The 112,789-nt window shown below is 71.0% G+C and carries 98 protein-coding genes, 3 tRNA genes, 1 other RNA gene and 6 pseudogenes (2 of these 108 only partly in view); 51 read left to right on the top strand and 57 right to left on the bottom strand.

Translation table 11 applies throughout. The features are described 5' to 3' along the window. The 3 genes from ACIQU6_RS06295 to ACIQU6_RS06285 form a co-directional block, all read left to right on the top strand. A protein-coding gene (locus ACIQU6_RS06295) for an ATP-binding protein (protein WP_403480456.1) crosses the window boundary here: on the top strand, window positions 1-502 show its end. 974 nt of this gene lie to the left of the window's left edge; the window shows 502 of its 1,476 coding nt (coding positions 975-1,476); its start codon lies off the left edge, out of view; it ends in the stop codon at window positions 500-502. Window positions 503-934: 432 nt separating this feature from the next. Beyond that, window positions 935-1,150 carry an excisionase family DNA-binding protein gene (locus tag ACIQU6_RS06290; protein ID WP_403480455.1) on the top strand — a complete coding sequence of 72 codons (216 nt, stop codon included), beginning with the start codon at window positions 935-937 and terminating at the stop codon, window positions 1,148-1,150. An 82-nt stretch (window positions 1,151-1,232) separates the two neighbouring features. Next, complete coding sequence (locus ACIQU6_RS06285; protein WP_403480454.1) at window positions 1,233-2,510, top strand: tyrosine-type recombinase/integrase; 1,278 nt, start codon at window positions 1,233-1,235, stop codon at window positions 2,508-2,510. A 67-nt stretch (window positions 2,511-2,577) separates the two neighbouring features. On the opposite strand, the gene ACIQU6_RS06280 is transcribed toward ACIQU6_RS06285, so the two are convergent. The 3 genes from ACIQU6_RS06280 to ACIQU6_RS06270 form a co-directional block, all read right to left on the bottom strand. Next, window positions 2,578-2,665 (bottom strand) — tRNA-Ser (locus ACIQU6_RS06280). 89 nt (window positions 2,666-2,754) lie between these two features. Continuing rightward, entirely contained in the window at window positions 2,755-3,255 is a 501-nt protein-coding gene (tadA, locus tag ACIQU6_RS06275; RefSeq protein WP_403480453.1) for a tRNA adenosine(34) deaminase TadA, read from the bottom strand. 94 nt (window positions 3,256-3,349) lie between these two features. After that, window positions 3,350-3,877, bottom strand: a complete 528-nt coding sequence (locus ACIQU6_RS06270) for a hypothetical protein (protein ID WP_403480452.1) — start codon at window positions 3,875-3,877, stop codon at window positions 3,350-3,352. Between the two features lie 218 nt (window positions 3,878-4,095). Here ACIQU6_RS06270 and upp point away from each other — a divergent pair, with 218 nt between their 5' ends. Next, the gene (gene upp / locus ACIQU6_RS06265; protein ID WP_403480451.1) at window positions 4,096-4,731 is read left to right on the top strand and encodes a uracil phosphoribosyltransferase; all 636 of its coding nucleotides are present in this window, start codon (window positions 4,096-4,098) and stop codon (window positions 4,729-4,731) included. Window positions 4,732-4,817: 86 nt separating this feature from the next. Here the strand turns inward: upp and ACIQU6_RS06260 are convergent, their stop codons facing one another. The 9 genes from ACIQU6_RS06260 to ACIQU6_RS06220 form a co-directional block, all read right to left on the bottom strand. Further along, window positions 4,818-5,462 carry a LytR C-terminal domain-containing protein gene (locus ACIQU6_RS06260; protein ID WP_403480450.1) on the bottom strand — a complete coding sequence of 215 codons (645 nt, stop codon included), beginning with the start codon at window positions 5,460-5,462 and terminating at the stop codon, window positions 4,818-4,820. A 109-nt stretch (window positions 5,463-5,571) separates the two neighbouring features. Next, window positions 5,572-5,868, bottom strand: a complete 297-nt coding sequence (locus ACIQU6_RS06255; RefSeq protein WP_030084955.1) for a type II toxin-antitoxin system VapB family antitoxin — start codon at window positions 5,866-5,868, stop codon at window positions 5,572-5,574. A gap of 156 nt (window positions 5,869-6,024) precedes the next feature. Beyond that, a complete protein-coding gene (locus ACIQU6_RS06250; protein WP_403480449.1) occupies window positions 6,025-6,648 on the bottom strand; it encodes a DUF4232 domain-containing protein in 624 nt (207 codons plus the stop codon). A 46-nt stretch (window positions 6,649-6,694) separates the two neighbouring features. Then, entirely contained in the window at window positions 6,695-7,231 is a 537-nt protein-coding gene (locus ACIQU6_RS06245; protein ID WP_403480448.1) for a hypothetical protein, read from the bottom strand. After that, window positions 7,228-7,899, bottom strand: a complete 672-nt coding sequence (locus ACIQU6_RS06240; RefSeq protein WP_403480447.1) for an RNA polymerase sigma factor — start codon at window positions 7,897-7,899, stop codon at window positions 7,228-7,230. The genes ACIQU6_RS06245 and ACIQU6_RS06240 overlap by 4 nt, the downstream gene beginning before the upstream one ends. 25 nt (window positions 7,900-7,924) lie before the next feature. After that, window positions 7,925-8,398: an LPXTG cell wall anchor domain-containing protein gene (locus ACIQU6_RS06235; protein WP_403480446.1), complete on the bottom strand. Its 474-nt coding sequence runs from the start codon at window positions 8,396-8,398 to the stop codon at window positions 7,925-7,927. 193 nt (window positions 8,399-8,591) lie between these two features. Continuing rightward, window positions 8,592-9,839: a GTP-binding protein gene (locus tag ACIQU6_RS06230; RefSeq protein ID WP_403480445.1), complete on the bottom strand. Its 1,248-nt coding sequence runs from the start codon at window positions 9,837-9,839 to the stop codon at window positions 8,592-8,594. A 6-nt stretch (window positions 9,840-9,845) separates the two neighbouring features. Beyond that, complete coding sequence (gene rpmF, locus ACIQU6_RS06225; protein ID WP_403480444.1) at window positions 9,846-10,016, bottom strand: 50S ribosomal protein L32; 171 nt, start codon at window positions 10,014-10,016, stop codon at window positions 9,846-9,848. Between the two features lie 200 nt (window positions 10,017-10,216). Further along, window positions 10,217-11,272, bottom strand: coding sequence for an NAD(P)-dependent alcohol dehydrogenase (locus ACIQU6_RS06220; RefSeq protein WP_403480443.1), 1,056 nt, complete (start codon window positions 11,270-11,272; stop codon window positions 10,217-10,219). 52 nt (window positions 11,273-11,324) lie between these two features. Here ACIQU6_RS06220 and ACIQU6_RS06215 point away from each other — a divergent pair, with 52 nt between their 5' ends. Further along, window positions 11,325-12,206: a helix-turn-helix transcriptional regulator gene (locus ACIQU6_RS06215; protein WP_403480442.1), complete on the top strand. Its 882-nt coding sequence runs from the start codon at window positions 11,325-11,327 to the stop codon at window positions 12,204-12,206. A 71-nt stretch (window positions 12,207-12,277) separates the two neighbouring features. Here ACIQU6_RS06215 and ACIQU6_RS06210 read toward each other — a convergent pair whose 3' ends face one another. Continuing rightward, window positions 12,278-12,472, bottom strand: coding sequence for a ferredoxin (locus ACIQU6_RS06210; protein ID WP_039634416.1), 195 nt, complete (start codon window positions 12,470-12,472; stop codon window positions 12,278-12,280). 56 nt (window positions 12,473-12,528) lie between these two features. Then, window positions 12,529-13,740 (bottom strand): cytochrome P450, encoded by a 1,212-nt coding sequence (locus ACIQU6_RS06205; protein WP_403480441.1) that lies wholly within the window; start codon window positions 13,738-13,740, stop codon window positions 12,529-12,531. A gap of 197 nt (window positions 13,741-13,937) precedes the next feature. On the opposite strand from ACIQU6_RS06205, the gene ACIQU6_RS06200 reads away from it, so the two are divergent. Continuing rightward, window positions 13,938-14,429, top strand: coding sequence for a MarR family winged helix-turn-helix transcriptional regulator (locus ACIQU6_RS06200; RefSeq protein WP_403480440.1), 492 nt, complete (start codon window positions 13,938-13,940; stop codon window positions 14,427-14,429). 66 nt (window positions 14,430-14,495) lie between these two features. Here ACIQU6_RS06200 and ACIQU6_RS06195 read toward each other — a convergent pair whose 3' ends face one another. The 3 genes from ACIQU6_RS06195 to ACIQU6_RS06185 form a co-directional block, all read right to left on the bottom strand. Further along, window positions 14,496-15,656 carry a flotillin family protein gene (locus tag ACIQU6_RS06195; RefSeq protein WP_403480439.1) on the bottom strand — a complete coding sequence of 387 codons (1,161 nt, stop codon included), beginning with the start codon at window positions 15,654-15,656 and terminating at the stop codon, window positions 14,496-14,498. An 11-nt stretch (window positions 15,657-15,667) separates the two neighbouring features. Continuing rightward, window positions 15,668-15,919 carry a hypothetical protein gene (locus tag ACIQU6_RS06190; RefSeq protein ID WP_403480438.1) on the bottom strand — a complete coding sequence of 84 codons (252 nt, stop codon included), beginning with the start codon at window positions 15,917-15,919 and terminating at the stop codon, window positions 15,668-15,670. A gap of 121 nt (window positions 15,920-16,040) precedes the next feature. Then, entirely contained in the window at window positions 16,041-17,510 is a 1,470-nt protein-coding gene (locus tag ACIQU6_RS06185; protein ID WP_403480437.1) for an MFS transporter, read from the bottom strand. 200 nt (window positions 17,511-17,710) lie between these two features. Here ACIQU6_RS06185 and ACIQU6_RS06180 point away from each other — a divergent pair, with 200 nt between their 5' ends. After that, window positions 17,711-18,559 (top strand): helix-turn-helix transcriptional regulator, encoded by an 849-nt coding sequence (locus ACIQU6_RS06180; protein ID WP_403480436.1) that lies wholly within the window; start codon window positions 17,711-17,713, stop codon window positions 18,557-18,559. A 12-nt stretch (window positions 18,560-18,571) separates the two neighbouring features. Here the strand turns inward: ACIQU6_RS06180 and ACIQU6_RS06175 are convergent, their stop codons facing one another. Further along, window positions 18,572-18,772, bottom strand: a complete 201-nt coding sequence (locus ACIQU6_RS06175) for a hypothetical protein (RefSeq protein ID WP_403480435.1) — start codon at window positions 18,770-18,772, stop codon at window positions 18,572-18,574. 109 nt (window positions 18,773-18,881) lie between these two features. Continuing rightward, window positions 18,882-19,379 carry a nuclear transport factor 2 family protein gene (locus tag ACIQU6_RS06170; RefSeq protein ID WP_403480434.1) on the bottom strand — a complete coding sequence of 166 codons (498 nt, stop codon included), beginning with the start codon at window positions 19,377-19,379 and terminating at the stop codon, window positions 18,882-18,884. A 129-nt stretch (window positions 19,380-19,508) separates the two neighbouring features. Here ACIQU6_RS06170 and ACIQU6_RS06165 point away from each other — a divergent pair, with 129 nt between their 5' ends. Then, the gene (locus ACIQU6_RS06165; protein WP_403480433.1) at window positions 19,509-20,081 is read left to right on the top strand and encodes a TetR/AcrR family transcriptional regulator; all 573 of its coding nucleotides are present in this window, start codon (window positions 19,509-19,511) and stop codon (window positions 20,079-20,081) included. 282 nt (window positions 20,082-20,363) lie between these two features. Here ACIQU6_RS06165 and rocD read toward each other — a convergent pair whose 3' ends face one another. From rocD to ACIQU6_RS06150, 3 genes are all read right to left on the bottom strand, one after another. Further along, entirely contained in the window at window positions 20,364-21,590 is a 1,227-nt protein-coding gene (rocD, locus tag ACIQU6_RS06160) for an ornithine--oxo-acid transaminase (RefSeq protein WP_403480432.1), read from the bottom strand. Continuing rightward, window positions 21,587-22,468, bottom strand: a complete 882-nt coding sequence (gene ddaH, locus ACIQU6_RS06155; protein ID WP_403480431.1) for a dimethylargininase — start codon at window positions 22,466-22,468, stop codon at window positions 21,587-21,589. The genes rocD and ddaH overlap by 4 nt, the downstream gene beginning before the upstream one ends. 139 nt (window positions 22,469-22,607) lie before the next feature. Then, window positions 22,608-23,159 (bottom strand): Lrp/AsnC family transcriptional regulator, encoded by a 552-nt coding sequence (locus ACIQU6_RS06150; RefSeq protein WP_403480430.1) that lies wholly within the window; start codon window positions 23,157-23,159, stop codon window positions 22,608-22,610. 215 nt (window positions 23,160-23,374) lie between these two features. Between ACIQU6_RS06150 and ACIQU6_RS06145 the strand changes: the two genes are divergently transcribed. Together ACIQU6_RS06145 and ACIQU6_RS06140 are read left to right on the top strand one after the other, a co-directional pair. Then, window positions 23,375-24,133: a GntR family transcriptional regulator gene (locus ACIQU6_RS06145; protein WP_403480429.1), complete on the top strand. Its 759-nt coding sequence runs from the start codon at window positions 23,375-23,377 to the stop codon at window positions 24,131-24,133. A 5-nt stretch (window positions 24,134-24,138) separates the two neighbouring features. Beyond that, window positions 24,139-25,638 carry an MFS transporter gene (locus ACIQU6_RS06140; protein ID WP_403480428.1) on the top strand — a complete coding sequence of 500 codons (1,500 nt, stop codon included), beginning with the start codon at window positions 24,139-24,141 and terminating at the stop codon, window positions 25,636-25,638. A 294-nt stretch (window positions 25,639-25,932) separates the two neighbouring features. Here the strand turns inward: ACIQU6_RS06140 and ACIQU6_RS06135 are convergent, their stop codons facing one another. Then, window positions 25,933-27,468: an amidohydrolase family protein gene (locus tag ACIQU6_RS06135; RefSeq protein ID WP_403480427.1), complete on the bottom strand. Its 1,536-nt coding sequence runs from the start codon at window positions 27,466-27,468 to the stop codon at window positions 25,933-25,935. A gap of 1,337 nt (window positions 27,469-28,805) precedes the next feature. On the opposite strand from ACIQU6_RS06135, the gene ACIQU6_RS06130 reads away from it, so the two are divergent. The 5 genes and pseudogenes from ACIQU6_RS06130 (at window position 28,806) to ACIQU6_RS06110 (ending at window position 34,195) form a co-directional block, all read left to right on the top strand. Then, on the top strand, window positions 28,806-30,491 hold the full coding sequence (locus tag ACIQU6_RS06130) for an ABC transporter ATP-binding protein (RefSeq protein WP_403480506.1): 1,686 nt from the start codon (window positions 28,806-28,808) through the stop codon (window positions 30,489-30,491). A gap of 286 nt (window positions 30,492-30,777) precedes the next feature. Next, on the top strand, window positions 30,778-33,144 hold the full coding sequence (locus tag ACIQU6_RS06125; protein ID WP_403480426.1) for an N-6 DNA methylase: 2,367 nt from the start codon (window positions 30,778-30,780) through the stop codon (window positions 33,142-33,144). Next, the gene (locus ACIQU6_RS06120) at window positions 33,141-33,341 is read left to right on the top strand and encodes a hypothetical protein (protein ID WP_403480425.1); all 201 of its coding nucleotides are present in this window, start codon (window positions 33,141-33,143) and stop codon (window positions 33,339-33,341) included. Before ACIQU6_RS06125 ends, ACIQU6_RS06120 begins: the two co-directional genes overlap by 4 nt. A gap of 238 nt (window positions 33,342-33,579) precedes the next feature. Then, window positions 33,580-33,933: pseudogene (locus ACIQU6_RS06115) on the top strand (transposase); the annotation flags it as partial. A 31-nt stretch (window positions 33,934-33,964) separates the two neighbouring features. After that, window positions 33,965-34,195 carry a transposase gene (locus tag ACIQU6_RS06110; protein WP_403480424.1) on the top strand — a complete coding sequence of 77 codons (231 nt, stop codon included), beginning with the start codon at window positions 33,965-33,967 and terminating at the stop codon, window positions 34,193-34,195. Here the strand turns inward: ACIQU6_RS06110 and ACIQU6_RS06105 are convergent. After that, window positions 34,192-34,332: a hypothetical protein gene (locus ACIQU6_RS06105; RefSeq protein ID WP_403480509.1), complete on the bottom strand. Its 141-nt coding sequence runs from the start codon at window positions 34,330-34,332 to the stop codon at window positions 34,192-34,194. The two genes, ACIQU6_RS06110 and ACIQU6_RS06105, sit on opposite strands and share 4 nt — an antisense overlap. Here ACIQU6_RS06105 and ACIQU6_RS06100 point away from each other — a divergent pair. The 3 genes and pseudogenes from ACIQU6_RS06100 to ACIQU6_RS06090 all read left to right on the top strand — a co-directional run. Next, a pseudogene (locus ACIQU6_RS06100) lies at window positions 34,270-34,557 on the top strand (IS3 family transposase); the annotation flags it as partial. The gene ACIQU6_RS06105 and the pseudogene ACIQU6_RS06100 overlap by 63 nt on opposite strands. A 98-nt stretch (window positions 34,558-34,655) precedes the next feature. Continuing rightward, window positions 34,656-35,189, top strand: a complete 534-nt coding sequence (locus tag ACIQU6_RS06095; protein WP_403480423.1) for a transposase — start codon at window positions 34,656-34,658, stop codon at window positions 35,187-35,189. A 27-nt stretch (window positions 35,190-35,216) separates the two neighbouring features. Next, a pseudogene (locus ACIQU6_RS06090) lies at window positions 35,217-36,526 on the top strand (transposase); the annotation flags it as partial. Between the two features lie 203 nt (window positions 36,527-36,729). Here ACIQU6_RS06090 and ACIQU6_RS06085 read toward each other — a convergent pair. Together ACIQU6_RS06085 and ACIQU6_RS06080 are read right to left on the bottom strand one after the other, a co-directional pair. Further along, entirely contained in the window at window positions 36,730-37,689 is a 960-nt protein-coding gene (locus ACIQU6_RS06085) for a hypothetical protein (RefSeq protein ID WP_403480422.1), read from the bottom strand. Window positions 37,690-38,636: 947 nt separating this feature from the next. Then, window positions 38,637-38,724, bottom strand: a tRNA-Ser gene (locus tag ACIQU6_RS06080). A 120-nt stretch (window positions 38,725-38,844) separates the two neighbouring features. Between ACIQU6_RS06080 and ffs the strand changes: the two genes are divergently transcribed. From ffs to ACIQU6_RS06030, 10 genes are all read left to right on the top strand, one after another. Further along, window positions 38,845-38,943: signal recognition particle sRNA small type (gene ffs, locus ACIQU6_RS06075), an RNA gene on the top strand. Between the two features lie 83 nt (window positions 38,944-39,026). Continuing rightward, complete coding sequence (locus ACIQU6_RS06070; protein WP_403480421.1) at window positions 39,027-41,468, top strand: DNA polymerase III subunit gamma and tau; 2,442 nt, start codon at window positions 39,027-39,029, stop codon at window positions 41,466-41,468. 205 nt (window positions 41,469-41,673) lie between these two features. Then, a complete protein-coding gene (locus ACIQU6_RS06065; protein WP_403480420.1) occupies window positions 41,674-42,027 on the top strand; it encodes a YbaB/EbfC family nucleoid-associated protein in 354 nt (117 codons plus the stop codon). 77 nt (window positions 42,028-42,104) lie between these two features. Next, the gene (gene recR / locus ACIQU6_RS06060) at window positions 42,105-42,704 is read left to right on the top strand and encodes a recombination mediator RecR (protein WP_403480419.1); all 600 of its coding nucleotides are present in this window, start codon (window positions 42,105-42,107) and stop codon (window positions 42,702-42,704) included. Next, window positions 42,697-43,359 carry a DUF5063 domain-containing protein gene (locus ACIQU6_RS06055; RefSeq protein ID WP_403480418.1) on the top strand — a complete coding sequence of 221 codons (663 nt, stop codon included), beginning with the start codon at window positions 42,697-42,699 and terminating at the stop codon, window positions 43,357-43,359. Before recR ends, ACIQU6_RS06055 begins: the two co-directional genes overlap by 8 nt. A 338-nt stretch (window positions 43,360-43,697) precedes the next feature. Next, a complete protein-coding gene (locus ACIQU6_RS06050) occupies window positions 43,698-44,969 on the top strand; it encodes an aspartate kinase (protein WP_403480417.1) in 1,272 nt (423 codons plus the stop codon). Then, on the top strand, window positions 44,966-46,081 hold the full coding sequence (locus ACIQU6_RS06045) for an aspartate-semialdehyde dehydrogenase (protein WP_403480416.1): 1,116 nt from the start codon (window positions 44,966-44,968) through the stop codon (window positions 46,079-46,081). The genes ACIQU6_RS06050 and ACIQU6_RS06045 overlap by 4 nt, the downstream gene beginning before the upstream one ends. Before the next feature lie 696 nt (window positions 46,082-46,777). After that, complete coding sequence (locus ACIQU6_RS06040) at window positions 46,778-47,353, top strand: SigE family RNA polymerase sigma factor (protein WP_274914394.1); 576 nt, start codon at window positions 46,778-46,780, stop codon at window positions 47,351-47,353. Continuing rightward, a complete protein-coding gene (locus ACIQU6_RS06035; RefSeq protein WP_403480415.1) occupies window positions 47,350-48,609 on the top strand; it encodes a hypothetical protein in 1,260 nt (419 codons plus the stop codon). The genes ACIQU6_RS06040 and ACIQU6_RS06035 overlap by 4 nt, the downstream gene beginning before the upstream one ends. A 180-nt stretch (window positions 48,610-48,789) precedes the next feature. Further along, complete coding sequence (locus ACIQU6_RS06030) at window positions 48,790-49,686, top strand: SURF1 family protein (RefSeq protein ID WP_403480414.1); 897 nt, start codon at window positions 48,790-48,792, stop codon at window positions 49,684-49,686. A gap of 138 nt (window positions 49,687-49,824) precedes the next feature. Here ACIQU6_RS06030 and ACIQU6_RS06025 read toward each other — a convergent pair whose 3' ends face one another. After that, window positions 49,825-51,672: a prolyl oligopeptidase family serine peptidase gene (locus ACIQU6_RS06025; protein WP_403480413.1), complete on the bottom strand. Its 1,848-nt coding sequence runs from the start codon at window positions 51,670-51,672 to the stop codon at window positions 49,825-49,827. 114 nt (window positions 51,673-51,786) lie between these two features. On the opposite strand from ACIQU6_RS06025, the gene ACIQU6_RS06020 reads away from it, so the two are divergent. Beyond that, window positions 51,787-53,529: a recombinase family protein gene (locus ACIQU6_RS06020; protein ID WP_403480412.1), complete on the top strand. Its 1,743-nt coding sequence runs from the start codon at window positions 51,787-51,789 to the stop codon at window positions 53,527-53,529. 1,727 nt (window positions 53,530-55,256) lie between these two features. Continuing rightward, window positions 55,257-56,087, top strand: coding sequence for a recombinase family protein (locus ACIQU6_RS06015; protein ID WP_403480411.1), 831 nt, complete (start codon window positions 55,257-55,259; stop codon window positions 56,085-56,087). A 21-nt stretch (window positions 56,088-56,108) separates the two neighbouring features. On the opposite strand, the gene ACIQU6_RS06010 is transcribed toward ACIQU6_RS06015, so the two are convergent. The 8 genes and pseudogenes from ACIQU6_RS06010 to ACIQU6_RS05975 all read right to left on the bottom strand — a co-directional run. Then, complete coding sequence (locus ACIQU6_RS06010) at window positions 56,109-56,705, bottom strand: hypothetical protein (RefSeq protein WP_403480410.1); 597 nt, start codon at window positions 56,703-56,705, stop codon at window positions 56,109-56,111. 238 nt (window positions 56,706-56,943) lie between these two features. Then, the gene (locus ACIQU6_RS06005) at window positions 56,944-57,816 is read right to left on the bottom strand and encodes an aldo/keto reductase (RefSeq protein ID WP_403480505.1); all 873 of its coding nucleotides are present in this window, start codon (window positions 57,814-57,816) and stop codon (window positions 56,944-56,946) included. A gap of 29 nt (window positions 57,817-57,845) precedes the next feature. After that, entirely contained in the window at window positions 57,846-59,033 is a 1,188-nt protein-coding gene (locus ACIQU6_RS06000; protein WP_403480409.1) for a cupin domain-containing protein, read from the bottom strand. Between the two features lie 14 nt (window positions 59,034-59,047). Beyond that, window positions 59,048-59,185 (bottom strand): hypothetical protein, encoded by a 138-nt coding sequence (locus ACIQU6_RS05995; protein ID WP_403480408.1) that lies wholly within the window; start codon window positions 59,183-59,185, stop codon window positions 59,048-59,050. Window positions 59,186-59,591: 406 nt separating this feature from the next. After that, the gene (locus ACIQU6_RS05990; RefSeq protein ID WP_403480407.1) at window positions 59,592-60,425 is read right to left on the bottom strand and encodes a helix-turn-helix domain-containing protein; all 834 of its coding nucleotides are present in this window, start codon (window positions 60,423-60,425) and stop codon (window positions 59,592-59,594) included. After that, window positions 60,422-60,937: a DUF6879 family protein gene (locus tag ACIQU6_RS05985; RefSeq protein ID WP_403480406.1), complete on the bottom strand. Its 516-nt coding sequence runs from the start codon at window positions 60,935-60,937 to the stop codon at window positions 60,422-60,424. The genes ACIQU6_RS05990 and ACIQU6_RS05985 overlap by 4 nt, the downstream gene beginning before the upstream one ends. Then, window positions 60,921-61,130, bottom strand: coding sequence for a hypothetical protein (locus tag ACIQU6_RS05980; RefSeq protein ID WP_301487753.1), 210 nt, complete (start codon window positions 61,128-61,130; stop codon window positions 60,921-60,923). The genes ACIQU6_RS05985 and ACIQU6_RS05980 overlap by 17 nt, the downstream gene beginning before the upstream one ends. A 231-nt stretch (window positions 61,131-61,361) precedes the next feature. Next, window positions 61,362-61,631, bottom strand: a pseudogene (locus ACIQU6_RS05975) (TolB family protein); the annotation flags it as partial. Window positions 61,632-61,781: 150 nt separating this feature from the next. Between ACIQU6_RS05975 and ACIQU6_RS05970 the strand changes: the two are divergent. Both ACIQU6_RS05970 and ACIQU6_RS05965 read left to right on the top strand, forming a co-directional pair. Further along, entirely contained in the window at window positions 61,782-62,615 is an 834-nt protein-coding gene (locus ACIQU6_RS05970) for a class I SAM-dependent methyltransferase (RefSeq protein ID WP_403480405.1), read from the top strand. A 333-nt stretch (window positions 62,616-62,948) separates the two neighbouring features. Continuing rightward, entirely contained in the window at window positions 62,949-63,995 is a 1,047-nt protein-coding gene (locus ACIQU6_RS05965) for a hypothetical protein (RefSeq protein WP_403480404.1), read from the top strand. Between the two features lie 45 nt (window positions 63,996-64,040). On the opposite strand, the gene ACIQU6_RS05960 is transcribed toward ACIQU6_RS05965, so the two are convergent. The 4 genes from ACIQU6_RS05960 to ACIQU6_RS05945 all read right to left on the bottom strand — a co-directional run bounded on the left by ACIQU6_RS05960 (window position 64,041) and on the right by ACIQU6_RS05945 (window position 72,361). After that, complete coding sequence (locus ACIQU6_RS05960; protein WP_403480403.1) at window positions 64,041-66,185, bottom strand: M3 family metallopeptidase; 2,145 nt, start codon at window positions 66,183-66,185, stop codon at window positions 64,041-64,043. 319 nt (window positions 66,186-66,504) lie between these two features. Further along, the gene (locus tag ACIQU6_RS05955) at window positions 66,505-70,524 is read right to left on the bottom strand and encodes an AAA family ATPase (protein WP_403480402.1); all 4,020 of its coding nucleotides are present in this window, start codon (window positions 70,522-70,524) and stop codon (window positions 66,505-66,507) included. Between the two features lie 557 nt (window positions 70,525-71,081). Continuing rightward, window positions 71,082-71,155, bottom strand: a tRNA-Pro gene (locus ACIQU6_RS05950). Between the two features lie 279 nt (window positions 71,156-71,434). Then, window positions 71,435-72,361 (bottom strand): metallophosphoesterase, encoded by a 927-nt coding sequence (locus ACIQU6_RS05945; RefSeq protein ID WP_403480401.1) that lies wholly within the window; start codon window positions 72,359-72,361, stop codon window positions 71,435-71,437. Window positions 72,362-72,487: 126 nt separating this feature from the next. Between ACIQU6_RS05945 and ACIQU6_RS05940 the strand changes: the two genes are divergently transcribed. After that, complete coding sequence (locus ACIQU6_RS05940) at window positions 72,488-72,952, top strand: GatB/YqeY domain-containing protein (protein WP_403480400.1); 465 nt, start codon at window positions 72,488-72,490, stop codon at window positions 72,950-72,952. A 153-nt stretch (window positions 72,953-73,105) separates the two neighbouring features. On the opposite strand, the gene ACIQU6_RS05935 is transcribed toward ACIQU6_RS05940, so the two are convergent. Beyond that, window positions 73,106-75,295, bottom strand: coding sequence for a transglycosylase domain-containing protein (locus tag ACIQU6_RS05935; RefSeq protein WP_403480399.1), 2,190 nt, complete (start codon window positions 75,293-75,295; stop codon window positions 73,106-73,108). 381 nt (window positions 75,296-75,676) lie between these two features. Here ACIQU6_RS05935 and ACIQU6_RS05930 point away from each other — a divergent pair, with 381 nt between their 5' ends. Then, window positions 75,677-76,021 carry a WhiB family transcriptional regulator gene (locus tag ACIQU6_RS05930; RefSeq protein WP_274914384.1) on the top strand — a complete coding sequence of 115 codons (345 nt, stop codon included), beginning with the start codon at window positions 75,677-75,679 and terminating at the stop codon, window positions 76,019-76,021. 47 nt (window positions 76,022-76,068) lie between these two features. Here ACIQU6_RS05930 and ACIQU6_RS05925 read toward each other — a convergent pair whose 3' ends face one another. Then, on the bottom strand, window positions 76,069-77,523 hold the full coding sequence (locus tag ACIQU6_RS05925) for an ArsA family ATPase (RefSeq protein WP_403480398.1): 1,455 nt from the start codon (window positions 77,521-77,523) through the stop codon (window positions 76,069-76,071). Next, window positions 77,520-78,497: an ArsA family ATPase gene (locus ACIQU6_RS05920; protein ID WP_403480397.1), complete on the bottom strand. Its 978-nt coding sequence runs from the start codon at window positions 78,495-78,497 to the stop codon at window positions 77,520-77,522. The genes ACIQU6_RS05925 and ACIQU6_RS05920 overlap by 4 nt, the downstream gene beginning before the upstream one ends. A gap of 153 nt (window positions 78,498-78,650) precedes the next feature. Here ACIQU6_RS05920 and ACIQU6_RS05915 point away from each other — a divergent pair, with 153 nt between their 5' ends. The 4 genes from ACIQU6_RS05915 to ACIQU6_RS05900 all read left to right on the top strand — a co-directional run bounded on the left by ACIQU6_RS05915 (window position 78,651) and on the right by ACIQU6_RS05900 (window position 81,083). Continuing rightward, window positions 78,651-78,809, top strand: coding sequence for a DUF4177 domain-containing protein (locus ACIQU6_RS05915; RefSeq protein ID WP_019992579.1), 159 nt, complete (start codon window positions 78,651-78,653; stop codon window positions 78,807-78,809). Next, window positions 78,806-79,270: a RidA family protein gene (locus ACIQU6_RS05910; RefSeq protein ID WP_403480396.1), complete on the top strand. Its 465-nt coding sequence runs from the start codon at window positions 78,806-78,808 to the stop codon at window positions 79,268-79,270. The genes ACIQU6_RS05915 and ACIQU6_RS05910 overlap by 4 nt, the downstream gene beginning before the upstream one ends. A 92-nt stretch (window positions 79,271-79,362) precedes the next feature. Continuing rightward, window positions 79,363-80,256: an NUDIX hydrolase gene (locus ACIQU6_RS05905; protein ID WP_403480395.1), complete on the top strand. Its 894-nt coding sequence runs from the start codon at window positions 79,363-79,365 to the stop codon at window positions 80,254-80,256. Next, window positions 80,253-81,083, top strand: coding sequence for an MBL fold metallo-hydrolase (locus ACIQU6_RS05900; RefSeq protein WP_403480394.1), 831 nt, complete (start codon window positions 80,253-80,255; stop codon window positions 81,081-81,083). Before ACIQU6_RS05905 ends, ACIQU6_RS05900 begins: the two co-directional genes overlap by 4 nt. 71 nt (window positions 81,084-81,154) lie before the next feature. On the opposite strand, the gene ACIQU6_RS05895 is transcribed toward ACIQU6_RS05900, so the two are convergent. Next, complete coding sequence (locus ACIQU6_RS05895) at window positions 81,155-81,997, bottom strand: nucleotidyltransferase domain-containing protein (protein WP_403480393.1); 843 nt, start codon at window positions 81,995-81,997, stop codon at window positions 81,155-81,157. Window positions 81,998-82,126: 129 nt separating this feature from the next. After that, complete coding sequence (locus tag ACIQU6_RS05890; RefSeq protein ID WP_003981529.1) at window positions 82,127-82,801, bottom strand: Crp/Fnr family transcriptional regulator; 675 nt, start codon at window positions 82,799-82,801, stop codon at window positions 82,127-82,129. 379 nt (window positions 82,802-83,180) lie between these two features. Here ACIQU6_RS05890 and nth point away from each other — a divergent pair, with 379 nt between their 5' ends. The 3 genes from nth to ACIQU6_RS05875 are packed head-to-tail and all read left to right on the top strand — an operon-like array spanning window position 83,181 to window position 86,108. Beyond that, a complete protein-coding gene (nth, locus tag ACIQU6_RS05885) occupies window positions 83,181-84,110 on the top strand; it encodes an endonuclease III (RefSeq protein WP_403480392.1) in 930 nt (309 codons plus the stop codon). A gap of 59 nt (window positions 84,111-84,169) precedes the next feature. Next, window positions 84,170-84,895 (top strand): NUDIX hydrolase, encoded by a 726-nt coding sequence (locus tag ACIQU6_RS05880; RefSeq protein ID WP_403480391.1) that lies wholly within the window; start codon window positions 84,170-84,172, stop codon window positions 84,893-84,895. Window positions 84,896-84,908: 13 nt separating this feature from the next. Further along, complete coding sequence (locus tag ACIQU6_RS05875) at window positions 84,909-86,108, top strand: MarP family serine protease (protein WP_274914375.1); 1,200 nt, start codon at window positions 84,909-84,911, stop codon at window positions 86,106-86,108. Between the two features lie 72 nt (window positions 86,109-86,180). On the opposite strand, the gene ACIQU6_RS05870 is transcribed toward ACIQU6_RS05875, so the two are convergent. The 6 genes from ACIQU6_RS05870 to ACIQU6_RS05845 form a co-directional block, all read right to left on the bottom strand. Next, entirely contained in the window at window positions 86,181-86,378 is a 198-nt protein-coding gene (locus ACIQU6_RS05870) for a hypothetical protein (RefSeq protein ID WP_274914374.1), read from the bottom strand. A gap of 175 nt (window positions 86,379-86,553) precedes the next feature. Beyond that, a complete protein-coding gene (locus ACIQU6_RS05865) occupies window positions 86,554-87,483 on the bottom strand; it encodes an alpha/beta fold hydrolase (protein WP_403480390.1) in 930 nt (309 codons plus the stop codon). Then, window positions 87,480-87,935, bottom strand: a complete 456-nt coding sequence (locus ACIQU6_RS05860; RefSeq protein WP_403480389.1) for a phage holin family protein — start codon at window positions 87,933-87,935, stop codon at window positions 87,480-87,482. The genes ACIQU6_RS05865 and ACIQU6_RS05860 overlap by 4 nt, the downstream gene beginning before the upstream one ends. A 44-nt stretch (window positions 87,936-87,979) precedes the next feature. Beyond that, complete coding sequence (gene nhaA, locus ACIQU6_RS05855; protein WP_403480504.1) at window positions 87,980-89,332, bottom strand: Na+/H+ antiporter NhaA; 1,353 nt, start codon at window positions 89,330-89,332, stop codon at window positions 87,980-87,982. A gap of 363 nt (window positions 89,333-89,695) precedes the next feature. After that, window positions 89,696-91,660, bottom strand: coding sequence for an acetate--CoA ligase (acs, locus tag ACIQU6_RS05850; RefSeq protein WP_403480388.1), 1,965 nt, complete (start codon window positions 91,658-91,660; stop codon window positions 89,696-89,698). Between the two features lie 149 nt (window positions 91,661-91,809). After that, window positions 91,810-94,128: a SulP family inorganic anion transporter gene (locus ACIQU6_RS05845; protein ID WP_403480503.1), complete on the bottom strand. Its 2,319-nt coding sequence runs from the start codon at window positions 94,126-94,128 to the stop codon at window positions 91,810-91,812. 322 nt (window positions 94,129-94,450) lie between these two features. Here ACIQU6_RS05845 and ACIQU6_RS05840 point away from each other — a divergent pair, with 322 nt between their 5' ends. Further along, complete coding sequence (locus tag ACIQU6_RS05840; protein WP_403480387.1) at window positions 94,451-95,725, top strand: hypothetical protein; 1,275 nt, start codon at window positions 94,451-94,453, stop codon at window positions 95,723-95,725. On the opposite strand, the gene ACIQU6_RS05835 is transcribed toward ACIQU6_RS05840, so the two are convergent. Beyond that, entirely contained in the window at window positions 95,706-96,692 is a 987-nt protein-coding gene (locus tag ACIQU6_RS05835; protein WP_403480386.1) for an ATP-binding protein, read from the bottom strand. The two genes, ACIQU6_RS05840 and ACIQU6_RS05835, sit on opposite strands and share 20 nt — an antisense overlap. Window positions 96,693-96,793: 101 nt before the next feature. On the opposite strand from ACIQU6_RS05835, the gene ACIQU6_RS05830 reads away from it, so the two are divergent. After that, window positions 96,794-97,651 carry an oxidoreductase gene (locus ACIQU6_RS05830; protein ID WP_403480385.1) on the top strand — a complete coding sequence of 286 codons (858 nt, stop codon included), beginning with the start codon at window positions 96,794-96,796 and terminating at the stop codon, window positions 97,649-97,651. Window positions 97,652-97,917: 266 nt separating this feature from the next. On the opposite strand, the gene ACIQU6_RS05825 is transcribed toward ACIQU6_RS05830, so the two are convergent. Continuing rightward, complete coding sequence (locus ACIQU6_RS05825) at window positions 97,918-98,838, bottom strand: HAD family hydrolase (protein WP_403480384.1); 921 nt, start codon at window positions 98,836-98,838, stop codon at window positions 97,918-97,920. A 470-nt stretch (window positions 98,839-99,308) separates the two neighbouring features. Between ACIQU6_RS05825 and ssd the strand changes: the two genes are divergently transcribed. After that, window positions 99,309-100,466 (top strand): septum site-determining protein Ssd, encoded by a 1,158-nt coding sequence (gene ssd / locus ACIQU6_RS05820; protein ID WP_403480383.1) that lies wholly within the window; start codon window positions 99,309-99,311, stop codon window positions 100,464-100,466. A 190-nt stretch (window positions 100,467-100,656) separates the two neighbouring features. Continuing rightward, window positions 100,657-101,511, top strand: a pseudogene (locus tag ACIQU6_RS05815) (TadA family conjugal transfer-associated ATPase); the annotation flags it as partial. A gap of 518 nt (window positions 101,512-102,029) precedes the next feature. Here ACIQU6_RS05815 and ACIQU6_RS05810 read toward each other — a convergent pair. Next, window positions 102,030-102,938 (bottom strand): radical SAM protein, encoded by a 909-nt coding sequence (locus tag ACIQU6_RS05810; RefSeq protein WP_403480382.1) that lies wholly within the window; start codon window positions 102,936-102,938, stop codon window positions 102,030-102,032. A gap of 1,093 nt (window positions 102,939-104,031) precedes the next feature. On the opposite strand from ACIQU6_RS05810, the gene ACIQU6_RS05805 reads away from it, so the two are divergent. Continuing rightward, window positions 104,032-105,243: a helix-turn-helix transcriptional regulator gene (locus ACIQU6_RS05805; RefSeq protein WP_403480381.1), complete on the top strand. Its 1,212-nt coding sequence runs from the start codon at window positions 104,032-104,034 to the stop codon at window positions 105,241-105,243. Window positions 105,244-105,353: 110 nt separating this feature from the next. Here ACIQU6_RS05805 and ACIQU6_RS05800 read toward each other — a convergent pair whose 3' ends face one another. From ACIQU6_RS05800 to ACIQU6_RS05785, 4 genes are all read right to left on the bottom strand, one after another. Then, on the bottom strand, window positions 105,354-105,626 hold the full coding sequence (locus tag ACIQU6_RS05800) for a hypothetical protein (protein ID WP_403480380.1): 273 nt from the start codon (window positions 105,624-105,626) through the stop codon (window positions 105,354-105,356). Window positions 105,627-106,619: 993 nt separating this feature from the next. Continuing rightward, entirely contained in the window at window positions 106,620-106,796 is a 177-nt protein-coding gene (locus ACIQU6_RS05795) for a hypothetical protein (RefSeq protein ID WP_403480379.1), read from the bottom strand. 15 nt (window positions 106,797-106,811) lie between these two features. Further along, complete coding sequence (locus ACIQU6_RS05790) at window positions 106,812-107,984, bottom strand: phage major capsid protein (protein WP_403480378.1); 1,173 nt, start codon at window positions 107,982-107,984, stop codon at window positions 106,812-106,814. Between the two features lie 699 nt (window positions 107,985-108,683). Further along, a complete protein-coding gene (locus tag ACIQU6_RS05785; protein ID WP_403480377.1) occupies window positions 108,684-110,240 on the bottom strand; it encodes a recombinase family protein in 1,557 nt (518 codons plus the stop codon). Window positions 110,241-110,288: 48 nt separating this feature from the next. Between ACIQU6_RS05785 and ACIQU6_RS05780 the strand changes: the two are divergent. The 5 genes and pseudogenes from ACIQU6_RS05780 to ACIQU6_RS05760 form a co-directional block, all read left to right on the top strand. Next, a pseudogene (locus tag ACIQU6_RS05780) lies at window positions 110,289-110,609 on the top strand (ATPase, T2SS/T4P/T4SS family); the annotation flags it as partial. Then, a complete protein-coding gene (locus ACIQU6_RS05775; RefSeq protein WP_403480502.1) occupies window positions 110,606-111,538 on the top strand; it encodes a type II secretion system F family protein in 933 nt (310 codons plus the stop codon). The pseudogene ACIQU6_RS05780 and the gene ACIQU6_RS05775, both read left to right, overlap by 4 nt. Window positions 111,539-111,552: 14 nt before the next feature. Further along, window positions 111,553-112,413, top strand: a complete 861-nt coding sequence (locus ACIQU6_RS05770; RefSeq protein ID WP_403480376.1) for a type II secretion system F family protein — start codon at window positions 111,553-111,555, stop codon at window positions 112,411-112,413. Between the two features lie 144 nt (window positions 112,414-112,557). Continuing rightward, on the top strand, window positions 112,558-112,746 hold the full coding sequence (locus ACIQU6_RS05765; protein ID WP_403480375.1) for a DUF4244 domain-containing protein: 189 nt from the start codon (window positions 112,558-112,560) through the stop codon (window positions 112,744-112,746). After that, window positions 112,733-112,789: the 5' end (the start) of a TadE family type IV pilus minor pilin gene (locus ACIQU6_RS05760; protein ID WP_403480374.1), read on the top strand. The gene runs 354 nt beyond the window's last position; 57 of the gene's 411 nt are visible here — the first part of the coding sequence; the start codon lies at window positions 112,733-112,735; the stop codon falls past the right edge of the window. The genes ACIQU6_RS05765 and ACIQU6_RS05760 overlap by 14 nt, the downstream gene beginning before the upstream one ends.

Genomic DNA, 112,789 nt, shown 5'->3' with positions numbered 1-112,789 from the left:
CGAGGCTCTGCCCGTCGTGCTCGGCTCTCTCCTGGACCTGACCGTCAAGGTACGCGCGGTTGAGGCAGAGACCCCTACCGATCTGAGGATGGCGGACTTCGCCCACCTGTGCGCGCAGCTCGACGCTGCAACCGGCCTTGGGGCACTCAACGCCTACCGGGCCAGCCTGGACGACCTGAACGACGACGTCATCGAGGGCGACCTTCTCGCGCAGACCGTCCTCAAGCACGCCGACACCATCGAACCGGGTGGCGCGCAGCGCATGACGTCCACAGAGTGGCTGCACTGCCTCAGCCGTCTCTACGGCGACGAGGACTGCCGTCCTCTGCCCAAGGGCTGGCCTACCACGGGCAAGGTCCTCTCCGACCGGCTCAAGCGCCTTCAACCCACCTTGGCCGCCCGCGGTCTCCTCATCGACACCGGCCGCACCAGCGCGGGCCGTTATCTCGAAATGACTCGCCTGCCCACCTCACCCCCACGCGAGCAGAAGCCGATCTTCTGACCCGCGTCCGCCGCGGTCGCCCGGACAAGCAAGAGGAGCACCACCCGCCGCGGCGTGCTCCTCTTGCTGTTCGGCGGAACGCCGCCCAAGGGTCGTGCCGCGTAGCGGCTCCTTCTTCGCTCTTTGAGGGGGCGCTGCACTACAACAGACGCCCCTTCTTTTGTCCTAAGAAGGAAACGCTGCGTCATCTGCGTCATGCGAGCGGGAAAACGGCCGCTGACCTGCAACGGCAGCCATGACGCAGGCGACAGCCTCTGCGTCATCCTGCGTCATCTGCGTCATGGGGTGACGCAGCCCATGACGCTGCGATGACGCACCCCTGCACCGCTGCGTCAGAAAAAGTCGCAGGTCAAAAGCTCAGATGTCGCTGATGACGCAATGACGCAGAAATCCACGCCTCGGACAGCTCACCCTGATCGAAGAGGATCTCGCATGGACACAGCCGACATCGCCGCTGTTGATTCCACCCTCGTTCTGCTCACTGTCAAAGAGGCCGCCCGTCGACTCCAGATTGGGCGGACCGTCTGCTACCGGCTCATCAATTCCGGAGAGCTGGAGTCCTTGATGGTCTACGGACTCCGGCGCGTCCCCGCCGACGCGCCGGCCGCCTACCTCGCCCGCCGCCGCGCTGAGCAGCGCGCGGCCTAACCCACCCCTCACCGGAGCGCCACCCCTTCAACTGGGGTGGCGCTCCGGTCGTTTCACTCCCATATCTCAAGGAGCCCCGCCCATGGCGGACGACAAGAAGCGCACCCGGCAGCCCAACGGCCGGTCATCCATCTACTTGGGCAAGGACGGGAAATGGCACGGCCGCGTCACCGTCGGCGTACGGGACGACGGCACGCCCGACCGTCGCCACGTCGAACGCAAGACCCGCGCTGAAGTGACAGCCGCTGTACGTGAGTTGGAGAAGCAGCGAGACGCCAAGACCATCCGCAAGGCGGGTCGGCCGTGGACGGTCAAGACGTGGCTCACGCACTGGATCGAGAGCATCGCGCCGCTCGCCGTCAACGAGAACACGATGGTTGGTTACGGCGTCGCCGTGCGAAAGCACCTGATCCCCGCGCTTGGTGCTCACCGGCTCGACAAGCTCAAGCCGGAGCACATCGAGCACTTCTACGGACGGATGCAGGCCGACGGCCGCAAGGCCGGGACGATCCACCAGATCCACCGGACGTTCCGTACTGCGCTCAACGAGGCAGTACGGCGCGGTCACTTGGGGCGGAATCCCGTCCAGCTCGCCAAGGCACCCCGCCTGAGCGAAGAGGAGGTGGAGCCCTACACCGTCGAGGAAGTGCAGCGGCTGTTGCGCGCGGCGGATCGTCGCCGGAACTCCGCGCGGTGGGCGGTGGCGCTCGCACTGGGGCTCCGGCAGGGCGAAGTCCTCGGACTCAAGTGGGCGGACGTGGACCTCGAACGGGGAGTCCTGATGGTTCGTCGGAGCCGCCGCCGACCGCGTTACGCCCACGGATGCCGCGACACCTGCGACAGGAAGGCGGGTTACTGCCCACAGCGTCAGCGGACCAACCCGGAGACTGCCGACACGAAATCCCGTGCAGGACGCCGAGCGGTCGGACTGCCCGCACAGCTTGTGGACCTGCTCCGGACGCACCAGACCAAGCAGCAGGCCGAACGCGTGGCGGCCGGGGACGACTGGTCGGAAGAGGGCTGGCTCTTCGCGACGCTGACCGGCCGGGGCACGTCGCCGCGTACGGACTACGACGATTGGAAGGAGTTGCTCAGTGCCGCGAAGGTGCGAGACGGCCGACTGCACGACGCCCGGCACACCGCCGCGACGGTGTTGCTGATCCTCGGAGTCTCTGAACGGGCCGTCATGGGGCTCATGGGATGGTCCACCACGGCCATGGCCGCGCGATACCAGCACATGGTCGATTCCGTTCGCAGTGAGGTTGCCCGTCAGGTCGACGGACTCATCTGGAAGCCGGCCGGAGACGGACCGGATGACGACGATGACGGGCTTGCTGGGGCGCTCGTGCCGGCCAACTGAGACGGGAACTGAGACGGAAAGCGGTTGAGGCGCCCGATCCAAAAGGACCAGGCGCCTCAACTACCTGCGGTAGCGGAGGGATTTGAACCCTCGGTGACGGGTTACGCCACACTCGCTTTCGAGGCGAGCTCCTTCGGCCGCTCGGACACGCTACCGAGAGAGAGCTTAGCCCAAAGGGGCCCGTCTGCCGAAATCGACTCGTGGGTCGGTGGCCCGACGCGGGGCCGACGGGGCCCGACGGCGGTCAGCGGTCGCGGAAGAAGGCGGTGAGGAGGGCGGCGCAGTCGTCCTCCAGGACGCCGGTGACGACCTCGGGGCGGTGGTTGAGGCGGCGGTCGCGGACCACGTCCCACAGGGAGCCGACGGCGCCGGCCTTGGCGTCGCGGGCGCCGTAGACGACCCGGTCGACGCGGGAGAGGACGATGGCGCCGGCGCACATCGTGCACGGTTCGAGGGTGACCAGGAGCGTGCAGCCGGTCAGCCGCCACTCCCCGACGACCTCGGCCGCGGCGCGCAGGGCGAGGACCTCGGCGTGCGCGGTGGGGTCGCCGGTGGCCTCGCGCTCGTTGTGGCCGGTGCCCAGGACCGTGCCGTCGGCGGACAGCACGACGGCACCCACCGGGACGTCGCCGGTCCCGGGGGCGCGGGCGGCCTCCGCCAGCGCCCGGCGCATCGGCCCGGTCCAGGGATCGCGCAGCGGGTCGGGCGTGGCGGCGGGTGGGGTGGCGGAGGGCGGCACGGTCATGTCCCCAGTGTCGGGGACGGTGGGGTGGGGTGGTGCCGGGCCCGGGGGAGCGTGGGCCCGGCGGGGGCGGTACCTCCCGGCGGTGGCCGGGGGATCAGCGGACGGCCTCCAGGAGTTCGGAGCAGCCCAGGGCGTCGGCGATCTCGCTGAGCGCGTCGCCTTCGAGGGTGCGCAGTTCCCGTTCGCCGACGCCGATGTCCTCCAGGAGCCTGGCGTCGCCGAGCGGTCCCGCGGCGACCGCGGGGGTCTCCTCGGCCGCCGCCTCGGAGTCCTCCGCCGGATCCGGTTCACCGTCCTCGGTGCCGTCCAGGTCGAGCAGGTCGAGGTCGTCCGCGTCGTCGGCGTCGCGGCCGAGGAGTTCGTCGGTCAGCATCGAGCCGTACGAGCTCCTGGCGGCCGCCGCGGCGTTGGACACATAGACCCTCGGATCGTCCTCACCGTCGATCCGGATGACGCCGAACCAGGCGTCCTCCTGCTCGATGAGGACCACCACCGTGTCGTCTTCGACCGCTGCGTCTCGGGCCAGGTCGGCCAGATCGGTCAGCGTTTCCACATCGTCGAGCTCTGTATCGCTCGCTTCCCACCCGTCTTCGGTGCGCGCGAGCAGTGCGGCGAAGTACACCGTGACTCTCCCACTGGTCAGAGGCGTGCCGGGTCGGGCGGGGCGGCGCTGCACGCCGCTGCTCCCCGCCCCTTCGGAATCGTGGCAGAAACAACGCCTCCGCGCGCCGTCTTCGACACTGCGTCGTGCGGACGTTGTGAGAGATGTCGCTCACGTGACGGAGCGTGGGCGGTGCACGGCGGGCGCCGGGCCCCCGTGGCTCGGTTACTGTCGATGTCATGCGGATCCACGTCGTCGACCACCCGCTGGTGGCGCACAAACTCACCACGCTGCGCGACAAGCGCACCGACTCCCCGACTTTCCGGCGGCTCGCCGACGAGCTGGTCACCCTGCTCGCCTACGAGGCCACCCGTGATGTGCGCACCGAGCAGGTCGACATCGAGACGCCGGTCACGACGACCACCGGCGTGCGGCTCTCCCATCCGCGCCCCCTGGTCGTGCCGATCCTGCGGGCCGGGCTGGGCATGCTGGACGGCATGGTCCGGCTGCTGCCCACCGCCGAGGTCGGCTTCATGGGCATGGTCCGCAACGAGGAGACCTACGAGGCCCACACCTACGCGACGCGCATGCCCGACGACCTGTCGGGGCGCCAGGTGTACGTCGTCGACCCGATGCTGGCCACCGGCGGCACCCTGGTCGCGGCGATCAAGGAACTGATCAAGCGCGGGGCGGACGACGTCACCGCGATCTGCCTGCTGGCCGCGCCCGAGGGCGTCGAGGTCATGGAGCGTGAGCTGGCCGGGACGCCGGTGACGGTGGTCACCGCCGCCGTCGACGACCACCTGAACGCGGACCGGTACATCGTGCCGGGCCTGGGCGACGCCGGCGACCGGATGTACGGCACGGCCGGCTGACCGGAGCCGACGCGGACGCGCCGCGGCCCCGCACCGAGGAAGGGGTGCGGGGCCGCGGCGCGTCGTGCGGGGCCGCCGGGGGAGCGTCAGCACCTGGCGGTGACCGGTTGCCGGGGCGGGCCGGCCAGTTGGGCCTGGGCCTTGGCGGCCTGCTGCGGGGTGGCCAGGTCCCTGAAGGCGTCGCCGATGACCAGGTCGAGGTCGGCGCCCGTACGGCCGTCGGTCTTGAGCTGCGCGCCGGCGAGTTGGGTGGCCAGCACCTTCAGCGGTCCGGTGGCGGCGGCCTTGGGGCCGAGCAGTATGCCGGCGCCGGGCACCTTCTTGTCGTAGTCGGCCGGGGCGTTGCCCACCTTGCCGATCTGGAAGCCGCGCTTGTGGAGTTCGTCGGCGGTGCGCTTGGCGAGGCCGGAGCGCGAGGTGGCGTTGTAGACGTTGACGGTCAGGGACGCCGGGGCGGGCGGCTTCGCGGCGGTCGGTGCGGTGGTGCTGCGGGCCGTCGCGCCGCCGTGCGGGCACGGTCTCTTGTCCTGCGCGGCCTGGGCGGTGCTGCCCGGTCCGCCGAAGACGTCGATGAGCTGCAGGGTTCCCCAGCCGATCAGCCCGAGGGCGCAGGCACCGGCCATGATGCCGAGAACGATGCGGCGACGGTGGCGGGGGCGGCGCATCCGCGGATACCTGCCGCCCGTGATGCGGTACTTACCGCCCATGCCTGGAGGCGTCAGCATGCTCATGGCCGCAGCGTAGTGCCGGGCGCGTGCCGTGCCTACTAGATGATCTGTGCGTTGTCTGCGCGGAACCCGAGTGGGCCAATTCCGGCCAGAGCGGCGGCGACGGTGCCGGTCAGCCGAGTTCGAGGACGCGGGCGTGCAGCACCTGGCGCTGCTGCAGGGCGGCGCGGACCGCCCGGTGCAGACCGTCCTCCAGGTAGAGGTCGCCCTCCCACTTCACGACGTGGGCGAAGAGGTCGCCGTAGAAGGTGGAGTCCTCGGCGAGCAGCGTTTCGAGGTCGAGTTGCTGCTTGGTGGTCACCAACTGGTCGAGGCGTACCGGGCGCGGGGCGACGTCCGCCCACTGGCGGGTGCTCTCCCGGCCGTGGTCGGGATACGGTCGCCCATTTCCGATGCGCTTGAAGATCACACGGAAAGCCTACCGGGCTGGGGCCACTGGGCGCAGCCAGGAAGCAGGGGAGCAAAGGCGATCAATCGCGGCAAACTTGGATCATTGGCGGGTGATGGGCTGGCCGATACGGCGCGAACGGGCTATCGGGTCGCCGGGACCCACGGCGGGGCCGGATCACCACTTGTCGGCATCTGCCCGGCCCGGCTGCCAGTAGGTGACCGCTGCGGTGGCCGGATCCACGTGCAGGGGGGCGGGCCCGTCCACGCCGACCTGGGCGGGGGTGGCGCGAGAGGCCAGCGCGATCCCGAATTGGGACACCTTTTCGGCCGTGCTCCCCGGGGCGCTCCGGCCGCCGCCCGGGCCGCCGGGCGGGCCCGCGGTGATCACCGCGGCGTAGGCGGTGCCGTCGGGCGGCAGCGCGACCGGGGCGGGCGGCCTGGTGTACGGGAGCGGGGGGAGCGGGCCCGGGCGGCGGTCGCCGAAGTGCAGCAGGGGGTAGGGCTGGGCGGCGAAGGTGCAGGTGCGGGCGGAGATGTTGGTGACCGTCAGCAGCATGTGGCGGGCCCGGTGCGGCGCGGCGCCGGCGTGGAAGCGCAGCATGTCGGGCGTGCAGGCGTCCCGGGCGGCTGCGGGGGCGGGCGCGGCGGTGCGGGTGGTGGCCTCGGCGCGGTAGCCGGTGCCGTCCTGACAGCCGGCGAGCGGGAGGGCGGCGGCCAGCGCCAGCGCGACGACGAGGGCGCGGCCGCGGCGGGCGGCGGGGGCCGGGGACGGGCGCGGCGGGACGGGCCGGGTGAGCATGGGCATGATTCTCGGGGAAGGGGGCCCGGGGTGGGCAAGGGGGGACTCAGCGAACGTTGGGTGTCGCCTTCGGGGTGGGCGGGGGCGGGCTGGACGTGGGCGGGCCGGCGGACGGGGTGGCGGTTGGGGCGGTGGTCGGGGTGGTGTGGCGGGGGGCCCGGCTGCCGGGTTCGGTGCCGCGGGAGGGGCGGCCGGTGGGCGGGCTCGGGGTGGTGCGGACGGGGTCCGGGGACGGGTCGGGGGTGCTCGGGGACGGGCTCGGCGTGGTGGTGGCCGGCGGGGGCGTGGGTGGGGACGCCGGCATCGGGCGGGTCGGGGGGCCGGGGGTGGTGGCCAGATGTGCGGCGACGGCGAGCACGGCGGCGGTGGCCGCGGCGGCCAGCGGCAGGGCGAGGCGGCGCGGGCGGAGCCAGGGGGGGAGCGCGGGGAGGCGGCTGCGTCGGAGGTGCGGGCCCGGGGGTGCCGCCGGGCGGAGGTCGTGGACGCCGACGGCGTCGGCGCGGGCGGTGAGGGCGCGGCGCAGCCGGTCCTCGACGGGCCGTTCCGCGGCCGCGTCCCCGGGGGCGGTGTCGCGGGTGGTCAAGACCGTTCCTCCAGGATCTTCTCCAGGGCGTCCAGGGCGCGGCTGGCCAGGGACTTCACCGTGCCGCGGCTGACGCCCAGGGTCGCGGCGATCTCCGCCTCGGTGAGGTCGCCCCAGTAGCGCAGGACCAGCACCTCGCGGCGGCGCCGGGTGAGCCCGCCGAGCGCGGCGAGCACCTCGCGGTGTTCCTCGTCGAGGACCACCCGCTCCTCGGCGGAGGGCTCGGCGGTCTCGTGCGGCGGGGTGTAGTCGCGGGCGGTGCGGCGGCGGCGCAGCACCGAGCGGGCCGCGTTGACGACCGCGGTCCGCAGGTAGGCCAGGGCGTTGTCGACCTCGCCGAGCCGTTCGCCGTGCCGCTTGTAGAGGGCGGCGAACGCGTCCTGGACGACGTCCTCGGCGGTGGCGCGGTCGTCGACGAGGAGGACGGCCAGCCGGACCATGTTCAGCCGGTGGGCGTGGTAGAGCTCCGTGATGGTGGGGCGGGGCGGTTCCGCGGGCGGCGCCTCGGACCACATCTGGTGCGCGGCGCGCGGCAGTTGGTGGACGGTCGGCGCCTGCCGGGGCGGGGACTCGCGGCGGGTGGCGCGCAGCAGGCGGCGCCAGGCGGCGGGCCGGAGCCCCGGCAGGGCGAACCGTGCCGGGGCCGGGTGCGGTGCGAAGTGGGCCATCGTTCCCTCGGGCGTGCCCGGGCGGTCAGGCGCGGTTGCGGCGGACCGCGTAGAGGGCGCCGCCGCCGACGGCGATCAGGGCGGCCGCGCCGCCGCCGAGGGCGAGGGCGGGGGTGGAGGCACCGGTCTTGGCGAGCTGCTTGCGGTCGTCGCCCTTGGCGGGCGCGGGCGCGGCGCCGGGGTGGCTGGGGGTGGCGGTGGGCTGGTGGCCCGGGCCGACGGGGGAGGGGGTGGCGCTCTGCTGCGGCGGCTGGGTGGGCTGGGGGGTGGCGCTCTGCTTCGGGGGCAGCGTCGGGGCGGGGCTCGGGGTGGCGCTCTGCCGCGGCGGCTGGGTGGGCTCGGGGGCGGGGCTGCTGCTGTGGGCCGGCGCCGGCGCGGAGGACTCGGCGGCGTGGGCGGTGCCGGTCATCGAGACGGCGGCCAGCGCCACGGCGGCGAGCAGGCCGGCGCCGGCCGAACGGTGCAGGCGGGCGGGGCGAGCGGTACGGGTGGGGTTCACGGTCGGCTGCTCCAGTTCGTCTACGGGCGGCGCCCGGGGGGCGCCCTCACCCGAGACGACGCGCGACCGGGGCGGGGGTTGCCGTGCCCGCGGAAAAACTTTCGAGCCGCGGCCGGAGCCGGATCCTACGCGCACCCGGCCCGGGCAACGGCGGTCGAAGCCGGCCCGGGGCGGGGCGCCACGGCCCGGGCGACTACCGGGCCGCGGCGTCGAGTTGGGCCGCTCGGCCGGCCTCCACCGGTGGGTGCTCGTGCGCGCAGGCGTCGTCCGTGCCGTGCACCGCCCAGGCCGGGAACGGGTCGTCGGCCGCGGCGGGCGCCGCCTCGTCGGGGGCGAGGAGGCAGGCGGCCAGGGCGGCGTGCAGCGGCTCCGGGCGCAGGTCGGTGCCGATGAAGACGAGCTCCTGGCCGGTCGGACCGGGCGGCTCGGTCCGGTCGCCGGGCACGTCCCCGGCTCCGCCCCCCTCCCCGTCCACACCGGACGGTTCGAAGCGGGCGACGGTGCCGGCCTGCGACCACAGGCCGGTGACGCCGGGCCGGGTGGCGAGGCGGAAGAAGCCCTTGGAGCGCAGCACCGTGCCGTAGTCGCCGCTGTCCATCCGCGCGGTGACGAACTGCCAGAGGCGGCCCGGGTGGAAGGGGCGGTCGGCCCGGAAGACCGTGCTGGAGATGCCGTACTCCTCGGTCTCGGGGACGTGGTCGCCGTTGAGCTCCCGGACCCAGCCGGGCGCCTGTTGGGCGCGCTCCAGGTCGAAGCGGCCGGTGCCCAGGACCTCGGTGAGCGGCACCCGGCCGCGTTGCGCGGGGACGATCCGGGCGGCCGGGTTGAGGCGGGCGAGGGCGGCCGCCAGGCGCTCGGCGGCGTCCGCGTCGACCAGGTCGGTCTTGTTCAGGACGAGGACGTCGGCGAACTCGATCTGGTCCATCAACAGGTCGCTGACGGTGCGTTCGTCGTCCTCGTACTGGTCCAGGCCGCGCTCCACCAGGGCGTCGCCGCCGGCCAGTTCGGGCAGGAAGTTGGCCGCGTCGACGACCGTGACCATGGTGTCCAGGCGCGCCAGGTCGCCGAGGGTGGCGCCGTCGTCGCGGGGGAAGGCGAAGGTCGCGGCGACCGGCATCGGTTCGGAGATGCCGCTGGACTCGATCAGCAGGTAGTCGAAGCGGCCGGCGCGGGCCAGGCGGTCGACCTCCTCCAGAAGGTCGTCGCGGAGGGTGCAGCAGATGCACCCGTTGGTCATCTCGACCAGCCGCTCCTCGGTGCGGGAGAGCGCCGCGTCGCCGCCGCGGACCAGCGCGGCGTCGATGTTGACCTCGCTCATGTCGTTGACGATGACCGCGACCCGCAGGCCCTCCCGGTTGCCCAGGACGTGGTTGAGCAGGGTGGTCTTGCCCGCGCCGAGGAAGCCGGAGAGCACGGTGACGGGCAGCCGGGGGTGCGTCATGCCCGGTCAGCCCTTCGGGTCGAGCAGGCCGCGCTGGTACGCCTTCGCCAGGCGCTGCGGCACCTGGTACACGACGCCGTCGACGGTGATCGGCACCAACTGCGACGCGGTGGCCTTCCATTGGGCGCGGCGGTGGCGGGTGTTGCTGCGGGAGAGCTTGCGCTTGGGTACGGCCATGGTGGCGGGCCTCCGGGGATCGGGACGGGTGGACGATCGAGGGGGAGGCTATATGGAAATGGGTACCGTTTCCAAGTAGAGTGGGTGCAGTGCCTGGGGTCACGGCACGCACAACGCCCGGGGCGGCCAGTGGGGGCGGCCCCGGGCGCTTGCCGTGCGCGGGCTCGGCACGTGGTGCGCCGGCCCGGACGGTGCGTGGGTCAGATGGTGGCGGTGTCGATGACGAAGCGGTAGCGCACGTCGCTGGCGAGCACCCGCTCGTACGCCTCGTTGATCCGGTCCGCCGCGATCACCTCGATGTCCGCGGTCAGGCCGTGCTCGGCGCAGAAGTCGAGCATCTCCTGGGTCTCCGCGATGCCGCCGATCAGCGAGCCGGCGAACGACCGGCGGCCGCCGATCAGCGCGAACGGGACGATGGGCAGCGGCTTTTCGGGGACGCCGAGCTGGACCAGGGTGCCGTCGGTGCGCAGCAGGCCGAGGTAGGCGTTGAGGTCCAGGTTGGCCGAGACGGTGTTGACGATCAGGTCGAAGGTGCCGGCCAGCGCCTCGAACGTGGCCGGGTCGCTGGTCGCGTGGTAGTGGTCCGCGCCGAACCGCATGCCATCGTCCTTCTTGCGGAGCGACTGGCTCAGGACGGTGACCTCGGCGCCCATCGCGTGCGCGATCTTGACGCCCATGTGCCCCAGGCCGCCCAGGCCGACGACGGCGACCTTCTTGCCGGGGCCGGCACCCCAGTGGGCGAGCGGGGAGTAGAGGGTGATGCCGGCGCAGAGCAGCGGGGCGGCGGCGTCCAGCGGGAGCGCGTCGGGGATGCGCAGCACGTAGTTCTCGTCGACGACGACGTGGGTGGCGTAACCACCGTAGGTGGGCTCGCCGTTGCGGTCGGTGTCGTTGTAGGTGTTGACGGTGCCGAGCTCGCCGGTGCAGTACTGCTCCAGGCCGGCGCGGCAGTTGTCGCAGGTGCGGCAGGAGTCGACGAAGCAGCCGACGCCGACCCGGTCGCCCACGGCGTAGCGGGTGACCTCGGAGCCGGTCGCGGAGACCACGCCGGCTATCTCGTGGCCGGGCACGATCGGGAAGTTGCCGTCGTCGCCCCACTCGGCGCGGACGGTGTGGATGTCGGAGTGGCAGATGCCGGCGAACTTGATGTCGATCAGGACGTCGTGGGCACCCAGCTCGCGGCGCGGGATGGTGATCCGCTCCAGCGGGGCCTTCGGTGCGGGGGCGGCGTACGCGGCGACAGAGGTGTGGGTCATGCCACCGAGCATGCGGCGTCACCTGGGCCGTAACCAGTGCACCCTTGAACATATGAACCCCGTGCCTACTACTGACGGAACCACCCAGCCGGGCCCCGCGGTGGTCGACCGGCGCACCGAGCTGAGCGCGTTCCTGCGCTCGCGGCGGGCCCGGCTGCGGCCCGCGGACGTCGGGCTGCCGGAGCACGGGCGGCGCCGGGTGCCCGGGCTGCGCCGCGAGGAGCTGGCGCAGCTCGCCGGGGTCAGCGTGGCGTACTACATCCGGCTGGAACAGGGCCGGGGCGCGGGCGTCTCGGACGCGGTGCTGGACGCGATCGGCACCGCGCTGCGGCTCACCCCGACCGAGCGCGACCACCTGCGCCACCTCGCCCGTCCGGCCTCCCGGAGGCTGCGGACCGCCGCCCGCCCGCAGCGGGTCGGGCCGGCCTGCCGGCAGGTGCTGGACGCGCTGGAGCTGGTCCCCGCGTTCGTGGTGGGCCGGGGCCTGGACATCATCGGCTGGAACCGGCTCGGCTGCGCCCTGTTCGGGGACTTCCCCGCGATGCCCCGCGAGCGGCGCAACCTCGCCCGGCAGGTCTTCCTGGACCCGGCGACCCGCGCGCTGTACGTGAACTGGGAGGGCAAGGCGGAGGTGGTGGTCGGGCTGCTCCGGCGCGAGCTGGGGCGGGCGCCGGACGATCCCGCGCTGGCCGGGCTGGTCGCCGAACTGTCCGAGGTGAGCGGGGAGTTCCGCCGGCTGTGGGCCCGGCACGACGTGCAGGACAAGGGCTTCGGCGTGAAGCAGCTCAACCACCCGGTGGTGGGCCCGCTGACCCTGACCTACGAGACGCTGAGCGTGGCGGCCGACCCGGAGCAACTGCTGGTCACCCACCACGCGGCCGCCGGCTCCCGGTCCGAGGACGCGCTGCGCGCGCTGGCCGCGGGCCTGGCGTAGGGCGGACGGGCGCGCCCCGGTCCCGCCGGGAAGTGCGGGGCCGGGGCGCGCGCCCTTCGGTCGGCGGCCGGTCAGTCGGTCACCGTGATCGCGGCGGCCGGGCAGATGGCCGCCGCCTCGCGGACCGCGTCGTGCAGCGCGGCCGGCGGCGCCGGGTCGAGGACGACCACGATGCCGTCCTCCTCGCGCTGGTCGAAGACGTCCGGGGCGGCGAGGACGCAGGAGCCGGCGCCGCAGCACTTCTCCTGGTCGGCGTGGATGCGCATGGTCGGTGCTCCCAAGTGGTGGGTGGTGGACGGTGGTTGGGGCGCGGGCGCCGCGGCTACCAGGCGACCGGCAGCGAGTGGACCCCGTAGATCTGCATGTCGCCGCGGAACGGGACCTCCTCGTACGGGATGGCCAGGCGCAGGTCCGGCAGCCGGCGCAGCAGCGTCGTCAGGGCGATCTGGAGCTCCACCCGGGCCAGCGGCTGGCCCAGGCACTGGTGGACGCCGAAGCCGAAGGCGACGTGCCGGCGGGCGTCCCGGGTCACGTCGAGGGCGTCGGCCTCGGGGAAGACCGTCGCGTCCCGGTTGGCGGAGTTGATCATGCACAGCACGCCCTCGCCGGCGCGGATGGTGCTCTCGCCCAGGACGACGTCCTCGGTGGCGACCCGGGGGACGCCGTTGTGCACGATCGTCAGATAGCGCAGCAGCTCCTCGACGGCCCCGTTGATGAGCCCGGGTTCGGCGCGCAGCCGGGCGAGTTGGTCGGGGTTGCGGAGCAGGGCCAGGGTGCCCAGCGAGGTCATGTTGGCGGTGGTCTCGTGCCCGGCGACCAGCAGCAGCCGCCCCATGGACGCGATCTCGCCGTCGGAGAGCTCGCCGCGGGCGACCAGCCGGCTGACGATGCCGTCGTCCGGCCGCTCCCGCTTGGCCTGCGCCAGCCGGGTCAGGTACTCCACCAACTCGTCGAGGGCGGCCTTGACTTCGGCGGCCGTGGAGCGCAGGGCGAGCAGGATGCCGCTGCGCTCCTGGAAGAACTCGTGGTCCTCGTAGGGGACGCCGAGCAGCAGGCAGATCACCAGGGAGGGCAGCGGCAGCGCGAACTCCCGCACCAGATCGGCAGAGTTGCGCCCGGCGGCCATCCTGTCCAGCAGGTCGTCGGCGAGGTGCTGCACCTCAGGGCGCATCGCCTCGACCTTCTTGACCATGAACTCGGCGGTGAGCATCCGGCGCAGCTTGGCGTGGCCCGGGTCGTCCATGCGGATGAACGTCGGTGCCCGGCCGATGACTTCGCGGGCGCCGGCGGTGAGGAAGGGGAAGCCGGGACGCAGGCCGTCGGCGCTGAAACGCGGGTCGCCGAGCACCGTGCGGACTTCCTGATGGCCCGTCACCAGCCAGCAGGGGGAGTTGTCCCAGAGGGTCGCCCGGGTGAGCGGCTCGGCGCGGGCCGCGTCGGCGACGGCGGGGGCGGGGTCGAACGGGCAGCCCGGGGCGCGGCTGGCGGGGACGGTGAGGGTGTCGGGGGGAGCGGTGCGTTCTGCGGTCGTCATGCGGCCGGTCCTTCCGCGTGGGTTTAATTACCTAACTTAGGTAACTAAGTTGGGACCACGCTAACCCGGGCACGGCGGGAGAGGGAAGGACGGATCGCGGCATGACCGAAGTTGGCTCGAACCGTACGGGCGGGGGTGGGCGGATCCTGGTACGGACCGCGGCGGATCCGGGGAGCGGGGGCGGCTACAGTTCCCCCATGTCGGACCCCGCACCCGCCCAGGACTCCACCGTCGCCCTGCAGAAGGTGCTGGCCACGCTGTCCTATCTGCTCACCCGCTCGCGGGCGCACGAGCGGTTCGCGAGCGAGGCGGGCATCTCGGCCGGTCGGTCCGGGCTCTATCTGCTGATGGCGCTGGCGGACAGCGGGGGCGTCAGCCGGGTCGGCGACCTGGCGGCGCAGTTGCTGGTCGAGCCCCCGCACGTCACGCGGCAGATCGGCGAGTTGGAGGCGCAGGACCTGGTCGAGCGCACCACGGACGAGCAGGACCGGCGGGCCCGCCGGGTGGCGATCACGCCGCACGGCAAGGCCGTCCTGGAGAGCTTCCAGGCGGCCAGGTTGGCCGGATTGCGTCAGGCGCTCAGCGACTTCGACGACGCCGATCTCGGCACCACGAAGGCGGTGTTGGAGCGGCTGGTGACCTACGTCCGCGACAGGCACGCGGAGGAGCCGCGGCCGCGCGGGACGTGAGGCTCCCGGGGGCGGGCGCCGCGGCGGCCCGCCCCCGGGAGCGGTGGCACGGTGGTGCCGGTGGCGCTATTCGATCTCGACGCGGCCGCTGCGCGCGGGGCCGTTGCCGTTCCCGCCGCCGTTCGCCGCGGCGTTGTCGGACGCGTTCGAGGTGCCGAGGTTGCGGCGGACCGAGTCGAGGATGGTCAGGCCCTGGCCGACCAGGCCGGCGGCGATCTCGCCCAGGCCGTCGGTGCCGTTGAGGACGTTGACGTTGGCGTTGGCCAGGCCCGCGGACGCCTCCTTGACGATCTGCGGGAGCTGGTCGATCAGCATCCGGTCCAGCGCCACCCGGTCGTGCGAGGCGGCCGCCTCGGCCTGGATCTTCATCCGCTCCGCCTCGGCCGTGGCCAGCAGCTTGATCCGCGCGGCCTCCGCCTCGGCCGGCTTGACCACCTCGGCGACCAGCTCCTGCTGGCGCAACTGGGCGCGGCGCTCGGCCAGTTCGGTCTGTGCGGCCAGCACCTCCTGCTGGGCGTGGGCCTGGGCGAGCGGGCCGGCCTGGGAGGCGCGGGCCTGCGCGCGGTCCACCTCGGCGGAGTACTCGGCCTGGACCACCGCGGTCTGCCGGGAGTACTCGGCCTGATTGCGCGCCGCCTCCTGCTGCGCCTCGACGGACGCCTGGGTGGCCTGCGCCTGGGCGATCTGCGCCTGGCGCTGGATGGCCGCCTTGTGCGGCGCGGACATCGCCTCGATGTAGCCGGTGTCGCCGTCGTCGATCGACTGGATCTGCAACGAGTCCACGATCAGGCCGATCTTGGCCATCTCGGTCTTGGAGGTCTCCAGGACCTCGGTGGCCAGCTTCTGCCGCTCGGTGACGATCTCCTCGACCGTCATCGAGCCGATGATGGAGCGCAGATGACCGGCGAAGATCCGGCCGGTCAGGATCGACATCTGCTCCTGGTCGGACAGGAAGCGCTGGCCGGCGTTGACGATGCTCTCGGTGTCGTTGCCGACCTTGAACGCGATCACGGCGCGCACCGTCAGGGCGATGCCCTGCCGCGTCACGCACTTCTCGGCCACCTCGGACTCGCACATCGCCAGCGTCAGGAAGCGGACCTTGCGGAACACCGGCAGCACGAACTTGCCGTGGCCGGTCACCACCCGGAAGGGCGCCCCGCCCTGTCCCCGCCTGCCACCGGAGATCAACATGGCTTGATCGGGGGAAGGAACGCGGTAACCGAACATCACTCGTCTCCTCAACCAGCGTCGCCGGCGTCACCGGCCGACGCGTCCAACGGATCAGCCCACTCGATGACGTCGACCTGGCGATTGCCACGGGACTCGATCACGAGCACGGTCGCCCCCACTGGCAGGGGCTCGGGGGACCAGGCGAGGAACGTCTCGGAGCCGCCCCGGATCCGTACCAGAACCTCACCGGGTCCGGCAGCCCCGCGCGTGCCGATCAGCAGCACTCCGGTACAGCCGACCACGGCTTCATCCCGGGCCATCGATCGCTGCCCTCCCCCGTTACGTTCTCTGGAATCCGACCATAGCGCTCCGGGGGGCGGCGGCCTATGCCGGGAGGGCGGCGAGTTGGGGTACGGCTGGGAGCGCGGTTCCCGCGGCGCCCTAGCCCCGCCGGGCCGCCGGGTCAGGGAGGAGCGGCAGGAGGAGGGCGACCAGCGCGGCCAGGGCGGCGTTGGCGGTCAGGGCGCAGGTCAGCGCGTGGCCGTAGGCGGCGGCGTCCTGGTGCGCGGCGGGGCCGAGGGCGCCGTAGAAGAGGACGCCGAGGACGGCCACCCCGACCGCGCCGCCGACCTGCTGGCCGGTGGAGAGGACGCCCGAGGCCAGGCCGGTCTCCTCGGGCCGGACGCCGGCGAGGACCGCGCCCAGCAGCGGCGTCACCAACAGGCCGTTGCCCGCGCCGACCAGGGCCAGCGGCGCGACCAACTGCCCGGCGGTCAGGCCGGCCCCGGCGGCCGTGGCCAGCGCGACGGTCGAGCCGAAGCCGAGGACGACGAGCAGCGCGCCGGCCTGGAGGACCCGTCGCCCCAGGTGGGCCAGCCGGCCGGCGAGCAGGCTGGTGGCGAGGAAGACCACCGCGAACGGCGTGTAGTACAGGCCGGCGCCGAGCGCGTCCTGCCCCAGCCCGTCCTGGAGGGTCAGCGAGAAGACCAGGAAGAAGGAGTTGATGCCGGCGTAGGTGAGCAGCACCAGGAGCATGCCGACCGCGAAGGGCCGCTCCCGGAACAGCCGCAGCCGCACCAGCGGCTCCCCGCCGGACGCCGCCACCCGCCGCTCCACCAGCACGAACGCCACGAACGCCAGCACACTGGCGGCCAGGCTGAGCCACGTCCACACGGGCCAGCCGGCCGGCCGCCCCTCGACCAACGGGACGACCAGCAGCCCCAGCGCCACCGTGAGCACCCCGGCGCCCGGCAGGTCGAGCCGGCGCGCACGGGGGGCGCGCGACTCCGGCACGTAGCGCGCGGTGAGCGCCACCGTCACCACCCCGACCGGCACGTTGACCCAGAAGACCGGCCGCCAGGAGGAGCCGAGGAGGTCGGCGGAGACCAGCACGCCGCCGAGCACCTGCCCGACGGCGCCGGCCAGGCCGATCACCGCGCCCAGCGCCCCGAACGCCCGGGCCCGCCGCCCGGCCGGCACCAGCACCTGCAGCAGCGCGAAGACCTGCGGGAACATCGCGGCCGCGGACAGCCCCTGGACCAGCCGGGCGGCGATCAGGAACCCCGCCCCGGGCGCCAGCGCGCAGCCCACCGACGCGAGGGTGAACAGCGCCATCCCCGACTGGAACAGCCGCTTGCGGCCGAACCGGTCGCCGAGCCGGGCGCCGGTGATCAGGGCGATGGCGTAGGTGAGTTGGTAGCCGGCGAGGATCAACTGGACGTCGGCGTCGGACGCGTGCAGGTCCGCCTGGATGGCGGGCGCCGCGACCAGCACGATGAAGGTGTCGAGAACGGCCATGAAGGCGCCGGTGAGCACGAGCGGGAGGGCGCCCCGGGGAACGGGCGCGGGGCGGTCGGGAAGCGGGGCCGGGACGGTGCGCTCGGCCTCGGTCGGAGGTGGTGTCTGAGCCATGCGGCCACGCTCGCGCAGCCCCCAACGGCCGTACAGAGAGCGATTATGCTGGTGTTTTTCCCACCACCGTCGTTCCCAGCCGCGTCGTTCCCAGCACCGTCCCGCCGGAGCTCTCGTCCCCGCACCGTCCGTCGCGCACGGGCCGCGCGGGGCCCGGTCCGGCCGGAGGTCCGTCCGCCCGCACGACACCCGAGGAGCCCATGTCCGACCAGGAACGGCGGCGCGCCCTCGCGGAGTTCCTGCGGGCGCGCCGGGAGCGGATCACCCCGCGCGAGGCGGGCGTCCTGGCCGGGCCGCGCCGCCGCACCCCCGGGCTGCGCCGCGAGGAGGTCGCCCAACTCTCCGGCGTCAGCGTCACCTGGTACACCTGGTTGGAGCAGGCGAGGGACATCGGCGTCAGCCGTCAGGTCCTGGCCAGCCTGGCGCGCGCCCTGATGCTCGGCTCGGTCGAGCAGCGCCATCTGTACGCGCTGGCCGGCGAACTCCCCCCGGAGCAGCCGCCCGGAGCCGGCCCGGGGCCCGCCCTGCAACGCTTGGTGGACGCCCTGGACCCGCACCCGGCCTATCTGCTCGACGCCAACTGGGACCTGGTCGCTTGGAACCGCGCCGAGGCCGGCCTGATCGGCGATCCGGGCCAACTCGCCCCCGGCGAACGCAACCTGCTCTGGCTGGTCTTCACCGACCCGACGATGCGGACGCTGCTGGCCGACTGGGAGGGCCAGGCGCGGGACCTGGTCGCGCAGTTCCGGGCCGATGCCGGCGAGCGGTTCGGCGATCCGCGCGTGGCGCGGCTCACCGAGGAACTCGCCGCGCGCAGCGTGGAGTTCGCCAGGTGGTGGGAGGCCCACCACCTGGCGGAGCTCGGCAGCAGCCGCCGTACCTTCCACCACCCCAGGGCCGGCGACCTCACCTTCGACTACGTGAAGCTGGCGGCCCTCGACGCGCCCGGCGTCAAGCTGTTCGTGTGCATGCCCGGCGACGAGCGGACCCGGCAGAGCCTGCCGCTGCTGCGGGGCGAGCGAGACGAGCGGGGCGAGCGGGATGAGTGAGGGCGCCGGGCGTCAGCAGCCGCCCGTGGTCGCGGAGGAGGCCGCCGCCGCGGCCACGGCGGCGTTGGTGTTGCCCCGCGCCGCCCGGTCTCCCGCGCGCTTGGCCTCCTCAAGGCCGGCGCCCCGGATGCCCGCCGCCATGGTGGCTTCCATCCGGCGCCGCTCCACCAACTCGGCGCGCTGACGCTTCAGTTTGCTCAGGAACGACATCATGGACCTCCCGTTTCCCCTGTGAAGACGCTCAAGCTTCCTGTCCGATCCACCATACGGCCGAGGTACGACAATCCCCGTCGCCGCCACCGCGTGCCGCCCCAACTCCGGCTCACCGCAACGGAATCAGGGCGTCGCGCTCCCCGTCTGCCCGCGCCCCGAAGATCCGCCGCTCCCGCTCCCCGATCCGCACGTCATGGATCCCCGCCTCCCGCCGCCGCATCAACCCCAACTCGTCGAACTCCCACAGCTCGTTGCCGTAACTCCGCCACCACTGCCCCTCGGCATCCCGGCACTCGTACTGGAACCGCACCGCGATCCGGTTCCCCGCGTACGACCACAGCTCCTTCCGCAGCGCGTACTCCAGCTCCCGCGCCCACTTCTGCCGCAGGAACGCGACGATCTCGGCGCGCCCGCAAAGGAAGGTGTCCCGATTCCGCCAGACCGATTCCTCGCTGTAGGCGAGCGCCACCCGCTCCGGGTCCCGGCTGTTCCAGGCGTCCTCGGCCGCCCGCACCTTCTGCCGGGCACTCGCCTCGTCGAACGGGGGCAACGGCGGCCGCGGCACGGACGGACCCGGGCCGGCGGGCATGGCAGACACCTCGGACATGACAGGACTCCCTCTGGGGCTTCGGGCCTCTGCGTCTCTGGGCAAGTGACGCCGAACGAGCGGGAGAACGGTCGTTCTCCTCGCCTCCGCTATCCTAGAGAACGATCGTTCTCCCGGGAAGGCAGGCCCGTGTCGGACCACGACGCCCTACGGACGCGCATCCTCGATGCCGCCGAGCAACTCTTCTACGCGCGCGGCATCCAGGCCGTCGGCATGGACCAACTCCGCACCGCCGCCGGCGTCTCCCTCAAGCGCCTCTACGGCACCTTCCCCGCCAAGCACGACCTCGTCGAGGCGTATCTGCGCCGCCGCGACGAGCGCTGGCGGGCCGCCCTCGCCACCTTCGTGGACGCGCACGCCGACACCCCGACCTCCCGCGTCCTCGCCGTCTTCGACTGGCTGGCGACCTGGTTCGCCGCCCCGGACTTCCGCGGCTGCGCCTTCCTCAACGCCCACGGCGAGTTGGCCCCCACCTCGGACGCCGTCGCCCGCATCACCCGCGACCACAAACAGGCCCTCCACGCCTACCTCACCGACCTCGTCCGCCCCCTGCCCCACCCCACCCCCACCGCCCTGGCCGACCAACTGGCCCTCCTCATAGACGGAGCCATTACCACCGCCGCCCTCACCCACACCCCGACCCCGGCCCACACGGCCCGCGGGGTGGCGGGGGTGCTGGTGGGGGTGGGGGCGACCGCCTGACGGCGCGTATGCGGTGGTCACCGTGGTCGGGGGTGCTTCGCGCTGGTCCGTGTGGGGTTCTCAGCGAGGGCGCCTGACGCGTGCGGTGGTGAGGTGGCGCATCGGGTCGATGCGAGTGTGTCGGCTGCCGTTGTGTCGACTGCCGTGACGGTGGTGAAGGTGGGGTTTCTGGTGCCGGTTGTGTTACTGCGCGCCAGTTGGGGACGCTGGTGCGCAGTTTGAGCACGGCGACGGCACCCCCGGACCCGGAGGGGAGCGGGGGTGCCGTGGGGGACGCGCGGATCAGGCCAGGGTGCGGCCCAACTTCTCCAGGGCCTCGGTCAGTTCGGTCTCCGTGATCGTCAGGGGCGGGGCGAGGCGGATGGTGGAGCCGTGGGTGTCCTTGACGAGGATGCCTTCTTGGAGGAGGCGTTCGCTGAGGGCGCGGCCGGTGCCGAGGGCGGGGTCGATGTCGACGCCGGCCCAGAGGCCGCGGGAGCGGAAGGCGGTGACGCCGCGGCCGAGGAGGTCGGTGAGGCCGGAGTGCAGGACCTTGCCCAACTCCGCGGCGCGGTCCTGGAACTCGCCGGTGGACAGGAGGTCGACGACGGCGGTGCCGACGGCGGCGGCGAGGGGGTTGCCGCCGAACGTCGAGCCGTGTTGGCCGGGGCCGAGGACGGACATGACCTCGCGGCGGGCGACGACGGCGGAGACCGGGACGATGCCGCCGCCGAGGGCCTTGCCGAGCAGGACCACGTCGGGGCGGACCTCTTCGTGGTCCACCGCCAGCGTGGTGCCCGTGCGGCCGAGGCCGGACTGGATCTCGTCGGCGATCATCAGGCAGCCGGCGCGGGTGGTGAGTTCGCGGACGCCGGCGAGATAGCCGTCGTCGGGGATGAGGACGCCGGCCTCGCCCTGGATGGGCTCGATGAGGACGGCGGCGGTGGTGTCGTCGAGGGCGGCTTCGAGCGCGGCGAGGTCGTTGTAGGGGACGGTGCGGAAGCCGGGGGTGTAGGGGCCGAATCCGGCGCGGGCGTCCTCGTCGTCGGAGAAGCTGACGATGGTGGTCGTGCGGCCGTGGAAGTTGCCGCTGGCGACGACGATGGTGGCCCGGTCGGCGGGCACGCCCTTGACCTCGTAGGCCCACTTCCGGGCGACCTTGATGGCGCTCTCGACGGCCTCGGCGCCGGTGTTCATCGGGAGGACCATGTCCAGGCCGGTGAGCTCGGCCAGGCCCTCGGCGAAGCCGGCGAGGCGGTCGTGGTGGAAGGCGCGGGAGGTGAGGGTGAGGGCGTCCAACTGGCGGTGGGCGGCCTCGATGAGCGTCGGGTGGCGGTGGCCGAAGTTCAGGGCCGAGTAGCCGGCCAGCATGTCGAGGTAGCGGCGGCCCTCGACGTCCTCGACCCAGGCGCCCTCGGCGCGGGCGATGACGACGGGGAGGGGGTGGTAGTTGTGGGCCAGTACGGGGGACTCCGCCTCGATGAGCTCGGCGGAGGACCGGTCTGCGGTGCGGGTGGATGCGGTCGTCATGGGCGCAGCTCCTGAGTGCAGCACTTGATGCCGCCGCCGGCCTTGTGGAACTCGGAGAGGTCGACGGGGACGGGGACATAACCACGGGCGGTGAGCCGGTCGATCAGGCCGGTGGCCTGGGGCGCGATGAAGACGTGGTGGCCGTCGGAGACGGAGTTGAGGCCGAAGGCCAGGGCGTCGTCGCGGGTGGCGAGGACGGCGTCGGGGAAGAGGCGGCGGAGCACCTCACGGCTGCCGGGGGAGAAGGCGCCGGGGTAGTAGGCGAGGGTGGCGGCCCCGTCGCCGCCGGCCGTGCCGTCGTCTGGGACGCCGTCGTCGAGGACGAAGAGGGCCGTGTCCAGGTGGTAGAAGTACGGGTCGGTGAGGTGGAGGCTGATCACCGGGAGGCCGAAGTGCTCCTGGACCTCGGCGTGCGCCTCGCGGGTGGTGCGGAAGCCGGTGCCGGCGAGGAGGTAGCCGCCGGCCGGGACGAGGTCGCCCTCGCCCTCGCACGGGGACTCGGGCCGGTAGAGGTCGTAGCCGGCGGCCTTGAACCAGATCTCGTACTCGCGGGTCTCCGGACGGCGCTGCGGGGCGTGGAAGAGCGAGCCGAAGGCGCGGCCGCCGACGACGAGGGCGGAGTTCGCGGCGAAGACCATGTCGGGGAGGCCGGGGGTCGGCTCCATGACCTCGACGGTGTGGCCGTGCTCCCGGTAGGCGCCGACCAGCTCCGCCCACTGCCGGCCGGCCAGCGCGGTGTCGACCTCGGCGGCCTCCTGCATCCAGGGGTTGATGGCGTACCGGACGTCGAAGTGGGTGGGCCGGCAGACCAGGTAGCGCCGGGGACGGGGGGTGCGGCGCGCGCCGGGGCGCGCGTCGGCGGGACGGATCGTGGACACGGAATGGGGCCTCCGCTTCCTGTTGTGACGTTCCGTGGGAGATCGTCACCTGGGGCAATCCACGGTAAGGAGCGGTCGATTCCGGTCACAAGAAATGAGTGCTGCGTAAGGGCGCAGGAATGCTGCTTATGGGTGGCCATCACCGCGGGTTTCCGGCGCGCTGGGGCGACTGAGGACGCTCTCGGGCGCGGTCGGGGGCGGTGGCCCGGTCGCCGGGGCGGCGGCGGGCGCCCGCCTCGGGGCTGTCCGGGATCAGGTGGGAGAGGACCATGTAGCTGATCGTCTTCCGGATGAACGGCTCGGTCCGGATGCGTTCGAGGACCTCCTCGAAGTGCTCGACGTCGGTGGCCCGGACGTGCAGCAGGGCGTCGGCACCGCCGGTGACGGTCATCGCGGCGGCGATCTCCGGGTGGTTGCGGACCACCTCCGCCAGGCGCCGGGGCGGGGCCGCGCTGTCGCAGTACACCTCCACGTACGCCTCGGTGAGCCAGCCCAGGGCGGCGGGGCGGACGGTGGCGGAGAAGCCGGTGATCACGTTGTTCCGGCGGAGCCGGTCCACCCGGCGTTTGACGGCGGTGGGGGAGAGGCCGATGGCCGAGCCGATCTCCGCGAAGCTGGCCCGGCCGTTGTCGATCAGCGCGGCGACGATCTTGCGGTCCAACTCGTCGAACGGCGCGGACTTGGTGCTCATGGGGCGGTCTTCCTTCCTCTCCTCCTCCCGTCCCCGGGGGGCTTGGGAGTGCTTGTCACGGTAACGGTGGCCGGCCGGGGGTGGCGCAGCGACCGGAGACTTCCCCGAACCCGCAGGTCAGACATCCGTGCAGGTCACAGTGGGTGGCGTAACGCGGCCGTAACGGGGCTTGCCTAGCGTCGGGGGCGTTGGGAGCCGGCGGGAGGAGGGCGGCGATGGCGGACGACGCCGGGGCGGGGGAGGGGCTGACGCGCGCGGACCGGGCGCGGCGGGTGGCGCACGTGCTGCGCGGGCAGGTGCTGCGGGGCGCGTTCCCCGAGGGCGTGCTGCCCGACGAGCGGGCGCTGATCGCGGAGTTCGGGACCTCGCGGAACACCGTCCGGGAGGCGCTGGGGTTGCTGCGCGACGAGGGGCTGGTGGAGCGGCGGCGCGGGGTGGGGACGGTGGTGGTCGGCCGGACCTATGAGCACCCGTTGGGCGAACTGTCCGGTCTGGCCGAGGTGTTGCAGCGGCACGGCACGGTGGCCAACGAGGTGCGGGCGGCGCGGACCGTGCGGGCACCGGCCTCGGTGGCGCGGCGGCTGGGCCTCCCGGAGGGGAGCGAGGCGGTCTATCTGGAGCGGCTGCGCCGGGTGGACGGCACCCCGCTGTCGCTGGACTGCACGTACCTCATCCCCGAAGTGGGCGGCCCGCTGCTGGCGTTGAGGCGGGCGCGGCTGGAGAGCCGGGACGTCTTCGACCTGATCGAGCGGGCGGCCGGGCGGTCGTTGGGGTCGGCGGAGGTGGCCGTGCGGGCGGTGGTCGGGGACCCGGCGACGTGCGCGGTGCTGGGGATGCCGGCCGGGGGCGCGGTGCTGGCCGTGGACCGGCTGACGCGGCTGGCGGACGGGCGGCCGGCCGACCTGGAGTTCATCCATCTGCGCGGGGACCGACTGACGTTGCGGGCCCGGCTGGACCGGGTGCGGGAGGGGTGAGCCGGGTGCTCCAAGGCGTGCGCCCGCGGCCGTCGACGGCGGCGCCGCGGCGGTCGGTGACGGTCGCGATGTGCCTGTGCGTGACGCTGGTGGTGGGGATGGTCTCCGCGGTCAACCTGGCCATCCCGGACCTGTCCGCCGGGCCGCTGCACCCGTCCGCCGAGGCGGTGGTGTGGGTGGTGGACGGCTATGTGGTGGTCTTCGCCTGCCTGTTGGTGCCGGCCGGGGCGCTGGCCGACCGGCGCGGCCGCAAGGGCGTGCTGCTGTGCGGGATGGCGGTCTTCGTCGTCGGCTCGGCGGTGTGCGCGGCGGCGCCGCACGTCGGGGTGCTGGTCGCCGGGCGGATGCTCAGCGGGGTGGGCGCCGCGGCCGTCCTGCCGAACACCCTGGCGCTGCTGGTGGACGGGCTGGCGGACGGGCCGCGGCGCCGGGCGATCGCGGTCTGGGCGGCGATGACGGGGCTGGCCGCGGTGCTGGGCAACGTGGGCGGCGGCGCGGCCATCCAGTACGGGAGTTGGCGGGCGCTGTTCGTCTGCGTGGTGCCGATCGCGGTGGGCGCCTGGCTGCTGGTCGCCGCCGTCGCGCCGGTGCCGGCGCGCCATCCGGGCCCGGCCGCGCCGCTGGCCGCGGCGCTGTTCACCGGCGGGTTCCTGGCGCTGCTCAACGGCATCGTGCGCGGGCCGCAGGCGGGCTGGCTGAGCCCGTGGGTGCTCGGCTCGCTCGCGCTGGCCGGGCTGCTGCTGACCGGCTGGGTCCGGCGCGAACTGCGCGCCCCGGAGCCGCTGTTGGACCCCCGGGTGCTGGCCCGCCCCGCCGTCCGGGCCGGGGCGGTCGGGATGGCGGTGCTGTTCGTCGGCATGTTCGGGCTGTTCTACCTCAACGGGCAGTACCTCCAATACGCCAAGGGCTACGGCCCGTTGGGTGCCGGGGTGCGGCTGCTGCCGATGGCGGCGGCGCTGCTGGCGGGGCCGCGCTGCGGGTTGCTGCTGGAGCGGCGGTGCGGGCGGCGGGGCGCGGTCGCCGCCGGGATGCTCGTACTGGCCGGCGGGCTGGCCACGGTGTCCGCGGCCGACGCCGGCACGCCGTACGCGCTGTACGCCCTCGGGGCCGGGCTGACCGCGCTGGGCTGCGGCACCGCGACCCCGCTGCTCTCGCACGCGATGATGGCCGCGCTGCCGCCGGAGCGGGCCGGGGTGGGCTCCGGACTCCAGAGCCTGACCCGGGAGTTGGGGAGCGCACTGGGGATCGCGGTGACCGGCACGCTCACCACCGCGGTCTTCACCGCCCACCTGCCGGCGCCGCTGGCCGGGCCCGGCGGCCCGACGACGGTGGCGGCGGCGCAGGCCGCGATCGGCGGCCGGGGGGCCGAGGGGGCCGCGGGCGCCGCGTTGCGCGCGGCGGTGGTGGACGCGTTCACGGGTGGGCTGCACGTGGCGATGCTGGCGTTGGCGGTGGGGGTGGGGGGTGCGGCGTTGGCGGTCTTCCGCTGGATGCCGAGGAGTTAGTGGGCGGGTGGCCGCTCTCCGTGCGTGGCGGGTGCCGGGGGTCTGCGGGGTGGTGGGTGAGGGAACGACGGGGCCGTCGTGGTAACCCCGAGACCAGAAGCGTGGGTTGGGCCTGCCCACCCAGGGCCTGTTCCTCAACCTCCCCCCTTGGGGTGGGGCCGGGGTTCGGCGGGAGGGTGTGGGGCCGGAGGGGTGGTGTCCTGGACGTAAGGCGAAGCAGTCCAGGACACCACCCCGGAGGCCCCGCACCCAGCACCCACCACCACCCACCGCCGGCCCCACCCCACAAACCCCCTACCGCGGCGTCACCCGCCGAATCGCGGCTCGCTTCACCACCGCCGGCCCCACCTCCGCCGCCCGCGCCACCAGCGCCCGGGCGTCCCAGTCGGGCGGCCAGCCCTCCCACAGCCGGAGCCGGCCGGCCACCACCACGGCGCGGATCTGGTCCCGGTTGGCGAGCCGGACGAGTTCCCAGCGCAGGTCGTAGGAGGGCGTCAGTTCGGGGACGGCCAGGTCCACCAGGAGATAGTCGGCGGCCTTGCCGACGGCTATCTGGCCGGTGACGCGGCCCAGGCCGAGGGCGTCGGCGCCGCCCGCGGTGGCGTGCTCCAGCCACAGGTGCCCGGCGCCGCACACCGAGTCGCCCGCGGCCAGCCCGTAGGCCAGCCGCTGGGCCGTCTCCGCGGCGTCCACCAGCCGGAAGCCGTCGCCGCGGGTGCCGTCGGTGCCGGTGCCGAAGCGGACGCCGAGCGCGGCCAGCATGGTGGCGTGCGCGACCGCGTTGCCCTTCCAGGCGCTGGCCACCGGGTTGTAGCTGATCGCCGCGCCGGTGTCGGCGAGTTGTCGCATCTCGGTGGGGGTCAGGAGGGTGGCGTGCGCGCCCAGGGTGTGCGGGCCGAGGGCGCCGAGGTGGTGCAGGTAGTCCACCGGGCGGCGCCCGACGCTCTTCAACGAGCGCTCCACGGAGGCCAGATGCTCGTTGACGTGGATCTGGAAGACCGCCCCGGCCTCGGCGCAGAGCTCCGCGGTCCGTCTCAGGACCGGGCCGGTGGCGTCCTCCGGGACGGCGATGGCCAGGGAGGGGTGGACCAGCGGGTGGCCGCCCCAGCGCCCCAAATGGGCCGGCCCACCGGTCCCGTTGGAGACGATCTTGCCCAGGACGCAGCGGATGCCGGCTTCCTCGGTGCCCTTGGCCACCGCCGCGACGTCGACCGGCGCCCGGGTTCCGGCGTCGGCGACGGTGGTGAAGCCGCCGCGCAGCGCCTCCAGGGCGGCCAACTTCGCGGACAGATAGGCGGTCTCGTCGTCCAGCGCGTGCTCCAGCGGCTCCCAGGTGGTCTTGAAGATCTCCGACGGCTGCCCGAACGACTGGGCCTTGCCGAAGCTCTGGGTGAGGTGGTGGTGCGCGTCGACGAAGCCCGGCATCAGCAGGTGGCCGTCGAGCCGGACCGGCGCCGGCCCGTCGCGGTGCGCGGCGAGCAGCCGGGCGGCCGGGCCGACCGAGCGGAAGGTGCCGCCCTCGACGAGGACGGCGTGGTCGCGCACCGGGCCGCCCGGCAGCAGCACCACCTCCGGGACGAGCAGTTGGCGGTCGCCGGCGAACTGGTCGGGGTGGAGCGGTGGTTGCCCCTTGGGACGCGCGCTTCCGGCCGACTGCTGGGCGTAGGCGGTGTCGGTGCCCGTCCCGCCGAGCAGTCCGCCCGCGCCCGCGCCGGCCACCCCGGCGAGGAAGCCGCGCCGCCCGAAGCCGGTGGGCGGCCCACCCTCCTCCCGCTCCGACTCCTGCGCCGCTCCCCGGTCCTGCCGCTCGTTCGCCGACCCGTTCGTCAACCCGCTCGCCTGCTTCCGTCGCCGCATACGTGGGCGCGGCCGGGCCCGGGGGACCGGGTCGGCCGCGCCGGGTGGCCCGACCCTAGGACCCGCCGCGAAGCGGAACAAGACTTTCGACATTCGGGATAGGGCGAGGCCGAGGGGCGGGTGGCGGAACCTCCCGAGGGCCGCCCGACGCCCCAGTTCAGGGCGGCTGCCGAGGGCCCATCCGGTGGCGTAACGCCGTCGAAACACGGTATGCGGGGCGGCCGTTGGGCCGGGGTCACCGAAGCTGACGGCCCGTCAAAACGGACCCGCTTATCTCACGAGCCCCGAGCGCCTCCGCCGCCGGCCCGGCGCCCCCGGCTGGCTCCCGGGTCCGACGGGGCTGGGGACGTCGGGGGCGCGGGTGGCGGCAGGGTGCTCGGGTGGCGGCCGAACACCCCTCGTCGGGGGCTGCCGACAACCCTCGGCGACCCCCCTCGCACCCGCAGTGACCTGCCCGTTTTGCCTGAATTTTCACATATGGGGCTTGTTGGGGTCGGGGGGTCGTCGTAGTGTCGGCAGTGTCGCGGACGAAGCGTTCCGCCGGACGAAACCCCCCAGGGAAGGCCCTGACGGGCGCGCCGAACCGCCACCAGAGCACGGTCCGGACACGCCGCGGCGACGTTCGATCACTGGAGGAGAAGATGACCTTCAAGGCATTCTTCCCCCGCAGCCGCAGAGACGACAGGGGCCGCGGTGGCGGCGACTGGGGCGGCGGCGGAGGTCGCGGAGGCGGATACGGCGGCGGTTATGGCGGCGGCTACGGCGGCGGCTATGGCGGTCGCGGAGGCCGCGGTGGATTCTTCGTCATCGTCAGGCTCTGAACCTGTACCGCTGTCACACGTATCCAGCGAACCGCTGATCTTAGACAACCCATGAGATGTGATCTGGGCCCGAGGGCCTGAGGCACACCCCGAGGCGGGCCCGCGCCCCACGCGCGAGCCGGCCTCGCGGGCTGTCGTCAACGGCCCCTGGTGGCCCACCACGTGACCACCATGCATCTGCGCAGCGCCCGCAGCACGCGCCGCGGCCGCCGGACGAGGACGGCCGACGGCCGGGAGCAGGCGACGGTCCAAACGGCGCAGCCGGTCACGGCGGTTGGGGCGGAGCAGCCGGCCAAGGCGGTCAGGAAGGTCAACGGCCAGAAACACAGAACGGCCGAGGACCGTACGCCGCCGGAGCCCGAACCCCCCGCGCCCCCTACGGCCACCGTCGCCCAACTCCCCACCGACACCCCCATCCTGACCCGGCACGTCGGCCCCGTGGAGGCGTTCCGCCGCTTCTGGCCGCTGACCCGGGGGGACCGCCGCTGGATGCTGATGGTCGGCGGGTGCGCCGTCGTCGCGGCCCTCGCCGAGACCGTCACGATCCTGCTCTTCGCCCAACTCACCGACACCGCCCTCAAAGAGGGCTCGGTCAGCGCCTTCTGGACCCCCGCCGGCACCTGGCTCACGGTGGCGGTCATCGGCGCCGTCGTCGGCTACCTCGGCAACTCCCTGGCCGCCTGGACCGCGGAACGCTTCCTGCTACGCCTGCGCGCCCGCGTCTTCACCCACCTCCAGACGCTGCCCCCGCACTTCTTCCAACGCAACCGCCGCGGCGACCTGGTGGAACGGCTCACCGGCGACGTCGACGCCATCGAACGACTCGTGGTCAGCGGCCTGGTGGGCGCCTGCGCGGCCCTCTTCTCCACCCTCTTCTACGGCGCCGCGGCCCTCTGGCTGCGCTGGGAACTGGCCCTGGCCACCTTCGTCGCCGCCCCCCTCTTCTACTTCGCCACTCGCCGCTTCACCAACCGGCTGCGCGAGGTCTCCCGCCGTCAGCGCGCCGCCGACGGCGCCCTCACCTCGGTCGTCGAGGAGACCCTGGTCAACGTCGTCCTCACCCAGGCGTACAACCGGCAGCGCGACGAGGAGGAGCGCCTGGGTCGGGAGGCCCGCCGCTGGCTGCGCGCCTCGGTCGCCAGCGCCCGCCTCAACGCCCTCTACGACCAACTCGTCGAGATCCTGGAGACCCTCTGCGTGCTGGCCATCATCGGCCTGGGCGCCTGGGAGATCTCCCAGCGCCGGATGACGCTCGGCCAACTCCTCGCCTTCGCCGCCTTCATCGGCTACCTCTACCCGCCCATCCGCTCCCTGGGCCGGCTCGGCCTGACCGCCACCGCCGCCACCGCCGCCGCCGACCGGCTGCTGGAGATCCTCGACGCCCACCCCGCCGTCACCGACCCGCCCCCGTCCCGCACCCTCCCCCTCCCGCACCGCGCCCGGGGCGAACTGCGCGTCGACGGCGTCACCTTCCGTTACCCCAACTCCCCCCACCACAACGCCCTCAGCTCCCTCACCTTCACCGCACACCCCGGCGCGTTCCTGGTCGTCACCGGCCCCAGCGGCGCCGGCAAGTCCACCCTCGCCGCCCTCCTGCTGCGCTTCTACGACCCGGACTCCGGCACCGTCCGCCTCGACGGCATCCCGGTCGACCGCCTCCCCCTGGCCGACCTCCGCCGCAACATCACCCTGCTCCCGCAGGAGACCCTGGTCCTCCACGACACCATCGCGCACAACATCGCCTCCGGCCGCGAGGGCCCCACCCCCACCCGCGAGGAGGTCGTCCGGGCCGCCCAGGCCGCCGACGCCCACGCCTTCATCACCGCCCTCCCGGACGGCTACGACACGGTCATCGCCCCCGCCACCGCCGCCCTCTCCGGCGGCCAACTACAGCGCGTCGCCATCGCCCGCGCCATGCTCCGCGACGCCCCCGTCCTCATCCTCGACGAGCCCACCACCGGCCTCGACACCCTCGCCGCCCAACGCATCCTGGCCCCCCTCCACCGCCTCGCCGCCGGCCGCACCACCCTCGTCATCACCCACGACCTCGACCTGGCCACCACCGCCGACCACATCCTCGTCCTCGACGACGGCCACCTCACCGAGTCCGGCACCCACCCCCAACTCCTCACCCACGCCGGCCTGTACGCAGACCTCTTCGAGGGACGGGCGTAGTGGGGCCTAAGCACGTGGCGGAAAGAAGCCGTTCCACCCATAGAGTAGTTGTGTCCGCAGTTCACAGTGAGAGAAGTCTGATTATGTAGTCCTGCATGCCAAGAGGAGCCGTCAGACCCTAAATCTGCACGTCAATGCAGCACCTGGAGAGTGGCGAGGCTTCCTTGTATCGACGTGCGGCAGGGTTGTGCAATATGCGCACTGCAGTGCGCAGTTGAGTCACTGACGCGGACGCTCTACGTTTCCCTCGCACTGTCCGTTCTGAGGGGAGCAAAGGAGAAGAGCTGTGGGCGAGGAGTACTACACCCAAGACCGTCTGGTCTCGCGGGCCGAGATCGCAGGCTTAGCCGGTGTGGGGAGGTCTGCCGTCACCAACTGGGTACGGCGCCATGAGGACTTCCCGGTTGCCGTTCGCTCGGGCGGAGCAGAGTATTTCAGGCTCGCCGACGTCATCCGCTGGCTGGACACCCGGACTGTTCCGCGAGGCGTAGGTGTCCCCACCAAGACACCCCCCACCACCTACGGCAATCGGGTTCGCGCGGCGCTGGAACAGATGCCGCATGGCACAGCAGAGGTCACGAGTGGGCCGCAGACAGCAGGGCTGGACCCTGGCGAGCGGGCAGCGGACCGGACTCGCCAGGCATTGGCCGAACTTCTGGAAGAGTCGATGCTGCGGCAGTGGGGCGCGCTTTCGCTCGCCGACTACTTGCCGCTACCCATGTGCCTCACCTTCCTACGGTGGGCGGTCCCCGATGAATGGGAGCGTGTACGGCAGTCCGCATGTCTCCCAAGCCCGCGAGACACATATCGCTTTTTGGACCGGGTGGGCGCCGCAGCGGACATATCTCTTCGCCCCCGTGGAGTGCTACCTGACATGGTGGCGGCACTGGGCCAGCTCGCGCCCGAGCGCGGGGCCGACCCCGCTCGCCTCGTAGACCTGGTCCACGCTCTCGATCGTGCAGCGTTCCGCATGCTGCTTGACGTATACGCCGAGGCGTATGCACTTGACAGTCGGGCGGCCTTCACGCCGCAGGCCATCGCGGACCTACTGGGCGGGCTCTCCATCGTGGATGGGCCACTGCACCGAATCCTTGATCCTTGTACGCGGGGAGGAGAGCTGCTAACCGCGGTGCTTTCCGCCCACGACGAGGATCAGTCCCCCGAGGTGCATGCCATGGCCTCCGACGGTGGCATGCTGCGCCTGGCCGCGATGCATCTGGTGACGCACGGTGTCACTCCGCGATCTGCCGCCGTCGTGCCTACGCCGTGGCAGGCCGACGGCGGAGCCCAACGCCCCGCCGACGACTACAACTTCGTCGTCGCGAACCCTCCGTTCAACGCATCGAGCACGCGAAGCACTGCTACCGACTGGCGATATGGGACCCCGCCTCCGTCCAATGACAATTTCGGTTGGCTGCAGTACGTGCTTTCCAGGCTTCGAAGCGGAGGCCGTGCCGCGGTCGTCATGGCCGACAACGCCGCCGCATCGGATCAGCCGAGAGAGCAGGCAAGCCGGAAGGCCATGCTGGAGGATGGTGTGATCGAGTGCCTCATCGCGCTCCCTTCGCACCTTTTCAAGGCGACAGATGTCTCAGCTTGTATCTGGATACTGAGAACGCCGGTGTCAGAGCCCGCCGAAGTGCTGTTTGTGAACGCTCGGCAACTGGGCTCCATGGTGGCCAGGACGCGCCGTGAGCTCGATCAAAGTGAAGTACAGCTCGTGTTGGATCTCTACCGCGCCTTTCGAAGCGGCCAGGACCTGCCAGACATGGCTGCGCTGCCGGGCGACCGGAGTGTGGTGGCCAGGGCGGTCGCCGTCTCTGAAATCCGCCAACAGAATTACTCTCTCAACCCCTTCGACTACGTGAGCGCCAGCAGGCTCACCGCGGCCTCGGGCGACGACGCCGCTGGAGCGCTCAAAGCCCTACGCAGGAGCCAGGACGCTGCCTACGTTGCTGGTGCGGCTACGGAGACTCTCTGGGCGCAGGAGGAGCGGTCACCTGGCGGAATTCGGCTTCAGGTTTCGAAAGGCTGGGAACGTCGGCCGTTGGGTGAGGTGTGCACCGTCCAAGCTGGCCCGTCTCCCTCTCTGCTTAACCCCGCGATGTTCTCTCCTGATGGTGAGGTCCCGGTCGTCTTGCCCAAACACCTACGGGACCGGTACATCCAGCCAACAGATGAGAGCAGAACGTCATCTGTGGTCGCTCGCCGACTAGACCGCTTCGTGCTGCAGAGCGGCGACATCCTCTGCACCCGCACAGGGACGGTCGGTCCCTCGGCCTTGGTCGGCCCCGACCAGGCTGGTTACCTCTTCAGCGGCAATCTGCTGCGTCTACACAAGTTCGCCGCCCACGTCGATCCGCGCTACCTCCTTGCTTTCCTTTCCCTTCCGGACATACGCGCCTGGATCAGGGATCGCTCCGGCATGACCACCGTTGCTTCGCTTAAGACCAGTGCGCTCCGTCAACTCCTGGTACTCCTCCCACCCCTCGAGGAACAGCAGCGAATCGGCGTGCTCCTTCATTCACTAGACCAGCAACTCTCCGCCCTCCGTGATGCCGCAGCCGCCACCGAACATGCGCACAACACCTTGGTCGCCTTCCTCATCGACAAGCCCCTTACGCCTCTCAACCGCGCGGAGGATGACCGATGAGCGCTCTGCCCCCTGCCGTCCGCGTCCCTTGGCTTCTCACCGCAGCCCTGGTCTCCGTTGTTGTCGCCCTTGTTGCCTTCATGCTGAAGCGCCACGTGGGAAAGTCGCCCACCGAAGCTGTCATGGGCGCCGGTGTGGCCTTCGCTGGTTGCCTGACTCTGTGCATTGGAGTGCTGACGGCGGCGGTGATCTCGTGAGAACGGCGTGCTCTGCCCTTGGCCGAGAGCTAAGAGGGTTGTAAAAAGAGCGATCTGTCCAGCCGACGAGGCTGCGACGGACCGGACCTCAGGTTCCGCCGCTGGCCGATGGAGGCAGCGTTTCGGGGCCGGTCCGTAACAACGACGCTGTTGGTTAATCCGGCTCTGCGCGTGGCGTCGGCTCTCAAGACCTGGCTGTGGTCTTGAGAGCCGACGTTGTTGTACGGGGAGGGTGTCGATGTCAATGCAGCTGCAGGATCCGGGGGAGATTCCGGTGGAGACGGTGCGGGTGGCGCGGGCGGCGTTCCCCAAGGGAAGTCTGGCGATCCGAGTCCGGGATGAGCTGGGGGTGCTGTTCACTGATGAGCAGTTCGCCGGCCTGTTCCCGACGCGGGGCAAGCGGGCCTGGTCGCCAGGGCGTCTGGCGATGGTGCTGCAGTTCGTCGAGGGGCTGACAGATCGGCAGTCCGCTGAGGCGGTGCGGGCCCGGATCAACTGGAAGTTCGCCCTGGGGCTGGAGCTGGTTGATCCCGGCTTCGACTTCTCGGTGCTATTGAGATTCCTCCGAGATGCGGAGCAAGTTGACAGAGGGTCAGATGAGACTCATGAGAGGACTAGTGACCATGGCTGCACCCAGAAAATATCCGCTGGAATTGCGTGATCGTGTGGTGCGGATGTATCGCACTTCTGACCCGAGGCCGCAGATCAAGCGGCTGGCCGTCGATCTTGGGGCGCACCCGGAAGCCCTGCGTGGCTGGATCCGGCAGGCCGAGGCGGATGCCGGCGAGCGTGATGACCGGCTGACCACAGACGAGCGGGCCGAGCTCGCGACCCTGCGCATGGAGAACGCCTAGCTCAAGCGGGCCAACGAGGTACTGCGGACGGCCTCGGCGTTTTTCGCGGCGCAACTCGACCCGACCCGGCTCAGGTGACGGCGCTCCTCGATGAGCACCCCCGCCTGGGAGTCGAGTGCGTGCTGCGGGAGCTGCACATTCGCTCCTCCACGTACTACTGCTGGCGTCGGGCCGGGCGTGAACCGTGTGAGCGGCGGCGTCGGGATGCGGAGCTGACCGAGCAGATCCGCACCATTCACGCAGACTCCGGTGGGATCTACGGCTCGCCGCGGGTGCATGCCGTCCTCAAACACGAGGGCGTCCGCGTCGGCCGCAAGCGGGTCGAACGGCTGATGCGCGAGGACGGCCTGGCGGGTGTGAGCCCGCGGCGGAAGAGCGGTTTCACGCGCCGCGACCCAAAGGCCACGCTCGCCCCGGACCTGGTCAACCGGGACTTCGCCGCGTCGGCCCCGAACCGGCTGTGGGTGACCGACCTGACGATGATCCCACTGGCGAGGGGCCGTTATGGCTCTCGGCGATCCGTGATGTGTTCTCCCGCCGCGTGGTGGCGTGGGAGACCTCCGCCCGTGCGGATGCCGACCTGGTCCTGACCACGCTGGAGTACGCACTCGCGTCGCGTGAGGTCGAGCCCGGCGAGCTCATTCATCACGCCGACCACGGCTGTCAGTACACGTCCATCAAGCTCACAACACGGCTTGTGCGGGAGGGGATTGAGGCATCCACGGGGTCTGTGGGGGATTCGTACGACAACGCCCTCGTGGAAAATCTGTGGATGCTGGTCAAGACCGAGGGCCTGCGCGGCCGCACCTTCGCCACACGTGCCAAGGCGAACCTCGCACTCTTCCAGTACATCGACGGCTTCTATAACTCCCGACGCATCCAAGAACGGCTCGGCTTCCTCAGCCCGATCGAGTTCGAGGAGAGCCACTACACCGACCAAGCGACGGCCGAACAAGCGAACCTGAACACCCATCAACCCGTCCCAACCTGCTGATCAGCACCTCTCGCACAGCGGGGGAAGCTCATTTCGGAGCTTAGAGACCATCTGGCGGACGGGGACGCCGGACGTGGTGTGCTTGACGCGATCCTGGCCGCGGCTCAGGAGAAGGAGCTGATCACCGCCGGCGGGAAGATGCGGACCGATTCCACTCATGTGCTTTCGTCGGCAGGTGAGCTGAACTGGCTGGAGCAGGTCGGCGAGATCTTGCGGGCGGCGCTGAACGCAGTGGCCCGCAGCGAGCCGGACTGGCTCAGGGCCCGTGCTCTGCCGGACTGGTTCAGGCATTACGCGACCCGGATCGAGGACTCTCGCTTCCCTAAAGCCCGGGCCAAGCGTGTTGAGGTGGGTCGGCGGATCGGGGCGGACGGCATGTGTCTGCTGGATATGGTCTGGGCGGACGACGCGCCTGCGGCGCTGCGGGCTCTGCCGCAGGTGGAGTTCCTGCGGCAAGTGTGGGTCCAACACTTCCACGTGGTGGAGGGTGGGGTGGAACGACGGGACCCAAAAGACCGCCCGCCAGGTGCAAAACGCCTGGTGTACCCGTATGACTCCGAGGCGCGCAACAGCGTCAAACGCGACACGATGTGGCTCGGCTACAAGGTTCACCTCACCGAGACTTGCGAGCCGGGCATAGTGGATCTGGTCACGAACGTGGCCACCACCCTCGCCACCGTCTCCGATGACCGGATGGCTGCCGCCGTCCATACCGGCCTGGCCGCACGAGGCTTGCTGCCCGATGAGCACTGGGTCGACACCGGCTATGCCAACTCCAGTTCCCTGGCCGCCGCGCGCTGCGAACACGGCGTCGCCCTGCACGGGCCACTGTGGCCGGTGACCGTCGCCCAGGCCCGCGGCGAGGGCGCTACGGACAGGACACATTCACCATCGACGGGGACAAGCAGCACACAGTGGCACTACCGCCATTCGGAAGAACAACTGCCCGTGATCCGGGTCCGGTTCCCGCCCGCTGCCTGCCGCGTCTGCCCCAGACTCCGCGACTGTGTCAGCTCGCCGAAAGCCCAGCGTCAAGGGAGATCACCCTGCGGCCCCGCCACGAGTATGAAGCTCTTCGCCAGGCCAGGAAGCTACAGGCAACCGACGAATGGAAGGGCCGCTACAAGATCCGCGCCGGGGTCGAGGGCACCATCTCCCAAGGAGTGCAAGCCTGCGGCCTGCGCAGATCCCGCTACTGCGGGCTTGCCAAGACCAGCCTCCAGCACCAGCTCACCGGCGCTCCGGTCAACCTCATCGGCATCAACGCCTGGCCCACCGGTACACCTCACGCCCGCACTCGAACCAGCCACCTGGCAGCACTTCGCCCCGCCGCATAACGACGAGGCGAAGTCACCATGGCCTGGATTAACCAACAGTGTCGTAACAACAGACCGGCCCCGGGGCTATCAGAGAGGCGAGAAATGAACTTGTAAGGCGATCTTACGGTTATTTCGTTGCAAGCTGCCGTTGAAGCATTGGCGCTTTCCCGGCGGGGCAACAACGGTGTGTCACCCCTCCGCAGATTCGAGTGCGATTCGACCTACCCGTCCGAATCTACGGCCTTTCCCCCAAGCCACTTGTCACTCAAATTGATAGCGGGCTGAATGACCTCGGGATAGCGGTCAGCGAGGTACTCCTGTTGGACCTCCTCGCCTGTTCGGCGGTCCTTGACGGTCTTCACTCCGGATGCCTTCATTTTCTTCAGCGTGCCGATTAAGTCACCCGACACGAGGGCATTGAATGCCTTGATGGCTTGCGCAGATTGTTGAACGCTGTCCCTACTCACCACTCCACGATTTACGTTGAGCATGGTATTCGTGTAAACGGCCCGAGGGTCTCGCCCGACAAATTCTTTGCTGGCCTCGCCGATCCCCTTGAAGAATAGCTCGGAGATTTTCTCTGGCCATACCTCTGCGATGATTTCATGCGCAACAATCAACCCTGTGGCGCTAGCATGGCATTGCCTTCCTTTAGCGATTAGGCTAACGATGCGCTCTTCGCTGACGGGCCATTTGGGTACCAGGTCCTGCACTTGCTCGGCCGCCAGCCGCCCACTGGTCCACCTCGTCCAGTGGAGGCCTGCTGCCCGGTTGGCGAGGATTTTCAGAGCGGCCGCATATACGTTGGAATTGTTCTGTTTCATCTGCGTGGCCTGTGCGACGAAGTCACCCGCTGTGCGGACGCGGCCGCCGTCGATTGCGGAAAAGGCGTCTGGGGTGAGGTTATATGTAACCTGTGCGACCACTGAAATGCCGGTGTCAATGATGGCGGCAGCACGGTGTTGTCCGTCGATGAGGCAGCCGTGCCGGTCTAGGGCGAAACCTTGATGTGTGGTGAGAAATTGCTTGTTTCGCAGAATGCTCTTGAACTTGTCGACATTTGAGCGCCTCAAGGGGACGCGATTGCATGTCCTCTTTTCCATCCAAGTTGAGCACTTAGCGGGCGTCACTTCGATGGTCTCGGACCATACGTGCAATTTGCTGCTGTCTTCCTCGTTCACGGTTTGCCCTTTGTTGCTGCTGTGTCAATTCCTGGTCGACTCGAGGGTGGCATCGAGGTATCCCTCTTCGTCACGCCTAGACACGCTAGAGGATGAGGGTGTTGAAACCGACCCCAAGCCTGCATTTTGCATGAAACTGAATGCTTATTTTATGATTAAGGGTTTTTATGTGCATTTCTGATCGTTTTCATTGTGAATATGTCAACGATGTTGCTTTGCGTGTGCCTCGCGACTCGGATCCCACCTACGAGTGGCGTGCCTTCTGTCGCGTAGGGAACGTGGTGTTTTTGCCCCAATGAGGAGTCGTTGCCCTTGGTGTTGGCTTGCGTCACGGAGGGGTCTCGCTCTGAAGGGGGGTGTAGCGGGTGGCGGACTAGATGCCTTCTGCGTGCGCTGCCTGGCAGGAGATCGAGCCGCGGAGGTTTCGTGTGGCGCTAGATGGCGGGGCGAGTTCCCAAGTCGAGGCAAGGGTGGGGGCCGCGCGATGCCTCGACAAGATCCCGAAGGCTCGCGCTGTGCGGGCGTCGTCTCGAGCGGCTCTTCTAGTTCACGCCGTACCCCGGGCTTCAAGAGCCTGCGGTGGCTTGGTCTGACTGAGGCGCCGACATTGAAATGTGTGTGCGAAGTCACATTCCGGCGCCTGAGGGTTGAAGTGTCGAGCTCCCTGAAGTGCACACCTCATGAGGCTCGCCCTTGGGGGCTGGCAGATCCCTCCGGCGGCGCGGAACGCGGAGTGTCTGGTGGAGCCCCGCTCGGCAGGCGTACGTTCGACCGAGGGCTGAAGCTCGCCGTCCTGTGCGCCGCGGAGCTGGCCTTGGAGGTCGCGGGGTTTGCTTGAAGGGCCGCTGGCTGGCGCGTGGGTGGTGCGCCATGCACGTTGACTGAAGACTGCGAAGGGCCCCACCGCGAACGGTGGGGCCCTTCGACATCGTGCCCGGTGAGAGCACTGGCGGAGGATACGAGATTCGAACTCGTGAGGGGTTGCCCCCAACACGCTTTCCAAGCGTGCGCCCTAGGCCTCTAGGCGAATCCTCCGCCGCAAACAATACAAGACGTTGGGGAGTGCTCGCGAACATGATCCGGGGGAGGGGGTTCGGCGAGGGGGTCCGATGAGAGGTGGGTCGTTTGTTGGGCGGGGGATCCGCTAATGTGGGGCGCAGCCCCTCACGTGGCGCTATCTGACTGAACTCCCCCAGGGCCGGAAGGCAGCAAGGGTAGGTCGGCTCTGGCGGGTGCGTGGGGGGCGCTTGCGTTTGCGGGTGCCGCCTTCCCCGCTCGTGCGCGGCCGGGAGCTCGGGGCAGCCCGGTTGTCAGTGGGGCCCGATATCGTCGTAAGCGTGTCGTCCCTTGCGCTGTACCGCCGCTACCGCCCCGAGACCTTCGCCGAGGTCATCGGGCAAGAGCACGTGACCGACCCGCTGCAGCAGGCGTTGCGGAACAACCGGGTCAACCATGCGTATCTGTTCAGTGGGCCGCGCGGCTGCGGCAAGACGACGAGCGCGCGGATCCTGGCGCGCTGTTTGAACTGTGAGGAAGGTCCCACTCCGACGCCCTGTGGGACCTGTCAGTCGTGCGAGGACCTGGCGCGCAACGGGCGCGGCTCGATCGATGTGATCGAGATCGACGCCGCCTCGCACGGTGGCGTGGACGACGCCCGCGAGCTGCGGGAGAAGGCGTTCTTCGGGCCGGCCAGCAGCCGCTACAAGATCTACATCATCGACGAGGCGCACATGGTGACCTCGGCGGGCTTCAACGCCCTGCTGAAGGTCGTCGAGGAGCCGCCGGAGCACCTGAAGTTCATCTTCGCGACCACGGAGCCCGAGAAGGTCATCGGGACGATCCGGTCGCGGACGCACCACTATCCCTTCAGGTTGGTGCCGCCGGGGACGTTGCGGGAGTACCTCGCCGAGGTGTGCGGGCGGGAGGAGATCCCGGTCGAGGACGGGGTGCTGCCGCTGGTGGTGCGGGCCGGTGCGGGCTCGGTGCGTGACTCGATGTCGGTGATGGACCAGCTCCTGGCCGGGGCCGGCGCGGACGGTGTGACGTACGCCATGGCGACGTCGCTGCTGGGGTACACCGACGGGTCGCTGCTGGATTCAGTCGTGGAGGCGTTCGCGGCCGGGGACGGGGCGGCGGCCTTCGAGGTCGTCGACCGCGTCATCGAGGGCGGGAACGACCCCCGCCGGTTCGTCTCCGACCTGCTGGAGCGGCTGCGGGACCTGGTGATCCTGGCGGCGGTGCCGGACGCGGCGGAGAAGGGGCTGATCGACGCCCCGGTCGATGTCGTGGAGCGGATGGCGGCGCAGGCGTCGGTGTTCGGGGCGGCGGAGCTGAGCCGGGCCGCGGACCTGGTCAACGCCGGGCTGACGGAGATGCGCGGGGCGACCTCCCCGCGGCTCCAACTGGAGCTGATCTGCGCCCGGGTGCTGCTGCCGGCGGCGTACGACGACGAGCGGTCGGTGCAGGCGCGGCTGGACCGCCTGGAGCGCGGCGCGGGTGCCGGGGCGGCGGCGCTGGCGCTGGGCGGCGGGCTGCCCGCGGGCGGCGCCGGTCCCGGTGGGGCCGTGCTGGAGTCCGGCGGGCCCGCGGTCGGGTATGCGCCGGGGCCCCAGGCGCATCCGCCGATGCCGGCCGGACCGTCCGGACCTGCCGCGGCGCGCGCCGCGGTGCGGGGGGCGACGAGCGGGCAGGGCGCGGGCGGGGACGCGGGGGCCGGTGTTCCGGCTGCGACCGGTGCGCCTGCGGGTCCTGCGGGTCCGGCTGGTCCTGTTGTTTCCGGGAGTCCGGCGGGTTCGGTGGGTCCCGCTGCCTCCGGTGCGGCGCCGGTCGGTCAGTCGGCCGGCCAACCGGTCGGGCAGGACGAGGGCGGCCCGCAGGCCCCGGCGGCACCGGCCGCTGTCCAGGGTGGGGCGGCGCGGCCCGGGGCGTGGCCCAGTGGCACCCGGGGCACGACGGGCGACGGGCCGGCGCCCGGTGCGCGGCAGCCCGGGAGTTGGCCGTCGGCCGCGGCGCCGGGGCAGGGCGGGCAGCCCTCCGCCGCCGCGCCCAGCGCGCCCGCGGCGCCCATGCCGCCCCCCGCGCCCGCGCCCGGTCCCGTCGGCGGGGCTCCCGCGGCGCCGTCCGCCGCGGCGGCGCAGGGGGCCGCGCAGGCCCGGCAGCTCTGGCCGCAGATCCTGGAGGCGGTCAAGGGTCGCCGCCGCTTCACCTGGATCCTGCTGAGCCAGAACGCCCAGGTCTCCGGCTTCGACGGCACGACGCTGCAGGTCGGGTTCCCCAACGCCGGCGCCCGGGACAGCTTCGCCAACGGCGGTAGCGAGGACGTCCTCAAGGACGTGCTCGCCGACACCTTCCAGTTGCGGTGGCGGGTCGAGGCGATCGTCGATCCGTCCGGCGGGGCCAACCCGCCGTCCGGCGGCGCCCGCGGCGGCGGTGGCGGCTTCGGCGGCGGGGCGCCCGGCGGCTACGGCGGTGCGCCCCAGCAGTCGGCGCCGGCCCCGGCCCGGCCGAGCGCCCCGCCGGCCCCCGAGCAGGGGCCCGGAGGCGGCGGCAGCCAGGGCGCCCGGATGGCGCGCGAGGCGGTCGCCCCGTCGCCGTCCACGGGCGGCGGCCAGGGCGGCCCCGCGCCGGAGCCCTCGTACACCCCGCCGGAGCCCCCGTCGATCGAGTACGACATGCCGGCGGAGGACGACGCGGATCTCGTCGACTCCGCGCTCAGCGGCCACGAGTTGATCGTGCGGGAGCTCGGGGCGACGGTCCTGGAGGAGTTCGACAACGAGTGACGCGGGGGCGACGGTGGGCGACGTCGAGGGGCGCTGAGCGGCGCCGGGTGCGCGGCCGCGGCCCGGTGACCGCGCCGCCGTCGCTGCCGTCCCGGGGGCGTACGGGGCACATCAGTGCTCCTCCCTGCGGCGTAGGGCGCCGGGCGCGCGGAACACGTAGGCTCGGGCTACCGCACAATCGTTGTCGTACGGCAGGAGTCATGTCGTGATCCCCGGTGGTCAGCCCAATATGCAGCAGCTGCTCCAGCAGGCCCAGAAGATGCAGGAGGATCTCGCGGCCGCCCAGCAGGAGCTGGCGGAGACGCCCGTGGAGGGTTCCGCGGGGGGTGGCCTGGTCAAGGCGACGGTGACCGGCTCCGGCGAGCTCAAGGGGCTGGTGATCGACCCCAAGGCGGTCGACACCGACTCCGCGGAGGACACCGCCGAGACCCTCGCCGACCTCGTTCTCGCCGCGGTCCGCGACGCCAACGCCACCGCACAGAAGCTCCAGCAGCAGAAGCTGGGCCCGCTGGCCCAGGCGCTGGGCGGCGGCGGTGGCATCCCCGGCCTCCCGTTCTGAGGGACCCGAGGGGCCTCCCCTTCTGGGGAGTAGCCAACTAGCGTACGCAGCACGGCAGAAGAGAGAGAAGGCGTTCCGTGTATGAGGGCGTGGTCCAGGACCTGATCGACGAGTTGGGCAGGCTGCCCGGCGTCGGTCCCAAGAGCGCGCAGCGGATCGCCTTCCACATCCTTCAGGCCGAGCCGACCGATGTCCGCCGGCTCGCGAACGCGCTGATGGAGGTCAAGGCCAAGGTCCGGTTCTGCACCGTGTGCGGCAATGTCGCGCAGGAGGAGCAGTGCCGGGTCTGCCTGGACCCGCGGCGCGATCCGGCGGTCATCTGCGTAGTGGAGGAGCCCAAGGACGTCGTGGCGATCGAGCGGACCCGGGAGTTCCGCGGCTGCTATCACGTGCTCGGTGGGGCGATCAGCCCGATCGAGGGCGTCGGCCCCGACGACCTGCGGATACGGGAACTCCTGGCCCGGCTCGCGGACGGCACCGTCACCGAGCTGATCCTGGCCACCGACCCGAATCTGGAGGGCGAGGCCACGGCCACGTATCTGGCCCGCATGGTCAAGCCGATGGGCCTCAAGGTGACGCGACTGGCCAGTGGGCTGCCGGTCGGAGGCGATCTGGAGTATGCCGACGAGGTCACGCTCGGGCGGGCCTTCGAAGGGAGGAGACTTCTCGATGTCTGACGCCACGCTGCACGACACGACACAGAACCCGGACGACTTCGCCGTTTCGATCTCCGACTCGATCGAGAGCTTCATCGTCGCGGTGACCGAGGTCGCCAAGGGCGACGAGCCGGACAGCGCGGTGCCCTTCCTGCTGCTGGAGGTCTCCCAACTGCTGCTCGCGGGCGGCCGGCTCGGCGCCCACGAGGACATCGTTCCCGACGAGCGTTACGAACCGGACACCGGCCCGGAGGCGGACGTGGACGAGCTGCGCGAGCGGTTCGCGCAGCTCCTCGACCCGGTGGACGTCTACTCCGAGGTCTTCGACCCGTACGTGCCGCGCAGCGAGCCGGTGGCCTGCCGGATCTCCGACGACCTCGCCGACATCATCACCGACCTGCGGCACGGGCTGGCGCACTACCGGGCGGGCCGGGTCTCCGAGGCCCTGTGGTGGTGGCAGTTCTCCTACCTCTCCAACTGGGGGCCGACCGCCTCCGCCGCCCTCCGGGCGCTGCAGTCGCTGGTCGCCCACGTCCGCCTGGACCAGCCGTTGGACGCGCTGGACGGCCTGGACACCGACACCGGCGTCGCCGGCGACGAGGAGCGGCTGGCCGAGGAGGCCGGCAGGGTCATGGCCGCGGAGATCGCCGGCCCGTTGGGGCTGCGCGGGGTGTGACCCCCGGGGCACGGGCCGTTCCGGCGGTGTGAACTGGGTTACGTTTCCGTGTGCCGGTGGGCGGAACGGGAAGGTGCTCGCCGAGCCGGTGCGACGGAGCACCGCGCTGGACCGGAGAGGGACACGGTGTTCACGGACCGCGTTCGGCACGCTCATCGGCCGCCGCCACCGGCGTCGGCACGAGGGCGAGTTGATCATCACGCGGGTTCGGTGTCTCACGATGCGGTAGTAGCGGGGCGGTTTCCGCCCGCTCGTTAGACTGAGCCGACCGCAGTACCCCCGTATCAGGGGGTCCGGGAGGGATCCCCTCCCGCTCAAGACAGTTGCGAGGAGCGCACGTGGGCCTTGTCGTGCAGAAGTACGGCGGCTCATCCGTTGCGGATGCCGAGGGCATCAAGCGCGTTGCCAAGCGAATCGTTGAGGCCAAGAAGAACGGCAACCAGGTTGTCGTGGTGGTCTCGGCGATGGGCGACACGACGGACGAGCTGATCGATCTCGCTCAGGAAGTGTCCCCGATCCCGTCGGGGCGCGAGTTCGACATGCTGCTGACCGCCGGAGAGCGGATCTCCATGGCCCTGCTGGCGATGGCGATCAAAAACCTCGGCCACGAGGCGCAGTCCTTCACCGGCAGCCAGGCCGGCGTGATCACCGACTCCGTGCACAACAAGGCACGGATCATCGACGTCACGCCGGGCCGCATCCAGGCGTCCATCGACGAGGGCAACATCGCCATCGTCGCCGGCTTCCAGGGCGTGTCCCAGGACAAGAAGGACATCACGACGCTGGGACGCGGCGGTTCGGACACCACCGCGGTGGCGCTGGCCGCCGCGCTGAACGCCGACGTCTGCGAGATCTACACCGACGTCGACGGCGTCTTCACCGCCGACCCCCGGGTCGTGAAGAAGGCCCGGAAGATCGACTGGATCTCCTTCGAGGACATGCTGGAGCTGGCCAGCTCCGGCTCCAAGGTGCTGCTGCACCGCTGCGTCGAGTACGCACGCCGTTACAACATCCCGATCCATGTCCGCTCGTCCTTCTCGGGGCTGCAGGGCACGTGGGTCAGCAACGAACCGCAAGGGGACCAGCCGATGGAGCAGGCAATCATCTCGGGCGTCGCGCACGACACCTCCGAGGCGAAGGTCACGGTCGTCGGGGTTCCGGACAAGCCGGGCGAGGCCGCGCGGATCTTCCGTGCCATCGCCGACTCCGAGGTCAACATCGACATGGTCGTCCAGAACGTGTCGGCGGCCTCCACCGGCCTGACGGACATCTCCTTCACGCTGCCGAAGGCCGAGGGCCGCAAGGCCGTTGCGGCGCTGGAGAAGACCCGGGCCGCGGTCGGCTTCGACTCGCTCCGCTACGACGACCAGATCGCCAAGATCTCGCTGGTCGGCGCGGGTATGAAGACCAATCCCGGCGTCACCGCCGCGTTCTTCGAGGCGCTGTCCAACGCGGGCGTGAACATCGAGCTCATCTCGACCTCCGAGATTCGCATCTCGGTCGTCACCCGGGCCGACGACGTCAACGAGGCCGTCCAGGCCGTGCACAGCGCCTTCGGACTCGACAGCGAGAGCGACGAGGCGATCGTCTACGGCGGCACCGGGCGATGATCCCGGCCGAGGCGGGCCGTCCGTCCCTCGCCGACACGGCGGGGACGGGGGCCCGCCCGGCCGCCAAGCCGCATCTCGCGATCGTCGGCGCCACCGGGGCCGTCGGCCGGGTCCTGCTCGGGATCCTCTCCGAGCGGGCCGACGTCTGGGGTGAGATCCGGCTGATCGACTCCTCCCGTTCGGCCGGCCGCGGGCTGACCGTGCGGGGCGAGGAGATCGAGGTCGTCGAGCTGAGCGAGGACGCCTTCGACGGCATCGACGTCGCGATGTTCGACGTGCCGGACGAGACCGCCGCGCAGTGGGCGCCGGTCGCAGTGTCCAAGGGCGCGGTGGTGGTGGACAATTCGGGCGCGTTCCGGGGGGATCCGGACGTGCCCCTGGTCGTGCCCGAGGTCAACGGGTGCGCGGCGCGGATCCGGCCGCGCGGGATCATCGCCAATCCGCACTGCACCACGCTGTCGATGATCGTCGTGCTCGGTGCGCTGCACGCCGCCTACGGGCTGAGCGAGTTGGTCGTCTCCTCGTACCAGGCGGCGTCCGGCGCCGGGCGGGCCGGCACCGAGACGCTGCGGGCGCAGCTCGCGATGGTGTCCGGCGAGGAACTGGGCGCCGCGCCGGGCGATGTGCGGCGGGCGGTCGGTGACGCCCTCGGGCCGTTTCCGGCGCCGCTCGCCCTCAACGTCGTGCCGTGGGCGGGCTCGCTCCAGGAGGACGGCTGGTCCTCTGAGGAACTGACGATCCGCGAGGAGTCCCGGAAGGTGCTCGGGCTGCCGGAGTTGCCGGTCACCGCGACCTGCGTGCGCGTCCCGGTGGTCACCGGGCACTCGATGGCGGTGCACGCGCGCTTCGAGAAGGAGGTCACGGTCGCCGGGGCGCACGAGATCCTGGCGGTCGCCCCCGGGGTCGTGCTCTGCGACGACCCGGCCGAGGGCGAGTACCCGACCCCGTCGGACGTGGCGGGGACGGACCCCACCTGGGTGGGGCGGGTGCGGCGGGCGCTGGACGATCCGCGGGCGCTGGAGCTGTTCGTGTGCGGGGACAACCTGCGCAAGGGGGCGGCGCTGAACGCGGCGCAGATCGGGGAGTTGGTAGTGGGGGATACCGGGGCGTAAGGGGTGTAGCGGGCTCCGGGAGCGGGTGGCGTTGGTCACGGCGTGCGCTTCGGGAGCGCTGAACTGCGGGCCGGGACCGGCTCTTTGCTGTTTGCGTTTTGCGATGTGTGGGGCGTGATGGGTGGTTTGCTGGCTCGGATTGAGGTTTGTGGGTTTTGTTTGGGAAGTCGGGATTTGGGTGGCGGCGATAAGGGGTGTTTTGGGGACGGTGCGGGCCGGTTTCCGTTGCGGGGGCGGCAGTTGGTGGGAGTGGCTGCGGCGGGGCGGGGGCCTGCGACATAATTTGTAGGCCGTGTGAAGATTTGGTGTATGGAGTGCTGGTACGGACCACTTGATCTGGGCTGATGTTCTGTTCGATCATTCGCATCCCGTGACGCTGCAACCGGTGGGCCGGTGGGTGGCGTCTCTCCGGATCGCCCCCTTGGGTGGCCCGTGGTGTGCGCGGGCCGCTTTCGGGGCCCTGGGGTGGCGGGACGATTGCGACAGGGCGGTCGTATCAGGGCAATTGGGGCGTTTGGAAGAGTTGGTGCGCATGAGGGCATTTGACGCGTCGCCACAAGCGGGGCCTTGCGCGTACAACCCTTTTGGGGGGAAGCGTGTCCAACAAGCGTGGCAGAGGTACTCGGATTCACCATCGCCCCGGTGGCAGGGGCAGGCGCGGCAGTGCGCCCCCAGCGCCCACGGGTGCCCGGGGGGATGCCGGTGATCGCCCCCTGGTCCGCCGCGCGTCCCGCGCAGCTGTCGACACAGCGTGGGGACACTGACGACGCGATGGCAGCCGGCACCACAGTCGACCACCTCACCGAGACCTATCGCGCGCACTACCGCTCACTTCTCGGCCTGGCCGCACTGCTGCTCGACGACACCGCCTCCTGCGAGGACGTCGTGCAGGAGGCGTTCATCCGCGTGCACTCCGCCCGCAACCGGGTGCGCGACCCCGAGAAGACGCTGGCGTACCTGCGGCAGACGGTCGTCAACCTCTCGCGCTCCGCGCTGCGCCGCCGGATCCTCGGGCTGAAGCTGCTCTCCAAGCCGATGCCCGACATGGCGAGCGCCGAGGAAGGCGCGTACGACCTGCTGGAACGGGACCAATTGATCAAGGCGATGCGCGGCTTGCAGCGCCGCCAGCGCGAGGTGCTGGTGCTCCGCTACTTCGCGGACATGACGGAGGCTCAGGTCGCCGAGACGCTGGGGATATCGCTCGGCTCCGTGAAGGCGTACGGCTCGCGGGGAATCGCGGCGCTCCGCGTCGCCATGGAGGCTCCGGCGTGAGTGCGGCAGGTCCCAACAGCGGGAACGGCGGGCGTGACTGGGGGAACGAGACCGGTCGGGGGGCCGGCGGCACGGCGTACGACGGTGGTCGGGGCGCGGACGGCGGTAGTGGCGTGAGCGACCGCGGTGACGCGGGTGATCACGGTGGCGCCGATGAGTGCGGTGGCGCGGGTGAGCGCGAGGCGAACGGCCGGAGTGCGGGCGATCGGGACGCGTCCGGGGATGCCGGCTTCGGCGGCGAGGACGAGCTGAGACGGCTGCTGCGGTCCAGCGTCGCCGACCTGGAGCCCACGCCGGACGCGTTGGAGCAACTGCGGCGGGCGGTGCCGGCCCGACGCCAGCGACGGCGGCACGTCATGGTGGGCGCGGCCGCGGCGCTGCTGCTCGGTGGCACGGCGGTCCCGGCGATGGTGCACGTCGCCAACTTCAGCGACGACCCCGGCGACCGCCCGGCCAACGCCGCCAGCAGCCGGGACGTCACCCACGACACCGGCGGCGCGCGCGGCGAGGGCCCCACACGGACCAGCACCCGGCCGATCGGCGGGAACGACGCGACACCGGGCCCGGAACGACCGTCCGGCAAGGCCGACAAGGGCGCCGAGCAGACCGGCACGGGCCTCGGCGTCGGCGACGACACGCCCTCGCCCGACGCGACCATGGACGTCACCTCGCCGGTCTGCGGACGCGAACAGCTCGGCAAGGGGACCGGGACGGTCGGCGCGGCCGACTCGACGGGCCGGGTCTACGGCGCCTTCCGGCTGGTGAACACCTCCAACACCGCCTGCACCGTGCAGGGCGGCGGGACCGTGGACCTCACCCCGCAGGGCTCCACCAAGGCCGACAAGGTCCATGTCGTCGACCACACGTCGGGCGACGAGGCCACCGGCCTGCCGGACCCGGCGACCACCCCCGACCAACTGGTGCTCAAGCCGGGGCAGGCGTACGAGGTCAAGTTCGCCTGGATCCCGGCGGCCGGCGGCGGCAAGACCGGGTGCACCAGCCCGGGCCCGTCGCCGACCCCCGATCCGTCCAAGGCACCGGGGGCCTCGCCGGCCGCCGTGGCGACGACGGGCGACGGCGGCGGCACCGCGGGCCAGGCCGGCGGCGGCGAGGGGACCCCGAACGGTGGGGCGGCGGCCGGTGGGGTGCTCCTCACCCACACCCCGGAGGCGGGCGAGCCCGTGGCGGCCGACGCCAAGATCCCGGATGCGTGCGCCGGCACGGTGTACCGGACGGCACCGGTGGCGGCGCCGTAGGGGCGGTGGTGACGCCTTGGGCACGGTCGGCCGTGGCCGGTGCGGCCGGAGTCCGTACCGCGGTCCGGGCCGTCGCTGTCGGCACCCCTCGCCGGGGCAACCGGCCGGGTCCCGGGGGCCGGGCGGCGGCGGGGAGGGGGCGGTGCGGCTGTTCCGGGCGGGCCCCGTACCGTTGATGGGGTGTACCGGTTCCTGCTGACCCCGCGGTGGTGGGGAATCAACGTCTTCGCCGTACTGGCGATCCCCTTCTGCATCTTCATGGGGAGCTGGCAACTGAGCCGCTTCGACGACCGGGTCGCCTCGCACCAGCAGCAGGAGAACCGGTCCGCCGACGCCAAGGCCGCGGCGCCCCGGCCCCTGCAGGGCCTGCTGCCGGTCGACCAGGTCACCTCCGGCCGTCAGGCGAGCGCCCGCGGCCGCTACGACGCCGAGCACCAACTCCTCGTGCCGGGCCGCACCTTGCAGGGCAAGCACGGCGACCGGCAGGGCTTCTACGTCCTGACCCTGCTGCGCACGGACGACGGCAAGGCGCTGCCGGTCGTGCGCGGCTGGCTGCCCGGCGACGCCAACTCCACGGCCGACGCGGCGAAGGCGCCCGCGCCGCCCAAGGGCGAGGTCACGGTGGTCGGCGCGCTCCAGGCGTCCGAGAACCAGGGCACCGCCGGCGTCCAGGCGGGCGGCGGCCTGCCGAAGGGGCAGCTCGGCATGATCAGCGCGGCCTCGCTGGTCAACATCGTGCCGTACGGCGTCTACGACGCCTGGATCACGCTCACCGACCCGCCCGCCCCGCTGCACGCCGTCCCGCCGGCCGCCGCGGAGGGCAGCGGCCTGGACATGAAGGCGTTCCAGAACCTCGGCTACACCGGCGAGTGGTTCGTCTTCGCGGGCTTCGTGCTCTTCATGTGGTTCCGCCTGGTCCGCCGCGAGGCCGAGGCCGCCAGGGACGCGGCACTGGGCATCGTCCCGGAGGAGCCGGGCGGCCCGGGCGGCCCGAGCGGTCCTGGTGGCCCGCGTGACGGTGAGGCGGCCGAGGGGACGGAGAGCCCGGAGGAGACGCGGGAGCCTCAAGGGGCGTAGCGGGCGGTAGGCGCGGGGCGTGAGCGCGTGGTGAGGCGGAGGCGGGGGCCGGTGGGGGAGCCGGGGAGTGACGGCCGCGAGGGGCTCTCCCCCTCCCCCTCCCCCCGCCCCACCCACCCCCACCTCGCCGCATCGTCGCTAGTCGGTCCGGGCTCCCGTCTTCAGGTGGCGGCGGGCGAAGTCGAGTTCCAGGCTGACCTGCTTGATGCGCTCCTCCACCACGAGGGAGCCGTGGCCGGCGTCGTAGCGGTAGACCTCGTGCGGGTGGCCGCGCTCCTCCAGGCGCTGGACGTAGTTCTCCACCTGCCGGATCGGGCAGCGGGGGTCGTTGACGCCGGCGGAGATGTAGACGGGGGCCCGCACCGCGTCGACGTACGTCAGCGGGGAGGACGCCTCGAAGCGCTCGGGGACCTCCTCCGGGGTCCCGCCCAGGAGGGTGCGGTCCATGGCCTTGAGGGCTTCCATCTCGTCGTGGTACGCGGTGACGTAGTCGGCCACCGGGACGGCGGCCAGCCCCAGCGCCCAGGCGTCCGGCTGGGTCCCCATGCCCAGCAGCGTCAGATAGCCGCCCCAGGAGCCGCCGGCGAGCACCAGCCGCTCGGGGTCGGCGAGGCCGGAGGAGACGGCCCACTCGCGCACCGCGGCGATGTCCTCCAACTCGATCAGTCCGACGCGGTGCTTGAGCGCGTCCGTCCAGGCCCGGCCGTAGCCGGTCGAGCCGCGGTAGTTGACGCGGACGACCGCGAAGCCGTGGTCCACCCAGGCCGCCGGTGACGACGCGAAGGCGTCACTGTCGTGCCAGGTCGGGCCGCCGTGGATGTCGAAGACGGTGGGGAACGGGCCCGCGCCGGGCGGCTGTTGGACCAGGGCGTGGATGCGGCCGCCGGGGCCGTCCACCCAGGCGTCGGTCACCGGGACCGAGCCGGGGGCCTTCGGGCCGGGCGGGTCCAGGACCACCGTGCCGTTCGTCGACCGCACCTCCGGGGGCTGGGCGGCGGACGACCACAGGAACTCCACCGTCCCGTCGGGGCGGGCGGTGGCGCCCGAGACCGTGCCGGCGGGGGTGTCGACGCGACTCAGGGGGGCGCCCGGGGCGCCGGCCAGGGCGTAGCGCCACAGTTCGCTGCGGGCCTGGTACTCGTGCTCCACCAGGAGGGCCGAGCCGTCCGCGTACCAGTCCGCGCCCACGTCGCCGGGCAGGTCGATCTCCAGCGGGGTCTCCACGCCCGTCAGCGGGTCCCAGAGCATCGGCTCCCAGCGGCCCCGCCGCTGGTGCCCCACCAGCAGCCGGCTGTCGCCGTCCACGGGGGCGAAACCCATGACCGACAGGCCCAGTTCCTCGGTGCCGCCGTGCGTGTCGTCGAGCTCGGCGACCGTCGAGCCGTCCGGCCGGACGATCCGGATGGCGGAGTGCATCGCGTCGCCGTGCTCGGTGTGCTCGATGGCGATCAGCGAGCCGTCGTGGGAGAGGTCCCCGACGCCCGCCGACTCGCGGTGGCGGTAGATCTCCACGGGCTGCTCCCCGGGCCGCACGACGTGGATCGTCGAGCCGTCCTCGTCCGTGGAGCGGCCGATGACCGCCGCGCCGTCGCGGTGCAGTGCCAGGCCGCCCGGGTAGGAGGCGGCGAGCCCGGGGGCGGCGGGCTCGTCGGGGCCGCCGGCGAAGGGCTGCCGCATCCAGACGCCGAACTCGTCCCCGTACGACGGCAAGTCTGGAACGGAGGAACTCATGCCGTCGTCGAACCACCAGATCCACTCACCATCGTGTGAGAGAACCCCGTCCGTGGTGCCGTCCGGCCGGTCCGTGACCTGCCGCTGGTGACCGGACTTCCGGTCCCAGGTGTAGAGCTCGAAGGTGCCGGTGGCGTTCGAGACGAACAACGAACGGTCGGGGGCGTACTCCGCCCAGTCGGGCAGGGAGACGCGCGGTGCGCGGAACCGCTTCTCCCAGGTGGGCATGGCCTCAGCGTCAGTCATGCCCTCCATCAAACCCGATGTGCCGGACCTGGTGCACGGCCCTACTCCAGACTTCGAAATCCATTCGAATTCGGGGCCAAGATTTCTTTGTTCGGGATCGAGTTCGAGGTAAAATCGAAGACAATGCATAACAAGGTTCGAGTAGTGGGCTGCGGTCGGCAGTCGGTAACCCGTACGGAAGACGAGAACTCCCTTTCCATCAGCGCCCAGAGGCGCGATCTCCAATACTGGGCCGATACGCCCGGACAGAACCGCATCGTTATCGGGTGGGGTCTCGACACGAACACCTCCGGAACAACCAACCCTTTCAAGCGGGAACAGCTCGGCCCGTGGCTGACTGACCGCATGGACGAGTGGGATGTCCTGGCATTCCCGCGAATTGACCGGATCTCTCGCAAGGTCCGTTACTTCTCCGAACTTCTCGACTGGGTTGAGGACAACGGAAAGCACATCGTCACCGTCGACGGAAGCTTGAACACTCAGGCGGCCGGTGGCAGTGCCGTCGCCAAGGTGCTGTCCGTTCTTGCCGAAGAAGAACACCGGAAGATCCAGAAGAATGTCACCAACGGAATGCAGACCCTGCGCGAGCTGGGGCGCTTCACTGGTGGACCGCAGCCGTTCGGCTATCGCTCCATCGATTCCGGTGACGAACATCGGATCCTTACCCCTGATGCCGTGTACGCGGAACTCCTCCAGGAAATCGCGAAGCGCATACGCCAGGGCGATTCCACGTACGCGATCGCCGAGGACTTCAACCGACGCCACATAATGACGTGGTCGGATCACCTTCGCGCAATTAAGGGGAAGCCGGTGAAGGGGATTCTATGGAAGCCCGCTACCGTCTCGCGCGTTATTCAGAACCCTGTGTGCGTCGGCTACCAGACCTACAACGGCGAGATCTGGGAGACCGAGGAGGGCGAACCGAGCGTCATTGCGGACAGGGCGATTCTGAAGCTCGGCGAATGGGAGGCGGCGAACAAGGCACTCGCTTCCCGTACGCGACTGAAGAAAGTCCGGCGCAGGGACACGGCATGCCTCCTCACAGGAATAGCCATCTGCGGGAACTGCGGTAGCCGCATGGTGTGCCACCACACGACCAAGACCCTGAAGAACGGCGAGACCAAGACGTACAAGGACTACCGGTGCACATCGCGGAACCGGTCCGTCGACTGCCCGGCGCTCGCCAACGTTCCTGAAGCTGAGCTCGAAGCCGTCTTCGCCGACGCCCTCATGGACGCGATCGGCCATGCTCCGGAGATGGTCAAGATGGTGGACCCCGGCGAGGACCACACGGCAGAGCTGGAGCAGAAGCGCCAGCGGCTGAACAAACTGGAGAGCGACTACACCGAGGGCAAGTACGACACCGAAGCCAAGGAGCAGTCGTACTGGCGCACGCTGGAGAACCTCACGAAGAAGATCGCCGAACTCGAAGCACGTCCCGTGCGCCCCCGTACGGTCGCGTTCCAGCCCACGGGCCGGACATGGGCCGACAAGTGGACAGCCATGGGAACGCAGGATCGGCGTGACTTCCTGAGTGAGCGGAACGTCAGGGTCATCGTGTGGCGGGATCCGATGCCGGGCGTGAAGCGTGGGGCGGTCGTCCACTTCGGCAACCTGAAGGAGTTCGCTATCGCCGGTGGAGTGGACGGCGCCGAACTCTCCGACTGGGGCGAGACCGGTTGGAACGTCCCCGACCACTGGATGGACCCCGTACCACTGATGGACACGGAGCAGCGGGCGACGATCGTCGACACGTACGGCACGGCCGCACTCCCGAAGACCCTCGTCAAGGTGAGGGCCAAGACACGGGAGACCTTCCCCGAGGCGGCTTCCGTCTTCGTCTCCACACTGTCCACCGCCGCGTGACCACAGACGGGCGCTGAGCGCCCTTCCGGCCCCTGGCCCAGGCTTCCCTGGGTCGGGGGCTCTTTGCGTTTCAGGGCCAGCTCTGTGGCCTCCTGCTCACCCTTCCCCGGAGCGGAGCGGACCGCCCCCTGTACGATGCATGCCAGGTCGCCGCCGTCGCTCCCGACTGCACGAGACCGAGTCCGGGCCCGAAGCCCAGGGCGCCACCTGTGAAGAGAGACCGTGCCGACCGAGGCCGGTCCACCCCCGCGAAGAAGGGAGACACATGTCCCGCCGCCCGGCGGGGGTCACTGGCGCATGCTGCGCCGCACAGGAAGGAGCCACGCTCAGTGGCTATCAGCTTCGGCCCTGGCCGCCCGTGGGGCGGCGTCTCCCAGCACGAGTACCGGCGCATGGCGCAGGACCCTGGGCACCCGCTTGCCTACCGCGTCCACTTCGCCGCCATCGGGTGGGCCGACCGGCAGGGGCACGCCCCGTTCGAGCCCGGCCGACTGGCCGCATTGCTCGGCAAGGATGGTCAGCGCCTATCCGACCAGAGCACGCGTAACGCAGTAGCGAGGGCCAAGGATCTCCGCCTCGTCTCGCCCCGCTCCGGGGCGGCCTGCCTGGTGCTCCCACCTCACCTGTTTCAGAAGGCCAAGGGTGCGCCCGTGCCATGTCGCGTCCACCAGGACCGCACACCGTGCGTGTAGTCAGAGCACGTCTGGCGTGTGCAGGTATACGCCTTGACCTGCGGATACGTTCACGTCCTCTCTTATCTCTTTTGGAGTAAGTGCAGTGCGGCCCCGCAGGGGCCGACATCAGGAAGACCTTGGTCAACGGCAAGGACAAGCCGGGCGCGACAGCGCCCCACTTACGTAAGTCGCAACGGCGGAAGAGTCGGCAAGAGGGGGGCGGCCATCCGGCCGCCACAGAGCGAAGACGCTTCGACAATGCAGCCCCGTAGGGGCCGACATCTGGAAGTTCAGGAAGCCAGTCAGGTGGGCGCTAACGCGCCCCCGTAGCACGAAGCTCCTTCGGGCTTACAGCAAGGGGAGTGGGCCGCTTACGCGGCCACAGAGCGAAGCCACTTACGACAAGCCTCAAGAGGCTTCATTCCTGTGCAGGCTCCGAGTGCCGGCCAAGCTAGGCGCAGCGCTCCCACCTGCTACTTCTTCGCCGCTGCCTACGATCGTCGCCGCCCTGGCGAGGTCTGGAACCGTGGCAGGATCTGAGCGGCCAAGACGTGGCGGTCGGCGCTTTTCCGCTCCGGGGGTCATACCCCCACCCCTTCGCCATCGCCTCGTACGTCTCGGCTGTCCGCTTCGCCGTCGCCTCCACCTTGGACAGCGCCAAGATCTTGCCCTTCCGTTCGCCATTGCAGACTCCGCCTTGTTGCGTGGCAAGCGAACGGCTGTACGGCTCTGTACGCGGCCGACAGGCCGCACCCCTCCGACGGTGACGAGGTCAGTGCGGCAGGCCGTCAGGCAGGCGCACGGCGCCTCGTCGTGGCTGACAGTCAGGGCAGAGGGCAAGCCCAAGCAGGGCGCGACAGCGCCCACTTTCGAAGGCGCTGAGCACGAGCACCAGGACCACGGGGAAGGCGTCTCGTAAACCATCGATATCGGGACGACCAGCCTGACTTCGGGCGGTGTCCGTTTCGCCCCCACTCTCGCGTCCCGATACCCGTCCCGAAACATCTGCCTCACGATTGACTTTCGGGACACGTTTATGGGACGTTCTCGATCATGACCACGAACCACCCGGCCGATCAGGTCGAGCGTCACCCCTGCCCGAAGTGCGATGCCCCCGCTGGTAGTCCCTGCCGTACGGCCACGGGCAAGGTGGCAGCGAACTACCACACCGGCCGCTTCGCCCTGGTGCCCGCGCTCAAGGCGGAACTGACCGTGAAGACTCCGGCCGACCGCAATCCCGGCAAGCCGTGGACCGAGGGCAAGCCCGCACGCGTCGCAGAGGCAACGCCAGGCGCAGCGATACGGATCGGCTACGCCCGTTGCTCCACGGTCGGGCAGGAACTCCAGAGCCAGTTGGACATGTTGGCCCGTGCCGACTGCAACCGTGTCTTCTCCGAGAAGATCAGTACCCGTGTGAAGGAACGGCCGGAACTAGAGAAGGCGTTGGCCCTGGCGCGGGACATCAAGACAGCCGCCCCGAACCAACCGGTGATCCTCACGGTGGTGGAGATGAAGCGCCTTGCCCGCAGCGCGGCGGAACTCATGACGTTGTCCTCCACGCTGCAAGCGGACGGCATCCAACTGGAGCTTCTCTCCGGCCCGTTGCAGGGGGTGTATGACCCGAACGGGGCGGGTGCCATCGTGTTCGCCGTCCTGGCCGTGAGCGCAGAGGTGGAGCGGGAAGGCATCCGGGAGAAGACGTTGGAAGGGCTGGACGCTGCGGCCCGTAAGGGCAACGTCGGTGGGCGTCCGTCCGTCGTGGACGACGACAAGCTAGCCGTAGCCCGTGCCAGGCACGCGAAGGGAGAGAGCATTACGGCCATCGCCAAGGCTCTGGGGATCGGCCGTGCAACTTTGTACCGCCACCTGGGAGAGAGCGCCTGAGGCAGGCGCACAGAGGCTCAGTCAGGCACTCACCTCGGAGTGCACCGGGACGGGTGGCCGCACACCGGTGAGGGCTTCTGTGCGGGCGACAAGCCGGGGTGCAAGGTCGGGGTACCAGCCACGGGCTACGGCTTGCAACATCTCGGCCAGCGCCGCGAGTTCCCCGATTCGGCCGGCCGGAGTGTCGAGGGTTGACGCGAACTCCTCCCGGATGCGGGCGGCTACCTCCGGTACGAGCAGGCTATTGGCGTGGAGGAGTCCGGCGTCATAGCCGAACGGCACCCGGCCCCACCGCTCCCAGTCCAGCAGGGCGAGGGGCACAGCCGTGAGGTTGCCCCAGTGCAGGTCACCGTGACCGGTCACCCGCTCCACCTTGGTGGGGGCCGGGATGCCGAGGAACTGAGGGAAGGCCCGTTCGATCCACCCATTCCGAACGGTGGTCTTCACTCCCTCCACGTCAGCGAGCAGGGCAAGGGCCCTGCGGAGGTCCGCCCACCACTCGTCAGGCAACCCCGGGTCGTGGTCGATGTCGGCCCGGTCCGGGGACACGACGGGTTGCATCACGTAGTCCAGGACTTCCGCCTCGAAGGCCCACTCGCCGTCAGTCCAGTCGTGCACCCCGTGCAGGCGCGGGCGGGGGACGCTGTCAGGTACCAGCTCAGAGGCACCAACGATGCCTTCTCCCCGCTTCCTGCCCGCGTTCCTCGCGGCCGTCCGGCTAACCCGTAGCCACCGGTCCCCCGCTCGACGCCCGAGGGTGACACCGAGGAAGCCCCATGCCAGCGGCCCCGTGCACCTGAGCCCCAGTGTCTTGGCCGCCCGGTCATGAGCGGCCTCCATCAGGGCCTGTACCTCCTCATTCACCGGCGAGTTCATCTGTCACCTTCCTGAGTTCCTGGGCTGTCAGCGGCGCAGCCAGAGCCTTGGCCGCATCGTCCCAGTGCTCGCGCGTGCTCGCGGAAGTCAGGACGACATCGAGGCCGGGGCATGAGCCAGCGGCCAGCAGGGCAGCGGCTGCGGCCGACAGGCCGGGGCGGATGAGGTTCACCAGTTCGGGTGCCATGGCACCGAGGAGTTCGCCCCCGTGGAGGGGAGCGGAGCCGAAGGTGATCAGCCCCGCATCCTTCGCCTGCACCAGCGGACCGCCGCCGTTCAGGGCCTTTGTGATTGGGGCATCCATGATCAGGCTGACGGGCATCTGCAACCCCGTGAAGTGATGCTCGGAGGAACCCGCCGCCTGTCGGGCGAGCACGAGCAACTCGGGAACGCTGAAGGCTCCGGAAGTCAGGCCCGACCATGTGGCGACGCCGTACCCACCGATCCTGCCCGCATGGGCGAAGCCTTCCAGCACCGCGAAGGCTTCCCGCACCCGCCAGAGGAGAGCGGCATGGTCAAGGCCGTGCCCGTGATGCTCAGGGTTGTGCACGAACACCAGGTCCACGCGACCGAGCGCGGCCAACGAACGCTCCGTCTGCCAGCGGACAAAGCCGGACTGGAGACTGTGCCGGGCGAACGCCTCTTTCCGAGGGAGCACGCCCGCATCCAGAGCGGCACAGCCCTGGTCACCTGTGAAGAATCCCGTCTTGGTGGCTACCCGAACGGTCGGGTGCTCCCTCAAGACAGGGTGCAACTCCTCGTGTGCCTGTCCGTGTGCGTAGTTGGGGGCTGTGTCCACCCATGGGCTGCCAGCAGCCAGGGCGGTGCGTGCCGCCCGGCTGACGGCACGCACGCGGTATGTCCCCAGGGAGAGCGCGGCGGTCACAGTGCCGTCCCCACGACTGCGACGGCATGGCCGTCGATGAGGACGGAGACCAGTTCGGCCACCTCCTTGACTTCCAGTTCAGCGGAGTCGGCCAACTCGCCCAGCGTGGTCGGCTGGTTGGTCAGCAGCGTGCCCAGCGCGGGCGCGGCGGACTCGGCGAAGTCCCACGCGGTACCGGCCGCCGAGAAGGTGACCGTGCCCTGTTCGCGGTTCGCCGTCAGGCGACCCCTCGGAGCGGTGAGCTTGACCGTGATCTCCGACCGCGCGGGGAGCCCGTCAACGTACGGCAGGGACGGAATCGCGTGGCCCAGGTCGGTCGTGTCGATCGATTCCGCCCATCGCTCCACGAGGCGCCGGTCCGCCATCATGTCGGCCACCTCGCGGCGTACGGAGTCGACGAAGTCCGACTGTTCCGCCAGCGCTCCGAAGCGCGGAATGTCCCTGCGCAGCGCGAGGGACGCCCGGAGCTGATCGACGACCCACAGCATCAGGTCAGCGCCCGTGTGCGGGACCGTGCCGAACGTGAGGTGAAGGGATTCCGTCCCCTGGTCAGCGGTGACCGCGTGCCACCAGCCGCGCGGGAGGTAGAGCACGTCACCCGGGGAGAGAACGAGGTCCGCTACCGGGTCGCCCTCCGGCTCCTCCGGCGACTCCACGTCCCTGAAGGTGGGCGCCTCACGGGTCATTCCCCACAGGCGCCACCGCTTCGAGCCGTGCAGTTGGACCACCACCACGTCGTGGTCGTCCCAGTGCCGACCGAAGCCTTCCCTCTCGGTCCACGAGGCGTACACGTTGGCCTGCACGGAAGTCCCGAGGAAGCGTTCCAGTCCCTCCGCAGCCGCTCCCACGGTGGGGTGGATCTTCTCCACCGCATCGAGAACCAGCGACGCCCCGTCCCTGAGCTGGGCATGGAAGTCGGACGGCTGGATGCGGGACCAGGTAACCGCTCGACGGTTCGTGGTCGGGATCGCGTAGCGGTGAAGCGGGACCATCTCCCCGTCGACCGACAGGCGCAGCCGGGGCGGCTCCAGCCGCTGCGTGGCGATGATCTGGTTGAAGTCGTCCCAGGAGAACAGGCCCGCCATGTCGGCGGCGCCAGAGAAATGCGCGTAGGAGCGGTGGTACGTCTGGGCGAGGAAGGTGTCCCCGCCCAGACGCCCCGCCCACGAGGCTGCATCAAGCACCGTGGGCGCTCCCGTCAGTCGTTGCCGTCGGAACGGCCACTCGTGTTATCCGACTCCTGCTCGGCGCGGGTGCGCGCGGCCGCAATCTTCCGCTTCGCGACGAGCAGGCCACCCCCCTCGGGGGCAACCGAAGTGGTGTTCTCTTCCACCATCGGACTCACCTCTCTCTTCTCGGGAACTCCCACCGGGATTCCGGCAGGAAGCGAAGGGACAGCGACGAGCGCGGCGGACACCGACCTCGGCGACGACGGGCGCCCTGTGCACCGAGGGCACCCGCAGGGCGGGTACTTGGTCGGCGAACCCAAGATCACTGCGTTGCGCGGGTTCACCTGCACCGTGCGCACCGGGCCGTACGTCCGACCGCCGTCGTATGACACCCGGAGAGTCATGCGCCCGGTCATGAGCGCACGTCGTTAAGGCCGAACGCCCGCCGGAACTCCAGCCCCCGCACTACGTCGTAGCGCACCCGCTCTTCGTTTCGCTCGGTCGCTGTCATGGGGGAAATCATTGACCCGGAAAGCGGCGGCTGTGTAGTTCTTTCCCGTCATTGACTAAAGATCATGAACGGCAGGCAGTAGCCCACTCTGTCAACAAGGCTCGCGCTTCCCCCGCGAACAGCGCATAACTCTCCAGCGTGGAGAACAGTTCCAAATGCATTTCAATGTCGCGCGGGTCTCTTAGGATCACGACACCTGTCGTGTTCTCCACAGTGGCCAAGGCGTTGTCGTAGACAGTGAAGGTGTCCATCGGAGCCATGGGTTTGTGTCCCGCGATTGGGATAACGCCGAGCTTCACATTCGGCAGGTGGGTTAGCGAGGCCAGCCGGTCAATCTGCATAGCCATCGCAGCCGGAGGTAGGAGTGGCCATCTCACAGCCTGCTCAGTGAGAATGAAAGTGAACCGCTTCTTCGTATCGTAAAGAACCTCCTGCCGCTCCAGTTTCCTCGCGATAGTCTTAGTGACATCGGCTGGAGAATGGGCAAGACTGGCCCGGATGTACTCGGGGGTGGACAGCAGTCCTGTAATCATCGAGAGCAGGAAGAAGCGGAACTCGACAGACGAGGATTCAAGCGCTGCAAGCTCAGTCTGTTTCTTCTCCAGGCCCCTACGCCGCAGCGAGCGAAGGTCTTGCCATTCAGTGTTGGCCAGCCTCGCGAGGGCAATGACCTCCTCGATGACCTCGGGTGGAGCCACGACGGCCCGGAGGATTCTCTCCAGGTCCAGCAGGCTCGGCTGGGCTTTCCCATTCTCGATCCGGCTGATCTTCGATTGGGACATGTTGCAACGCCGAGCGAGCCGGTCCCCAGTGAGGCCGGCTCGCTTGCGTAGTTCTTTCAGCAGGGCAGCAAGTTCCTGTTTTGGCTGCCCAAGCTGTTCAGGATCGAACGTCACCCGCTGCTCACGTACTCCAGGAACGGAACGGATTCGGCAACGGCAATTCGTTTCCACTGCCGGTACAGGTCCGGGTCACCCTCGCACAGTTCCCGGTTGATCTGCGTCCCGTCTCCCCGGTAGTTCATCAGGACCACTTTGGACTCGTCGAACATCCAGAAATCCTGGTCCGGCAGCCCGGGGTTCTCCCGGTCGGTGAGGTCGAGAATGCGAATGTCCTCGCCCGCCTTCACATGGTGCCGGTAGTAGTACTCGAACTCGAACCGAAGATAGTCCGAGAGCGGCCGGGTTACGATGTGCACCCGACCGACGCTCTTTCCTTCCGAGGCCCACTGCCGAACCTCGTCCATCCAGGCCGAGTTGTAGTCGTCCGGGGACTTTTCCCCGGCAAGGAAGCGCTTCAGCTTCTCCGCTTCCTGGGGCATGGTGTAGACGGGCAGTGTCTCCAGCCGCCACGCCTCACGCTCCATGGAATCGAAGCAGTCATTCCACGCGTCACCATCCAAGTGCACGGATTGCCTCCCTGAGAACCGCCTCCGGGATTTCCACAAGCCCTTCCCCGGCGGGCGGGGTGAAGGCGTCGGACACATCACCCTGCACGACGAAGGATCCCGTGGCCGTGCGGTACACGTTCGGGCAGTCCTTCTCACCACACTCGCCGTTGCCGTTGCCCGTGAGCCGGGTGAGTGCCGAACGCTCGGACATGCCAAACCCCCTTGCTCTGGCCCTGGTTGGGCCGCCTATCCAGCGACGTTAGAGGGGGCAGCGCTCAGCGTCTATGCGAGAACGCGACTATGCGTGTTCTCGCATAAACAGGTGCGGCGGTAGGGACACGATCGAGGGTGAGGAAGCGGAGCGGCAGGGCGCCGGGGCTGACTGGGGACCCCGTCCTAGCTGCTCAGGCTGGACACACGTTCCCGACTACCGGCACAATCGATCGCCGTCGGTGTCGGAGAACCACCAGATCCAGGCGCCGTCGGGCGAGAGGGTGCCGTCCGTCGTGCCGTGCGGGCGGTCGGTGGCCTGCCGTTGGGTGCCGGTGGCGCGGTCCCAGGTGTAGAGCTCGAAGGTGCCGGTGGCGTTCGAGACGAACAGGGAGCGGTCGGGGGCGTACTCCGCCCACTCGGGCAGCCCGATCCGCGGTGCGCGGAAGCGCTTCTCCCAGTCCGGCACGCCGGCCGTCGTCGCGTCGGCGACTTCCTGCATTTCCTTGGCGTCGGTGGAAGAGGAGGCGGCGGGGGGCGGGGCGGCGGGGGTGTGGCCGGGGCCTGTGGTCTCGTCAGTCATGGGGCCATTCTGCGCCCGGCCGCGGAAATCGCGTTGGCGAGGCCGGCGGGCTGTGGATAACTTCGGCCCATGGCAGATCAGATGGGGCCCGACGACTGGCGCGAGGCGAATCGCGCGCGGTGGGACGAGCGCGTTCCGCTCCACACCGCCAGCGATTTCTACGACCAGGACGCATTCCGGCGGACCCGCGACGTGATCCGGGACTTCGAGGTCGAGGAGGTCGGGGACGTCACGGGCCGCAGCCTGCTCCATCTCCAGTGCCACTTCGGCCAGGACACCCTGTCGTGGGCGCACCGCGGCGCGGCCCGCGTCGTGGGCCTGGACTTCTCCGAGCCGGCCGTCGAGGCGGCCCGCGAGCTGGCCGCCGAACTCGGCTACGGCCCGGACCGGGCGGCGTTCGTCACCGCCGACGTCTACGACGCCGCCGAGGCGGTGCCGGACCCCGCCTACGACATCGTCTACACCGGAATAGGGGCGGTGAACTGGCTGCCGGATCTGGTCGGTTGGGCCGAGACCGCCGCGTCCCTCGTCGCGCCCGGCGGATTCCTCTATCTCGCCGAATTCCACCCGCTGGGCGACGTGCTGGACGAGGAGACCGGCTCGCGGGTGGAGCACGACTATTTCCGCCGCGAGGCGTGGGACGAGGAAACCCCCGGCAGTTACACGGATTTCGAGGCGCACACGGTCCATAACCGGGGCGTCGAATGGCAGCACTCCCTGGGGGACGTCGTCAGCGCGTTGGCGGGGGCCGGGCTGCGCCTCGATTTCCTGCACGAGCACGACATGACGCTGTTCCCGCGCTTCGGGGCGTTGCGGCGGGGCGAGGACGGCTACTACCGCTTTCCGCAGGACCGGCCCCGTATTCCGCTGATGTATTCGCTGAAGGCGACGAAACCGGCCTGAGGGGCGGGGCGGTGGGCCGGCCGGCCAGGGCTGGCGGAATCGCTGCGCCCCGGCCCGGCTAGTGTGGCGGACGACCGGTCGGTTTCGGCCAACGGTGCTCAGTCACGCCGGCCGCGCCAGCCGCGCCGGTTGTGCCGACCAGACCGACCGAGCCGGCCAGTCAGGCCGCGTCGACCGCGGCGCTCGTCCCAACGGGCCGGTCAAAACGGCCGGTTCGGCCGCCCCGGCTCGGGGTGGGCCTCGGGAGGGCGGCGCGCGTGCCGCCCGGGGACGGGATGGACGATGGTGCGACGGGGGATTGCGGTGCGGAGACGTGGGCGGACGGCTGGTGCCGTGGGCGCGGGCGTGCTGATGCTGCTGGCCGTGGGATGCGGCGGGCCGGCCGAAGACGGGGCGAAGCCGGGGGCGTCGCCCGCGGTCACGCCCGCCGAACCGCTGCCGATGGAGTCCGCGGCCCGCGCCGCCACGTGGACCGGCAGCGACCACACGGCGCACCCGCTGAAGCTGAAGCCCACCCGCCTGGCCCTCGGCCACCCAACGGACTTCGCGCACATCCGGCTCGACGACAACCTCCGCGGGACGGTCCCGTACTACCTGACCGTCTCGTACACCAACACCGGCAAGGGCACGGTGAGCGGGCTGGACCCGGAGCGGAACTTCTCCCTCAACGGGGTGGACGGGCAGGCCGGTCAGCAGCTCTCGCTGTTCCGCAGCAACCCGTTGGCCACCGACAACGGGCTGCCGCCGGAGTGCCGGGAGCCCGGCAAGACCCAGTTGGCGGCCGGTGAGACCTCCGTGTTCTGCCAGATCATCATGCTCCCCAAGGGGCAGAAGCCGGGGAACGTCTCCTACCAGGACGACGGCGGCGACACCCTGCTCTGGCAGATCGGCGGCGCCCAGAAGGGCGCGACCGGCGTGCTGCCCGCCCACCAGCCCGCCGACGCGGTCACCACGGACAGCGAGCGCCGCACGGCGACGGTCCTGGCCACCCCGAAGACCGTCCGCACCGGCTCGCTCGCCGACCTGAGCCGCTTCGACCTGAGCGCGGACCAGAAGAAGCAGGTCCCGTACTACGTGACGGTCACGTACCGGAACACCGGGAAGTACGACCTGCTGCCGGACCTCAACGACAGCCTGGTGCTGAAGGGCGTCAGCGGTACGCAGGCGCGGAAGATGCTGCTGCTGGACATCGGCGGCCCCGGGGTGTCGCAGTGCCCCGAGGCGGTACCGCACAAGATGGTCAAGCCGGGCGCCACGGTGACCGAGTGCACCCTCCACATGCTGCCCAAGGGGGACCCGCCGGCCTCGCTGACCTTCCTGGGGAGCGGGGACGGCGCGCCCTCGGTGACCTGGCGGGCGCCGGCCGACGACGGGAAGTAGGGGCGACGGCCGGAGACCCGGGGGCGGGCCTCCGGCGCCCGGCGCCTACGGAGCGGCCGTGGCTCCGCGCCGTTCCAGCAGTGGCGCGAAGTCCGGATCGCGGCCGACCACCGCGCGGAACGCCGCCATCGGGTCGACGCTGTTGCCCCGGCTGAGCAGTTCCCGGCGGAAGACCTCGCCGCTCTCGCGGATCGTCCGGCCGTTCTCGCGGAACCAGCGCACGGTGTCCGCGTCCAGCACCTCCGCCCAGCGGTAGCCGTAGTAGCCGGCCGCGTAGCCGCCGCCGAAGACATGGGCGAAGTAGCCGGTCCGGTAGCGCGGGGGGATCGCCGGGTGTGCCAGGCCGTGCCGCTTGAGCGCGGCCGCCTCGAACGCCTCCGCGCCGTCCGCGCCGGGCAGTTGGTCGGCGGGCACGGTGTGCCAGGCCCAGTCCAGGACGGCGGCGGCCAGGTGCTCGACGCTGTCGAAGCCCTCGCCGAATCGTTCCGCCTCGCGGAGCCTGGTCGGCAGTTCGGGCGGCATCGGCGCCCCGGTGCGATGATGCCGGGCATAACGGGCCAGCACCTCCGGCCACTCTGCCCACATCTCGTTCACCTGCGAGGGGAACTCGACGAAGTCGCGCGGCACTTCGGTGCCGGCCAGCAGCGGATAGCGGACGTCGGAGAACAGGCCGTGCAGCGCGTGCCCGAACTCGTGGAAGAGCGTGGTGACCTCGCTCCAGTTCAGGAGCACGGGCTCACCCGGTGCCGGCTTGGCGATGTTCAGGTTGTTGACCACCACGGGGCGCTGCCCCAACAGGTGGGACTGGAGGACCAGTTCGTTCATCCAGGCGCCGCCGCGCTTGGACTCCCGGGCGTGGAAGTCGCCGACGTACAGGCCGAGGGGGCCGCCGTCGGCGTCGTGCACCTCGAAGACCCGGGCGTCCGGGTGGTAGGCGGTCAGGTCGGTGCGCTCGGTGAAGGTGATCCCGTACACCAGGGTGGCGGCGTGGAAGACGCCGTCCCGGAGGACGGCCTCCAGCTCCAAATAGGGGCGCAGCGCGGCCGCGTCGAGGTCGTAGCGCTGCCGGCGGACCCGCTCCGCGTAGAACGGCCAGTCCGCGGCCCGGACCTCCCCCGTGCCGGCGGCCTCGGCCAGCGCCGCGGCCTCCCGCTCGGCGTTGGCCAGCGCGGGCCCGATCAGCCTGTCGAACATCTCCTCCACCGCGCCGGTCGTCCCGGCGGTCTGGTCGGCGACCTGCCAGGACGCGTGATCGGGGTGGCCGAGCAGGGCCGCCCGCTCCGCCCGTAGCCGGGCGATGGTGACCGCGACGGCCCCGTTGGCGCCGCGGCCCCGCCCACTGGACGCGGCCAACAGGCGCTCCCGCAGCGCGGGGTCCTCCAGGGCGGCGAGCTGCGGCTGGCTGGTGAAGTTCAACAGGCTGAGCACATAGCCGCCGTCACGCCCCAGGGCCCGGGCGTTCTCGGCGGCGGTGGCGATCTCGTCGTCGGGCAGCCCGGCCAACTCCTCGGCCCGGTCCACCACCAGCGCCGCGGCCGCGGTGTCGGCCCGCAGGTTCCGCCGGAACTCGGTGCACAGGCGGGCGATCTCGGCGTTCAGCTCCCGCAGCCGCTGCTGCTGCGCCGGGCCGAGCCGCGCCCCGGCCCGCACCCGCGCCGTGTACAGGCGCTCCAGCAGCCGCAGTTGCTCCCCGTCCAGCCCGAGCCCGGCCCGCGCCCCGTGGAGGGCCTCCAGGCGGGCGAAGAGGGCGGGATCGAGCAGCAGGGCGTCCTCGTGGGCCGCCAGCCGCGGGACGATCTCGGCCTCCAACTCCTGGGTGGCCGCGTCGGTATCGGCGTTCGCCTTGTTGAAGAACACCGCGGACACCCGGCACAGCACCGCGCCGCTGCGCTCCAGCGCCTCCGCGGTGTTCTCGAACGTCGGCGGCCCGGGTGCGGCCCCGATGGCGGCCACCTCGGCCAGCTGCTCGGCGATGCCCCGTTCGAAGGCGGGCCGGAAGTGCTCGTGGCGGATACGGGCGAAGGGCGGTAGCCCGTAGGGAAGCTCACTCGTGGAGAAGAAGGGGTTCGGGGGCGCGGGGTCCGGGTGCCGCCCCGCCGCGTCCGAAGCCGTCGCGGACCCCGCGCCCGCCCCCGGCTCCGGAGCCGTCGCTGCACTCGGACTCGTCTCGGAACTCTTCGCAGAAGTCACGGAGACCGACCCTACGCGCGAACGCCGCCGGATGGCCCGGCGCGTGCCCGGGCCGACCGGCCGGTGTCGGACACCGCGGCGCGGGACGCCCCGGCGGGCGCCCGGGGCCGTGCGGGCGGGGCCTGCCCCCGGGGCGCGGGCGCCGCGCGGCACACGAAAACGCCCGATCGCTGGCGACGGGGGATGCACCAGCGATCGGGCTGTGATCAAGCGTAGCAAGGCTGCCGGCCCAACGGGAGTCAACTGGCCGATTGCACGGCAGAGTTGTGACCGGCGTCACGCGCCTTGGGTGGCGAGCGGCGTCCGGAGGCCCGCCCGCTCACCCGCCGCACGGCGGGGCGTACGCGAGCTGCGGCAGGTACTCCTTCCATTTCTCCGGCGTCAGCACGCCCCGGGTGGTCGCGCAGATGCGGCGGATCGCCCCCTCGGTGTCCAGGTCCCACAGCCGGACCGTCCCGGCACCGCTGGACACTCCCAGCAGGTGGCTGGTCGGGCTGAACGACAGGAAGTTGCCCGTCTTGGCGTTGGGGCTCGTCGACTGCCCGATCGGCTTCGCGGCAGACGGGAGCGCGACGTTCCAGAACCGCACGGTGTTGTCGTTGCCGCCGCTCGCCAGGGTGTGGCCGTCCTTGCTGAACGTCAGCGATGCCACCGCCTCGGTGTGGCCCGTGAGGGGAGCACCGAACCGGCGCGCCCTACCGGGGTCGGTGGTGTTCCACAGCCTGACCGTCTCGTCGTCGCTGCCGCTGGCCAGAGTGTGGCCGTCGGGGCTGAACGCGAGCGCGCTGACCGGCCCCAGGTGCCCCGTCAGGGGCGCGCCGAGCTGGGTGGCGTGCCGCGGGTCGGCGGTGTTCCACAGTCGGATGGTGGCGTCCGCGCTGCCGGTGGCCAGGGTGTGGCCGTCCGGGCTGAAGGCGAGCGCGTTGACGTAGCCCTTGTGACCGGTGAGGAGCGGGCCGAGGGGGCGGATGCGGGACGGTGAACTGACGTCCCACAACTGGACGGTGTAGTCGTCGTAGGCGGTCGCCAGGGTCCGGCCGTCCGGGCTGTAGGCGAGCGCCGAGGGGCCGGAGAACCGGATCCGCAGCGGCAGCGCCGGCCCGTAGGGGACCGGGTGCGCCGGGTCGGCGACGTTCCACAACTGCACCGCGGGGGAGGGGGCGCCGGTCCGCACCGCGAGGGTGCGGCCGTCGGGGGAGTACGCCAGCGCGTGCACCATGCTGTCCGCGGGTTGGAACGGCTCGCCCACCGGGACGGGCCGGCTGGGCGTCGTCACGTTCCACAGCCGGACCTTCTTGTCCTTGGCGGCCGTGGCCAGCACCCGCCCGTCCGGACGGAACGCGCCGGCCTGGCCGACCATGTTGGACGTCGGGATCGACCACAGGCGCACCTTGCTGTCGCCGCTCCCGGTGGCGAGGGTGTGCCCGTCGGGGCTGAAGCCCACGGCGTACATCTCGCCGCTGCTGCCCGCCAGGCGCTCGCCGACCTGCGACGGGTACGCCGGATCGCTGACGTTCCACAGGCTCGCGGTGCTGTCCGCGCTGCCGGCGGCGAGCATGTTCCCGTCCGGGCTGAAGGCCACCGACCACAGGGGGCCGGTGTGGCCGGTGAGCGGCGGGCCCAGGGGCGCCGGATGGCCCGGATCGGCCGTGTTCCAGAGCCGGATGGTGTTGTCCGCGCTGCCGCTGGCGAGGGTCCGGCCGTCGGGGCTGAACGCCACCGAGTGCACGGTCGCGGTGTGACCGGTCAACACCGGACCGACCCGTTCCGGCGCCCGCCGGTCGGTCATGTCCCACAGCCTGATCGTGGCGTCGTCGGCGCCGACCGCCAGCGTGTGGCCGTCGGGGCTGAACGCCACCGACCGCACGGCCGCGGAGGGGCCGGTCAGGGTGCGGTACGAGGTCGGCCGGCGCGGGTCGGACACGTCCCACAGCCGGACCGTGCGGTCCTCGTCGGCGGCGGCCAGGGTGTGGCCGTCCGGGCTGAAGGCGAGCAGGTAGACCGTACCGTCGTGGCCGGTCACGGGTGCCCCGATCGGGCGCGGGTGGCCGGGGTCGCGGACGTCCCACAGGCGGATCGTGCCGTCGTCCGAGGCGCTGGCCAGGGTGCGCCCGTCGGGGCTGAAGACGGCGGTGCTCACCCAACTGGTGTGGCCGGTCAGCGGCTTGCCCAGGGGGCGGGGGCGGGTCGGGTCGGACACGTCCCACAGCCGGACCGTCCGGTCGTAGCTGGCGGTGGCCAGCACCCGCCCGTTCGGGCTGAACGAGGTGAGGTAGACCGCGCCGGTGTGGCCCAGCAGGGGCGTGGCCAGCGGCGCGTTGACGATCGAGGCCAGCCGGTTGTTGGTGCCCTCGTCCTGTGGTCGCAAATGGTGTGCAACCAGATCGAGTTGGGCGGAAAGGGATGGGTCGGTGTACTGGGCGCGGTCGGCTTCGGCCAGCACCTGCTGGAAGACGGTGTCGTCCCGCTGCTGCCAGGCGACCACCGCCGAGCCGATGGCCAACAGCGCCATGACGACCAGGGCGGCCACCGCGCCGCGGCGCAGCCGGACGGTGCGCTTGCGCAGCCGCACCGAGGCGGCCAGGAACTCCACCGCGCTACGGGTCAGGAAGGTGTCCCCGGCCGACTGAGCCCAGGCGCGGGCCTGTTCCAACCGGGAGCCCCGGTACAGCAGCGACGGATCGCGCTGCGAGCCCTCCCAGGCCCGGCCGTCCTCCTCCAGCCGCTGGCGCAGCAGATTGCCGTTGCGGTCCTCGTCGATCCAGTCCCGCAGCCGCGGCCAGGCGTGCAGCAGCGCCTCGTGGGTGATCTCCACGGCCTCCGCGTCGAGCGTCACCAAACGGGCGTGGACGAGCGCTTCGAGCGACTCCTCCGTCTTGTTGGGGTCCGTCGACTCCTGCGCCAGCTGGCGCCGCGTCCCCCGCCTACGGGTGGCCTGGGTGTCCTCGCCGAGCCGGACCAGCCGGAGCAGCAGCAGCCGGGCGGCGGTGCGCGCCGTCGGGTCGAGGCCGGTCCAGGCCCGCTCGGCGGTCGCCGCCACCGCGCCCTGTATGCCGCCCGCCGCGCGGTAGCCGGCCAACGTCAACCGGCCCGCCTTCCGCCGCTGCCAGGTGGCGAGCAGGGCGTGCGAGAGCAGCGGCAGCACCCCCGCGTCGTGCGCCCCACCGGGGCCGTCGGTGCTCACCTCCCGGACGATCAACTCCGCCAGCCCCGGCTCCAGCTCCAGCCCCACCGCCTTGGCCGGTCCGGTCACCGCCTCCCGCAACTCCGCGGTGGACAGCGGGCCGAGCACCATGTGCCGGTGCTGGAGCGCGTCGGCCAGTTCGGGATGGCCCAGGCACTGCTCGTAGAAGTCGGCGCGGATCCCCACGATGACGAGGACGGGTGCGGGGTCGGCCGGATCGGCGGGGGTGCAGGCGGCGTTGAGGAGCTGGATGAAGACGCGCCGGTCCGCCTCGTCGGCGCAGAGGGTGAACGCCTCCTCGAACTGGTCCACGATCAGCACCGGCCGGCCGGCGGCGGAGGTCCGCGGCTTCGCCCACGCCGCGACGGCCGCCCGCACCGCCTCCGGGTCGGGCCCCGCGCCGGGCTGCTCCGCCGCCGCGTCCCGGGCGGCCGCGACGACGGGCCCGAGCTCGGATATCCGACCGGCCAGCTCGCCGAGCGGATCGCCGCCCGGCACGAGTTGCACCACCTCCCGCTCCGGGCCGTCGCCCGCGCCCGGGTCGCCGTTCCGCAGCGCCGGCACCAGTCCCGCGTTCAGCAGCGAGGACTTGCCCGCCCCCGAGGCGCCCACGAGCATCACCACGCCACCAGTCCCCTCCGCCGCGCCCAACTGCGCGACGAGGGCCTCGGTACTGCGCTCGCGACCGAAGAACCACCGGGCGTCCTGCCGCCGGTACGAAGCCAGCCCCCGGTAGGGGCAGACGCCGGTGACGGCCGGCGGCTCGGTCGGGGCGCGCTCCTCGGGGGGCGCGGCGGCCGCGGCGCGCTCGGCGACCGGGTCGGCGACCGCGCGCTCCCACAGCCGCTGCCACTGGACCAGGTCGTACAGGCCGGGGGACACCGGCGCCGGCCGCAGCCGCCGCGCCTGCGGGATCAACACCTGGAGCACCGCCGCCAACGCGGCGAACTGGGCCGGCACGTTCTTCGCCCGCCGCCAGTCGCTGATCCGCTGCACCGACACCCGCACGGGCCGCCCTCGTTCGTCGACCCGCTGGAGCCGGACGACCGCCTCCGCCACCTTCTTCAGGGGAGGGTTGCCGGCCTCCCTGTAGAGCAGCGCGAGGCGTTCCGCGAAGGTCGTGCGTGCCCCTGAGTCGGAACTCAAGGTCTCCACCCCTTACTTCCCCCGCTTAGGACATCCGGACCGGAAAACTCACCTTAGCCGCCTGACCTGCGAGGAAGACCCCCGCCCGACTCCGGAACCTCCTCGCCCGGAGCCGTAGCTGGCAGGATCACCACGCAGCGGCACAGCAACCGGGTCCTACCCGGACAAGCCGCCGGTACAGCGCTCGGAGACACCTCTCTTGACGCCCGTCGACCGCAGGTCCCGCCCTGCGATCCGCCGCTCCGGCGCGGGTCGACGCCCGAGTGCCGTTCGGGACCGGTCCCCACGAGGGGAGGGACCGGTCTCGAACGGCCCGGGCCGCTCGCCGTCCCGCCGAGACGCTTCGGCTCTCCCGCCTTCTCCGCATCGTGCGCACCCTGTGCATCTTCCGTGCCGACGAACGCCCCTGAGCGCCCGTCAACGCCCGCGCCCCGACGAGGCCCAGCACCGGCCGCCCGACACCGGGCACCCCGCATGAGGCGCCTCGCATCAGGCGCCTTGCATCAGAAAATGCGTCAGGCCCGGTTTTCGTTTCCGAAAACCGGGCCTGACGTGCTACTTCTCAGTCGGGGTGGCGGGATTTGAACCCACGACCTCTTCGTCCCGAACGAAGCGCGCTGCCAAGCTGCGCTACACCCCGAAGCAACGAGCTCTACTTTAGCGGACTGATCCCCGTAGGTGAAATCCGGTTTCGGTCGGTGGTGGAAACCGCTCTGACCTGGGGTTTTGTGAGGCTGGCGGGGAGGGTGTGAGGGGCGGGGGAGCGGTGGTGGGGATGACTGGAGGGGGCAAAGTGATCGAGGTCACCACGGATTCGGGTGTTCGGGGTGGGACGGGCGGTCGTGGCGCTCCCGCGAACGGCTCGGCGCCCGGTCCCCGAGGTGAGGGGCCGGGCGCCGAGCCGTTCGCGGGAGCGGGGTCAGTCCCGTGCGGTCAGGGTCAGGAGGGTGGCCTCCGGGGGGCAGGCGAAGCGGACCGGGGTGTAGCGGTTGGTGCCGCAGCCGGCGGAGACGTGGAGGTAGGAGGTGCGGCCGTCGGCGGTGTGGGCGGAGAGGCCCTTGGCGCGCCGGGTGTCGATGTCGCAGTTGGTGACGAGGGCGCCGTAGAAGGGGACGCAGAGCTGGCCGCCGTGGGTGTGGCCGGCGAGGATCAGCGGATAGCCGTCGGCGGTGAAGGCGTCCAGGGAGCGCAGGTACGGGGCGTGGACGACGGCCAGCGAGAGGTCGGCGCCGGTCTCCGGGCCGCCGGCGACCTCGGCGTAGCGGTCGCGCTTGATGTGCGGGTCGTCCAGGCCGGTCAGCGCGATCTCGGCGCCGTCCAGCTTGAGGTGGCCGCGGGCGTTGGAGAGGTTGACCCAGCCGGCCTGGTCGAAGGCGTCGCGGAGGTCCTCCCACGGGTTGTGGACGACGCCGACGGCCGGGGCGTTGCCGTTGAGGCCGTGCCGGCCCTGGGCCTTTTCGAGGAGGTAGCGGGCGGGGTTCCGCAGCCGGGGGCCGTAGTAGTCGTTGGAGCCGAAGACGTAGGCGCCGGGGAACTCCATCAGGGGGCCGAGCGCGTCCAGGGCCTCCGGGACGCCGTCGGGGTCGGAGAGGTTGTCGCCGGTGTTGACGACGAAGTCGGGGCGGAGCCCGGCGAGCGACTGGAGCCAGCGCTGTTTCTTGCGCTGCCCGCTGACCATGTGGATGTCGGAGACCTGCAGGACGCGCAACGGCCGCATGCCACGGGGCAGTACGGGCACGGTGACGCGTCGCAGGCGGAAGGAGCGGACTTCGAAGCCGGCGGCGTAGGCCACTCCGGCCGCGCCGACCGCGGCAATGGACAGGGGGACTCCGTATCGCGCGCGCATGGGTCCATGGTCGCAGAGTGGGGGTGACCCGGGGGAGGGGTGATCTTGGTGGGCCGCGCGCTTCCGGTGGGGCGCGGGCGGGAAAAGGCGCGGCGGTTGTCGGTGGGTGGGGGCATACTCGACGGCATGACCACGCTCAAGGCCAAGCTCAAGGACGACCTCACCACCGCGATCAAGGCGCGTGACGAGCTGCGTTCCTCCACCCTCCGTCTGACGCTGACCGCGATCCAGAAGGAGGAGGTGGCGGGCAGCGAGGCGCGCGAGCTGTCCGACGGCGAGGTCGAGAAGATCATCGCGCGGGAGGCGAAGAAGCGCCGCGAGGCCGCCGAGGCGTTCGACAAGGGCGGCCGCGCCGAGCAGGCCGAGCGGGAGCGGGCCGAGGGCGAGCTGCTCGCCGCCTACCTGCCCAAGCCGCTGACCGACGGCGAGTTGGAGGAGCTGGTCGCCGAGGCGGTCGCGGAGGCCACCGGCGCCGGGGCCGAGGGCCCGAAGGCGATGGGCGCCGTGATGAAGATCGTCAACCCGAAGGTGGCGGGCCGGGCCGACGGCAGCCGGGTCGCCGCGATGGTGAAGAAGCTGCTCGCCGGCTGACGCGAGGCGGTGGGCTGGCGGCGCGGCCGTCCGCCCGGCCGGTGCGGACACCGGCGAACGCGGAAGGGGCGCCCTCGGCAGGAGGGCGCCCCTTCTTCTCGTTCCGGGACCGCGGTGCGGACGGGGCCGCGACCGGACGGCCGGCTCAGTCGGTCACCAACCGCCGTCCCCGCCGCCCAGGATGTCCGGGAAGCCGGGGATGTGCCAACCGCCGCCGGGCTTGTCGCCATTGCCGGGCTTGGGTGGCTTGGGGGTGTGCGGCTTGCCCTTGTTGGCGTCGTCGCCCTTGCCCTTCGGGTCGCCGATCGGGACCGTCGGCAGGGCCGGGGCCGGGCGGCCGTCCAGCGCGCCGGACATCATGTCGCGCCAGATGGGGCCGGGGGTGTCGGCGCCGTAGACCTTGTCGTGGGAGACGCCGCCGATGGTGATGTTGTACATCTGGCGCTGGTGGCGGGGGTCGCCGACCCAGACGGCGCCGGCCGCGTTCGGCGTGTAGCCGACGAACCAGGCGGCGTAGCGGCTGTCCGTGGTGCCCGTCTTGCCGGCGCTGTCACGGCCCTTGAGGCCGGCCTGCTTGCCGGTGCCGTCCTCGACGACGCCCTTGAGGAGGGTGTTGACGGTGTCCGCGGTCTTCTTCGACATCGCGCTGTGGCAGCTCGACTTGGGGACGTTCAGCGCCTTGCCCTGCGCGTCGGTGATCGACTCGATGGCGACGGGCGAGCAGTAGGTGCCCTCGTCGGCGAAGGTGGCGTACGCCGCGGCCATGTTCAGCGGGGACATCTCCTGGCCGCCCAGCGCCATGGAGGGAACCTGCTTCAGCGGCTTGCCGTCGGCCCGTTGGAGCCCCAACTTCTGGGCCATCGTGACCGCGGGGCAGATGCCCATGTCGCTGATCAGCTGCACGTAGTAGGTGTTGACCGACTTCGCGGTCGCCTCCTTCATGTCGTACGGGCCGACTTCCTTGGGGTCCTCGTTGTTGACGGTGTCGTTGCCGCTCCAGGTGCCGGTGCAGGTCTGGACCGGCTTCGGGTACGCCATCTTGAACGGCGAGGAGTACTGCTGGTCCGGGCCGATGCCCTGCTCCAGGGCGGCCGCCGCGATGATCGGCTTGAACGTCGAGCCGGGCTGGTAGCCGGCGCCGCCGCCCATCTTGCGGTTCACCGAGAGGTTGATCTGGGTCTGGTTGGTGCCGAAGCCGTACGGGCGGGACTGGCCCATGCCGAGGATCTTGCCGGTGCCCGGCTGGACGACGGCGCCGGCGCCGGCGACCGGGTCGTCCGCGTAGACGTGCCGGCTCAGCGACGCCTGGATCGCCTTCTGGGTCTGCCGGTCCAGCGTGGTGCGGATGGTCAGGCCGCCCTGCATCCAGCGCTGCGAACGGACCTCCCGGGTCGCGCCGAACGCCTTGTCGTTGAGCAGGACTTCGCGCACGTAGTCGCAGAAGAAGCCGGCGCCGTCGGTGGCGGTGATGCAGCCGTTCTGCGGGCGGCTGATCTTCAGCCTGATCGGCCGGGCGGCCGCGGCGTCGGCCTCGGACCGGCTGATGGCCTTGAGGTCGGCCATCCGCTTCAGGACGGTGTTGCGCCGGGCGGTCGCCGCCTGCGGGTGGTTGACCGGGTCGTAGCGCGTGGGCGACTGGACGATGCCGGCGAGCAGCGCCGCCTCCTCCACGCTCAGGTCCCTGGCGTGCTTGCTGAAGTAGCGCTGGGCGGCGGCCTCGACGCCGTACGCCTGCTCGCCGAAGAAGGTGATGTTGAGGTAGTTCTGGAGGATCTTGCGCTTGCCGAGCTTCTCCTCCAACTTGATCGCGTACTTCAGCTCCTTGACCTTGCGGCCGAGGGTCTGCTGGGTGGCCTGGGCGACCTTGTCCGGGTCGTCGCCGGCCTCCTCGATGAAGACGTTCTTCACGTACTGCTGGGTCAGTGTGGACGCGCCCTGGGAGACGCCGCCGGACTGCGCGTTCTTGTTGACCGCGCGCGCGATGCCCTTCAGGTCGATGGCGCCGTGCTGGTAGAAGCGGGCGTCCTCGATGGCCACGATCGCCTTCTGGATGTACGGCGACATGTCCTTGAGGGCGACGACGGTGCGGTCGCGGGAGTAGACCGACGCGATCTCGCCGCCGTCGGCGTCGAGGATGGTGGTGCGCTGACTGAGCGGCGGGGTCTTGAGGTTGGCCGGAATGTCGTCGAAGCCCTCGACGGACGTCTTGGCCACGAGGCCGAGTGCCCCGGCGGCCGGCAGCGCGATCCCGGCGAGCACGGCTCCCGCCAGGACGCTGACACCCAGGAACTTCGCGGCCTGTTGGGTCCTTGACCGACCCCCGCCCTCGCGCTTCTTAGCCATGAGGGAAGCCTACGTTCTCATTTCGCCGGACAGGGGCGCACCTGTTCGTTTAGCCTGTTCCCATCTGCCGCAGCGGAACGGTTACACCTCAGTTCGTCAACCCTCACCCCCGACACGGGCACCGTCCCAGATGCCCGTTGTGCGCCAGAAATCCCCTGCCATCACAGCGAAGTGTCCCGCTTGGGAGGGAAGCGACGTATGTCGCACGGTCACTCCGTTGGGTGATCTGCCGCGTACGCATAGTCCGTTCGGGCCATTCAAGATTGGGCCCGAAGGGGGTGTTGCGCCTTGCTTGCCTTCCGTAACGTCCTCAACTGGCAACGGTGAATATGCCGTTAGCCGCCGTGGGGGAGCCTCGATTCGGGAGAGGACGGCGCCAGCATGGGCTGGGTAACCGACTGGAGTGCACAGGCAGCCTGCCGCACTACCGATCCGGATGAACTGTTCGTGCAAGGGGCGGCGCAGAACCGCGCCAAGGCGGTGTGTACCGGGTGTCCGGTGCGCACGGAGTGCCTGGCCGACGCCCTGGACAACCGGGTGGAGTTCGGAGTGTGGGGTGGGATGACGGAACGCGAGCGGAGGGCGCTGCTGCGCCGCCGCCCGACGGTGACGTCCTGGCGCCGGCTGTTGGAGACGGCGCGGACGGAATACGAGCGCAGCACGGGCCTGTTGCCCGTGGAGTGCTCGGACGACGCCTTCGACGACGCGTACGCGGCGGTCGGGTAGCGCCCGCCGCCCGACCGGCGACGGGCCCAACGAGGGCCGCTCGTCGGTCAGTCGACGACCGCGTCCGGCCGCAGCGCCAGGCGGTCGCCGATCGCGCGCAGGCCCGCGAGGTCGTGGACGTCGCCGGGCAGTGCGGCGACCTCCGCCACCGGCACCTCGGGGTGCAGCGCGGTGAAGCGGTCGCGGGTGCGTCGCTCGCGGGCCAGGACCTGCATGCGTTCGGCGTGCAGGCGCAGTAGCCCGGCGGCGAGCCCGGCCGCCGAGGCCGGAGGGGGTGCCGGGTGCTCCGCCGCGGCGGCGGGGGAGGGACCGCCGGGCGTACCTGCTCCAGTCTTCCCGCCGGCGAGATCCACAATGCCGTCCGCGTCAAGATTTTCCGGGGCCGGTGAAGTGGCGTGGTGAGGGCGGGAGTTGGTGGCCTCCTCCGGGCGCTCCGGAGGCGCGGGATCCGCCAAGTCCGCTGCGTCCGCCGGGTTGTTGGTGTCCGCCGGGTCGTTGGTGTCCGTCGGTCCGTCGGCGTCCTCCGGCGCGGGGTCGGCGAAGTCCTCCGTCAGCGCCTCCGCTGCGGCCAGCGCGCGCTCGGCGCTGAGTTGGGCCGCGCCGCTGCCGTGGACGCGGTTGAGCACCAGCCCGGCCAGCGGCATCTGCTCGGCCGCCAGCCGCTCGACGAAGTACGCCGCCTCGCGCAGCGCGTCCCGCTCCGGCGCGGCGACCACCAGGAACGCCGTGCCGGGCGCCTGGAGCAGGCGGTAGGTGGCGTCCGCGCGGGTCCGGAAGCCGCCGAACATGGTGTCCATCGCGGCCACGAACGTCTGGACGTCGCGCAGGAGTTGGCCGCCCATCAGCTTGCTGAGGGTGCCCGTCATCATCGACATGCCGACGTTGAGGAACTTCATGCCGGCCCGCCCGCCGACCTTCGCCGGCGCCATCAGGACCCGGATGAACTTGCCGTCCAGGAAGGAGCCCAGCCGCTTGGGCGCGTCCAGGAAGTCCAGCGCGGAGCGGCTCGGCGGGGTGTCCACGACGATCAGGTCCCACTCGTCGCCGGCGCGGAGCTGGCCCAGCTTCTCCATCGCCATGTACTCCTGCGTGCCGGCGAAACCGGCCGACAGGGACTGGTAGAAGGGGTTCTCCAGGATGGCGCGGGCCCGCTCGGCGTCCGCGTGGCCCTCGACGATCTCGTCGAAGGTGCGCTTCATGTCCAGCATCATCGCGTGGAGTTCGCCGCCGGCGGCCTCGTCGACGCCCTTGACCTGGCGGGGGACGTTGTCGAGCTCGGAGATGCCCATCGACTGCGCCAGGCGGCGGGCCGGGTCGATGGTCAGCACCACGACCTTGCGGCCGCGCTCGGCGGCGCGCACGCCCAGCGCCGCGGCGGTGGTGGTCTTGCCGACGCCGCCGGAGCCGCAGCACACCACGATGCGGGTGCCCGGGTCGTCGATCAGGGCGTCGACCTCCAGCCCGGGGGCCGAGGCGTCCAGCGTCGTTACGTCCGAGGTCATATGGGCCCCTGTTTCCGCAGGTCTCTGGCCAGGCCGTAGAGCCCGGCGAGGTCCACTCCCTCGGGGAGCAGCCCCAACTCGTAGGTGGGCAGGCCGAGATCGGTCAGCGCGGCGTGCTGGGCGCGCTCCAGCTCGACCCGCTCGGCGTGCTCGCGGGCCTGCTCCAGCAGGGGGTCGATCAGGCGCTCGGCCAGGCCCCCGCGGCGGGCGCCGCCCAGGCCGGCCTGGGAGAGCGCCTTGGCGATGCCGGCCCGGGCGCCGCGGGCGGCGACCTCCAGATCGCCGTTGTCCAACAGGGCGGGGCGGGTCATGTTGATGACCACGCCGCCCACCGGGATACCGGCCTCGCGCAGCTCGGCGATGCCGTCGGCGGTCTCCTGGACGGGCATCTCCTCCAGGAGCGTCACCAGGTGCACCGCCGTCTCGGGGGACTTCAGGACCCGCATCACGGCCTGCGCCTGATTGTGGATCGGACCGATCTTGGCCAGGCCGGCGACCTCGTCGTTGACGTTGAGGAAGCGGGTGACGCGGCCGGTGGGCGGGGCGTCCATCACGACCGCGTCATAGACGAACGCGCCGCTCTTGTCCTTGCGGCGGACGGCCTCGCACGCCTTGCCGGTCAGCAGGACGTCCCGCAGGCCGGGGGCGATGGTGGTGGCGAAGTCGATCGCGCCCAGCTTCTTCAGCGCCCGGCCGGCGCCGCCGAGCTTGTAGAACATCTGGAGGTAGTCCAGCAGGGCACGCTCGGCGTCGATGGCCAGGGCGTGCACCTCACCGCCACCGGGGGCCACCGCGATCTTGCGTTCCTCGTAGGGAAGCGCTTCGGTCTCGAACAGCTGGGCAATGCCCTGCCGGCCCTCGACCTCGACCAGGAGGGTACGACGCCCCTCGGTGGCCAGGGCGAGGGCAAGTGCAGCGGCGACCGTGGTCTTGCCGGTGCCGCCCTTGCCGCTGACGACATGGAGCCTGCTCACGGCTAGGAGCCTAACCAGTCCGCGTCCGGCTCACGCACGGGATACGCCTGGGAGCACCCGGAGATCCGCTCGCGGGCGGTCGGGGACGGGGTCGGGGATGCCCCCTAGGGGTCGCGGGCCCAGGGCGCCCGGCGCAGGCATTACGCTCGGCCCATGACGAAGTGGGAATACGCGACTGTGCCGCTCCTCGTGCACGCGACGAAGCAGATTCTGGACACCTGGGGCGAGGACGGCTGGGAGCTGGTCCAGGTCGTGCCGGGCCCGAACAACCCCGAGCAGCTGGTGGCCTACCTGAAGCGGGAGAAGCCGTGAGCGTCGTTGAGGACAGGATCGCGTCGCTCGGCCTGAAGCTGCCGGAGGTCGTGCCGCCGCTGGCCACCTACCAGCCCGCGGTGCGCTCCGGCTCGTACGTCTTCACGTCCGGCCAGTTGCCCATGGTGGACGGCGCGCTGCCGGCCACCGGCAAGGTCGGTGCCGAGGTCTCCCCCGAGCAGGCCAAGGAGCTCGCCGCGACCTGCGCGCTGAACGCGCTGGCCGCCGTGAGGTCCGTCGTCGGTGACCTCGACAAGATCGTCCGGGTCGTGAAGGTCGTCGGATTCGTCGCCTCCGCGCCGGAGTTCACCGGCCAGCCGGGCGTCGTCAACGGCGCCAGCGAGCTGCTTGGCGAGATCCTCGGCGAGAAGGGCGTGCACGCCCGCTCCGCGGTCGGCGTGGCGGTGCTGCCGATCGACGCGCCCGTCGAGGTCGAGATCCAGGTCGAGATCGCCGACTGACGTCGCGCACGCGGTGCGCTCGCGCCCGGGGTGGGCCCGCTGTCCACAGAGGACCCCTCGAACATCCGCGCGCGAGCGCATAGCATCCGGCCATGGCGTCGACGACCAATGGCCAGTGGTACCCGCCGGAATGGCCGGCCCGCATCCGGGCCCTGACGAACGGCGAACTGACGCCGCCCGCGCCCCGTAGGGCCGCGACGGTCCTGCTGCTGCGGGACACCGACCGCGACGGCCCCGCCGTCCACATGCTGCGCAGACGCGCCTCCATGGCCTTCGCCGGAGGCGCGTACGCCTATCCGGGCGGATCCGTCGACCCGCGTGACGAACGGCCCGTGGGGTGGGCGGGCCCCTCGCGCGCCGAATGGGCGGTGCGGTTGGGCGTCGACCCGTCCACCGCGCAGGCCATCATCTGCGCCGCGGTCCGCGAGACCTTCGAGGAGTCCGGGGTGCTGCTCGCCGGCGACTCCGCCCACACGGTCGTCGCGGACGCCACCGGCGCGGACTGGGAGGCGGACCGGGCGGCGCTGGTCGCCCACGAGCTGTCCTTCGCCGACCTGTTGGCCCGCCGCGGCCTGGTGCTGCGCTCCGATCTGCTGGCCGCCTGGGCGCGGTGGATCACCCCGGAGTTCGAACCGCGCCGCTACGACACGTTCTTCTTCGTCGCCGCGCTCCCGGAGGGCCAGCGGGCCCTCGACGTGTCCACGGAGGCCGACCGCACGGTGTGGCTCCGCCCCGGGGAGGCCGCGGCCGGCTACGACCGCGGCGAGCTGCTGATGATGCCGCCGACCATCTCCACCCTGCGGTCCCTGGAGCCCTACGGGAGCGTCGCCGACGCGCTGGCCGCGGCCGGTGCGCAGGACCTGACGCCCGTACTGGCCCGCGCCCGCCTCGTGGGCGACGAGATCGTGCTGAGCTGGCCCGGCCACGACGAGTTCACCAAACACATCGCCACCACGGACGACGCCTCCGGAGGTACCCCCGCATGACCGAAGCCGCGGCCCTCCCGGGCCAGCCCCGTGGCGGGGTCCTCTCCGGGCCGGCCACGCCGCGCGCGCACTGCGTCCTGGCCCCGAACCCGTCCGCGATGACGCTGGACGGCACCAACACCTGGATCGTCGCCGAGCCGGGCTCCCAACTGGCCGTCGTCGTCGACCCCGGGCCGCTCGACGAGGGCCACCTCCGGGCCGTCATCGACACCGCGGAGCGGGCCGGGCAACGGGTCGCGCTGACCCTGCTCACCCACGGGCACCCCGACCACGCCGAAGGGGCGGCCCGGTTCGCCGAGTTGACCGGCAGCCCCGTACGGGCGCTGGACCCGGGGCTACGCCTGGGGGGCGAGGGGCTCGGCGCGGGCGACGTGATCACCACCGGGGGCCTGGAACTGCGGGTGGTGCCCACCCCGGGGCACACCGCCGACTCGCTCTCCTTCCATCTGCCCGCCGACCGGGCCGTCCTGACGGGGGACACGATCCTGGGGCGCGGCACCACCATGGTCGCGCACCCCGACGGCCGGCTGGGCGACTACCTCGACTCCCTGCGCCGGCTGCGCTCCCTCACCGTGGACGACGGGGTCTCCACGGTCCTACCGGGCCACGGGCCGGTGTTGAACGACGCCCAGGGGGCGGTGGAGTTCTACCTGGCGCACCGGGCCCACCGGCTCGCCCAGGTGGAGACGGCGGTGGAGGCCGGCCACCGGACCCCCGCCGAGGTCGTGGCGAGCGTCTATGCGGACGTCGACCGCTCCCTGTGGCCGGCCGCCGAACTGTCGGTGCGGGCGCAGTTGGACTACCTGGGCGAACACGGGCTGATCTAGGGCCCGTACGCGCCGGCCCGGCCCTTACGGGACGGGCGCATCGGCGCCGCCCCCCAGGGCGTTGCGCGGCGTCAGGGCTCCTCTGGGCGAGGGGCCTTGGCCCCGTGGACGGCCAGGTACTCGCCGGCCAGCCAGGGGGCGAGGTGGTTCAGCAGCTCGTCGAGGAGCCCGGGGTACGCGCCCGGGTTCCGGGCGGCGCGGGCCGCGGCGCGCATCTGCCCGGCGTGCGTCGGGTAATAGCGCCCGAACACCTCGGCGGATTCGGCGAGATCGCTGGTCCAGCCGCCCCAGCGCGGCATGACCAAAGTGAATCCGGTGCGGACGAGGTTCCTGGTGACCGCCCGGGTCAGCCGGTTGCGCTCCTGCGGGCCGGTGACCGCGGCGGCCCGCCGGCGCAGACCGGGCAGCCGCCTGAAGAGGTCGCCGTTGGTCTCCCGGGCCAGGAGCGAGGTCGGGCGGTAACGGGGCAGCTCCGCGGCCAGATCGGGCCCGCTCAGCGGCGTGCACAGACAGGCCACGAACCACCCCAGGTCGTACCGTTCCCGCTCGCTCAGCAACTGGTCCGCGGTGACCAACAGGAGGCCGGCGCCGTCGATCTGCGGGAAGGCGGCGTCCAACTCCGCCTCGACGGCCCGCGCGGCCGCCCGGTCGGCGTCGGTGGGCCCCGGCCGTCCCGCCCGCAGGACGAGCAGCGCATCGAGGTCGGACACCCCGGGGACGGCGGTGCCGCGCGGGATGCTCCCGTACAGGTACGTGCTGACGACCCGGTCGGGAGGGAAGTGGGCGGCGAGCCGGTCGGCCAGCGCCGCCACGACGGGCGCGAACGGCGCGGGCACCTTCTCCAGGGCCCCCTCCCGTACGAAGCAGCCGTCCTGGTCGAGGCCCTTGCCCCCGGATTCCCCACCGGTCGTCATGGCGCCCACTATGGGGCGGTGGAGCGGCGGGCCGCGAGCCAATTACCCGGCGGCCGCCGGGGGTTCCCGTAACGCGCCGAGGGCCCCGCCGCAGCGGGGCCCTCGGGAACGGTCGTGGTGCGCGCGGCGTCAGCGCGAGCGCTTGGCCAGCCGCTCGACGTCCAACAGGATCACGGCGCGCGCCTCCAGGCGCAGCCAGCCGCGGCCCGCGAAGTCCGCGAGCGCCTTGTTGACGGTCTCCCGGGAGGCGCCGACCAACTGGGCCAGCTCCTCCTGCGTGAGGTCGTGCACGACGTGGATGCCCTCTTCGGACTGCACGCCGAAGCGGCGCGACAGGTCCAGCAGGGCGCGCGCCACGCGGCCCGGCACGTCCGAGAAGACCAGGTCGGACATCTGGTCGTTGGTCTTGCGCAGCCGGCGGGCGACCGCGCGCAGCAGGGCGGTGGCCACCTCCGGACGGGCGTTCAGCCAGGGCTGAAGGTCACCGTGGCCCAGGCCCAGCAGCTTGACCTCGGTGAGCGCGGTGGCGGTGGCCGTGCGCGGTCCCGGGTCGAAGAGGGACAGCTCGCCGATGAGCTCGCCGGGCCCGAGGACGGCCAGCATGTTCTCGCGGCCGTCGGGTGAGGTGCGGTGGAGCTTCACTTTGCCCTCGGTGACCACGTACAGGCGGTCGCCCGGGTCCCCTTCGTGGAACAGGGCGTCGCCGCGTGCGAGCGTGACCTCTCCCATCGAGGCGCGAAGCTCGGCCGCCTGCTCGTCGTCGAGCGCCGCGAAGAGCGGGGCGCGCCGCAGAACGTCGTCCACGAGTTCTCTCCTTGTCGACATGCTCCGGGGGACTGTGGTCCCCATCATGCCGGAATGCAAAACAGTGCGATCAATCACAAGTTTGCCGGACCCGTGGCCCAAGCCATACGGCAGGGGGCCGATTGGGGTCACGAATCCCGGTGATCGGGTCGGATGTCAGTGGGTGGCCTTAGTCTGGCCGAGTGTCCAATACGCCGGTGAGAGCAGAGGACTGGGGGCCGACAGAGTGAGCGCCGGGCGCGATTCCGCTGTGGGCGAACAGCCGCTCGCGGGCGCCTCAAATACCGACAAAAGTAACAAATCGCCCTTCGGGGCGGTGACCGGGCGGAATGCGGCGGATGGGGCCGGCGCGTCGCCCACCGAGGCGAAGGAGGCGGCCGTGCCCGAGACCCCCGCGAAGCCGGCGGCGAAGAAGACCGCGACCAAGAAGGCCCCGGCCGCGAAGAAGACCGCCGCCAAGACCACCGCCGCGAAGAAGACGACGACCAAGAAGACGGCCGCCAAGGCGACGGCGCCCGCCAAGAAGGCCGCCCCCGCGCGCAGGCGCGAGTCCCGGGCCGCCATGGTGCGCCGGGCCCACGAGATCAACCGCGAGCTGGGCGAGCTCTACCCGTACGCTCACCCGGAGTTGGACTTCACCGACCCCTTCGAGCTGCTGGTCGCCACGGTCCTGTCCGCCCAGACCACCGACCTCCGGGTCAACCAGACCACCCCCCGGCTCTTCGCCGCCTGCCCCACGCCCGAGGACATGGCCGCGATCCCTCCGGAGCGGTTGGAGGAGCTGATCCGCCCCACCGGCTTCTTCCGTGCCAAGGCGAGGTCCCTGATCGGCCTGTCCACCGCGCTGCGCGACCGCTTCGACGGCGAGGTGCCCGGCCGCCTGGAGGACCTCGTCACGCTCCCCGGCGTCGGCCGCAAGACCGCCAACGTGGTGCTCGGCAACGCCTTCGGAGTCCCCGGCATCACCGTCGACACCCACTTCGGCCGGCTGGCGCGCCGCTTCGGCTGGACGATCGAGCAGGACGCCGAGAAGGTCGAGGCCGACGTCGCCGCGATCTTCCCCGAGAGCGAGTGGACGATGCTCTCGCACCGCGTGGTCTTCCACGGCCGGCGCGTCTGCCACTCCCGCAAGCCCGCCTGCGGGGCCTGCCCGATCGCCGCGCTGTGCCCGTCGTACGGCGAGGGCGAGACCGACCCGGAGAAGGCGAAGAAGCTGCTCAAGTACGAGCTCGGCGGCCAGCCCGGGCAGCGGCTGAAGCCGCCGGCCGACTATCCGGGGCGGCCCGCGCCCCCGTTGGCCGCCTCGTAGGGCGACGACCACGACTTCACCGGGGGACCGATCAGCCACGTATGCCTGAGGGGGCGCGGATGACGAGTGCACGGGAGCAGTACGGCGAGACGAGGGACCCGGGCCCGGCGACGGCCGGGCCGGAGGTGACGGTGACGACCGAGGACTTGCCCGAGTGGCTGGCCCCGGTGGCCCGCGCGGCCGCCAGCGTGGAGCCGCGCCAGCTCAGCCGCTTCCTGCCGCCGGAGCGCGGCGGGCGGCAGTCGGCCGTGCTGATCCTCTTCGGGCACGGCGCCCGAGGGCCCGAGCTGCTCCTGATGGAGCGCGCCGGCACCCTGCGCTCGCACGCCGGACAGCCCTCCTTCCCCGGGGGGGCGCTCGATCCGGAGGACGGCGATCCGGAGGGCGCAGGTCCGATCCGCGCGGCGCTGCGCGAGGCCCAGGAGGAGACCGGGCTCGACCCGTCGGGCGTCCAGGTCTTCGGCGTGCTGCCGCGGCTCTACATCCCCGTCAGCGGCTTCGTGGTGACGCCCGTGCTGGGCTGGTGGCGGGTGCCGAGCCCGGTGGCCGCGGTGGATCGCGCGGAGACCGCCCGGGTCTTCACGGTTCCCGTGGCGGATCTCACGAACCCCGCACATCGGGTCACCTCCCGTCACCCCAGCGGTCACATCGGCCCCGCCTTCCTCGTCAAGGACGCCCTGGTCTGGGGTTTTACCGCCGGGGTGATCGACCGGATCCTGCACTACGCGGGCTGGGAGATCCCCTGGGACCGCGACAAGCAGGTCCCGCTCGACTGGCGCTCGTGAGACGGTGTCCGGCGTGAACGTCCTGGACATCCTGCTGCTGGTCGCGGCCGTATGGTTCGCGATCGTCGGTTACCGGCAAGGCTTCCTCGTCGGCATCCTGTCCGTGATCGGCTTCCTCGGGGGAGGTCTGATCGCGGTCTACGTGCTGCCGGTGATCTGGAACGAGATCACCGACGACGCCAAACCGGGCACCTTCGCGGTCATCGCGGCGGTCGCCATCGTGATCGTCTGTGCATCGGTGGGCCAGGCGCTCACCACCCACCTCGGCAACAAGCTCCGCCGGCACATCACTTGGACGCCCGCGCGGGCGCTGGACGCCACCGGCGGCGCGCTGGTCAACGTCCTGGCGATGCTGCTGGTCGCCTGGCTGATCGGCTCCGCGCTGGCCGGCACGTCCCTGCCGACGCTCAGCAAGGAGGTCCGCAACTCCAAGGTGCTGCTCGGGGTTTCCCAGGTCATGCCGCCGCAGGCCAGCACCTGGTTCGCCGACTTCTCCTCGGCGCTGGCGCAGAACGGCTTCCCGCAGGTCTTCACGCCGTTCGCCAACGAGCCGATCCGGCCGGTCCGGCCGCCGGACCCGGCGCTGGCCAACGGCCCCGTGGCGGCGGACGCCCGGCGCAGCATCGTCAAGATCGTCGGCCGGGCGCCCGGCTGCGGCAAGATCCTGGAGGGCACCGGCTTCGTCTTCGCCCCGCACCGGGTGATGACCAACGCGCACGTCGTCGGCGGCGTCAACGACCCGACGGTCCAGGTGGGTGGCGAGGGGCTGCCGGTCAACGCCAAGGTGGTGCTCTACGACTGGGAGCGCGACATCGCGGTGCTGGACGTCCCGCAACTGCGCGCCCCGGAACTGAAGTTCGCCGACAAGGACGCGGGCAGCGGCAAGAGCGCCATCGTCGCCGGCTTCCCGGAGAACGGCGGTTACGACGTCCGCCCGGCCCGCATCCGCGGCCGCATCCAGGCCAACGGCGCGGACATCTACCACCGGGGCACCGTCGGCCGGGACGTCTATTCGCTCTACGCGACGGTCCGGGAGGGCAACTCCGGCGGCCCGCTGCTCACGCCCCAGGGCGAGGTCTACGGCGTGGTCTTCGCCAAGTCGCGGGACGACGCGCACACCGGCTACGCGCTGACCGCCGACGAGGTCCGGCAGGACGCCGTCCGCGGACGGGTCGCCTCCCAGCAGGTCGACACCCAGGGGTGCGCGATCTGAGGCCGGGCGGGGCCGCGTACCGATCCCGCGGGACGGGGCGCGGCCCGGTGGCCGCTGGGGAGCGCGCCGGGGTCAGCTACGGGGATGGCGCAGGCGTGCGCTCATCCAGCGCGCTCTGCGGCGCAGGATGCGGGGGATGCCCATCGGGTGCGCCGCGTCCGGGGACCTGGAGGATTCGAGATCCGGGGTGCCCCTGTCCTGTGTGCCCACCGCAGCGGCGCTGCTGCGGCGGTTGCGTGCCACGTCACGGTAGTCGTGCGTCCAGCCCATACCCTCGACTCTGCCCGTGGCCCAAGGTCCGTAACCGCCTCGGAGAGGGCCAATTGGCCTATGCGGGAGGCAATTGGCTGTTCGTCAGACGAGCGTTCGTGCGAACGCGGCGGGGCGGACCGGGCGCCGCGGGGAGACGGCGGGCGACGGGTGGTGCGCGCGGGACCGCGGACCGTCAGCGGTCCGGTTCCGGGTCCTTCAGCCAGTTGATCAGCTCGGCGGAGAAGGCCGCGGGGTCCTCCTCGTGCGGCCAGTGCCCCAGGCCGTCGAAGAGCCGCCAGCGGTAGGGGGCCTCGACGTACTCGCCGGAGCCGGCGGCGCTGCGGGTACGCATGACCGGGTCCAGGGAGCCGTGCAGATGCAGGGTCGGGACCCGCACCGGCAGCTTCATCCGGCGGTTGAACTGGATGCCGTCGGGGCGCGCCATCGAGCGCACCATCCAGCGGTAGGGCTCGATCGAGCAGTGCGCCGTCGACGGGATGGCCATGGCCCGTTGGTAGACCTCGATGGTCTCGTCCTCCGGGAGCCGGGGGCCGGACCAGTCGCGGATCATCCGGCCGACCAGCGCCGCGTCGTCCGCCGTCAGCCGGCGCTCCGGCAGCCAGGGCCGCTGGAAGCTCCAGACGTGCGAGCTGCGCCGGACGTCGGCGAGCATCGCGGCCCGCCAGCGCCGCGGGTGCGGCATCGACGACACCACGAGCCGGCGGACCAGCTTGGGCCGCATCACCGCCGCCGTCCACGCGAGGTAGCCGCCCAGATCGTGCCCGACCAGCGCGGCGTCCGGCTCGCCCAGGGAGCGGATGACGCCCGTGATGTCCAGGGCGAGGTTGGCCGGGTCGTAGCCGCGCGGGGTGCGGTCGCTGCCGCCGACGCCGCGCAGGTCCATGGCGACCGCGCGGAAGCCCGCGTCGGCCAGTGCCGGCAGTTGGTACCGCCAGGTCCACCAGAACTGCGGGAAGCCGTGCAGCAGCAGCACGAGGGGCCCGTCGCCCATCTCGGCGGTGTGGAAGCGCGCACCGTTGGCCGCGACGTCCCGGTGGGTCACCTCGTGACCACCGGGGACGTCGAGCCGCACGACGGCGGCGGTGCTGTCCGGGGCCGTCATACCGAGGAGCGGGGCACAGAGGCGAGGGCCGGGTGCTCCTCGTCGGCGCGCGGGTGCGGCCTGGCCTTCTGCAGCACGGCCGCGGTCTCCTTGGCGGAGGCGATCGACTTCTCCGGCTTCTTGATTTTCTTGATCTTGGCCATCGCGATCAGGATCAGCAGCGTGGCGATGATCAGGAAGGCGCCGCCCACGATCAGGAAGGACCAGGCGAGCCCGAGGCCGAGGTTGTGGATGCCGTAGGCCGCCGCGAAACTCAGCACCGGCAGCGCGAACAGCGCCAGCACCCCCGCCACGACGAACGCGGCGCTGCCGATGCCCGCCCGCTTGGCGTCCTGCCGCAGTTCCGCCTTGGCCAGCGCGATCTCGTCGTGCACCAACGCGGACATCTCGGCGGTCGCCGTGGCCACCAGTTGCCCGAGGCTGCGGTCCGCACCGTCGTCGGCTGCGCTCATCGCCGTCTCCCTCTTCTCTTCGCCTGGATGCAAAGCCTCTCAGATCATGCCGGACCATCGTCCCCGGACCGGGCGGCGGCGGCCATTTCGGCAAGCCTGCGATGCTCGGCGGCCTTCGCTTCGTGGATCGCGGCCATCCGCAGGTGGTACGCGGGCTGGTCCTTCTCGTAGACGTCGGGGATGCCGTCCTGGTCGTCGTCCCGCTCCTCCTCGTCGCAGAGCTGCCGGTACTTGTTGTTGCGGATCTTGAGGAGGATGCCCGCGAAGACGGCCGCGAGCAGCGAGCCGATCAGCACCGCCGCCTTGATCTCGTCGGTGAGGACCGGGTCGCCGGCGAAGGCCAGCTCGCCGATGAGCAGGGAGACGGTGAAGCCGATGCCGGCCAGGGCGGCGACGCCGAAGACGTCCGGCCACTTCAGATCGGGGTTGAGCTCGGCTCTGGTGAAGCGGGCGGTGCACCAGGTGCCGCCGAATATGCCCAGCGATTTGCCCACTATCAGGCCGAGGACCACGCCGAGCGTCTCGGGCCGGGTGAAGACGTCGTGGACCGCGCCGCCGGAGATCGACACCCCCGCGGAGAACAGGGCGAACAGCGGCACCGCCAGCCCCGCCGACAGCGGGCGGACCAGGTGCTCGATGTGCTCGCCGGGGGACTGCCGCTCGCCCTCGTGGCGGTGGCAGCGCAGCATCAGGCCCATGGCGACGCCGGCGATGGTGGCGTGCACGCCGCTGTTCTCCATCAGCGCCCAGATCACCGCGGCGAGCGGGACGTAGACGTACCAGCCGCGGACGCCCTTGCGCAGCAGGACGTAGAAGAGCACCAGGCCGGCGAGGGACAGGCCGAGGGCGACGAAGTTCAGCTTCGAGGTGAAGAAGATCGCGATGATCAGGATCGCGAAGAGGTCGTCGACGACGGCGAGGGTGAGCAGGAAGGCGCGCAGCGCGGACGGCAGGGAGGTGCCGATCACCGCGAGGACGGCGAGCGCGAAGGCGATGTCGGTGGCGGTGGGGACCGCCCAGCCCTGGAAGGAGCCGCCGCCGGCGGCGTTGACCAGGAAGTACACCACGGCGGGGGTCGCCATGCCGCAGATCGCGGCGATCACCGGGAGGGCGGCGGCCTTGGGGTCGCGCAGCTCGCCGGCGACCAGTTCGCGCTTGAGCTCGATGCCGGCGACGAAGAAGAAGACCGCGAGCAGGCCGTTGGCGGCCCAGTGCTGGAGCGAGAGGTCCAGGCCCAGCGATGACGGGCCGAGGTGCAGCCCGCGGAGCGCCTCGTAGCTGCCGCCGAAGGTGTTGGCCCAGATCAGCGCGGCGATGGCGGCCACGAGGAGGAGTACGCCGCCGACGGTCTCGGTACGCAGTGCGTCGGCGATGAAGTTCCGCTCGGGCAACGGCATCCGGCCGAGGAATATGGAGCGGCGGTTGCTGGATGCAGTCACGCGTTGACCTCCGGCAGCTGAGAACGGCTGTAGCAGTTGCCGACCAGACTTCCCGGCGCACCCAGAGTTTCTTAGCGTCCCGTTGACGCCTCCCTAACCCTAACGGGTGGGTGCAAGGGGTTAATGCGTGGGGTTAACTTTACGGGCAATTCGGGCTCCGGGCCGCCGGGCACAGAGCCGGCCCGGAGCCGGCCGCGGTGCAGGAACGCCGGCCGCCTGGGAACGCCGGAGGGGGCACCGGCCGCGGTGGCCCGGTGCCCCCTCCTGGAGCGTGTCGGCGCGGTGCGCCGTGGTCGCGGCGTCAGTCCTCGCCCGGCGCCGTCAGTCCTCGCTCGGTGCGCTCGGCAGCTTCGACTGGATCAGGTCCATGACGGAGGAGTCGGTGAGCGTGGTGACGTCGCCCAGGGCGCGGTTCTCGGCGACGTCGCGCAGCAGGCGGCGCATGATCTTGCCCGAGCGGGTCTTCGGCAGCTCCGCGACCGGCAGGATCCGCTTGGGCTTGGCGATCGGGCCGAGCTGCTGGGCCACGTGGGCGCGCAGCTCGTCGACCAGCCCCTCGTCCTCGGCGGTGGCGCCGCCGCGCAGGATCACGAAGGCGCAGATGGCCTGGGTGGTCTGCGGGTCGGTGGCGCCGACCACCGCGGCCTCGGCCACCTTCGGGTGCGCGACCAGCGCGGACTCCACCTCGGTGGTGGCGATGTTGTGCCCGGAGACCAGCATCACGTCGTCGACCCGGCCGAGCAGCCAGATGTCGCCGTCCTCGTCCTTCTTGGCGCCGTCGCCGGCGAAGTACTTGCCCGCGAAGCGGGACCAGTAGGTGTCGAGGTAGCGCTGGTCGTCGCCCCAGATGGTGCGCAGCATCGACGGCCAGGGCTCGGTCAGCACCAGATAGCCGCCGGCGCCGTCGGGCACCTCGTGGCCGTCGTCGTCGACCACCGTGGCGGCGATGCCGGGCAGCGGCACCTGCGCCGAGCCGGGCTTGGTCACCGTCACGCCCGGCAGCGGGCTGAGCATCATCGCGCCGGTCTCGGTCTGCCACCAGGTGTCGACGATCGGCGCCCGGTCGGCCCCGATGTGCTTGCGGTACCAGATCCACGCCTCGGGGTTGATCGGCTCGCCCACCGAGCCCAGCACCCGCAGCGACGACAGGTCGAACTTGGCCGGGATGTCGTCGCCCCACTTCATGCAGGCGCGGATCGCGGTCGGCGCGGTGTAGAGGATCGTCACGCCGTACTTCTGGACGATCTCCCACCAGCGGCCCTGGTGCGGGGTGTCCGGGGTGCCCTCGTAGAGCACCTGGGTCGCGCCGTTGGAGAGCGGGCCGTAGGTGATGTACGAGTGGCCCGTCACCCAGCCGACGTCGGCGGTGCACCAGTAGACGTCGGTCTCGGGCTTGAGGTCGAAGACCGCGTGGTGGGTGTACGAGACCTGGGTGAGGTAGCCGCCGGTGGTGTGCAGGATGCCCTTGGGCTTACCCGTCGTCCCGGAGGTGTAGAGGATGAAGAGCGGGTGCTCGGCGTCGAACGCCTCGGGGGTGTGCTCCGGGCTCTGCCGCTCGACGACGTCGTGCCACCACACGTCGCGGCCCTCGGTCCAGCCGACCTCCTGGTCGGTGCGGCGGACGACCAGCACGTTGCGCACGTGCTCGGTGCCGGGCTTGGTCAGGGCCTCGTCCACGGCGGGCTTGAGGGCGGACGGCTTGCCACGGCGGTAACCGCCGTCGGCGGTGATCACCAGACGGGCGTCGGCGTCGTTGATCCGCGTCGCCAGGGCGTCCGCGGAGAAGCCGCCGAAGACCAGGGAGTGCGGGGCGCCCAGCCGGGCGCAGGCCAGCATGGCGACGACCGCTTCCGGGATCATCGGCAGGTAGATGGCCACCCGGTCGCCGGCGCCAACTCCCAGCTCGGTCAGGGCGTTGGCCGCCTTGGCGACCTCGCGCTGGAGCTCGGCGTAGGTGATCGCCCGGCTGTCGCCCGGCTCGCCCTCGAAGTGGATCGCGACCCGGTCGCCGAGGCCGTTCTCCACGTGGCGGTCCACGCAGTTGTAGGCGACGTTGAGCCGGCCGTCGGCGAACCACTTGGCGAACGGCGGGTTGGACCAGTCGAGGACCTCGGTGGGCTCGGTCTCCCACGTCAGACGTTTGGCCTGCTCGGCCCAGAAGCCCAGCCGGTCCGCCGCGGCCTCTTCGTACGCGGCGGCCGTCACGTTGGCGTCCGCGGCCAGCTCGGCGGGCGGTGCGAACCGCCGCTCCTCCTTCAGGAGGTTGGCCAGGCTTTCGTTACTCACGACATCTCCCAATTCCCGGGGCGTGCGATGTGTCCCAGGCCATAGCTCATCAGCCCGCGAGGGACCCTGACAAGGGCTGTGGACAACTGATGGTGTAGACCTGTCGCAATTCTTTCCCTCGCACCGCCGTTCGGGGGTTGCCGTGCAGGTCAGGCCCCTACTGCCGGGGCGTCGGCGCGCACCGCCCGGAACCGCCCGGTGGGCTCGTCCAGCAGGTACGCCTGGGCCTCGGCGACGTGGAAGTACATGCCGTGGAGGGAGAGGGAGCCCTCGGCCATCCGACGGGCCACGCAGGGGTGCGCCCGCAGGTGGTCGAGCTGCTGCCGGACGTTGACCAGCGCCAGCCGCTCCTGGTCATCGGCGACCGGCCGCTCGGCGAAGGCGACTTCACCCCGGCCCAGCCGTCCGATGCGCGCCAAACGGGCCAGGCTCGGGCGACCGTGCCGCAGCCAACGGGCGAGCGGGGTGGCCTCGTCGGCCAGTGGCGGGGCGGCGGCCGAGCCGAGCAGCGCCGCCATGGCTCCGCAGCCGGAGTGCCCGCACACGGTGATCGACTCCACCCGCAGCACCTCGACCGCGTACTCGACCGCGGCGCTCACCGAATCGCAGGAGGTGTCCGAGCCGGGCGGCGGCATCAGATTGCCGACATTGCGCACGGTGAACAGGTCGCCCGGCCCGCTCGACGTGATCATGCTCGTCACCAGTCGGGAGTCGGCGCAGGTCAGGAAGAGCTGCGTCGGGCGTTGGCCCTCCCGCGCCAGCCGGGCCAGCTCCTCGCGCACCAGCGGCGCGGTGTGCCGCTGGAACGCGCTGACGCCGCCCAGGAGTTGGCCGGCGCCCTCGTGGGCCGCGGTGTGGGTCGGTGCGGGGCGGGTGCAGTGGTGGTTGCGCCAGGGCGTCCACGGCCGGCAGGCGTGGGAGTCGGTCGGCTCGGCGATCGGGCGGCCCGAGCGGCCCACGAGGGTCACCTGGCCACCGTCCCCACGATGGGCGGCCGTCCAGCACTGCAGCGCCTCGTAGGCGGCGTGGTCCATGAACGACCCGCACAGCTCGACGACGGCGTCGGCACCCGGCGGCACCTGCGCCAGCGCCCAGGTCAGCCGCGGCACCGCCAGGAACGTCAACTGGCCGCTGACGCGCACCCGGTGGCGGCCGGACTCCTCCGTCACCTGGACGCGGGTGTGGGTCAGCCGCCGCAGCGCCAGGAAGACGCCGACCGCGATGCCCGCCAGGACGCCCGGCAGCACGCCGAAGACCACCACCGCGCCCAACGTGGCCGCGTACACTGGGAATTCGCGGTGCCGCTGCACGTGCCGGAGGTGCGCGAAGCTCACCATCCGTACGCCGACGACCAGCACCAGGGCGGCCAGCGCGGCCAACGGGATCAGCTCCAGCACCCCGGCCAACAGGCCCGCGCAGAGCACCACCCAGACGCCGTGCAGCACGGTCGCCCGACGGGTGGTCGCACCGGCCCGCACATTGGCCGAACCGCGGATCGCGCCACCGGAGACCGGCAGGCCGCCCAGCAGGCCGGAGACGACGTTGGCCAGGCCCTGGCCGGCCAGTTCGCGGTTCAGCCGAGGCCGTTGCGGCGACGCTCCCGGGCGCTCGGCGGCCAGCCGGTCCACCGCCACCGCGGACAGCAGCGACTCCATACTGGCCACGAGGGTGACCGTCAGCACCACGGTGACGAGGGTGGCGAGCGGACCACCGGGCAGTACGGGCGGCTCGGGCAGCCGCCAGGACGGCAGCGTGACCCGCGGGACCGTCGCGCCCGCGCTGACCGCCGTGGCGGCGAGCACCGCGGCCAGCGGCGCCGGCAGCAGCCGCGCCCGCCGCCCGGCGCGGCCCGGCAGCCGTGGCCAGCCGACCAGCACGGCGACCGCGACGGCCCCGATCAGCAGCGCGGTGGTGTGCGGCTGTGCCAACTGGCCGGGCAGCGCCGCGACGTTGTCGACGGCCGAGCCGTCGGGGCTGCCGCCGAGCACCACGTGGAGCTGCCCGACGGCGATGGTGACGCCGATGCCGGCGAGCATGCCGTGCACGATCGCCGGGCTGACGGCGAGCGCGGCACGGGCCACCCGCAGCGCCCCGAGGGCGAGTTGGGTCAGCCCGGCCAGGACCGTGATCGCGCACGTGGCGCGCCAGCCGTAGCGCTGGACGAGGTCGGCGGTGACCACCAGGAGGCCGGTGGCGGCGCCGGTCACCTGGAGCGGCGCGCCGCCCAGCAGCCCGGCGACGATCCCGCCGACGGCCGCGGCGACCAGCCCGGCCTGGAGCGGTGCGCCGGTGGCCAGGGCGACGCCCAGCGACAGCGGGACGGCGAGCAGGAAGACCACGACCGAGGCGGAGAGGTCTCCCCGCCAGCCCGGGCTCGCCTCCTTTTCCGGGGGTGCGGCCCCGGAGGGCGTACTGGGCTCGGGCAAGAGCTCGGACAGCGGCTGCGGCGACTTCTGGAGCTGCGTCATTCCCGTCTCCTCCGGGGCGGCGCGGTCGGCCTTCGGGCGCGACCGCGGGGCGGCGGTGTGCTGCGGCGGGAGCGGATCAGGCCGGCGGGCGTCGCGGTGGGTGACGGGCCGGTGACCCTCAAGCATCGGTAAATGAATCGTAATGACGCGTAAAGACCCTGAGAAGGCTTTCCGGGCGTATGGCGCAGTCATTCCGTCTATCGAGTGAATAAAACGACTTTTGCTCCGGCTCTTTTCGTCATCTGTCAATGGATATGTGCGTTTCTTCAGGTTCGTCCTGATTAATCGCGTGGTGCCTCGCGCACCAGGAATGAGGTGGCTGATGGCGGTCATATCGAAGGCGACGGTGCGCATCGCGGCGGCGGTGGCGCTGGCGGCGATAGCCGGCTGCTCCGCGGCGACCCAGGACGGACCGCCGCAGAGCACGAGCAAGGGGCGCATGGCGCCCGCCAAGGTTCCAGCCGCCCGCCCGGTCCGCCTGATAGGCGACGGCTCCACCGCGTACACCGGGGCGCAGCCCCACCAGCCCAGGCCCGCCCGCCTCGAACCCGGCGGGAAACCACCCCAGTTCGTGGTGTTCTCCTGGGACGGTGCCGGCGAGGACAGCCAGAAGCTGTTCTCCCACTTCCGCGCCGTCGGCAAGAAGTACGGCGCGACGATGACGTACTTCCTCAGCGGCGTCTACATGCTCCCCACCGACAAGGCGGAGCTCTACGAACCTCCTGGCCACGAGCCCGGCGCCTCGGCGATCGGCTTCAACGACGTCCGCGGGATCAAGGACACCGTGGCCCAGATGCGCGGCGCCTGGGAGGACGGCAACGAGATAGGCACCCACTTCAACGGCCACTTCTGCGGCCGTAATGGGGTGGGCAGTTGGACGCCGGAGGAGTGGCGCAGCGAGATCGAGCAGGCCGTCTCCTTCGTCCGGAACTGGAAGACCAACTCCGGCCTCAAGGGCGAGCCGCCGCTCCCGTTCGACTACGCCAAGGAGTTGGTCGGCGGCCGCGCGCCCTGTCTGGAGGGGCAGCGCAATCTGATACCCGCGGCCAAGGAGATGGGCTTCCGCTACGACGCCAGCTCGTCGGGCGGTCTGCAGACGTGGCCGCGGAAGATCGACGGCATCTGGGACTTCCCGCTCCAGGAAATACCGTTCCCCGGCCGGGACTTCGAGACCCTCTCGATGGACTACAACTTCCTGGCCAACCAGTCCGGCTCCACCCACGGCGACCGCGCGATGCACACCGCCTGGGGGCAGCAGATGCGCGACGGCATCCTGGACGCCTTCGACCGCGCCTACCAGGGCAACCGCGCCCCCCTGTTCGTCGGCGACCACTTCGAGTCATGGAACGGCGGCACGTACATGAAGGCCGTCGAGGAGGCGATCAAGGAGATCTGCCCCCGTAAGGGCGTGCGCTGCGTCAGCTTCAAGCAGTTGAGCGACTGGCTGGACGCGCAGGACCCGGAGATGCTGGCCAGGCTCCAGGACCTGCCGGTGGGCCGGGCGCCGGAGGACGGCTGGTCGGCGTACCTCTCGGATACTCCGGAAGCCGCCTCCGGCCCGGCGCCGGCGGCCCGGATCATGCCGGTTGCGGGGTAGCCGTCCCCTCGAAGAGCACGAAGGCGGGGTCGACCTGGGCAGCCAGGTCGGCCCCCGTCTTCGCGTTGCCCCAACTCTCCGCGTTCTTCAGGTGGAAGTGCACCATCTGGCGCGTGTAGCGCTCCCAGTCGCGGTCCTCGTAGGAGGCGTCGGCGGTGTCGTGCAGCGCCTCCAGGGCGCGGCGGTTGGTCTCCTCCAGGAGGGCGAAGGGGGCCGGACGGCCCTTCTCCACGGTCCGCACCCAGTCGGAGTGGCCCACGCACACCAGGAGGTCCGCGCCGACCTCGGAGCGGAGGAACGCCAGGTCGTCGGCCCCCTGGACCTTGTTGCCGACGACCTTCAACGGGACGCCGAAGTCCTGCGCGTACTCCTTGTACTGGCGGTAGACCGCGACGCCCTTACGGGTCGGCTCGGCGACCAGGAAGGTCATGTCGAAGCGGGTGAACATCCCGGAGGCGAAGGAGTCCGACCCCGCGGTCATGTCGACGACGACGTACTCCCCGCGGCCGTCGACGAGATGGTTCAGACACAACTCGACCGCCCCGACCTTGGAGTGGTAACAGGCCACGCCCAAGTCGGCCTCGGTGAACGGGCCGGTGGCCATCAACCGCACCGTCCCGTCGTCGAGCGGCACCGTCCGGGCGCAGGCGTCGTAGATCGGGTTTTCCTCGCCGATGCGCAGCAACCGGGAGCCCTCGCCGGGCGGGGTCGTCTTGATCATCGTCGCGGTGGACGGGATGCGGGGGTTGCTGCCGCGCAAGTAGTCCTTGATCAGGGGGAGATGGGCGCCCATCGCGGGCAGCGCGGCGGCCTGGGTCTCGGCCATGCCGAGCGCGACGCCCAGGTGTTGGTTGATGTCGGCGTCCACCGCGACGACGGGGACCTGGGCCGCGGCGAGGTGCCGGATGAACAAGGAGGACAGCGTGGTCTTGCCGCTGCCGCCCTTGCCTACGAAAGCGATCTTCATGTTCGGGGAGCGTAGGTGTGGTCAACCTCTCGACGGGTGGTTTACGTGAAGAAGACCACTCCTTCGAGGGGTTCGGGCTGGCGGTGCGTAGGGTCGTTCCCATGGCTGGAATCTCCCGGGGGACGCCCCCCGAACCACCCCAGGCGAGCACCGACCCGCTCGCGGCCCTGGCGTCGCTCCCGGGGGTCGCCGACTCCGTGGACTCCGTCCGCAAGGCCGTCGACCGGGTCTACGGGCACCGGATCATGCGGCGGCGCAGCACCGAGATCACCGCCGAGGCGGCGCTGCGCGGCGCCCGGGCCTCCGCGGCGCTGTCCGGGGCCGATTGGGCGCTCGAAGAGGTCCGCCGGCGCAGCGACTTCGGCACCGGCGACGAGCCGCGCACGGTCGGCGCCGCGCTGCGGTTGACCGCCGAGGCGGGCCAACTGCTCAGCGTCTGGCGGCAGTCGCCGCTGCGGGTGCTGGCCCGGCTGCACCTCGTTGCGGCCGGCGGCGGGGTGGCCGACGACACCGTGGGCCGGCCCCGGCGGAACGACGAGCCGGTGGACGAGCCGTTGGTCGAACTGCCGCTGCCGGACGCCGACGAGGTCGCCGGCCGGCTGGACGGGCTCTCCCGGCTCCTGCTGGCGGGCACCGAGGCGCCGGCCCTGGTGACGGCCGCAGTGGTGCACGGGGAACTCCTGGCGCTGCGGCCCTTCGGCACGTACAACGGGTTGGTCGCGCGGGCGGCGGAGCGGATCGTGCTGGTCGGCAGCGGGTTGGACCCGAAGTCGATCTGCCCGGCCGAGGTGGGGCACGCGGAACGGGGGAGCGCGGACTACGCGGGGGCCCTACAGGACTACGTCTCGGGCACGCCGGACGGCATGGCACGGTGGATCGCCCACTGTGGGCGCGCGGTCGAGCTGGGCGTACGGGAGAGCACGGCGGTCTGCGAGGCGTTGCAGCGCGGAGCGGCGTAACGGCGCGGTGCCCGGCCCCTGACACGGGTTGCGGCGGTACCAACCCTTCGGTACCGCCGCTGGCACGTCCGCCGAGTTACCAGGCGTGCTCGGTATTTGCCCATCAGGTCGGATTCCTTGTCCGCTTACCTGGTGCGGCTGGCCCGTAATCGACGGGTCGGCGTCGCGTGGGTGCTCGGCATTCATGCGTCGGTCCGTGGGCCTTGATGCGGTAAAGGCGTTCCTCTCGGATGTCCTTGGTCTCGCGGGCCGTTACGTCCTTTGTACTACTCATATGGGGTGAACGGAACCCCAGCCCGCAGATCTTTACGTTTGCGCGCAAATGTGGGCATTACGGCGAGTCGTTTCTTTCCGGTATTGCGACGGGTGGCGTACCAGACCAGCGTCGCGGTGGCGGCGGCCGCGCCGATCGCGGCGACGGCGGTGAGCGCCGGGCGGGAGGGCAGGGTCAGCGTCGGCAGCCGCTTCTTGAGCGGGACCGGCCGGTTGAAGGTGACCACCGGCCAGCCCCGGGCGACCGCCTCGCGGCGCAGCGCCCGGTCCGGATTGACCGCGCAGGGGTTGCCGACCGTCTCCAGCATGGGCACGTCGGTGATCGAGTCGCTGTACGCGAAGCAGCGCTGGAGGTCGTACCCCTCGGACGCGGCCAGTTCCCGGACAGCCTCCGCCTTCGTCGGGCCGTAGGCGTAGTACTCCACCTCTCCGGTGAAGCGGCCGTCGTCGCCGACCACCATCCTGGTGGCCACCACCCGGTCCGCGCCCAGGAGTTCGCCGATCGGCTCGACGACCTCGGCGCCGGAGGTGGAGACGATCACCACGTCCCGGCCGGCCGCGTGGTGTTCCTCGATGAGCGAGGCCGCCTCGTCATAAATGATTGGGTCGATGAGATCGTGCAGCGTTTCGGCGACGATCTCCCGGACCTGGGCCACGTCCCAGCCGCGGCAGAGCGACGAGAGATATTCGCGCATCCGCTCCATCTGGTCGTGATCGGCGCCGCCCGCGAGGAACACGAACTGGGCGTACGCGGTGCGCAGTACGGCCCGCCGATTGATCAGGCCGCCTTGGTAGAAGGACTTGCTGAAGGTCAGCGTGCTCGACTTTGCAATGACGGTCTTGTCCAAGTCGAAGAACGCGGCAGTACGGGGAGTCGAGTGAGGCACGGAGTGGTTTTCCACGGGGGCGAGCATAGGCGCCCACCATTCGGCGTAAGGTGTGGCGCGTGGGTTTGCCTGAGAAGGCTCTCGGGTACACCATGGAAGTCACGGATCGTTCGCGACCGTGCTAACCCGGTCCGGCTCCTCCCCCCCCGAGTCGGCCGTGGGGACGACCCCCGCTCTCCCCCCCGGCGGGGGTCGTCGCATGTCCGGGTGCGTTTTTCGCCGTGAGCCCTTGATTCACCTGATTTCCGCGCGCTGTTGGCGCGCGCTTCTGACATGCATATGCCATCACTCAGGGTAGTTGCCGCGCTGCTCTGCGGAGGCTTCACATGCGCCTCAGGAGCCCTCCCGCGTCGCTGGAATAGGTGACGGGGATATTCACAACCGCTGAGTTGTCCACAGTTTTGGGTCAAGATCCACACGGATTTCCCGATCGCTGCACCGTAAAAGTCCGCGAAGTTCGCGGAAGCGCGAGTTGCGTAGCGATAGGGGGACAGAACGTGTCCGGATCATCTACTTCCGACCAGCCGGTGCGAAGCGGTGAAGAGCGGGACGGTCCGCTGCTGATCACCGAGGACGAAGAGCTCCTCGACGACCTTCTGCGGCTCTGTGCGGCGGCCGGTGCGTTGCCCGAAGTGGCACACCGTCCTCCTCTGTGCGCACCGGAGTGGGAATCGGCGCCGTTGGTGATCGTCGGCGCGGATTGTGCCGCGCGACTGTCCGGCACCGGGCGGCGGCCCGGCGTGGTCATCGCCGGGCGGGACGCGGACGACGTCGCGGTGCTGCGGCAGGCGGTGGCGGTCGGGGCGGAGCGGGTGCTGGCCCTTCCGGAGGGCGAGCGCTGGCTGGTGGATCGGATCGCCGACGCGGTCGAGGGAGCGGGCGCGCCGGCCCTGACGGTCGGGGTCATCGGCGGACGGGGCGGCGCCGGGGCGAGCACCCTCGCGGTGGCGCTGGCCGTCACCGCCGCCCGCGCGGGGGAGCGGACCCTGCTGGTGGACGGCGACCCTCTGGGCGGCGGTCTGGACGTCCTGCTCGGCGGCGAGCAGGAGAAGGGGCTGCGGTGGCCGGCGTTCGCCGAGTCGCACGGCCGGGTGGCGGGCGGCGCGCTCGCCGAGTCGTTGCCCCGACTGCATTCCTTACGGGTCCTGAGCTGGGACCGGGGTGCGGAGGTGGCCATTCCGCCGCCGGCGATGCGGGCGGTCCTGGCCGCGGCGCGGCGGCGCGGCGGCGTGGTGGTCGTCGACCTGCCGCGTCGGGTGGACGAGACCACCGCCGAAGCGCTGGCACAGGTGGACGTGGGGCTGCTGCTCGTGCCGGCGGAGCTGCGGGCGGTGGCGGCGGCGCGCCGGGTGGCCGATGCGGTGCGGGCGGTGCTCCGTGACGTCCGGGTGGTGGCCTGCGGGCAGCCCGGGGTGGGGCACGGCGGCGGGCCGGGTGCGGAGGAGACCGCGCGCCTGGTGGGGCTGCCGCTGGCCGGCGAGTTGGCGTGGGACGCGGGGCTGCCGGAGGACCTCGCGCGGGGGACGGTGCCCGGAGCGCGGGCGCGGGGGCCGTTGGCGCGGTTCTGTGCGGGCTTCTGGGAGCGGGCGCGGGGCGGGGGCGCGGAGCCGGTCGGGGGCGCGGGGGAGCGGGAGTTGGGGGGTGCGTCGGAATGAGGCGGCGGATCGCGAGGGCGTTGTGGGGCCGGGGCCGGGCGGCCGCGGGGCGGTGCGGTCCTCGGTTCGGGGATCCGTGGCGGGACGGGCTGCGGTGCGGGGCCGGGTGGTGGTCCCGGGGGAGTAGGTGTGCCGTCGGTCCCTTCGGGGGCGCGGGGGTCGGGGCGGCCGTCCTGGGGGGTGGTGCGGGATGAGCCGGGAGTTGTTGGACGGGGTGCGGCGGCGGCTCGCCGAGGCCGGGGCGGAGCCGACGCCGGCCCGGGTGGCGGTGGCGCTGCGCGCGGAGGGACGACTCCTCGGGGACGCCGAAGTGCTGGGCGTGGTGGGCGCGTTGCGCTCGGAGATGGTGGGCAGCGGGCCGTTGGAGCCGCTGCTGGCCGCGCCCGACGTGACGGACGTCCTGGTGACCGCGCCGGACGCGGTGTGGGTGGACCGGGGCGGCGGGTTGGAGCGCACCGACGTCCGGTTCCGGGACGCGGCCGAGGTGCGCAGACTGGCGCAGCGGCTGGCGGCGGTCGCCGGGCGGCGGCTGGACGACGCCCGCCCGTGGGTGGACGCCCGGCTTCCCGACGGCACCCGGCTGCACGCCGTGCTGCCCCCGGTAGCGGTCGCCGGGACGTGCCTGTCCCTGCGGGTGCTGCGGCCCCGGGCCTTCGCGCTGCCGGAGCTGGTGGCGGCGGGGACGGTGCCGCCGGGCGGCGACCGGCTGCTCCGGGCGCTGCTGGCGGCCCGACTGTCGTTCCTGGTCAGCGGCGGTACGGGGTCCGGCAAGACGACGTTGCTCAGCACCCTGCTGGGCCTGGTCGGTCCGGCCGAACGGATCGTGTTGGCCGAGGACTCCGCGGAGCTGCGGCCGGATCACCCCCATGTGGTGCGGCTGGAGACCCGGCCCGCCAATCAGGAGGGCGCCGGCCGGGTGACCCTTCGGGACCTGGTGCGGCAGGCGCTGCGGATGCGGCCGGACCGGTTGGTGGTCGGGGAGGTCCGCGGAGCCGAGGTCACGGACCTGTTGGCGGCGCTCAATACGGGCCATGAGGGTGAGTGCCTGGCCTAACCATACATGCAGGGGCGCAACTCAACGAGAGTACGCACAACGGGCAACGCCCCTGCTCATAGGGGTAGTTGGCGGACAACGAGAGGCCCCGCCCATGCACCACGGGGGGAGGCGCAGGGACGGGGCCGCTCTGGTCAGCGCGTGGGGTGACCTGCGGGGGACTGGGCTCGCAGTTCTCCCAGCCGTCTTTGGTACAAGGGTCCGGCCACATGCGCCGCCCGTGCCGGAGACGGGGCCGCATCCTCGATCATGCGTTGTGCGGCGGCCTTGAGCAGCGCGGACCAAGCCAACACGTGCTGTTGCGCCGATCGTCCGCACTCCTGGGGTTCACCGGGCAGACACAGCGGAACCTGTTCGGGACCAAGGAGTTTCAGGGCCGCATGCCGAACGTATCCGGCGATCACATGCCACTGTTCCTCGGTCCGCTGAGCACCCCCCTGCCCCTCTTGAAACCAGGTGCCGAAGTCGTCCCCGTGATCGTCCATTTGTGCACTCCTGCGGGTCTCTGGTTACGCGGGTGCGCCGATCGTAGTCCCCTTCACTGACCCGTTCGCCTCCCTTGGGTCACAGTGACCCACTGACGGGGGACACGGCCCGCACGGGCCGCACATGGGGAGGAATTGCGGGGGCGTGCATGACTGCGCCCCTTCGCCGTGAACCGCCGTGATATCGGCCAACACCTGTTCCATCTGGGCGCCACCCCAGATTTCGGAGAGAGGGGATTCCAGTACGTTGCCGATGTTCAGGAAGCGCCCCAGCACACACGGCCACACGTCGCCGTTCGGGCCGATAGCGCATTTCTCATGTGCGCAGTGCCCACACAGATCAGCGATGGTCGGCGCTGCGCCCTTGCTGGCCCTTCCGAACGCCCGTGTACGGTCTCCGCCAACTTGTCCCACGCCAAGGGTTTGCAGGTCTTGCAGCGCCTCTTGAACGCGCTGTTCCTTCTGAACCGCGACGACTCCACCCCGCACGGGAATGTTCAGGCTGAGCGCCTTCTGAACGTTGTTCCGCGTGCGCTTGTGGGAGCCGCGAAGGTTGGTCACCTCGTCGTGCTCACGTGCCGTGTCGGAGTAGTACGACGTGGCGAGCTTGACTCCGAACTCCGTGAACGCATCCCACAACTCGTCCCGAATATGGGACATGTTCGAGAACACCTCGATGGAAAGACCCGCTTCACTTGCATGCCGGATGAGTTCGGGAAGGTGCGGGTAAAGCGTCGGTTCCCCGCCGATGAACTGCACGTCACACGCGCCCATGTCGGCCAGTTGATCGATGGTGTGGCGCCAGTTGTCCACGGTCATCGTGCCGTGAGTCCCCTTGGGGGACGAGTCGGCGTAGCAGTGGTCACAGAACTCGTTGCAGAATCCCGTGACCTCTAACCATGCGAATTTCAGTCGGTTTCGGGCAGTGCTCACTGCGAGACTCCTTACGACTGTCGGTGTGTGAGCCCCGCCCCTGCCGAGGTTCCGAGGCGGGAAGCGCACTTCGGTAACGTTCGGCAGGGACGGGAGTTTATAGATGGCCGGTAGCGGCCATGGTGGGAATCGTGCCGACGAGAACGGCCACGACGAAGACGAACGTGGGCCAAGCCATCCGACCGAGGAACCTTTTCACCATCGGAACGGCTCTCCCTTCCCGCCCGCGCAGAAGGGGCAGGGGACCCGGCCTTTGTGCTGGCACGATTCGCAGCCGCCGAACCCGCAACAGTCGGAACACCACGTTTCGCGGTGCCCGAAGCAACCAGCGCAGATGGTGCACAAGGCTTCGTAGGTGAGAGCAGGAGCGGACTTAGGGCGCTTCGTCGGGGCCTTTCTCGAATTTCGCTTTCGGGCGGGCTTGCTGGCCGTCGCCGTGGTCACAGCCGCCCCCGTCTCTTCTGGCGGGCCATTTCGGCGCGCACCCGCCGCATGGTGAGGCTCTCCGAAAGGTCGTCGGCCGCGCGGTCGTGCTGGGGCTCTTCGTCGCCCTGGTCGGGGCATTGAGGGTGCCCGCATGTGCACTTCGGCCATGCGGCCAGCGCGGAACGGAGCGGCTGACAAGCGTCTTGAAGAAAGCCGGTCGCCGCCCCCTCATGTCGTGACTCGCTGCCGCTCACGACCACTGGGGCACCTCCGGAAGATCCATTCCCGTAGTGGCCAGCACGAGGGAACGGCGGCTCTGCCGAAGCGCCCGTTGGCGTCGCTCATGGGCTACGAGGTACGGGCGAACAAGTCCAATGTCCTCACCCCTCAGCGCGGGCACCGGCGGCGCAGGAACGGCCTGAACGGGCGCGACGAACGGGCGGGACTCCGGCGCCCGGTGGCGCCCTCCAGCGGGGAGGAACCATCGCAGTAACCGAGTCAGGAGTCTGGTTGTATTGGGCATGTCGTCAACCTCCCGGGGTTGGTGGCCACGCCCCCGGATCGGTCGGACGGTCGCGGGGGTACTTGCTGCCTTGTCCACGCTTCTCGCCCGGCGAATGCCTGCATAGCGGCCCCCTGTAGGCCAACTGTCGGCCAGAATGAAGGCATGACCAGCGCTATCGGGGCCAACATCAAGCGTGAGCGTGACCGCCTCGGGTGGAGTCAAGCGCGCCTAGCGAGGGAGGTTTGCCGGGCCGCTGGCGTCCAAGGCGATCCGGTCGGCCGCCAAGAGGTCAGCCGGTGGGAAACAGGGAAGCGCAAGCCGCGCGAATGGCTGCCGTTCCTTGCTGCCGCCCTCGCGGTGCCTGTGGAAGTGCTCACGGCGCCGCAGGCACCCGCTGAGCCGCCTTTGCCGTCATTGGCCGACTACATGCCCGAGGGTGACCCGCTGGCCGCTCTCGGCGCCCGTGAGGGGCGCAGGGTCGGCATAGGCCAGGTGGACGACTTGCAGCAGCGAGTCCATGGCCTACGACTGGCCGACGATGTCCTAGCCGGTGGTGACCTCATTCGGCCCGCGCTGCGGGAACTTCGGTCAGCCGTCCGCCTCTACCGCGAGAGTGCACACACAGACAGCGTTGGGCGCCAACTGCTATGTCAAATCGCTGAGTTAGCGCAGATCGCCGGATGGATTGCCAGCGATGCCGGGCAGCACTCTGAGGCTGAAGAGATCTACCGGCTAGGCATCAGCGCAGCAAGGCAAGCCGAGGACCCCACCCTTGCCGGGAATCTCGCTGGTTCTCTGGCATACCAAATGACCAACACCGGTAGGGAAGTTGAGGGTCTACAGCTTGCCCGTGCAGCGCTTGACGGGGCCGGGCTGGACGTGCCCCCGAAGGCGCGCGCGCTGTACCTTGATCGGGTGGCGTGGGCGCACACGAAAGCTGGGGGCGTTGAGCACACGCAACACGCAATGCGCGCTCTCGGAGAAGCCAGCGAGGCACTAGCCGAGGACAGCGCGGGAACCGAGTCTCCGGCATGGCTCTATTGGGTAGACGCTGGTGAACTTCAGGTCATGGAATCGCGCGTCTACACCGAGTTGCGCCGACCGCTTCGAGCCGTCCCCCTATTGCGTGACGTGCTCAGCCGGTACGACGCGACCCACACGCGGGAATTGGCGCTCTACCTCTCGTGGCTCGCGGTGGCCTACGCCGATGCGAATGAGCCTGAGGAAGCAGCAACCACGGCGGAACGCGTGATCAGCATTTCAGCAGATGTGGCCAGTCAGCGGACGGCCGAACGGGTCCGCGTCGTGCTAGCACGGCTGATGGAGTACGCCGACGTGCCGGAGGTACGGGCGCTTCTGCAACAGTCTGAGTGATCACGGAACGTATATCGAATCCCCCGGTCGGCCGCGACGCTGCGTGATCAAACACGGAAAGCCCGGTACCCACCCGCAGCGAAGCGAGTAGGTACCGGGCATGGGGTCATTCAGAAGTGTTCCGGGCATTCACAGATCACGCCCAGCGCCGCCGGGTCGGGGTCGGTACCGGCCTCAGCCTGGAACAGGCCCAGGAAGAGCGGCCACAGGGGATGAACACTGACCTTGTCGGGGTCTTCGTCCGCCAACACACAAGCCAGTTCCCGGAGTTCGTCACTCAGCGGCGGAAGGCTGTCCGCCCACCAACACTGACGTTGGTAGAGCGATTCGCCGTTCTCGTCCGGCATGTGCCGCATCACGGCTGCGGTGTTCGGGTCATACACGGCGGGACTCCTCAACTGCCGCACGGGCGGCTGCTCTCATGGCTTCCAATGGGTCCGTCTCGCCCGCCTCAGTCGCCCTCTCGTGAGCCGACAAGGCGGCGTCGAGCTGGGCCAGGAAGCGGAGTCCCGGATGAGCGACCGGCGCCCCCGCACTGCCGGGCACAAGAACGCCGTCCCTGGCGATCTGAGCCACCAGCGCGCCCCAGACGGCCCGAAGGTCGTCGTAGCGCTCCCCGTCGCCCTCAGCGGCCGTCACGGGCCTTCTCTCGGCGGTCGTGGCGGTCGCCTTCCGGGCCCGTGCTGCCGCCTTCCTGTGTGCGTCGCTGCAATACCGGGTCCGCCGGTCCGCTGCCGCCGGAAGCTCCACGCCGCACGGGGCGTATTCGCATCGCCTTTTCAATCGTTCCCCCTCTTGAGTTAGCGGACACTCTGGAAGGTCGTGTCCGGGACGGACGCGTTTTTCTTTGGGGAGCTGGGATCGCCAGAGCGCATGTCCACCGAACTTTCGGAGCGCTCTGCCCTCCCTTCGGCGCGGAAGGCAGAATGAATGCGCTCAGGCGTCACGGCGCGTTTCAATCACGGGACGACATCGCTTGCATTCGATGGTCCAGCAATCCGAACGCTCATCGCGCCGCGCATCTGCGGGCAATTGCTCCTGGAGCCGGTAGCCGATTCGCTGGCACGAGCGGCAGCGCGCGGGAATGCGCGGTCTGTTGTCTCCGCTGAGCACTGCCCGACCATCCGGCCGCACCCATGCCGGGCGCATCCACGAAGGCCACTCGCTCAACTCCTCAGCCGTGCCAGGAATCTCGTGAACCCTGAACGCAATCAGCGTGCGGCCATCGCTGAGTTTGTGGGCAGCCCCCCTCTTGCGCGCCCACCCCTTTCCGGTGAGGTACCCCCCTATGTCGTCAGGGCACTGGATACACATGCCCGCCCCCAGGGACACGCGGTCAATACGCACCCCTGAGAGCAGTTCAACGAACAAGGGAGTCAGGCCAGTTCGGCAAGCTCAGCGGAGACAAGCCACTCAGCCTCGCTCTGTGGAACGTCGTACATCTTGCCATTCTGGAGGACGTGCGACGGGATGCCGTTGGTGGTCGGGCCGTAGCTCATGTGGCCGGTCATGCGAACGGTCACGGTCGGCTCATCGGCGTTGAAGAAAGACATGGTGGAGAACTCCTCTTAGGCGGTAACGGTGATCTTGCAGACGGCAGCGGCATTCGGGACGGCGATGGCAGCACGAGCGATTGCGCGCACGGCGGTGCCATCCTTGAGGAATCCGAACTGATCGGAAATCTGGAACCCGGCATCCTTCCGCCACACAGCGAAAATCTGGTCCGCCTCGTAGGCGAGAACGTCCGTGCCCGGCATGAACGAAGAGATCCACACTGGAACTCCCAGAATCGCCCGCTGAATACCAGCGGTGGGAGAACCAGCCGACTCGCTCAGAAGCGGCTTCAGCGAACCGGAGGTCTCTCGCAGTGCCATAAGCCCCGCCCACGTGGTCGGGTGCATCACAACGGCCGTCGCCTTCGAGTTGACCGCTTCGAGCTTCCCGAACGCGGCAACGAACGCGTCAAGGTCCTTGAATCCGCCCTTGGCTTCGTGGGTCTGGATTCCCGGCGTGTTCGCGATGCCCACAAATCCCTTGTTAGCCCCTGTGCCTACTAGGGCCTCGCGGTCGAACCCAAGAGAGACGGACCGCATAAGCGACTTGGCCACCGGGTTCATGAATGCCGAACCCCCGTCTTCTACAAGCTCGTTGGCCAACATATCTGCGGCTGCGATTTTCCTCGGTGTCACCTTCAGCGGTTCAGCGCCGAAACCTCCGGTCGGCAGGTCATCAAGCTCTGATACGAAACCAGCCGTGAAGTCCGAGCGGATCACGGGGAAGGAGTAGGTTTCAGCGTTCGTCTGCACCCGGTTTACGCCGGACGCCATAACGACCGACTGAGGGGCGAGAAGGTCAACGAACTTGGTTGCCATCTCTTCCGGGCTAAAAGCCTTGCCGGTACCCACCGTGGTGACGCCGCGCGCTGCCTGAATGGAACGACTCATGAGATCGCCCGGCGTTGCGGTGTTCACGCTCTCGCTGCGAGCGGTGAAATCCCGCTTAGTTCCCATGGTCTTGAGCGGGGAGGTTATGCACATGGCTTCATCCTCAGCGGCCGCAGCGGTGATGTGACGCTTCGCCGTGGTGTCGTGTTCGGCTATTTCATCCAGCAAGGCCGTTTCCCGCTTTCGCTCAGCAGGTGTCAGAGAACGATTCTGGGACTGCGTGGAGAGTTCCCGCAGCTTATTTGCCGCGACCTCTCGCCTTTCCATGGCATCATTTGCAATTTCGGCGTGATTCAAGGGGTGCTCCTTAGTGGGAACGGGAATCTTGACCACCGACTCACGTGAGTCGGTGATGTAGATACGAGAAAAGCCCGGATTCCTCGCTCAACCGTGGCAGCGGTCGCTCAGCAAGAAACCCGGGCTTTGAGTTAGGGGAACGCACTGCCATGCATCCTCGGGGGTGCACAAGAAACCGGCGGCGGAGTCCCCTCAACGGCTGGCCGGTCGCCTCTGTGCATCCCTTCACTTGCACTAGAGCGCAAGGGTTGCCTGGCGAGGGGCTTTCCTTCACTTTCGGGGAGGCTGGATTTTGTGACGTCCGTCACGGTGCGGTGAAGCGGTGATTGAAGGGCGTTTCTCGTTTTCCTTGTGAGTTTCTACAGGGATATCTGAAACTTGGTAAGAACCACCGTTCCACCGCACTCCGCTGGCCAGGGCTTGGCTCCGCAGGTTGCCCGCAGGTGTGTGCATCGCGCTCGCTGCTGTGCCAGGGCAAGTGCCTCAGTCTTGCTGCCGGTGACGGAGTGGCGTTTTGAAGGCCGATCCTGTTTTCCCTGTGGAGTTTCACAAGGGTATTGAGATCTCCTACCAAACCGTCACTTCGTCATCTCCGCTGTCCGGTTCTGAGGCCGGAGGGCGTCAGTGGGCCCCAGACGCACGAAACGGCCGCCACTGGGGCAAGACTCCAGGGCGGCCGTCAACGGCTCACAGATCGCCTTACGCGGCCTTCTGGTACTCATCCTCGGTGGCGGTGATACCGGCAAGCTCTGCTGCCGCAGGGTCATCCCGGAACCACGCCGGACCCTCGAACTCAACCGACACCCGCTTTGGGTCAAATCGCCTTGGTGCACCGGGTGTTGCGGGGCGGACTACCACCCGGGCCCCCAGGTCGGCCAACAAGGCCCGTCGTCCTTCTTCCGTTCGCCGCTGCCACTCGTTCGCCACCGTTCCCCCAGCGTCCACCCAGCGGCCTTCGGCGTGGTTGGCTTCCGTGCGCAATTCGGCTTGCCGGTTTTCCAGCGCGGTCAACTGTGCAATGGCCACGCGTGCCGCCGTTCCGTTCGGGTCGAGTTGAGCCAGGTTCCCGGCAAGGCGCTCAATCTGCGTCGTCACCTCAGAGAGTTGCAGTACCGCGCTGCCATCAGGTTCCGTCCAGCGCTTGAGTGCGAATGTGCCGAACCGCTTCAAGTACTCGGCGGAAACGAGTTCGTCTAGGTGGTGCGCCGTGATGACGTTCGGGCGGTGAATTCCCCGCTTGCCGACACCGGCGCCGCATACATAGGTGCTGTAGTCCTTGCCGTTGACCTCACGGCGCTGCCGGTAAAGGGGACCGCTGCACTCGGAGCACATCGCGACGTGGAGAAGTAGGGCCTTGCCGCTGCGCTCAACTCCGCGCCCTTTGGACTTGCCGTCAATGATTGCGCGTACTGCCGCCCAGGTCTCGCCGTTAAGGATCTCGGGTCCGGCGGAAATGGGGCGTCCTTCTGCGTCAAGGACGGGTTGATTGTGGATCGCTCCGCGCTTCTTGCCAGGAACGGACTGGACTAGCCACCCGCGAACGGCAGGCGTGTAGAGAACGTCCCGCAGCGTTGTGGTGTGCCATTTTCCTCCGCGCATCTTGCGCCCGTCCCGCTGTCTTGCGTGCTCTGCCGGAGGGAGAATTTCACGCTCGTTCAAATCACGAGCAAGGCCAGTCAGTGTTGCGCCATGATTGATGAGCTTGTCCGCGCACTCTCGGATGATCGCTGCGGCTGTTTCGTCGATCGTCCAACGCTTGTCGTTCACCGGGCCGGTAACTTTGTATCCGTAGGGTGCAAGCCCACCCAGGTGGTTGCCGCGCGAACGGAAGTGCTCTTTCGAGGCCACAATGCGTGCGGTAATCATTTCGCGTTCGTGTTGGGCGAACGCAGCGAGAACGCCAATGACGATACTCGCGCTTTCTGGGCTGACAATTCCGTCTGCCGTGATTATCGTCGTCTGCATTGACTTTGCGGCAGCGAGAAGGCGTTCAAATTCCAAAATGCTTCGCGCGAAGCGATCGAGCTTCGCGGCAATCACGTAGTCAACGCGTGGAAGCCAGGAAAGCACTTCCCGCATACCGGGCCGGTCTTCGAGCTTGCTTGCCCCACTGACGTTCGTGTCAGTGGCAACGTGCACCACCTTCCATCCGCGCTGTTCGGCGTAGGCACGGCACGCGGCAATGCGGTGGTCGGGGGCTTCCTCGGCGAAGAGCCGGGACAGTCGGTCGTAGATCACGCAGGTGGGCTGACTCATGGAAACCCCTAGAGCGCAACGGTTCCCTAGGCCATGGACGGCTAGGGAGGGCACCCGGGGGGCTCCGGGACCGTTCATGCCAATGCCGCGTGCGATGTGCCGGCCCGGCTGGAGGCGCTCGGCTGCACCGCCGGACTGGACCGGGCGGCCCTGCACAGCCAGTTGGCGGCCGCGTTGTCCGTCGTGCTGCACCTGGTCCGCGACCGCGCGGGGCGGCGGCGCATCGCCGAGATCCACGTCCTGGAACGGGACCGGGACGGCTTCGTGGTGACGGTGCCGGCCGCCGTGTGGAGCCCGGAGGGGTTCCAAGAGGCGCGCGGCTGGGGGCGGTTGGCCCGGTTGTGCGAGAGGGGTGGGGAGACGTGCTGAGCGGGCGGGCGGGGGCGCTGGTGGTGCCGGCAGTGGTGGTGGGGTGCCTGGTGCTGCTGGCGTGGCGGCTGCGGCGCGAACGGGCCCTGCGGCGACGGGCGGCGGCGGTCCTGGGGGACGTCGGGGCGGCGCACGCCGCGGTCGGGTGGCCTGGCCGGGGGCGTGCGGCGGCGCTGCGGGAGTGGGGGGCCGGGCGGGCGGCCGACGGCGAGGGGGCACGGCGGTGGCGGCTCGGGCGCCGGATCGAGGTCGGCGCGGAGGTCTGGTGCCTGCCGGCCGGCATCGCGCTGGGGGTGCTGGGGCGGTCGGTGCTGCCCGTTGCGGGCGCGGCGGCGGCCCTGGTGGTCGTACGGCGGTGGCTGGCCGGGCGGGCGCGGCGGCGGGCGGCGGACCGGCGGGCGGCGGCGGTGATCCGGTTCTGCGGGGCGGTGGCGGGGGAACTGCGGGCCGGCCGGCAGCCGGACCGGGCCCTGGTCGCGGCCGGCGTGGCGGGCTTGGGGGAGGCCGGGCCCGCGGTGCTGGCGGCCGCGCGGTACGGCGGGGACGTCCCCGGGGCGCTGCGGGCGGCGGCGCGCCGGCCCGGGGCCGAGGGGCTGATCGGGGCGGCGGCGTGCTGGCGGGTCGCCGTGGAGGGCGGGGCGGGGCTGGCCCGCGGGCTGGAGCGGATCGCGGCCGGCCTGGCCGCGCAACGGGACCAACGGGAGGAGCTCCAGGCCCAGTTGGCCGGCCCGCGGGCCACTGCCCTGATGCTCGCGCTGCTCCCGGTGGGCGGGCTGGTGATGGGCGGTGCGCTCGGCGCCGACCCCCTGGGGGTGCTGCTGCACACCCCGGCCGGGTGGGGCTGCCTGCTCGTCGGCGGGCTCCTGGAGTGGGGCGGAGTGGCCTGGACAGGCCGGATCGTCGCCGATGCGTCGGCGGTACGGAAGTGAAGGGGGCGGGTGTGATGAGTCCGGAAGTTGTCCACAGGGTGGGGATGGTGGCGTTGGCCGCCGCGATCCTGCTGTGTACGGGGGCGCTGGTGCGGGCGGTGCGCGTGGAGCGTGCGGTGCGGCGGCGGGTGCCGAGCGTGCTGGCGGGGGCGACGGGCGGCCTGGACGGCGGCGAGAGGGGCCTGCGCGCACGGGTGCGGTGGGTCGTCCGGGGCCGGTGGTGGGGGCGCGGAGCAGCCCGGGAGGACGGTCTGCCGGAGGCGTGGCTGCGGGAGTGGGGCGGGCCCCTGGGAGCGGGCGGCGGTGCGGCCGTCCTCCTGGGTGGTGTGACCGGTGCCCTGGTGGGGATCGCCGTCGGCTGGGGCGCCCACCACTGGCTGCGGTGGCAGCGGGGCGCGGCGGCGGATCGGGCCGCGGAAGCGCGGGTGGCCGCCGAACTCGCTCCGGCCGGCGAGTTGTTGGCGGCCTGCCTGGCGGCCGGCGCCGGCCCCCGGGAGGCGGTCGAGGCGGTGGGGCGGTCGCTGGACGGAACGGTCGCCGAGCGGCTGAGGCACATCGCGGCGGAACTGCGCCTGGGCGGCGAACCCGCCGCCGCATGGGCGCGGTTGGCGGAGCTCCCGGGAGCCGGGGCGCTGGCGCGCTGCATGGAGCGCGCGGGGATATCGGGGGCCCCGGCCGTCGAGCCGGCCCTGCGGGTCGCGGCCGAACTGCGTGCCGAGTGGGGCCGGGCCGCGGTCGCACGGGCCCGACGGGCGGGGGTGTTGGTCACCCTCCCGTTGTCGGGGTGCTTCCTGCCGGCCTTCCTCGTCCTCGGGGTGGCGCCGGTGCTGATCGGGCTGGCGGGCGGGCTGTTGGGGGGTGACGGCATGAGGTGAGGCGACGGTGCGCGGCCCGGTGGCAGGGGTACGCGCGAGGCCGGTCCCGGCCGCGACCGGGGCTCACACGGTCACGGCTGCACAAGCAGATGCACATATCCAGGCAGATTCAGGCAGGTTCGGGAGATTTCCAGGAGGCAGGACATGTTCCGTCGATGGTGGTCGCGGGTGCGCGCGGCAGGGGTGGACCGCGGGATGAGCACCGCGGAGTACGCGGTGGGGACGCTCGCGGCGTGTGCGTTCGCGGCGGTGCTCTACAAGCTGGTGACGAGCGGGCCGGTGGTCGCGGCGCTGCGGTCGATGCTCCAGAGGGCGCTCGATGTGCCGTTCTGAGGGCCGCGGGCGGGTCCGTGCCGCGCGCGCCGGTGCGGGCCCG

Source organism: Streptomyces sp. NPDC090442 (assembly GCF_044769405.1).
In the GTDB taxonomy this organism is placed as follows: domain Bacteria; phylum Actinomycetota; class Actinomycetes; order Streptomycetales; family Streptomycetaceae; genus Streptomyces.
Note: the sequence above shows the minus strand (reverse complement) of the source record. Positions and strands in the feature narration are given on the sequence as shown.

Bases quoted from the DNA above. Each gene is read 5' to 3' on its own strand.
- ACIQU6_RS06290 (WP_403480455.1), top strand. From the start codon at position 935: ATGGACACAGCCGACATCGCCGCTGTTGATTCCACCCTCGTTCTGCTC.
- ACIQU6_RS06285 (WP_403480454.1), top strand. From the start codon at position 1,233: ATGGCGGACGACAAGAAGCGCACCCGGCAGCCCAACGGCCGGTCATCC.
- tadA (WP_403480453.1), bottom strand. From the start codon at position 3,255: ATGACCGTGCCGCCCTCCGCCACCCCACCCGCCGCCACGCCCGACCCG.
- upp (WP_403480451.1), top strand. From the start codon at position 4,096: ATGCGGATCCACGTCGTCGACCACCCGCTGGTGGCGCACAAACTCACC.
- ACIQU6_RS06260 (WP_403480450.1), bottom strand. From the start codon at position 5,462: ATGAGCATGCTGACGCCTCCAGGCATGGGCGGTAAGTACCGCATCACG.
- ACIQU6_RS06250 (WP_403480449.1), bottom strand. From the start codon at position 6,648: ATGCTCACCCGGCCCGTCCCGCCGCGCCCGTCCCCGGCCCCCGCCGCC.
- ACIQU6_RS06240 (WP_403480447.1), bottom strand. From the start codon at position 7,899: ATGGCCCACTTCGCACCGCACCCGGCCCCGGCACGGTTCGCCCTGCCG.
- ACIQU6_RS06230 (WP_403480445.1), bottom strand. From the start codon at position 9,839: ATGACGCACCCCCGGCTGCCCGTCACCGTGCTCTCCGGCTTCCTCGGC.
- rpmF (WP_403480444.1), bottom strand. From the start codon at position 10,016: ATGGCCGTACCCAAGCGCAAGCTCTCCCGCAGCAACACCCGCCACCGC.
- ACIQU6_RS06220 (WP_403480443.1), bottom strand. From the start codon at position 11,272: ATGACCCACACCTCTGTCGCCGCGTACGCCGCCCCCGCACCGAAGGCC.
- ACIQU6_RS06215 (WP_403480442.1), top strand. From the start codon at position 11,325: ATGAACCCCGTGCCTACTACTGACGGAACCACCCAGCCGGGCCCCGCG.
- ACIQU6_RS06210 (WP_039634416.1), bottom strand. From the start codon at position 12,472: ATGCGCATCCACGCCGACCAGGAGAAGTGCTGCGGCGCCGGCTCCTGC.
- ACIQU6_RS06205 (WP_403480441.1), bottom strand. From the start codon at position 13,740: ATGACGACCGCAGAACGCACCGCTCCCCCCGACACCCTCACCGTCCCC.
- ACIQU6_RS06200 (WP_403480440.1), top strand. From the start codon at position 13,938: ATGTCGGACCCCGCACCCGCCCAGGACTCCACCGTCGCCCTGCAGAAG.
- ACIQU6_RS06195 (WP_403480439.1), bottom strand. From the start codon at position 15,656: ATGTTCGGTTACCGCGTTCCTTCCCCCGATCAAGCCATGTTGATCTCC.
- ACIQU6_RS06190 (WP_403480438.1), bottom strand. From the start codon at position 15,919: ATGGCCCGGGATGAAGCCGTGGTCGGCTGTACCGGAGTGCTGCTGATC.
- ACIQU6_RS06185 (WP_403480437.1), bottom strand. From the start codon at position 17,510: ATGGCTCAGACACCACCTCCGACCGAGGCCGAGCGCACCGTCCCGGCC.
- ACIQU6_RS06180 (WP_403480436.1), top strand. From the start codon at position 17,711: ATGTCCGACCAGGAACGGCGGCGCGCCCTCGCGGAGTTCCTGCGGGCG.
- ACIQU6_RS06175 (WP_403480435.1), bottom strand. From the start codon at position 18,772: ATGATGTCGTTCCTGAGCAAACTGAAGCGTCAGCGCGCCGAGTTGGTG.
- ACIQU6_RS06170 (WP_403480434.1), bottom strand. From the start codon at position 19,379: ATGTCCGAGGTGTCTGCCATGCCCGCCGGCCCGGGTCCGTCCGTGCCG.
- rocD (WP_403480432.1), bottom strand. From the start codon at position 21,590: ATGACGACCGCATCCACCCGCACCGCAGACCGGTCCTCCGCCGAGCTC.
- ACIQU6_RS06150 (WP_403480430.1), bottom strand. From the start codon at position 23,159: ATGAGCACCAAGTCCGCGCCGTTCGACGAGTTGGACCGCAAGATCGTC.
- ACIQU6_RS06145 (WP_403480429.1), top strand. From the start codon at position 23,375: ATGGCGGACGACGCCGGGGCGGGGGAGGGGCTGACGCGCGCGGACCGG.
- ACIQU6_RS06130 (WP_403480506.1), top strand. From the start codon at position 28,806: ATGCTGATGGTCGGCGGGTGCGCCGTCGTCGCGGCCCTCGCCGAGACC.
- ACIQU6_RS06120 (WP_403480425.1), top strand. From the start codon at position 33,141: ATGAGCGCTCTGCCCCCTGCCGTCCGCGTCCCTTGGCTTCTCACCGCA.
- ACIQU6_RS06110 (WP_403480424.1), top strand. From the start codon at position 33,965: ATGGCTGCACCCAGAAAATATCCGCTGGAATTGCGTGATCGTGTGGTG.
- ACIQU6_RS06055 (WP_403480418.1), top strand. From the start codon at position 42,697: ATGTCTGACGCCACGCTGCACGACACGACACAGAACCCGGACGACTTC.
- ACIQU6_RS06045 (WP_403480416.1), top strand. From the start codon at position 44,966: ATGATCCCGGCCGAGGCGGGCCGTCCGTCCCTCGCCGACACGGCGGGG.
- ACIQU6_RS06040 (WP_274914394.1), top strand. From the start codon at position 46,778: ATGCCGGTGATCGCCCCCTGGTCCGCCGCGCGTCCCGCGCAGCTGTCG.
- ACIQU6_RS06025 (WP_403480413.1), bottom strand. From the start codon at position 51,672: ATGGAGGGCATGACTGACGCTGAGGCCATGCCCACCTGGGAGAAGCGG.
- ACIQU6_RS06020 (WP_403480412.1), top strand. From the start codon at position 51,787: ATGCATAACAAGGTTCGAGTAGTGGGCTGCGGTCGGCAGTCGGTAACC.
- ACIQU6_RS06015 (WP_403480411.1), top strand. From the start codon at position 55,257: ATGACCACGAACCACCCGGCCGATCAGGTCGAGCGTCACCCCTGCCCG.
- ACIQU6_RS05995 (WP_403480408.1), bottom strand. From the start codon at position 59,185: ATGGTGGAAGAGAACACCACTTCGGTTGCCCCCGAGGGGGGTGGCCTG.
- ACIQU6_RS05980 (WP_301487753.1), bottom strand. From the start codon at position 61,130: ATGTCCGAGCGTTCGGCACTCACCCGGCTCACGGGCAACGGCAACGGC.
- ACIQU6_RS05970 (WP_403480405.1), top strand. From the start codon at position 61,782: ATGGCAGATCAGATGGGGCCCGACGACTGGCGCGAGGCGAATCGCGCG.
- ACIQU6_RS05945 (WP_403480401.1), bottom strand. From the start codon at position 72,361: ATGCGCGCGCGATACGGAGTCCCCCTGTCCATTGCCGCGGTCGGCGCG.
- ACIQU6_RS05940 (WP_403480400.1), top strand. From the start codon at position 72,488: ATGACCACGCTCAAGGCCAAGCTCAAGGACGACCTCACCACCGCGATC.
- ACIQU6_RS05935 (WP_403480399.1), bottom strand. From the start codon at position 75,295: ATGGCTAAGAAGCGCGAGGGCGGGGGTCGGTCAAGGACCCAACAGGCC.
- ACIQU6_RS05930 (WP_274914384.1), top strand. From the start codon at position 75,677: ATGGGCTGGGTAACCGACTGGAGTGCACAGGCAGCCTGCCGCACTACC.
- ACIQU6_RS05925 (WP_403480398.1), bottom strand. From the start codon at position 77,523: ATGACCTCGGACGTAACGACGCTGGACGCCTCGGCCCCCGGGCTGGAG.
- ACIQU6_RS05915 (WP_019992579.1), top strand. From the start codon at position 78,651: ATGACGAAGTGGGAATACGCGACTGTGCCGCTCCTCGTGCACGCGACG.
- ACIQU6_RS05905 (WP_403480395.1), top strand. From the start codon at position 79,363: ATGGCGTCGACGACCAATGGCCAGTGGTACCCGCCGGAATGGCCGGCC.
- ACIQU6_RS05900 (WP_403480394.1), top strand. From the start codon at position 80,253: ATGACCGAAGCCGCGGCCCTCCCGGGCCAGCCCCGTGGCGGGGTCCTC.
- ACIQU6_RS05895 (WP_403480393.1), bottom strand. From the start codon at position 81,997: ATGACGACCGGTGGGGAATCCGGGGGCAAGGGCCTCGACCAGGACGGC.
- ACIQU6_RS05880 (WP_403480391.1), top strand. From the start codon at position 84,170: ATGACGAGTGCACGGGAGCAGTACGGCGAGACGAGGGACCCGGGCCCG.
- ACIQU6_RS05870 (WP_274914374.1), bottom strand. From the start codon at position 86,378: ATGGGCTGGACGCACGACTACCGTGACGTGGCACGCAACCGCCGCAGC.
- ACIQU6_RS05865 (WP_403480390.1), bottom strand. From the start codon at position 87,483: ATGACGGCCCCGGACAGCACCGCCGCCGTCGTGCGGCTCGACGTCCCC.
- ACIQU6_RS05860 (WP_403480389.1), bottom strand. From the start codon at position 87,935: ATGAGCGCAGCCGACGACGGTGCGGACCGCAGCCTCGGGCAACTGGTG.
- nhaA (WP_403480504.1), bottom strand. From the start codon at position 89,332: ATGCCGTTGCCCGAGCGGAACTTCATCGCCGACGCACTGCGTACCGAG.
- ACIQU6_RS05845 (WP_403480503.1), bottom strand. From the start codon at position 94,128: ATGACGCAGCTCCAGAAGTCGCCGCAGCCGCTGTCCGAGCTCTTGCCC.
- ACIQU6_RS05840 (WP_403480387.1), top strand. From the start codon at position 94,451: ATGGCGGTCATATCGAAGGCGACGGTGCGCATCGCGGCGGCGGTGGCG.
- ACIQU6_RS05835 (WP_403480386.1), bottom strand. From the start codon at position 96,692: ATGAAGATCGCTTTCGTAGGCAAGGGCGGCAGCGGCAAGACCACGCTG.
- ACIQU6_RS05830 (WP_403480385.1), top strand. From the start codon at position 96,794: ATGGCTGGAATCTCCCGGGGGACGCCCCCCGAACCACCCCAGGCGAGC.
- ACIQU6_RS05825 (WP_403480384.1), bottom strand. From the start codon at position 98,838: ATGCTCGCCCCCGTGGAAAACCACTCCGTGCCTCACTCGACTCCCCGT.
- ACIQU6_RS05805 (WP_403480381.1), top strand. From the start codon at position 104,032: ATGACCAGCGCTATCGGGGCCAACATCAAGCGTGAGCGTGACCGCCTC.
- ACIQU6_RS05795 (WP_403480379.1), bottom strand. From the start codon at position 106,796: ATGTCTTTCTTCAACGCCGATGAGCCGACCGTGACCGTTCGCATGACC.
- ACIQU6_RS05785 (WP_403480377.1), bottom strand. From the start codon at position 110,240: ATGAGTCAGCCCACCTGCGTGATCTACGACCGACTGTCCCGGCTCTTC.
- ACIQU6_RS05770 (WP_403480376.1), top strand. From the start codon at position 111,553: ATGAGTCCGGAAGTTGTCCACAGGGTGGGGATGGTGGCGTTGGCCGCC.
- ACIQU6_RS05765 (WP_403480375.1), top strand. From the start codon at position 112,558: ATGTTCCGTCGATGGTGGTCGCGGGTGCGCGCGGCAGGGGTGGACCGC.